The organism is Sphingobacterium humi, from assembly GCF_009768885.1.
Lineage (GTDB): Bacteria > Bacteroidota > Bacteroidia > Sphingobacteriales > Sphingobacteriaceae > Sphingobacterium > Sphingobacterium humi.
Map to the genome: position 1 here is coordinate 57,672 of NZ_WSQA01000006.1, position 115,343 is coordinate 173,014.

Genomic DNA, 115,343 nt, shown 5'->3' on the forward strand with positions numbered 1-115,343 from the left:
AGCCTGGTTTATCGGTTGGAAATGGTATGTAAAACAGCAGTATCCATTGCAAGCAGATAGCACCCTGATGCGCTTCTCGTATAATCAAGGATATATCAATACCTTTTATCAGCTCACGGTAGTTGAAGGCAGCCTGCGCTTGGCAAAAGCAGCCTATTGGTTTGATAAAACGATTATCGATGGCCTTGTCAATGGCTTAGGTCGTTTTACGCGAATGCTGAGCCAGGTATCCGCTTGGATAGATACCTATCTGGTCGATGGATTAATCAACAGCTTGGCAGGTGCTGCGTATTACCTGGGGCATTTATTGCGCTGGGTGCAGAACGGACGCTTGCAGAATTACCTAGGCTTTGCCTTTACCGTATTATTAATTGGAATAATTTATTTGATATTCACATAAGATGGGACTATTATCCTTACTTATCTTTTTACCGCTATTGGCCCTTGCCGGCATCTTGTTGATTCCCTCGCGATATCAGCAGAGTTACAAGTATGTGGCCTTGGTCATTACCTTGGTTCAGTTGGGTTTATCAGGATACCTGTATACCCAGTTTAATCCGAATCTCGCAGGTATTAATCAGCTGTCGGGCTATCAGTTTGTGGAGGTCCTCCCCTGGATACGGTTAGACCTCGGTGCTATTGGTAAGCTGGAGATCGATTACTTCCTCGGTGTCGATGGCTTTTCCCTCCCCCTATTGCTGTTAAGTGCCTTTGTGATGCTGATGGCGGTTGGAGCTTCCTGGAATATCAGTAAAAGCCGAAAAGGCTATTTTGCCTTGCTTATGCTCTTGAATACCGCGGTAATGGGGATATTCTGTGCCCTCGATTTCTTCCTATTCTATGTATTCTACGAGGTGATGCTATTGCCATTGTACTTCCTAATAGGTATTTGGGGCGGAGAAAGAAGAGAATATGCAGCGATTAAGTTTTTCCTGTATACCCTCTTCGGATCGGTATTTATGCTGCTTATTATTGTGGGGCTATACTTCTCGGTGTTGAACCCGCATACCGGCGCGCATACCTTCAATATGCTCTACATGATGAATCCGGATAATTATATCGACGGTTCATTCTTTGGCTATATCAACAATAGTTTTGATGTGTTTGGCATTCCGGCACGCATGATCGGATTTATTGTCCTGTTCATTGCTTTTGCGATCAAGATTCCGATTGTTCCTTTGCATACCTGGTTACCGGATGCGCACGTGGAAGCACCAACACCAGTATCTATTATCCTGGCAGGGATATTATTGAAAATCGGAGGCTATGGTATCATCCGGATTTGCATAGCTATATTCCCGGATGCAGCAGCCGAGGCCAATTGGTGGCTAGCCTTAATTGGGGTCATCTCCATTCTCTATGGTGCCTTCAATGCCTTGGCACAAACCGATTTAAAACGCTTAATTGCCTATTCTTCCGTATCGCACATGGGCTTTGTGCTGTTAGGTATTTCTGCATTAACGGCAGAAAGCTTATCCGGAGCCATGTTCCAGATGCTGAGCCACGGCTTCCTATCGGCAGCTCTGTTCTTCCTGGTAGGAGTATTGTACGACCGGGTGCACGATCGCTATATCTATAACTTCCGCGGAATAGCCGGCATCATGCCGAAGTACACCGCCTATGTGGCTATAGCCTTCTTTGCCTCCCTAGGCTTACCGGGCTTTTCCGCCTTTATAGGCGAGGCCTTCGTCATCATCGGTACCTTCAATGCAGAAAGCGTAGGCACAGGCATTCCACGCTGGATGGCCATCTTCGGCTCCTTAGGGATCTTATTGAGTGCAGCCTATTTCTTATGGACGCTACAGCGCATGTTCTTTGGGGAAACCCGTTTAAAAGGTGGAGAAACTTGGGCCGTCGCTATGAACGACCTGACTGTCCGCGAGCAGCTCATTCTCTTTCCTGCCCTAGCCCTAGCCTTACTCTTAGGGATTATGCCTTCCCTAGCCTTCGAACCGATGAACAATGCGGTGTTAGGCTTATTAAAATTAGTTGAAAACTACTTATAGGATTTGAGGATGAACGAAGCAGTGCCTTACATAAGTAACTATATCGACAGCATTATTCAGGCTGTCCCCTATTTCAAAACGGAAATCATCCTTGCCATAGGGTTCTTATGTAGTATTTTCGGTAGTTTATTCCTCGATAAGATCTGGAAAAACAGCTCCTTTGCCATCAGCATTATCAGCTATGCCCTAGCTGCGTATTGCAATTACCAGCAATACGATGCCTTAGGAACGGCCTTTTTCAATATGTTGCACATCGACCGCTTTGGCTTGCATGCCAAGTTCATGCTGCTGTTGGCTCTAATCGTTTCGAGCATCCTGATTCAGCAGCACTTTCAACATAGTACCAGCAACAAACGCAAAGGCGATATCTATACCATCCTTTTAGGATCTTCCATTGGTATGTCTATCCTGTGTATGACCAGCCATTGGCTGATGGCTTTCATAGGAATTGAGATGGTCTCCATCTCCTCGTATATCCTGGTTGGTTATTTTGCTGAAACCAAGAAGCAAACGGAGGCCGCCATGAAATATGCCCTCTTCGGATCGGCCTGTGCTGCCATTATGCTGTACGGCCTATCCCTGATCTATGGCTTCACAGGTGTCCTTGACTTTGCAGATCAAAAGCATATGCAAGGCCTTATCGATGCGCCTAAGGTCATGAGTGGCATTGCCCTCTTATTTGTGCTCACAGGTATTGGATTTAAGCTCAGTTTTGTGCCCTTCCACCTTTGGTCGCCCGATGTGTATGAAGGAGCACCTACGCCGGTAGCTGCCTTTCTCTCTACCGCACCTAAAATAGCTGCCATCATCTTGTTTAGCCGACTAATTCAGGCCTGGGGGAATACCCTATTCTATTTCTCTGAGATCCTGTTGATCTTTATTGTCTTGGTCGCAATCGTGAGCATGTTGGCCGGAAATCTCATTGCCCTACGTCAGCAAAACGTAAAGCGTATGATGGCCTATTCGTCCATTGGCCATACCGGCTTTCTGTTGATGGCTGCCCTAGGCTATATGGCAGGACATCAGGAAGCCTTATTATTCTACCTGGCTATTTATACGTTTATGAACCTGGCCGCTTTTGCTTTTATCGACCTCCTAGAAAAGCAGCAAGGCAACAGTAACTTAAGCAGTTACAGTGGCTTGGGAAAGCAATTACCGATATTATTTACGCTGTTTAGCTTTGTAGGAATCTCCTTGGTCGGTATTCCACCTAGCGCAGGCTTTGTAGGGAAACTGTTTGTATTCTCGGCCATCTTTGAACGATATCAGGAAATGGGCGATATGGCCTATATCTGGTTGTTAATTATCGGGGCATTAACCTCTGTCATTTCCTTGTTCTACTATTTTAAGATCCCGCTATACGCCTTCTTAAAATCGAAAACCAACGAAAGTGTCGGTCAGCCAATCGGCTGGACGCCAAGCTATATCGTCGCCATCCTGTTAAGTATCCTCTTGCTGCTGTTTGGCTTATTCCCTTCCCTACTCATGCAATTATTCTAAAAATTAGGATTATATAGGCTGCTCGCTAGCTTAATATTCTTAACCTAGTTGCATTTGGTACCTATTGAATCCATAAATGAAGTGATAAATCAAGTTTTAATTATGTAATTTTGTGTATGATTAGCGAAATAGCAAACCGTATTTTTGACCGTGTTATCGCGGATTACCATGTACACGATCAAATTGATCATCCTATTGACAATCCTTACGAAGGATCTACCTTAGAACATCTCCTGTATCTAAAATGCTGGATTGACACGGCTCAATGGCATATGGAAGATGTGGTGCGGAACCCTGATATCGAACCTCGTGAAGGGCTCTATTGGAAGCGACGCATTGACCGTCAGAACCAAGAACGTACCGATACGGTAGAGTATATCGACAGTTATTACTTGCAACAATTTGCTCATGTGACGCCACTTAGCGACGCCACGATCAATACGGAAAGCCCTGCATGGGCCATCGACCGTCTATCGATCTTAGCCCTGAAAATATACCACATGGCTGTTGAAGCAGAACGTACCGATGTTTCGCATGCCCATCAGGAAAGCTGTCAGGCGAAGCTGAATATTCTATTAGAGCAGCGCAAAGACCTTTCGCAAAGTATAGATGAGCTGTTGGCAGCTATTGCCGAAGGCAAGAAATACATGAAGGTGTATAAGCAGATGAAGATGTATAACGACCCGACATTAAATCCAGTACTTTACGGAGGCAAAAAATAACAAGCCAGATGAAGCGCATCCTTGTCACTCGGTTTTCTGCCATGGGCGATGTGGCCATGGTGGCTTCGGTGCTTCAGGAGTTTGTGCAACAGCATCCCGAGGTGCAAATCATCATGCTGTCGCGCAAATTCTTCGCCCCCTTCTTTGCCGAGATTCCCCAGGTTCGTTTTCACGCCATCGAACCCGATGGGAAGCATAAAGGATTCGCTGGTATGTTTAAACTCTTTCAGGAGCTTAAAACCCAGCAAATTGACGCTGTTGCCAACCTGCATGATAATATTCGCTCCAATATCTTAAGTTTTTATTTTAAATGCATCGGTATTCCGGTTCGGAAAATCGATAAAGGCAGGGCGGAGAAAAAAGCCTTAACTCGTCCTAAAAACAAAATAAAAAAACAGCTAAAACTTACCACGGAGCGCTATGCCGATGTATTTCGCAGCCTAGGCTTTCCGCTATCTTTATCCCATCAATTGAAAAAGCAAGAGCGGCCCCTCCCTGCGGCGGCGCGGGCTTTTTTCCAGGAAGGTATCCCTGTACTGGGCATTGCCCCTTTTGCTCAACACCCCTACAAAGTGTTTGCAAAAGCGCGCATGGAAGCGGTGTTCGCCTATTTCCAAGGCCAGCCCATCCGTTTTATTATTTTTGGCGGGGGAGCAAGTGAGAAGGCCATTGCCGAAAGCTGGGAACAGCAGTTCCCGCAGGTCAGCAGCAGTATTGGCAAATTTAATTTAACGGAAGAATTACAGCTGATTTCCCATCTGAATCTGATGCTCAGTATGGATAGCTCCGGCATGCATATGGCATCTCTTGTCGGCACCCGATCGCTTTCCATTTGGGGGGCCACGCATCCCTATGCGGGCTTCTTAGGCTATGGCCAACAGGACAGCGACTGTATACAGGTGGAACATCCGGCACGCCCAAGTTCTGTCTACGGAAATAAACCTTGCCTTTGCGATGGAGTCGAAGCTATAGACTTAGTGACTGCCGAACAAGTGATTGAAAAAATAAAAATTTCCTTGATTGTATAAAAAGGCACACTGATGCTCGTTCTATATACAATAAAACACTATCAATGAATAAAATTTGCTTTGTCGTAAGTCAATACGGCCAAGAAGTCAACGGAGGTGCAGAATACCATTGCAAAATGTTAGCCGAGCATTTAACCCACGATTTTGATGTCGATGTATTAACTTCGAAAACCATCAACTATAAAACGTTCGAACCTTATTATCAAGACGAAGTACAGGAGCTTCATGGCGTCAAAATACGACGTTTTGATACCATTGCTTTCGATCAAAATAAACTGGAGGACAGCCGTAAGCAGGTAAAATTCCCTAGAAAAATCAGAAAGAATTTATTTAGGATGGGTCTTTTAGGTGCTGTTAGCAGCCTTATTCCAACCTGGAACCTAGGCCATCGTCAGGAAAAAGCCTATTTAAAAGCGCAGGGATTTTACTCCCCCGATTTAATAAACTACCTCAAAGCGCATCATCAGGACTATCAGGCTATTATTTTCTTTTCATACGTCTATCCCAACACCGTATTTGGCATAGAAATAGCCCCCGAGAAAAGCATCCTGATTCCAACAGTACATGAAGAGTCCGAAGTTTTCAGAGCCATCTACAGTCATGTATTTACAGCCGTTAAACATATAGGTTTCAATACCGAGGAGGAGCGCGACTTAACCAAAAAGATTTTTGGAAACCAAATCGCCGACCATAGCACCTTGGCCATCGGCGTAGAAACACGCAGTGATCATGAACCTAGCTGGGAAGAAATCAAGGCGAAGTTTGGACTACCAGACCAATATATCCATTATTTTGGCCGGGTCTGTGAATCAAAAATGGAGCAATTGATCCCTTGGTTCCTGGCCTACAAAAAAGCCAAGCCCTCGGCCGTTAAATTAGTATTGACGGGCAGTTTGTACCTCGAAAAAATTGATTCCCCGGATATTATTTACACCGGATTTGTGTCGATGGGTGAAAAAATCGCCTTGATTAAAAATGCAAGCTTGGTCATCAATCCGTCTAAGCGGGAAAGCCTTTCCCTATTGCTGCTGGAAGCGATGCATTTGAAAAAGATGGTGCTGGTGAATGGGAAGTCAGACGTGCTGAAAGCGCATGCCATCAAAAGCGACTATGCTTGCGACTATTATGAAACTGAGGCCGACTTCATTGCTAAACTCGATAAGTACCTCAATAACCCTGCTCTTGTTGAAGCGAATCAAACGCGTGCTCATGCCTATGTGGAGGAGAACTACAATTGGAGATTAATTAAAAATCGCTTTAAACAAATTGTAAATAGCCTCGTATAAAAGCGATATTTTCCGATATTTGGCCTATGGCGAAAATTGCCCTAATCAGCATTCGTTACGGCGAAGAAATCAATGGCGGTGCAGAATACCACTGCCGCATGCTTGCGGAAAGGCTAGCCCCTACGCATGAAGTCCATGTATTGACCACGACCCTAGTGGATATTTACGATCGCTCCAAAGACTTTCCTAGCGGTAACAGCCTGTTAAATCAGGTGCATATCCATCGCTTTCCGGCCATTACGATCGACGCTGCCAAACAAAAGGCAAGCAGCAAGGCCAGTAAACTTGCTCGGAAAATCAGAAGAGCATTTTACAGAACCGGATTAACAAGTGTATTTAAGACTTTCCCCGTTTGGAGCTATAAGGTAGCCGAAGAAATTGAGCTACTCAAAAACCACAGCTATTATTCGGAGGGATTGATCAACTATATCCAAGAACATCAGGCCGATTATGATGCCTTTATCTTCTTCACATATGAGAATCCATTAACGGTGCTTGGTGCTTTATCAGTACCCGAGAAAAGCATCCTAGTTCCTACGGCCCATATGGAAGGTATGCTCTTTCGCAGCATCAACTCCCAGATGTTTTCCCAGGTCAAGCATATTGCCTTTAATACCGAAACCGAATACGAAATGTGCAAGCCCCTTTTTCAGCAGGCCATGGCGCCACATTCCATTGTGGGTGTCGGTGTTGAAATCGCAGCGCCTGAAGACTGGTCTACCGTGCTCGCGCAATACCCCATTCAGGAACCTTATTTACTCTATTCCGGTCGGATTACAGCAGTAAAAACGAATCAACTCTTCGATTACTTTATCCAGTTTAAGGAGGAAACCGGCAGTCCCCTACAGTTAGTATTAACGGGTGATGTGCAGATGGCCAAAGTAGCACACCCAGACATTCACTATCTAGGCTATGTTTCAGAAGCCGTAAAAATTGCCTTGATGCAACATAGCTTCGCTATCGTTAATTCATCGAAGGCTGAAAGTCTATCCCTTCTTGCTTTGGAGGCGATGTGCTTGGGCCAACCCGTATTGGCCAACAGACAGGCAGCGGTGATGCTTGAGCATGAACGCAAGAGCAAAGGAGCCGTACAATGTTATGGCGATTACGCCTCTTTTAAGCAATTGATTCTTTCCCTACAGCAACATCCGGAAAAGCGTGCCCTTATTGCCGAACATGGGAAAGCCTATGTGCAGGAATATTATAATTGGGAGCGAATTATCAGTAAATTTGAGACCATTATTAAAAGCGATTATATTGGGCAATACAACTAGATTAAGCATTGGCTACGATGCCAAACGTTATTTCTTAAATCGTACCGGTCTTGGCAATTACAGCAGAGACCTCGTGCGCATGATGCAGCAATACTATCCTGAGCACAAATACCTGCTCTATACGCCCAAACTCCCCAAGGAAATACCAGCAAACCTGGATATCAATCAGGTTCGATTGCCCCAAGGCTTTTTTAATCGCAGCTTGAAAGATTTCTGGCGCAGCAAAACCATTGCCAAGGATTTACAACAGGAGGGCATTCAGCTCTTCCATGGCCTGTCGGGCGAAATTCCGCACGGTTTGGCCGAAAAAGGAATTAAAACCGTCGTAAGCATCCATGATTTAATCTTTCTTCGTTACCCGGAATTATACAAATCTATCGACCGCTATATTTACGATAAGAAAAGTAGCTATGCTGTTCAACATGCCGATCAGATCATAGCCATTAGCGAGCAGACCAAACGGGATATTATGTCCTTTTACGAGGTTCCTGCTGATAAAATTACGGTGATCTACCAAGGCTGCCATCCTGCCTTTAAGCAAAGCTTTTCCCCTGCCGCGCAGCAGGCCCTGCGGCAGAAATACCATTTACCTGAGCGCTTCTTGTTAAATGTGGGCTCCATAGAGCCTCGAAAAAACGCCCTACAGATCGTCAAGGCAATTGAAAAGATGGACATCCCATTGCTGATTATTGGGAAAGGTGGGGCTTATGCCGAGCAGATTCGTAGCTATGTACAAGATAAAGGAATGGAAAATCGCGTATTTATCCTGCAGGGTTTTACGATGGAGGAATTAGCCTGCATCTACAGTATGGCCAGTATATTTATTTACCCTTCCAAATTCGAGGGCTTCGGCATTCCCATTATAGAAGCCTTATACGCCGGCACACCGGTTATTACGACAAATTCAGGGGTATTCCCGGAAGCCGGCGGGCCATTTTCCTATTACATCGATCCGGAAAATACCGAGCAATTAAGCTATGCGATAGATTCCATCTTGTGCAATAGCAGTATGCGTGCAGAAATGATTGCCCAAGGTCGATTATATGCCCAACGGTTTAACGATGAAAACATCGCCCGCCAACTGATGGCATGTTATGAAAAGCTAGTTTAGAAAATCGGCAAGCCCATGTTTACAGGCTACCAACCGCTGGTCAATGGTATTTTGCAGCAGTTTATCGTTCTGCGGCAAGGCCGCACGGGTTTCTTCTTTATGATAGAGGTGATAGCCCAGGGCGGCAAATTTCAACAAATTCCCTTTTACGCCGGCATGGTTTAAGCGTTCAACGAACTCACTATCTTCCCTTCCCCAACCCACAAATTCATTATTAAAGCCGTTCACCTTGCGAACATCTTCCATGTAAAAAGACATGTTGCAAGAGCGCACCTTGCGCTTATTTCGTAATTCTTTTAAGGTCCATTTCGCGAGATTTAAGGAACGAAAAGCGGTTAATTTTTTCTCCAAGCGGAACTCCACTCCCGGCTCCAAAAAGCGGAAAGCTTGCGGCTGCTCAGGATGAGCAAGCAAGGCTTTTGTCTTCTCTTCCGTCAACATCGTCCGCCCCCCTTGTATAAAATGTCCCGGCTGTGCAAAATGAAGATGGTCAGCAATAAAATGAGGATCCAAAAGCATGTCGCCATCGATAATAATCACGTAGCTACTCTTCACCAGGGCCAATCCCCTATTGCGGGAAGCCGCCGCCCGAAAGCCGCTATCTTCCTGCCAGGCATGCAAGAGTTCCACGGGAAATATCGCCTGATAGCGTCGAACCAACGCTGCCGTCGCTTCCCCCGAGCCGTCATCCGCCACAATCACCCGTTGGGGCAACTGCGTTTGCTGCAGCACAGAAACCAACACAGCCTCCAAGGCATCAGGTCTATTATAGGTGGTTATCAACAAATCTACCGTCATGCTATGCTTGGTTTACAGGTACTGGTCGATGCCAACAGCACAATAGGTGGACTGCTCGCGTTTCGCCTTTTCGAAAAGACATTGATTGTTTTTTAGGTTCTCCTTCGTATTCACCGGGTGCCAGATATGAAACACCAAGGCACCATATTTTATAAAGCGCTTTTTAAAGCCCTTATTTAACATCCGTGCCACAAACTCCTTATCCTCGGGGCCCCAGCCTGTAAAGGCTTCATTATAGCCATTCACGGCTATCGCATCCGCCCGCCAATAGGCCATGTTGCAACCGTGAATTTCCCAAACCTCATCGCCTGTATTTTTATAAGTGCTCGCAAAAAACGGCCATAACACCGGAATCCGAAAGGCACTTACTTTATTGGATACCCCATCTTGAAAAGGATTCACATGCGTGATGCCCTCGGCGAGCATTTTTTTCGACAAGTCCTCATCAAGGTATATCCGGCTGGCGCGCACAAAGCTGCCCGGCTCGGCAAAGGCCTGATGATCGGCAATAAAATAAGGGTGTAAAACCAAATCCCCATCAATCTGCACGATATAATCGCCCGAAGCTTTCGCAATGGCTTTATTTCGAATTTTTGCCAATTGAAAACCTTGGTCTTCTTGCCAAACATGAATTAAAGGCACCGGAAATTTCGCGCGATAGGCATCAATCAATGCTTTGGTATCCGCCCGTGAGCCATCATCAGCAATCAACACCTCATCCGGCATCAGCTTTTGCTCCAAAACAGACTTTAAGCATAAATCCAAGGCACTTACCCAATTGTAGGTTGAAATCAATAAGGAAATTCTCATAAATTTTTAACAAAGACAGCCCCCGAAGCTGCTTCAGCAACAAATGTAACAATTCTCTGACAAGTAACAGGAATTATTCTAATCCAATAAACTATTATTTAAAAATTCATGTTCTTTTTCCAAGCTGTGGTTTTCCAAGAAATACGTGGCTGCTAAATCACTTTGTTCTTCAAAAAATTCCCTATTGGTTAAAAGTTCCTTGATATATAAGGCAAACTCTCTCGGATTATTGCTCACCAAGCAACCGTTATTCACTTTATTGACCAATCCATCTACTCCGCGACGGTTGGTGACCACCGGAATGCCGTGCGCTAAAGACTCCAACACTTTAATTTTAATGCCTGTGCCGGTTAGCATGGGGCACATGGTTATTTTGCTATGCTGATACAAGGCTTCTAAATCCTCCACGACGCCCAATTTATCCAAGCTGGGATGGTCGGGTATCGCCTCACATATTTTCCCGACAACGGATATTTTCAGGCCTTTTAATTCTGGCAATACGTATTTTATGAACCATTCCATACTGCGTACATTATGCTCATTTTCGCTGGCCACGTATAAAATATCCTGTTGAATTTCACGATCAACAGGTTGAATTTGTGCCGGAAATGAAACCGGCAATAAGGCCACCTTATTTTCTAAAAACTGATCGAAAATATAGTGTTCCTCCATGGAATAGGTCCATACCTCATCAAACTGTTGAAGGGCCTCGAGTTCCGATTTAAACAAACGCGATGCGGCGCCAAAAGCTTGCTTTCCATGAGGCATATACTGACGGGTCAGAAAATCATGGCTATCGTTAATGGCATAAGTCGCCGGAATAAACTCGCGCAAGCGCGCCCAATTGGCATAGCTCACGATAAGCACATCAAACTCCTTATCGGCAAATTCCTTTTTAATTTGCTGCTCTACATAATAATCTACATTATTCAAATGCGTAGGTTCATACTTCAGCAAATTGCGCAGGAGGCGTGGTACCTTTTCATTGAAAAAATAATCCAAATAACTCCGGTTCTTCTTCGAGCGATTAAGGTGAAATAAATGCAATTCAATATCGGGATAAAGCGTATGAAATCGTGCTATATCCGCTTCCGACCAGGGGTGTATCGATAAAAAATCCACCTCTAAGAAATCCGCTTGTTGCTGTAGGTAGTTCAACATACTCACACAGCGGGTCATGTTTCCCGCTTTCAGGCGCATGGGGTTGTCTACCATAAAATAAAGCAACTTCTTTCTCGTACTACTTCTCATTCTTCTTCTTCAGCGTTTATATTCTTTTTTCTATTTTACTTTGTGTTGAATGAACTCATCGGCTCTGCTCTTCCCGATAGTAGGCGCGCATTTTACGCCGAACACGGGAAATGGGGATAAAACGGCTACAGAATAAGCCCCACTTCAGCTGCTGTTGCCGCTTTTGTTGATACCTGCTATAAAACTGATCAAAGGCTGCAGCCGAAGGGCTGTTTAAGAATTCCTGAAAAGGAAAACTTAACTGTTTAAATTCATGCTGACTCATATAAGGCCTGCTATATTGTTGATAAAATGCCTGAATCATGTCCATCACATCTTGCTTTTGTTGCGCTAGTAAGGACATGTTTAGGTAGCGAAACCCAAAGGGCTCATGTTCTAAAAAGCGGGCTAAATGCAAGCTTTTCGAACCTAGCAGGCTATTCCGTTCATAGAAACTGACTAAATAATTAAACCAATCCGGAATTTGTGCTAATAAGCGATCCGCTTCTTGAGCAATACGTCGGTGGTTTTGATCTTCATGACTCCGGTAATGATAGATACCCGCCGCGTTATAGGCAATACGATCGCTCATTGCCAACAGACAATGTGAAAACAAACCGTCTTCTGCAGGCTGAATGCCTAAAGGAAAGCGTACATCAGCGTGCCTTTGCAGATAACTTAGTCGCCACATCTGCGCACAAGTGGGCAAGGCAACAAGCGCTGGAAAACGATGCCCATAATCTGCTCCTATAACCAATCCATCCGCTTGTTCCTGTTCCAAAACCTGGTAGGAACTAGACAGAAAAGTGGAATCCAGCGTATCATCAGAATCCAAAAAGTAGATGTAGCATCCTTGCGCATGCTGCAATCCCCGATTACGGGCGGCCGATACACCGGCATTTTCCTGCTGCAACAGCCGCACTCGTTTATCTACCCGAGTGTAGTGCTGCGCCAGCTGAGCCGAACCATCTGTGCTACCGTCATCAATTAATAGCAGTTCAAAATCCTGAAAGTCTTGATTAAGCACACTTTCCACGGCCTCTGCTAGAAAAGCCTCTCTATTATAAATAGGAATGACAACCGTTATTTTGACTGCTGTTTTCATTGTTTTAAGGGTAGATTATCGATAGTGTGTATCAATTCAACGGCATAGCGCTAGAAATAGTGTCTGTTTTCAAAAAAAAGCCTGTCTGTTATAATAATTTTAGCCTAATAGATAACAAGCTTTTCCTTAACATAACCGAACCGCCCTTCCGGCGAAATGCCACTGGAAGGCTATTCAACAAATCCACTCCTTAGTTAAAAACGCATAAGAACAGGAAATCGCAACAGGCAGAAAAGCAAGCTATTGAAAACCCGAAAAACCAGAAAACCAAACTTATTCCCTTTGAATTATGTTTTTTAATTATAATTTTAATAAAATGCAAAAGTATATAATAATTTGATAACACCGCTATAGCTTCAGCGATTTCTTAACATAAAGGAAACAATCTATTTCAATTAAATTCCATAAATTAGTGCTATTATTTTTTTAAAACCCTATGAAAACCCTATACCTCATCCGTCACGCCAAAGCTGAAGACCACGGTCTGGTCAAAAATGATTTCAACCGCAATATCGTTTCCAAAGGAAAAGAACGTGCCATTCGCATCGCACAAGAATTAGCTAAGGACCTGCAAATCGATGCACAAAGCCTATTTATCAGTTCCTCGGCAAATCGTGCCATTCAAACCGCCCATATCTTCAGCGAGATCCTCGGCTATCCGGAGGCCAACATCCAAGAAACCAGAGCCATTTACGAAGCGCATTTCACCGATATCCTGGCCGTCATAAATGCAGCTGCTAAAGACGTTTCGCAACTCTTTATTTTTGGTCATAACCCGGGCCTTTCCAACTTATGTAATTACCTGAGCCATGAAGAGGTTGATTTAGCGACCTCCAATGTGGCCATCCTCCAATTACCCGAAGATTTTGATTTTACCGAATTATCCGGCGGCACCGCGAAGCTGCAAGGCGTAATTCAGTAATTATCTTTACCTTCGTTTTATGGCGAATAAACTGCATAAAGAAGGATCACCTTATTTACAACAACATGCGCATAACCCAGTGGAATGGTACCCCTGGGGCGAGGAAGCCTTGGCGAAAGCGAAGGCAGAAAATAAATTGATAATTATTAGTGTAGGCTATTCAGCCTGCCACTGGTGCCATGTGATGGAGCGGGAGAGTTTTGAGAACGATGCGATCGCGCAAACCATGAACAAGTTTTTTGTGTCCATCAAGGTCGACCGCGAAGAACGCCCGGATATTGATCAGATTTACATGATTGCAGTGCAATTAATGACCAATGCCGGCGGCTGGCCCTTAAACTGCATCTGCCTTCCCGACGGTCGTCCCATCTATGGGGGCACCTATTTCAAACCGCAAGACTGGCAGAATATACTCCTTCAGATTGCTAAAATGTGGGAGGAAACCCCGCAGGTTGCCCTTGATTATGCCGACCGCCTGACCAAAGGTATTCAACAAGCTGAAAAGCTACCCATCCAAGAAATCCCGGAAACCTATACCCAAGAAGATCTGCGTGCTATTGTAGACCCTTGGAAAGAAACATTCGACCCCCAATATGGTGGCTACCGCCGCACACCCAAATTCCCATTACCCAACAACTGGCTATTCTTTCTGCGCTATGGTAGCATCTATAAAGACCAAGGCCTGCTGGATCATGTACACTTCAGCTTGCGCAAAATTGCTCAAGGTGGCATCTACGATCAAATTGGCGGCGGTTTTGCCCGCTATTCCGTTGATCAAAAATGGCATATCCCCCATTTCGAAAAAATGCTTTACGATAATGGGCAGCTGATTAGTTTATACAGCGAAGCCTACCAGCAACAGCCCCATTTCTTATACAAACGTGTGGTGGAGGAGAGTATCGCTTGGGCTGAACGGGAAATGCTGGACGATAATGGCGGTTTTTACGCGGCCCTAGATGCCGATAGCGAAGGCGTGGAAGGGAAATTCTACAGCTTTGACGATCAGGAATTCGACCTCTTGGGCGAACGTGCCGATTTAGCGCGTCAGTATTTCAACAGTACAAAGAGTGGCAATTGGTCGGAAGAACAAACCAACGTCCCTTTTATTAACGACAACGAAGAACAGCTCGTGGCCGAAGCCGGCTATAGCTTAGCAGAATGGGAACAAGAGCTACAACAACTGAAAAGCGAGCTGCGTGCCTACCGCGACAAACGCGTGCATCCGGGCTTAGACCATAAGCAGCTGTGCACTTGGAATGCCCTGATGATTCAAGGCTTGGTAGACGCCTACCGTGCCTTTGACAACCCCCATTACTTGGCCTTGGCAGAACAGACTGCCAGCTTCATATGGACAAAATGTCACGATAACGGTCAGCTTTTGCACCAACCCGCAGACAGCAACCGAAGCATCCCGGGATTCCTCGACGACTATGCTTTTACCTGTGCAGCCTATACGGCCTTATACGAAGCCAGTTTTGACGAAACCTGGCTCTATCGTGCTAAAAACCTTGCTGACCAAGCCATTAGCCTCTTTTATGAAGCCGAGGAAGCCAGCTTCTATTACACCAGTTCCAACGCGGAAACCCTGATTGCGCGCAAAAGTGAAATCATGGACAATGTCATCCCCGGATCGGTTTCTTGTATCGTACGTCAGTTGTTTAAGTTAGGCCTAATGTTTGATGAACAAAGGTATGCGGAGATCGCCGAGCAAGTATTTGCCAACGTGTACCCGCATATTAAATCCTATGGATCGGCTTATTCAAATTGGGCTATCCAATTGCTGGAATTGCAAGCAGGGGTTTGGGAAGTAGCCCTCACCGGAACCGATGCCTTAACATGGCGAAAGGAACTGGATAAAACCTACATCCCGAATAAAGTAACATTAGGTGGAACAAAAAGCACCTTACCCTTGTTAGAACATAAAGAAGGTGTGGAATCAAAAGCCTACCTTTGTCAGCAAAAAACATGCAGTCTTCCGCAAACGTCGATTGCCCAGATTATCGAATTAATAAATAATAAACAGGGATAAGCTCCCATAAAACAAGTACAATGGCAATAGAAAACAACAATGTAGTTACATTGAATTACGTTCTTCATACAATCGAAGAAAATGGCGAAAAAACCTTTGTAGAGCAAACAACATCGGATAATCCGTTAACATTTTTATATGGTGTAGGGATGATGCTTCCTAAATTCGAAGAAAACATCGCTGGCTTAAACGCAGGTGATAAAACCTCTTTCGAATTAGAAGCAAATGACGCTTATGGCGAGCGTGACGATAAAGCTATCGCACAATTACCTGGCGACATGTTCAAAGAAATCGGTCTTCCTCCAGTAGGTGAAGTGATTCCTTTGCAAGATAACCAAGGCAATCAATTCCGTGCGGTTGTTATTGAAGTAACACCGGAAACTGTTGTTGCCGATTTAAACCACCCGATGGCAGGTAAGAAATTAAACTTTGATATCGAAGTTTTAGCTACTCGCCCGGCTACTGAAGAGGAATTGTCGCATGGACATGCACATGGAATCGACGGAAACGAAGGTCACTAAGAAAATTTAAAAATTATAAAAAAAGCATCGAAAAGGTATTTCGATGCTTTTTTTATGGCCGATGTTGGCGGAAATTTCGCCCGATCTTTTACCGACTTGCTTCTCCTCTCTCCCTTTATAGATCCCTTTCTCACCCCTTTCACTCCCCTTTCAAACCCCTTTGCCAAGGGCTGAGCAAGGCCAGAAAAAAGGTCGTGAAAATAAAAAACAAAGGGGATGATTTAGCCTAATTTTATAGCACGTAGCATTTCTCGCTTTCCAGGAGCGCCTGGAGCCTTCTCAATGCTGAAGCCAATAGACTTCATGCTTCTTTTTAAATTTCCGGTAATGGCATAGGTCACAAAGACACCGCCGGGTTTTAAAAACTGACAAACATGCGCCAAGGCTTCGGTCGTCCACATCTCGGGTTGGTGGATCTCGGCAAAGGCGTCAAAATAAATCACATCGAATTGCTGATCGGTTTGAAAGTCCATCAATTTCTGATGGGCAATCTCCAAGGACAGCTGCTCGCCTAACCCTTGCTGCTGCGTTAGCGCCTTTTCGTAATTCGCCAAAAAGGCGTTCCAGGTTGTGGCATCCACATAGGCATCATAGCCAGATTCTGCCAGGAGGGGCAAAGCAAGTGGATAGGCTTCGATACCGGTGTAGGTCAAGCCCATCCCTTCCCGCTGGCAATAATCTGCCGTCAGTAAGAAGTTTAATCCCGTTCCAAAACCTATTTCCAAAATGGAAGCTTCGGCTTGCTGTTCCTTTTCCAAGAAAAAACATAAGCCACTCTTCAGAAACACATGTATGCTTTCCTGATGGGCACCATGTTTGGAATGGTAGTGCTCGCCTACCGCTTCATGATACAAGGTTTTAGAGCCGTCGCCTGTTTTTACAAATTCCATGCTTTATTTTTGGCAAATCTAAAATAAAAACAAGTATTTTAGCCTTTCTCAAAGAAAATTAAATGAACAAGGTTCTACAAAATTATGGCAGCATCATCTGGCTACTGGTTGGGATCAGCGTAGGTAGCCTCATTGGGATTTTTTACCCCAACGCAGTTGCCGTCTTGAAACCCGTTGGTGATATATTCCTGAACCTGCTATTTGTTTCAGTAATTCCACTTTTGTTTTTTGCCATCTCCTCTTCCATCGCGAATATTGAAGACAGCAAAACCCTGGGAAAAACCATTTCGGTGATGACGATTGTTTTTATTGCGACCATCGTTATTGCAGCCATCTGCACCATATTAGGGCTTTGGGCCTTCCCTGTTACGGCCATTCAAGATAGCAATGCACTAGTGGATGCGCTTCCTAGCAATCCGGAGGACAGCTGGGGCGATCGTATTGTTCGTTTTCTTTCTGTGGATGAATTCGGAAATCTTCTTTCCCGAAAAAGCATCCTGGCCTTTGTTATTTTCTCCTTATTGGTGGGTGTCGCTACGCGTCGTTCAGGAGAAATGGGACGGCAATTCACGCAGTTCCTCAATGCCGGAAATAAGGTGATGGAAAACCTATTGACCTTAATTATGAAAGCCGGACCTGTAGGTTTGGGTGCCTATTTTGCCTTTCAGGTAAAAACATTAGGCCCTGAACTGTTTGGCTTCTATGCGAAGCCCTTAGGCTTCTACTACGCCTTTGGCCTCATCTTTTTCATCATTATATTTAGTGTGTATGCCTTCTTAGCGAAGGGCAGCCATGGAGTTTCCTCCTACTGGAAACATAATATCGCGCCTTCCTTAACGGCATTAAGCACCTGTTCTAGCTTGGCGACTCTGCCAGCAAATCTATTGGCGGCTAAACGCATCGGTATCCCGCATAATATTGCCAGCATTGTTATCCCTTTAGGCAATACCCTCTATAAAAATGGATCGGCCATTTCTTCTATCCTAAAGATTTACGTCGCTTTCTCCATCTTAAACTGGGATTTCTTTGAACCTAGCACCTTGATTACGGCGGTCGGTATTACCGTTTTGGTATCGATGGTGGCCGGAGGTATTCCCAATGGTGGCTTTATTGGTGAAATGCTGATGATATCCATTTACGGCATCCCGAATGAGGCAGTGCCTTCCATTTTGATTATCGGCGCCTTGGTAGATCCTTTAGCCACGGTATTAAATGCAACGGGAGATACCGTAGCGGCCATGCTGGTGACGCGATTTTCCGGGGAGAAGTTTGAAACGGAATCCGTGGAAGCCTAATTATTGGTATATTCGAAGTACTTCTCCAATACCAATACGGAAATCAGGTCTTCTTTGGTTTGATCCCTAAATTGTCGGGTATAAGCATTCGCCTGATCGATAATTTCCTGCGCTTTTTCCGGATGAGCCATATAATAGGCTAATTTTTCTTCTAAATCGGCATAGTCTTTCCGAATGGAAATATAATGTACATCTGGCTGTAAACGCCCTTCCATATACCAGGTTTCATAGGTAGGCTCGGGCATCACGGCGATGGAGTTTGAAGACATAATCCATTTTAAATTGGTCGCCACATCATTCCCTTCAATCGCCAGAATAAATTTATAGTTGAGGTGTTCGGCGATGGAAATCTTCGGCTTCAGCCATGGGCTGTCCTTCATAATATCGCCCAGATCGCATAATGGATGATGGAAATAAAGCTCGTAAAAGCGGCGTCTATGCTCCTGCTGAACGGCCGCACGACCAATTAGCATATCTTTCTTCGCCGCAAAAGGAATATCATCTTGAATAAAGTTAAAATGCCGCACCTTATCTAGATTTAGCAAAACGGCATTTGCAATATCCCCGGCAATAGGTCTACTTTTCACCAAACTCGGCGAATGCGGAATGGTAGTCACATCTCCCGGAATTAATTGAAACTGCAAGTGCCCATCAAAATAACGAAGGTATTCCTGGCTATCGTAATAGTAAACTTTCAAACGGGCAGGACGCACATTTTCCGAAATACGAACCGGTGAGTCTAACAAGGGGCGATGCTCCTGCAGCTGATTATAATAATGAACCCGGCTCATGATATCGTCTAGGTTATATTGCGCCAGCTGTTTTAACAAGTGCTTCCTGCGCGTCGGCACATGCGCTGCAAATAAACGACGCAACTCCGCTTTCAGATAATAAAGGGGTTTACTATTCTTATTTTGAAAGAATACCTTTTTAATATTCATATTCCTTTGTGTGGGGCTAAGCTTACGCTATAAGGGAAAAAGTATAGCACTAACTTATAGTTACCATTTAAGTTGACAAAGGTAATACAATTTGTTTAAGGTGTGGTTTTAACGTCTTTTTTTCATCGTGCTGTCATCGTGAGCATGCTGTCATCGATTTGTCATCATTTTGTCATGGTGAGCGGAGTCGAACCACGAACGACTGGTACGTCAGTGCAAGCAGCAATACCTAAAACACTTATTAATAGCTGTTTACTTAGTGAAGGTAGTTGTCAATAACATGTTTTTGTAAAATATTAATAAGCAAGTTACGCATAGTTGATTGCACTGACGTACCAGTCGTTCGACTCCGCTCACGATGACAGCACGATTAAAAAAGATTAAAAAAAAGATGTCCCCCCTAAATAGAAGGTCTTTGCTTCAGGTAGAAAGGCACCTCCACATGGTCTTTTGATTTTTTAGCAATCAATTCAGCAGCCATTTTGCCCATCATCTCGAAATCTGTGGAGATCGTTGTAATGCCGTTGAGGATAAATTTTTTGAGTGGGGTTTCATTGTAGGAAATAACGCCTACATCTTTACCGATCTGTAATTTCTTACTGATGATTTTATCGAGTAGCTTCACCAGATCATCTTCGGCGATGTTGATATAACAGGTGCCGACGGATATTTTTTCCTTGTCGAGCTCACTAACCAGAATATGGTTAAAGGCATATTGCTGGGCAAACTTATAGAATCCTTTAATAATGGATTTTGGGTAATCGCTATTATCAGGGAAGATGAGTTTAATGGTATCGTATTTACTGAGTGCCGGCAGGGCTTCCTCCAAGGCTGTGTAGATGTCTTTTTCGTAATTTTCATAGACCGCAGCAAAATCACCTTGAATATCATCGATATACTTGCCTAGGAGCACGAGTTTTTCGCAGGGGATATACTTGTTAATAATCTCAGAAGCCTGGTCTCTCCCCTCTTTAAAATGCGGAAACAAGACGTAATAATCGTAGGTCTTGGTGAGATTGCCTAATAAGGTACGCAGGTAAGTGATATCGCTGTTGTAGACAAAAAGGTCGAGGGCGGCTTCATCGGCCAGTTCTTTGGCAAAGGAGTCGTATACAATCTTTTTATGGGCTGAGAGTTTATTCAGCAACAGGGCAATCTTTTGGCGCTGTTTGACATCGGCCGTGGCCACATAATACCCTTTTCCGGGAATGGAAGCAATAACACCTGAGTTTTTCAGAAACTTATAGGCCTTTTCCACGGTATCTCTGGAAATATCGACATAGACACTTAACTCGTTAATAGAGGGCAGCATATCATCCTTTTCCAGGGTTCCATTTTTTACGGCCTCAATAATAGCGCTCGCCAATTGTTGGTATTTCGGCGTTGCAGAAAAGTCACTGATCTGTATGGTTTTTAGAAAATCGGTTACTTTACTTGTCATGGGAGCGGCTATAGTACGAGTTAGGTTATCTTTTTGATGCATTCTAATATAAATAAAATACTTTATTATTGAAACGGATAGTCAGAAAATCATGGAAAGACAGCTGCCTATATGCAGGCTAGCCGGAAAAATCACTGAGCATGGACAGAGGAGGCGCAAAGAATAGAGCACCCGTCTTGGCCACACTAAAATCGAGCAGGCGATCGTAGTTGCCTGTGGGATTACCGATAAACATATGAGTTAGCATGGTTTTTACGGTGCTGAAGTTGCTGCTGTAACAAATAAAGTAAGTTCCCATTTCATTGGAGCTAACACTTCCAAATGGCATATTATCGCGCACCACCTTCTTATCGTCGCCTACATTGGCCAAGGCACTGTGCGAATTGCTAGGCTTTACTTCATCGGGCATTTCGACATCCTGTGCTTTCGACCTGCCAAATACCTTCTCCTGTTCCTCCAGGGGCAGCGCTTTCCAGGCCTTTAAATCATGGATGTATTTCTGCACGAACACATAGCTCCCACCCCGATAGGCAGGGTCTTGTTCATCGATAATCGCAAAATAATTCCGGTCATCGCCATGCGGATTCTCCGTACCGTCGACAAATCCTAGAATGGAACGGCTGTCCCAGTAGCGAAAGCCCTGCACTTCCACGATGCAGTCGGCCATGCTCGTTAAGTGGTCGGATAAGACTGTCGCCATATCATAGGCCAGGCTTTTCTCATCGGCACGGATATGGAGGTGAAAATCGCCGCCGGTAGCCACTGCGGTATGTTTATCGCCAGCAATGGCTTCAAAGTTGTGCAACTCTTTCGGCAAGGGTTCCGGTAATTCCAGCAGTTTCCAGGCATCATGCCCAATCCCTAATACGCAGCTTGCTTTGGCATTTGGAAAACGATCTAGGGAAGAATTATTCAGGTTGATAACCAAAGCACAAAGGCGCTGAAACCCTTTTTTCAAATCGGCAACAGGGGCATTCTGTTTCAATGTCCACACCAAAAAGAAGGTGTTATTATTGGGATAATCGGTTACATTTTGCGCATCATTGGATGGCGGAAATTGATTTGCATTCATAGTTATGTGTGTGTGGATACTATTAAATTAAGCATTTCTGCGAAATTATTCGCCAAAAACTTTGCGCAATAGCAAGTCCTTAATTGCTGTTGGTGCCAAGGGTTCAGCGAATTGATCCTTACTGATCCACACCGGATAATACGCCGGATCTACATCCACGATGCCGTGTGATCCCTTGACCAGGTTGGCATCCAAAGGTGTAATATCTAAGATGGCTCGGAAACCTATTTTTTTCAATAGTAGTTTTGCTATGGCCCGTGATTTGGAGGTCATAAACATCTCAACCGGGTCGTATCCGGGTTTTTTATGGATATCGACCATGCGTGCATAATCCGGCGCCTTCCTGTCGTCTTCCCAGAAATAATAGGTAAACCAGGCTTGGGGTTTAGCCAGGAGCACCAGATCGCCAGAGCGCTCGTGATTGATGCCATAGGCTTGCTGTTCTTCCTTATCCAACACCTGATCAATGCCATCTACCTGGCTTAGTCGCTGTTTTACTTTCGCGGTGGTTTGCGCATCTTGGCAATACACATGGGCAATCTGGTGATCGGAGACCGCAAAGGCCTGGGATGCGGCAGCATCGAGTAGTTCCAGTCCGCGTTCTTCACGGATTGCAAGCAGTCCCTCCTTACGCAAGATTCTATTGACATGAATCGGTTGATTTACGGGGCCAATTCCATACTCGGAGAGCAGGACAACTTCAATTTGGCGGGCTTCAAAAAACTCGACCAGTTCTTTCAGGAGGGCATCGATTTGTTGCAATTCTGTTTTGATGGCTTCCTGATCGGGGCCAAACTTCTGTAGGCAATAGTCCAGGTGTGGCAGGTAAATCAGGTTCAAGGTGGGTTGCTGTGTTTCTTCCACATACATGGCCGCATTGGCTATCCATTTAGAAGACACTATATTGGCATTAGGGCCCCAGAAATTAAACAGGGGAAACTTCCCAAACTTGGCCGTCAATTCATCACGCAGGGACGCAGGATGCGCATAGCAATCGGGCATTTTACGTCCATCGGCTAAGTAATTAGGCCGTGGGGTGACCGTAAAATCGGCCCCATTATACATATTGTACCACCAGAAGAGTTGGGCACAGGTAAAATCGGGGTTTCTTTTTTTGGCGCTTGTCCATATACTTTCGGCGAGCACCAGTTTATTGGACTGCTTCCAGAATTTAATCTCCGAATCGCCATGATCAAACCAGCCATTGGCCACAATACCGTGGGTACTGGGCGTTGTTCCGGTTAAATAGGTCGATTGGGAGGAGGTGGTTAAAGCGGGGAATGGAGGCTTGATGGCGGTTAAGGAATTCCGCTGGATAAACTCCTGAATAAAAGGGGTATATTTTCCAATAACAGACGTTGATAAGCCAACGACATCGATAACAGCTACTCTATTCATGCTTTTTATTTAATTCGTTTATTAACCAGTTTAATTCGCGTGCTATTGATTCCTGAATGGGAATCTGCAAGGCTTTGGGCAATACGCCCCAAGTATAGGTTTCTACTTCCACATGCGCCGTACGTGGCTGGGCCTTATGCAGGGCCAACACCGCCAGAATATCATCTTGCGTAGAGGATATCTCGCCATATTCAGCCAAGAATATAGGCACGTGGAAATGACTGCGCCATTCGACATGATCTGGGTTGGCGATATCCGGCAATGCATCCATCAAATCGCGGTATTTAATCAATTGGTTAGCCTTGTTTCGGGCAATCACCTGATGGAGGTAAATGGGTTCATCAAATTCCTCCAGCAGCTTTTCCTTGTTGCTCCGGTCTATCGGATCATCTGTCAGGCTGACCTTTAAGGCCGAGCTAATTTGGAACTTCCCGATCTTTATGCCGGCTTGCTCCAAGGCCTGCATGGCTTGGGGATGGTCGGCATAGGCCAGGGCGAAATGGCATACATCGTAACATAGGCAGATGTAGCGTTTGATGATGTTCTGTGTTTCTGCCTCTCCTATCCCCTTTTCCCCAAAGAAGCTGTAGGCTTGTGGCAGGAGCTCCTGCTGATACCAGTGTAAGAACTCATCGAGGTTTTCGAGGACGCCATCAGGTTCCGGTTCGATATCCAGATGCATGTACTTTCCGGTTTGCCCTTCCTTTTGTTGCAGAAAGGCTGCCACTTCAATAAGTTGCTGGGTACAGGCATGGCGCATGTCCTGCCATTCCGTGGTACCTTCATCAAACCAAAAGCGATAGCTTAAGGGTGAGGTGGATATGCCGGCCTCTGCGCCCTCAGGAATCAGGTTGGCGAGGATATCAAATAAGTTTAGGGTATAGTCTTTCCTGCGCTTGCTGGTCCAATCCGGGAAGTGCACCATATCTTTCACGCGTTTTTCGTGGAAATCGCCGAAAGGAAAGCCATTCATGGTAAACACGTAGCAGTGCTGCTCCTGCAGCCAATGCTGAAACTCTAACAACACTTCCGGGCGTTGCAGGTCGGCGGCAGCTTCTGCGGAAAGGCGAAGGCCTAATCCGAAGGGGGCATCCGGCGAAACGGCCGCTTTTATTTGCGGCACATGACGCTTGAGTTCTTCAAAATGCGCATGCCAGTCTTGCCCGGGATGAATATTGGTGCAATAGGATATATGCGTATTAGCTAACTTCATCTAATCGGTTATATGCTGCTTGAAATTCACTTAAAAAATCGATGGCCTGTAACACCAGTTCGGCATCAATCTGATGGAAATCTTTTCCTTTGCCCAAGTGTTCCAGCAGAACTACGGTTAATCGACCACCTAGATGCTCTTGAAATTCAACCAAGCCCTGTATAAGTTTTTGCTTTCCTTCTACCGTGGATAAGAGCTCATGATAAACAGGCAATCCTAATTGATGAATAAGGTGAACCACAGACAGGGCTTCCTGTTCTTGTAAATTCCCCAAGAGGTAAGAATACACCACATCAATGGCAATGCCTATGGCGACGGCCTCACCGTGCAGCACCTGGAAATTGCTCAGCTGCTCTAATTTATGGGCACTCCAATGGCCGAAGTCCAAGGGCCTGGAGGATCCCAGCTCAAAGGGATCGCCATTGCGGATATGTTCGAGGTGTAAATCGGCACAGCGGAAGATGAGTTCCTTCATGGCTGCGGCATCCCGCTTCGGCAATTGCTCGGCATGGTCAATAATCCATTGGTAAAAGTCGAGGTCTTTAATCAAGGCAACTTTAATGGCCTCAGATATACCGGCCAGCCAGGACCGTTTGTCGAGGGTTGCTAAGAATTGGTAGTCGTTGAACACGGCAACCGCCGGCGTAAAGGTGCCGAGGAAGTTCTTTTTCCCCTTATAATTCACCGAGTTCTTAACCCCTACGCCGGAGTCGTTCTGCGAGAGTACCGTCGTTGGAATGCGGATATGGCGAATACCGCGGTGCGCAATGGCAGCGGCATAGCCCACCAAATCGAGGATTGCTCCACCACCGATGGCAATGACATAGGAATGCCTATCGACGCCATACTGATCGATGGCTTCGATGATGGCATCTAAGGCTTGGGGATCGTTCTTACAAACCTCCCCACCTTTTAAGATCAAGGGTGGGCCGACAAGCTTAACATCTTCCAGCTCCTTGATGTAAACATTTAATTTAAAGCCCAGTTCAGGATGTTTTTCCCAAACCGCATCGTCAATGACGAAGAGTATCTTTTGCTTGAAATCAGGATTTCTTTTCTGCTTGAAGAAATCGCGCAGTAACGTATTCTGCGGAGAGAATAGATCTTCCGTAAAATAAATGTTATAGGAATAATCAATCGAAAAGCCTTGTTTTAACACACGTTCCATAAACATATAAAATTAGGTGACCGCAAATTTTTTCGCTAATACAATGGAGATAGGTAGGGTGCAGCATACGGCCAATGCTAAGACCCAAAAGCCACTCAGGGCTATCCAACTAGCGTTCATAAGAATCAATGCCAATACGCCAAACTTAACAGCCTTCCGAATGTCGGGCGGTGCCAGGGTTTGCAATGCCTTGAAGAGGGGTTTGCCGATCATAAAAGCAAAGCCCGCAATAAAAATAAAAGCTACATACAAACCGCTTTGCAGCGTATAATACGATAAAGTGCCCAACACCAACAGGTAAAGGACTAAAGAAACGAGCATGGCTTTTTTATTATCGCCATAGACCTCGCCTCGGGAAATATTGGTGACCGCGGCGATATAGACAACCGGCACCAAGGCCAGTGGCCAATAGGCTAAGGCTGCAGGAATAGCTGCTACCCCTAACAATAGATTAAGCCCCCGGCACATACCCATACAAATGGGGCCTAGGATAAAATGATGCTTGGCGATGCCATTGTAGATTAAACACATTAAAACAATGGCCAGCGCAATATAAAAACAGGTTGAATTAATTTTCAAGGCGAGTACACAGCCCAGCACGAAAGCAATGGTTCCTAATTGAACGGCCTGACTTATTTGAACCCTGCCGGAGGGAATAGGTCGTTCCGGGCGTTCAATTTGGTCTAGCTTAAAATCAAAAACATCGTTGTAGACAATACCTCCCATGTACAGCGACATACTCGACAGGCTTAAAAGCAACAAGGTAGGCCAATCGGGCAAACTCTGCTGCATAAATAAGCAGGCGATGGCCAAGCCGGCCATGACATCACTAATTGCTGTTAATACATTCGAAGGTCTTATCAACTGCATCCACCCCTTCATAGCACGAAACCTTTTAAGAAATAATAATAGATCCTTTGTTTAATCGTGGTTGTTGTCCGCCACGCAGAATGGTATTGCCTTCAAACTTTGCGGAAGGGTCTGCCTGTAGGGTATCATTTAAACTAGCTAGGTCGATATGATTGCTTACGGCGAACGCCTCAATAGCATTGCTATAGGTCACCATTTCTACACTTTCCCGGGCTATTCCTTTTTGCAACATTAAGGCTGCCGTCTTTGGCACAGCAAGCGGATCGCTAATGCCCCAGTCGGCGGCTGAATTCACCATAATCTTCTCGGGGCCATAGGTTTTCACGATATCTACCATGCGTTCATTTCCCATTTTGGTGAAAGGGTAGATGGTAAATCCAGCCCAGAATCCTCGGTCGAGGACATCCTTTACGGTTTCCTCGGAATTATGATCAATGATGACCATTTGCGGATCGAGGCCATGCTCTAAGGCGATTTCCATACTGCGGATGGTTCCGCGCGTTTTATCGCGGTGTGGCGTATGCACTTGTACCGGCACATTGGCTTCTTTGGCAAGTTCTAATTGCGCCCGGTAGTATTTTTCTTCTGCGGCGGTTTGATCGTCGAAGCCAATTTCACCAATCCCTAACACGCCTTCCTTATAGATGAAATGAGGCAAGAGCTCCATCACCTGCTCGGCCAAGGGTTCGTTATTTGCTTCCCGGGAGTTGAGGCCTATGGTACAAAAATGGCGGATGCCAAATTGCGAGGCTCTAAATCGCTCCCAGCCAATTAAACTGCTGTAATAATCTTTAAAGGTATCCAAGCCGGTACGCGGTTGCCCGACCCAGAAGGCTGGTTCGATGACCAATAAGACGCCTGCATCAAACAAGGCTTGGTAATCGTCGGTCGTTCTGGAGACCATATGGATATGCGGATCGACAAATTTCATCCCCTTAATCACGTCCAATTCCAACGGTATAGGTTTACCCATAGTGGATAAATCTCTATTCATTTCAGTACACATAGGCTTTACTTTTTATATGCTTCCAATACTTCTGCTATTGGAGAAATTTGATCGAATTCGGATGCATGTAACTGCATAAATGGTTGACTTAGCTGGTTCTTATTTGTGGCCAGCGCCTGCAACAACAGGCTTTTATTGTGGGGGTCTTGCTCTGCGGCATAGCGCTCCTCCAAGATGCCAAGGGCACGTTCGGGCAGTGCTTCTTTAGCCAGCACCCATAACATGGGATGGATGTCGCGCTTGGCAGAATCCCGTTCATAGATATAATCGACAATAGCCGCTGCTAATGCAGGGTTATTGCGCTCAAATAATCCATGAATGTTTAAAATGTTTTTCCCGGTGAAGAAGGCCTTCAGGATCATTTGATTCCACGCTTCTTCTTCCAGTTGACTACTGGAAAAGGTGTTATGCTCGATAACCGCCTGCTGGACGGTGCCGATATTATTACGGATACCTTCTTTGCAGCGTTCTACCCATAGCTCTGGGTAATCCAGCAAGGGTAAGGCAGCATACAAGGCTTCCAGCTCTTGCATATCTGCATATTCAAAGAGCTTATCAATAAATTGTTGATAGGCTTCCTTCTCGTCGTGAAGTAAGCCCAGTAACCATACGCGGGCCAGCTTCAAAACGGTCCAGTTGACTATCAACAACTTCGCGCTATCGGTAGCAGGTAAGCTGATTAAGGATTCACGATTTGCAAAGGATAAACGACGGTTGAGGGTGGAAAATATCCGGACGAAGTGCTTCTTATAATCTTCTTCAATTTGTTGGGCACTTTGGTTTAAATAGGTTATTTCTTCCATGGAAAGCCGTTGAAATAAGGCTTCCATTACTTTCTCAGTCGTTTTCATTGTTCAGGTTTATCCAATATTAGCAAATCCCTTTCTTAATTCCAAACCTACTTTTGGATTTTGATACGCATATCTTTGTACTCGACCTTCATCGGTGGACCAACATGCACTTGAACACCAATTAAGCCCTTATCTGCTCTGTTTTTAGAATCATTATCAATGACTTCAGACATCAGTTTACCATTGACAAAATGGGATAGCTTATTGCCCTGCGCCACGATTTCGATATCATTCCAATCGTTTTCTTTAATGGTGTTTTTCAAGGTTTCTAAGTTATCGATGGTATCCAATACATTTCTATTGGTCCAGGCATTGCCTTTGGCTTCTGCAGTAACACCTTCTTTAATTTCAGCCACCTCGGCGCGTTGTCCGCGGTAGGCTAAGGTCGTGCGCTTGCGCTCTTCATAATTCTGACCGGTATAGTTTTTCTTGCCATCAATATCGGCTTGATAGCCTTTCAAGGCAAATGGCAATTCCGTAAAGCGCTCGCTACGGTAATTGATTCCGGAGTTTCCTTTGTCGGAGATTCTAAACTTCGCCGTCATGATGAAGTCGCTAGGTTCGCCACCCTGCCATATCAAGAAGGTATTGTTCTTTAAAGGTTCCTTATCTGCGGCGATTTCGCCGATGAGAATCCCGTTTTCCACACGCCAGAAGGTCGTATCGCCTTCCCATCCGGAAAGAGTTTTACCATCGAGCATATCGACAAAGTTTTGATCGCTTTCCGCTTGTGCGGTACTATCATTTGCCGCAGCATCCTTATTGCCGGCTGTGCCATTGCAAGCCTGCGCTAGCACCAAGGTGCCCAGGAAAAGACCGCTAATGGCTATTGTTTTTATGTTTTTCATTGCTGCTTGGGTTAGATCTTGTTGTTTTTCCATGCTACATCGGTATCTTCCCAGCGTCTATTTTTCGCTGAAGCAATCACCGCCTCACATACCTTTTGGGTTTCGTAAGCATCGCGGAAGGTAGGATGACACTCCTCTCCTTTCTCTACGCTACTTAAGAAATCGGCTACCTGATGGATAAAGGAATGCTCGTAGCCTACAGACAAGCCTGGCACCCACCATTTATTCATATAAGGTTGATCGCCATCGGTTACATGGATGGAACGCCAGCCTTTCACGATAGACTCATCGGCATTATCGAAGAATTCCAAGCGGTTTAAATCGTGTAGATCCCAACGTAGGGAGCCTTTCTCGCCGTTGATTTCAAAGGTGAACAGGGCTTTATGGCCACGCGCATAACGGGTAGATTCGAATAAGCCTAAGGATCCATTGTCAAAGTGGCAATGGAAAATACAGGCATCGTCGATTTTCACCTCTTCCATCTTGCCTGTTTCCTCGTGCATACGTTGTTTTACGAAGATTTCAGTAACGGAAGAAACGTCTTTAATGCCTCCATTTAACCACATGGCCAAATCGATACAATGCGCAAGCAAGTCGCCGGTTACCCCAGAGCCTGCAGCCTCGGCATCCATGCGCCAGAAGGCGCGCCCGCCCTGCGGAAGGTTTTCATTGATGGTCCAATCTTGCAGGAAGTTGGTGCGGTAGTGGAAGATTTTCCCTAGTTTACCGGAGTCTACAATTTGCTTGGCCAAGGTTACAGCTGGTAAGCGACGGTAGTTATACCATACGGTATTCTTGACCTGACTGGCTTCTACGGCATCCACCATTTCTTTTCCTTCGGCTAGGGTTCTGGAAAGGGGCTTTTCGCAAAGCACCATCTTCCCTGCCTTGGCAGCAGCCACGGCGATTTCATGGTGCATATTGTTTGGCGTACAGATGTCGACCGCATCAATATCATCACGCTCCAATAGCTTACGCCAATCTGTTTCATAGGATTCGTATCCCCATTGTTCGGCAAAGGCTTTTACTTTATCTTCGCTGCGCGAGCATACGGCTTTCAAAACCGGGGTGTATTCCAGGTCAGGAAAGAAGTTCGGCACACGTTTATATCCATTGGAGTGGGTTCTTCCCATGAATCCACAGCCTATTAATCCAATTCTTAACTCTTTTTTACTCATGATTTATGCGTTTATAGGTTTACTCGGACCAGCCATGCTGATCGCGTACTTTGATCAATGTCTCTAAAATCGAGTTCCAGGTTTCTTGCTTATGCATCACCTCATTAGGGAACATACAGCCATCCCAACAGATGTGGTTGAAGGCTTTGGTTAGCTTGCCTTGCTCATCACGTAGCCAGTATCCTGCATCTTTAACGATATCGAGTTTGCCATTCGGGTCGGTTGGTAAGCAGTGACGTCCTGTTTTATCGTGGGAGCCTGAGCCGAATACCGTACCGTCATTTTGTGCCACATGGAAATCAATGGTCCATGGACGCAATTGGGAGGTTAGGAACTGCAAGCCGCGTTCTAATTCTTCGCGGTCGCTCCATTCGAAGTCGGCTTTCAAGATGCGATCTTCCGGGCTGTTGTAGCCTAAAAGATAGAGGAAGGTATGCGACATATCGGCTTGAAATCCGATATTTTCCCGATCGACCATTTCCAGGGTGTCTAGCATTTTACGCCAGCTTTGCATGCCACCCCAGCAGATTTCTCCTTCTGCTGCCAGGCGCTCGCCATATTCCGCCGCGGCATCGCAGGCTCTGCGAAAGGTATCGGCAATGAGTTTTGTGTTTTCTAAAGGGTTCTTGCTCCAATCTTCTACGCCTGAGGCCGAGTCTATACGGATAACATTGTTAGTGCGGATGCCCTGCTTGCGTAATTTGTAGCCGAATTCTGCGGCACGTTTTACGACATCTACAAAGCGGTCGCGATCTGCTTGCGAGCCCATGGCGGAGCCTCCATCTGGTGGCCATATTGGTGCAACAAGCGTTCCTATTTCAAGGCCATAGCCTCCTATTTTATCGACTACCCAAGAGATATGGTCGTCGGACGTATCTAACTTAACATGCGGATCAAAAAGCCCTAGGTCTACCCCATCGAACTTAACACCATTGACATTTGCTGCTGCTGTTTTCTCGAGTAATTCATCCAAAGAGATAATAGGCTCATGATCGCCTTTGCCAACAATCCCTGGCCATGTTGCATTGTGTAATTTTGGAAAAGTGTGCTTGCTCATAACATTCGTTTTTTAGGGTCAAAAATTAAGACTGTACCGTTAAATCTGGGTTATCAGGACCGAAGTGCTTCAACATCACAATAGGGTCCGTTTGCGAGTGGTTTTCAATCCACACCCCACGTTGGGCAGCTTCTTCGGAAACAAAGTATTCATCAAAGGTCAATTGGCCATAACGAATCAATGCTGGTGTTTCAATGGTCCAGTCGTTTAGTTTTCCATAGCCCTGCATCATAATCAAGCCGTAGGCTGCAGCATCTTTGATCAACACTTTCTGTCCGGGAAGAACAGTTAATTCCTTCGCTGAGAAGGCCGTAGATTTATAGCATATCCATTTCTCGATATATCCTTCTTGCTCCATTTCGGCTTCATCCTTCACCGGGATTGGTGCCATAAAACGGTTCTGCATCATGTTGGGATCTACGTTCAAGTCCCAGTCAATGATATCCATTAAACCATCGTAATTACCACGTTGATCCTCAGGTATGCCCTTCCACAATAACTCCTCATCGATAATCGCCTCATTCACCAATGACTGGTACATGGCGAATACATCAGATGCTTTTTGCGGCTCGTAAGTACACATACTGCCCGGCGCATGCAACAGGCCTGGAGGGACATCCCATCCGGTGCCCGGCTCTAAGCGGTAGGCTTGCGAGAAGTTGGTGATTTTATTATCGCCTTTAGAGAAATTCTCCAGGCATTCTTTAATTTGTTCCTTGCTTGTGCCCGGTGCAATACCCATAAAGGTATACGGGAAATCACCACCGTGGTTGTTCAACTGCGGTGGAAAGTAATAGGCTTCTGGTTTTCCCTGTTGGCCGATTAATGCGGCTTTCTCATCGTTATGGTGAATATGATGTGGCAGAGGCCCCATATTATCGAAAAACTTGGAATACATCGGCCAGCTTTGGTACTCATCCCATAAGCGATTACCGATTAAACGGCCTTTTAATTCGTTGACACAGTCGCTAAGCAATATTTGCTCGGTCTTGCCATTCTCCTCATAGACCACAAAACTTAATCCTTCAAACTCACCGGTTAAGGGGCCATTCTTGGCGGGTGTTGTCGAGGAAAACCAACGTTCGTCAATACCTCCACGTTCACCACCCAATACATAATAATCATCCGGATGCAGCTTGATACGGCGACCCGGTACACAGAATGATCGTGGCACCCAGTTCGGTGCTAACCTTAATACTCCCTTTCCTTGCTCGAAAGCTTTTTCAATATTTCCCATCGGTTTATGTTTTTATTGATTAAATGTTCTAATTAGTTTTTGAATATCATCCGGCTTATCGCTGAGTCGGATGCTTAAGGTATAGGTTTTAGACTCCTTAGGCTTCAAGAATAGCAGCTCACCGGATTCGCGGAGCTTACGCTGACCCACCGGGGGATTAGTGCCGGGCTCCAGGCCAGTGACATATTCTCCGAATCCCCAGTGCTGCCAATTGGTAAGCCAAGGCAATTCGCGTTTATCAAACTCCATGGCTAAGGCCAAGCCAATTTGCTTATTGTAAATCGCACAGCGACTTTTGAAGTCTTCATCGTGGTCAATATCAATAAATGCGGCTTCCTCTCCGGTTCCGCGATGATCATCTCGCGGGGCCTGACAAGTTTTAAACGTATTTCCCTCTTTAAATATTTTATTGCCATCGCCCTGCTCGCGGGCTGTCCAGCTTCCATTCCACAGTAATTCTGTGCCGGCATCAATTAAAGGCCACCCAAAGTTGAAGTGATATAATATCATATGGGGAGTATCAATATTTCCGACATTCGTTACTTCATCAATGATGTGGATGGTCGGATCACCTAAGGTGCAACGTATGCTGCGTTTCAATTCGATATTTGCACCTAGCGGGTGGCCTTGTTTGATGATGCCTGTGATAAACATCTCCCGATCGCCACGGAGGATATCAGGTTGTTTTATCTGGATAATTTCTGCCGGGATGTTGCTGATCTGGTCATGCAGGCCACGCTTTCCGAATTCATCTTCTTCGGGGCCTCCCACGTGGGATAGTCCACAAGTGACTAGCATTCCGCCGCCGAATGTCCGCAACCAATCTACCCCTTTATCGGAGAACGGTTGTGGAGGCGTGACGCCAATGCCGCTAATCCAGCTCAAATTATATTGGTTAAACGAGGCTTCGGCAATATCCATAGCACGGTCGAGGACTACTTTGAAACGGAGTCCTGCACCGGTATTGACCCAGGCAATGCGCGTGCCTCGTCCCAATCCATTATCAAGAACGGATGTTTCAATGCCTCCAACCTGAGCTACATTCGAAACCTTGTCTAACCAATCTTTATTTTCGTAATTCACGCGTCTTATTTCTTTTTATAGATATCAGCATTTTCATTACCTCCCGACATCAGGTAGGCAATAATATCTTTCAGTTCATCCGGACTCATGACATTTAAAGTTCCTGGAGGCATAATCGATACTTCCGCACGGTTCATATTCTTCACGTCTTTCTTCAAGATATCTTTGGTAATCTGCGGCGCATAAGGATTCTGTGAAATAACGTACTTCTTCTCATCCTCGCTCATCAAGCGTCCTAGAATTGAGGTGCCATCTTTCAAGTTGAATACCTTTGATTCATACTGATCGGAGATTACTTTACTAGGCTCTATAATCGCTTCCAACATATCACGTTTAGAAAAGCGTGTTCCTAATTGGGTTAAGTCTGGCCCGAAGGATCCACCCTCGCCTTTCATGGTGTGGCAGGATTCACATTTTACGGCGATAAACAGCTCACGGCCACGTTTAAAGTCGCGAACACCACTATTCTCTTCCACTACCTTTAAGGCAGAATCAATTTCCCATTTACGTCCCGGACCTTTTGGAGGAGTAACCTTCGAAGCAATTCGATTTCCTTTTTCATTTAATAAGGAATCCCCGGAGATTTTACCATAATGCACCAACTGATCTTTCGGCACATGCTTTAAGGCCATCTTCCGCGCATTGTCGATAAAGCCGACAAAGCTATTGCCACCTTTAAAGCTGAAGGCATTATAATACCATTTGAAATATTCTTCATGCAATTCCGGCGTCCATCCTTTACTTGCGCCACTTAAGGTTGTCGCTAAGAAGATTTGCTGTGCAGGAGGAATGCTGGCCAACATATTCGCGATATCTAAGCCGTATTGCGGGTTACGAAGGATTAAATCCGAAGAACTCATAAATATCGACTCGGTTGTATCATCTTTAGCATTTTTCAATAGCGCTAAAGATTTCTGTACCGCAGGTTCGCTATCCAAGAAGAGTAATACTTTCGACAATTCCCGATTTAAGCTGTTGGTTTTCGCCGGGTAAAGCGGCTCCAAGCGTTGGGCGATGGCGGCATTGACAGCGGCATCAGGTTTACCCATGCGGAAGAATACAAGCTCATACACACGAAGCAAGTTCTCCAACATGCGTGGTGTTAATTTCTCAACAGGAATCGTTGCTAGTTTATTTAAGATCTGCGGCTGCAAGGTAGAATCGGCTACATGCGCCACAGCAACCATAGCCTCCGTTAAACGCACGACATTTCTCTCTTGGAATACCAAGTTCTTCCAGGAGTCGAAAGGCTGATGTTCCAGCGCTAAGCGTGCTGCATAGCGAATATGACGATCTTCATGACCCAAGTATTCCCATACTTTCTCTGCAGTTCCAGGTGCGGAAGCACGGTGGTATTGCTCGATTTCACGACGAATTTTATGTGCTTCTGGCAAGTCGTTCTTCTTCGCTTCGGCTTTTACTTTAGCATGGTCTTTATAATAGACCCGGTATAAATCAGACTCTAATTTACGACCTCCTGTCAAGAAATATAAGGCACCATCCGGACCGATTGCTCCATCGGTTAAGGGAAGTGGCGATCCAGAGATAAACTCTTCTGCTTTCGCTTTATAGGTAGCACCATCCGGCGTTAAGCTAACAGCATAAATAATTCCGAAGCTCCAGTCGAATGCTAAAAGGCTATTTTTATATTTCTCTGGGAATTTAGCCTGAGACGGATTGATAAAGTTCGTTGGAGAACCCTGACCGATATTTAAAACAGCAGGTAGGTTATCCAGATAGCGGGCATCCATTTTGGTATCCCCTTTACGCCAGCCATACTCGCCGCCACTGGTCACGTGGATAATGCGCGTAGGTCTATACCAAGGCATCCCGAAATCCCACTCCATGTCAGAGTCATAGGTAAAGAGTTCATTATCGTTATTGAAGGCGATATCGAAGCAGTTGCGGAAACCGGCAGCAATAAGCTCCCATGATTTTCCTTCGGCATCTGTCTTGGCTATCCAGCCCCCATGATTATGCGAATCGGAGTCATGGCCATGGGTATCCAGGATTAAAGGAATCAGGTTATCCACATTGTTATTCGGTTGAATACGGTAGGTATCCATTTTAGGCACTTCTGTAAAGTTTCCAGCAACAATATAGATCGCTGAATCAGGGCCAAGAACAATACTGTGTGGGCCATGCTCGCCGGAGCCATCCAAGGCCATCAGCTGCGTCACTTTATCTAGCTTATCATCGCCATTGGTATCCTGCAAGCGGTATAACCCGGAGCTCTTGGCAAACTCATCATTCGCCTTGTGATTCACCATCACGTACAAGCTGTTATACGCCCATAATAGGCCTTGTGCAAAGCCCATACCTACCTTTTTAGTAGTATCCGCCGGGTCGCGGCCTTCAATCGGTAAATCAATAGCTTCAATTTTAGGTTTTACCGTAGAATCGGAACCCAGGGGAGGTAGTTCCACACGGAACAAGCCGCCAAACTGATCGGAGGTAATCATTCTACCTTTATCATCGAAGGTCATAGACACCCACGATCCCTTTTTATCATCAGAAGGACTGTAGAGATGATCGACGGCAAAGCCCTCAGGCAATACGATCTTCTTTGTTTTCGGATTTTCATCCTTTACTTCCTCTTTCTCTTGCTGCTTACAAGCCCCCGTTGCGAACAGGAGAAATAAAGAAAACAAGTACAAATGTGCTTTATTGGTTTTAATCATTGTGGTTTAATATGTTGATTTCGTTTATAATTGCTACTCCAGGCCTTGCGCCATTCCGATTACTCACAGCATTGCTGGTTCATCTCTTTGGCTGGCAGAAAAGGAAGCCTCCCTTTCCCAAAAAGAAAAAACAGCGAAAACGCAACAAAAGAAAATAAGAATCATAGCCATTCGGGCAACCTGGGCGAAAGGTGAACCTGCATGATCGGTTTATAATTGCAAACTTATTTGAAACGCTCTTTACCCAAATATATCAAACCCCTAAAACTAAAGCATCCTGCTCTATCCTGATTTCAACAGGTCAATAAGGCCATCTGCCACAATAACTTATAGAAAGCGGTTTTTAGGGGAATTATAACAAAATTGGTACAGTCCAGCTGATTAGGGTTTCAGCATATCAAGCTGTTTTCCATAAAAAAAGCCATCCGGAAGGTGGCTGTATCTTATGATTTAAGCAAGCTTAAAAGGTCGCTATAAAGTCAGTTAGCAAATTTGCATAACCATTAAACTTGGTGAACGGCAAGGTTTCATAGCGATCGCAAATATCATGATAGGCGGCAATACCCCCTAAGGTATAGATAAAGAAGCTAGGCACTCCCTTTTCATAGAAGGGCGCATGATCACTGCGGTTCATTGGGCCACGTACTTTAACATCCGGAAGGTATCCTTTTTCAGCATTAATAGCCTTCATGGTATCGAACGCTTTGGTAAAGATAGTACCATTCACCACCTGAATACCGTCATCCCCTGTTCCTGCCATATCGAGGTTCAGTAAGAATTTAACTTTCGACAACTCATTCCGAGGATTCGCTACGTAATATTTCGAGCCCAGCAATCCACTTTCCTCACCAGAGAAGGCAAGGAATATCATATTGTACTTAGGCTTGTTCTTGCCATAGTATTGCGCTAGGTAAAGCATCAAAGCGGTTCCGCTGGCATTATCATTGGCACCGTTGAACACCACTTTTTTCCCGATTGCGCCCAAATGGTCGTAATGCGCGGTAATGACAATGGTAGAATCGGAATTCCCTGTACCTTTCAAGAAACCACATACGTTTTGTGTGCTATATTGCGGTTGAAAATAAGCGGTAATATCGAGGACAATCTCATTCTTCGGCTGATCGAAGTTTACATCTTTGATATAAACTGCAGGCTTTTTCGCTTGTGAAGTTCCGGCACGCCAGGTAAACTTCGCCTTGGTTTTCACCAAAAGAACAGCATGCTGCCCTTCCTGCATTAGCGTCATCACAACGCGGCGCCATTCCTCCGGTTTCATGTGTGCTAACTGCGCTTCCTCATCCAATAATATCGCCTTCCCTTGGAATCTTTTGTCTAACACTAGACCTTTCAGGTTCTGCAAGTTATTCAAGTTACTGTTTACCGGTAGCACTTCGAATGCTCCATTTACCGAGGGTGATGCCGCATCAATTAAGGCATTGGCCCCTATTTTTAAATCTGAACCGTTCAACGCTACAGATGCCGCCTTGGGGAACACATTCGCCGGCAGGTTAAAAGGCTGCATAAAGGAATCGCCCAGCGGGCTTAATCCTGATTTTTTCATTTCCTTGGCAATAAAGGCTGCTGCCTTTTTATCGCCTTGAAAAACATAGCCACGTCCGGCAAACTTATCCGACGCTAAGGTCTTTACAAGCTTACGGCCATATTCCTCCTGCGCATGTACAAATTGGCTCAGTGCTAAAGAAAGGAAGAGTAAGAGGTTAAATTTAGTATTCATTGTTTTTTACTATAGGTAATAAGATATGCGATGGGTGTTGCTTATCGAGATAGATCCGGTGCTGATGCACTTCAAAATCTTCCTCATTTGCTTGATAGATATTGACAAATTTCTGCGGATTCCGATCCACCAATGGGAACCAGGAGCTTTGCACCTGTACCATAATTTTATGGCCCTTTTTAAAAACATGCGCCGCATCTTGCATATCAAAGGTAATATTGGTCACCTGGTTCGGCGTTAATGGCTCCGGTTTAGAAAAACTATTTCTATACTTGGCGCGCATTACTTCGCCGCGCACCAAACATTGACAGTCTGATAAAGGCGCATCCTTTTCATAGGGATGCACATCAATGAGTTTCACGATATAATCCGCATCGGTACCCGTGGTACTGATAAACAGGTTCGCCTGGATATTACCCATGATTTTAACATCCTCGGTCAATACTTCCGACTCGAACACCAACACATCCGGACGGCGAGATGCAAACACTTGATCTTCATACATGTATTGAAAACCGCGCATCAGCGTTTTCTCTGCGGTGTAAGGCACAGGTTTATTCGGGTCTGCCGTATAGCTGGCATACTGTTCCTGCGTCGCTTGCGGCTTTTCAAAAGATAGGCCTTGATTTGCTTGCAGGTATAGTGCTTGGGGCTGCATGTCCTTACTTGGCCACTGCGGCAGGTAATTCCACTCGTTGGCTCCGGTTACAAAGACAGATACCGGTGCTAAGGCCTTAGCCTCCTCCCCTTTCAGGTGTTTTTTGAAAAATGCCAATTCCATCTGGCTTCGGTAGAACTCATTGACTGGGGCCTCGAAATTAAGGTTCCCTAAGTTTCGGCCATCCCCGCGGGTCCAGGAGCCATGGTACCAAGGGCCCATGATAAAGTTTAGTTTATTCTTTCCGGACTTAGCCAGGGCTTCGTAGGTTTTCAAGGGGCCATACAAGTCCTCTTGATCAAACCAACCACCAACTACCAATACATGGGGTTTCACCTTTTCCAAATAGCCGGTATAGCTGCGTTCCTGCCAATAAGAATTGTAATCCGGGTTATCCATCATTTCCTTCCAAAGCACAGATTTGCCGTGAAGGTATTTCTCGTTAAAGTTCTTCAAGGGGCCCGACTTCAAGTAGAAGTCATACCCATCGGTCGTATTGTAGGCATAGAATCCACCGGGATGAGTGGTTCCCACCGAGTCCCGCATTTTCCCAAAGGAAGAAAGGAATGAAAAACTACCCATCAACATGAAGGCGCCATTATGATGCCTATCATCGCCCATAAACCAATCTGTTACGGGTGCTTGCGGCGAAACAGCCGTTAAATTCGGATGGGCATCAATTAAGGCCATAGAGGCATAAAACCCCGGTGAGGAAACTCCCCAAATGCCGACCTTCTTATTCGATCGGATATGTTTCATTAACCAATCGATACTATCGTAGGTATCGGTAGTTTCATCGATATCGCCCTTTTTCTTATGCTTGATATACGGCCGATTGGCCACAAAAAGACCTTCCGATTTATACTTTCCCCGCACATCCTGATACACGAAGATGTAGCCATCTTTGGCAAATTCCAGACTAGGCCCGATCACCGGTCTAAACTTATCAGCACCATAGGGAGCCACACTATACGGCGTGCGGATCATCATAATGGGATATGGCTTGGTCTTATCCTTCGGCTCATAGATGGCGGTAAATAATTTAGTGCCATCCCGCATTGGAATGTAAACCTCCTTCTTGGTATAATGTTCCGGAACATAGGAGGCATCCTGCCCCTGTTGCGCAAATAGCAGCTGACAACAAAAGAGCAGTATGCCTAAGACGAGCTGTTTCATGAATACAATTCTTATTTCTTAAGCGTTGAATTATGTAAAACTAGCTGTTTTTTTCCTTTTTTACCCGGTTCTTGATAGTCTACCTGTTTCAAGGATGCATTTTTAACATCGTCCATCACGATAGCCGGGCGATATTCCTTCTCCTTAGCAATCAGCTTCACATTCTCAAATTGAATACCATCCACATGACGTAAGTAGAACGCCCAAGCCGGTAACTCCTTAAACTGCGAAAACTCTGGATAGGCCTCTGCCATTTCCGGAATCGCATCCAGTTCCTTAGCCGATACCCCACGGAACGCATAGTTCGGATTACTACCTCCCGGATACACGATTTCCACATTACGAAGAATAATATCTTCAATAGGTTGACCTTTTAAGCCAATGATACTAGCCGGCGAAATGTTACGCGGGTTATCCTCTACCGGACCTTCATAAGCATAGCCCGCATCAGGTTTCTCTGCCGGCACTTCGATGTAAATATTCTGCATCGTCACACCTTTAATAGCACCTTTACGACCCTTATTCCAGCGGGCACCGATGCGCAGGTAAATGGCATTGCCTGTATTGTAAGCATACAAGCTGTCCACCAACACATTTTCCACAATGCCGCCATCAGGGGTAGCAATGGTAAATGCCGAGCGGAAGGTATCATACACCTTATTGTTGATGATGCGGATATTTTTATAGCCTCCGGCAGATACCGTACCGAACTTAATCCCATTCGCACTGGAGCGTGCCGTACAGTTCCGGATTTCCACATTCTCATTCAACTTGCTGGCATCGTGCGATTTCAAACAGATGGCATCATCTGCCGCATCCACATAGGAGTTCAATAATTTAAAGTTCTGACAATCCACAATATCGATTCCGTCGTTATTCCAGAAGGCCTTACTATCGATGGTAATACTATCTACCAATACATCTTTACACTGATCATAGACGCTTACCCAGTCTGCGGAATTCTTTACCGTAATGCGTTTAATCGTCACGTTATTACATTCACGCATATAGATGGCTTTCGGGCGATTATTCCGCGGACGATCATAATCCAAGGGATCTTCAATAATCCCTTTATGAATCAGGTCCATCAGGTTATAAGCCACCTCGCGACCTTGTCCATCGATTACGCCTTTTCCAGTGATACCGATATTCTCGACACCTTTGGCATAAATCAAGGCGTTGTTCGGCGTGCCAACATTATAATCGTTAATATTGGTCGAGCCCAACAAAACCGCACCTTCTTCCAGGTGCAAGGTCACATTCGATTTCATATGGATCGTACCGGTCAGGTATCTGCCCACATAAAACTTCAACTTCCCCCCACCATTGGCCGAGATATAGTCTATCGCCCGTTGGATGGATGTGGTATTTAAGGTTGTTCCATTCGATTTAATACCGAAGAAGGAAGCATTATAATCTTTTGCTTGCAGCATGCCGATACTGCATGCCAGCAAAGCCACAAAACTTACTATTCTTTTTACTGCGCTCATCATCCCCTATTTAATTGGTTTACCATTTGGAGTCACACTCTTATTAATTCTACTGATTTTGCTGCTCGCATCTTTTACCAAAGCCTTGCCTGCAACATCTACATACATACTGTCTAGGCTTACCTCGGTTGAAGCTGCTAGGCGTAGGCCTGCCCCTTTAGGGGAGGCATGAGCTTTAATCAGCTGGTTTTTCAAGGTCACCTGCGAACAATGATCCAGGTCAAGTACATCGCCGGAAGCATCTCTCAACATAATCCCGTCTAACGTGATTTGCTGACAATGCGAGAAACCCACTAAGGTAGGCAGCAAACTATCTACAGATTCCTTTACAAATCCTTTGTTCACCTGGTTTTGAATGTTAGGTGCCACTAATGCTGCCTGTCCCAGGATGACCCCTTTGCCGATAATCTTGATATTCTCTTGCTTTTCAGCATAGATAAAATAGCGCTTACCAGCCTTCTGAATAAAATCATAGAAGCCAGGGCTTGCCACTAAAATAGCACCCTCGTGCAGGTTGATGGTAACATTCGATTTCAGTTCCAGCCCGCCAGTTAAATACCGACCTACATAAAAGTTCAAGGTGCCACCACCCTTTGCCGATATCATGTCAATAGCCGCTTGAATAGAGCGGGTATTGTTGGTTTGCCCATCGGATACACAGCCGAATGCGGAGGCATTATAATCTACGGCGAAGACCTTCCCAAAAGGCAACGCCAGTAATATGATGATATAGAGTAATTTTTTCATTAGCGTCCTATTTTTGAATTTCTACATTTTTACTGTTGTGTAAAAATATCTGTTCCTTATTGCCGGCTTTCACCTCATCAAAGGTCATTCCTGTGAAGCTTCCACCTTGCAAATCGTCAGCAACAATACTAGGTCTGTAATCCGGTGCCATGGCACGGAAGGTCACATTTTTAAAGTTGATGTTTTTGGCATGGCGGATATAGAATCCCCAAGCTGGCAACTCCTTAAATTGGGAGAATTCCGGATATGCGGCTTCCATTTCCGGAATACCATCCAACTCTTCCGGCGTTAGTCCACGTTTGGCGTAATATGGATTTCCAGCACCCGGATATACCATTTCAATATTCTCCAGGGTAACATTCTCAATTAAGTGATTCGGTAAACCGATGATACTGGCTGGCGAAATATTACGTGGTAAATCCTCAATAGGACCTTCGTAGTTATAGCCTTTATCAGGCTTATCCATCGGCACCTCTGCATATACATTTTTAATGGTGATGTTACGCATAACCGGGCGTTTGCCTTTGCTCCAACGATCGCCGATACGCAAGAAGATAACATTCCCTGTATTGATGGAACGAACGCCATCCACCAGGATATTCTCTACCAAGCCACCATCTACTGCAGCGAAGGTAATTGCAGAACGATAGGTATCATAAACCGTTAAATTACGGATAACAAAATTGCGGAAGCCCCCACGGGAAACCGTTCCGAATTTTAAACCACTGGCACTGGAACGTGCCGTGCAGTTTTCCACCAACACATTCTCACAGATGGCATTGGCATCGTGCGATTTAAAACAAATGGCATCATCCGCAGCATCAAAATGCGAATTACGAATCACCACATCCTTGCAGTCTACAATATCAATTCCATCGTTATTCCAATAGGATTTACTATCCACCGTCATGCTATCCACCAGGATATTCTGACACTGGTCGTAGGTTTGATTCCAAGACCCCGGATCTTTAAGCGTAATACCGATCATTTTGATGTTTTTACACTCACGGAAATAGATATTCTCCGGGCGGTTCCATTCGCGAACCCGGTCGTATTTTAGTTCATCTTCAATTAGGCCACGATGCACCAGATTCAGGGTATTCATGGCATTATCGAATCCGCGACCATTGATAATCCCTTGACCGGTAATCCCGATATTCTCCTGTTTAATCGCATAGATTAACGATTTCCAATTGATATAAGGGTCTTTATCATAATCCCAAGGATTCAGCGAGCCTAAGATGGAGGCACCGCGTTCTAAATGCAGGATGACATTAGATTTCATATAGATGGTTCCCGTCACATAATTGCCGGGGGTAAATACCAAGCGGCCACCACCATGGGTAGACACATAGTCTATCGCTGCTTGAATCGATCGGGTATTCAGGGTCGTTCCATTGCCCTCAACACCAAAATCCTTCACATCATAGTCCTTGGCAAGCACTTGCAAGCAACAAAGGCACATGATTAGGGTAAGTAGTCTTTTCATTATCTCCGATTTTAGGTTAATTATACAATTGCACAGGCCCTACAATGCCCATCGACTGGATTTCCTGTTCGCGGCCGGGTCTGTTTACCCAATACTGTGCATTTTCATTTTCTTTTAATGTTTTCAGGTAATTGCCCATGGTTGTGGTGAGGCGAATTTCCAATTCATTCTTGCCGGGTTTTAAGAAGCTTGACAGGTCGTAGATGCGGCGGCCAAACCATTTTACGCCTACCGGCTGCTGGTTGACTAGCACATCAGTAATGCCAAATACCTGACCCAGATTCAAGGTGGCTCCTTTCACATCGGCTACATCAATGGTTTTCTTATAGACGACGGTGCCTGAAAAGTCGCGTAATTCATCGTCCAGCTTCATATCGATTAGCTTCGCCAATTGACGGCTTTTCACGGTTCCCTCTTGCTGATGACGCAGTTCCAATTGCCAGTTGTTTGACAGATCCTGTGTGTTCTTGCCGGAAGTTTTCGGCGCCTGATACCAATCGCCTTTCTTCTCGCTATCGAACACGACCAATAAGGATTCTGTGGGGCCAAAATCATGCTGGAAGGCATGATCCTTATCCAATTTCAACTTAAATCGCTCGCCGGTATCAATATCCCACACCCAAGCTTGCTTCCCTTTAACCAACTTTTCCTGAAAGGTAATTTGTGTTGGGAAAGCTTGGAAGCGATGGGCATTCTGGAAGAAATAGAACTCACTTTTATCGTCGCGCACATAACGGTTTTGCATAAAAAAGCGGTTCGGATTTGAAATACTTAACGATTTAGGCAATTGTTTTTGCTGCTGAAACTCGATATACCATTCCAGGAACTTATTGTCGACCGGTTTTTCCACAAAGCTGAAGTTATTGGCTATGGTCTTGATTTTATCCATCCAGGAAACCACTTCTGCATCCCGCTGTTTCATATCCTTAAAGCCTAAGCTTTTGCTCGGCATATGCTCTATACAGATTAATTTTCCACCTTGTTGCACAAAATCATACAGCTTTTTCATGTTCGCCACATCCATACTTTGTACGCCGGGTAAGAACAATACGCCGTATGCTTTTTTCCCATAGGTAATTTTACCGTTTTGCACCTTGGCATCTTTCAAAATCAACTCGGTAATATAATCGGCACCGCCTCCGGTTTTATGAATAGCTTCCCATAGCAAGGAAGTATAAGGCACATTCAAGCGCTCCGGAAAAGGATCCGTTTGCACGCCTTTTTCTGCCCAGAGGTCATAATTCGCCGGAAGAATGGCGATATCCGTATACATATCGGCATGTTGCAACTGCGAGGATAGTCTGGCTTTATAGGTATTGAGGTAGTTGAAATACGGCCACCAATTATTCTTTTCCGAATAGTAGGATCCGTATTGAATCCATCCCGGGAAAGGGGCTTCTTTTGGCGAGTAGTTAAAGCCATGCCAAATGGAATGTGTAATCCCCGACAGGGCACTCTGATCAGACCCTAATTTCAGCAACTCCAAGGTCGCATTAAATACCAGGTAGGTATTGGTCATTTCCTCACAAGAAACCAAGCGTTTGCCGGTCAAATGCGCGGCCGACGAAACATACTTATTAATCATGGTGTAGCCACGGCCGCGGCGATAATCCTCGTCGCCCATTTCTTCGCCAAGTTTATGACGCAAATAGTTCGTTGTCCAGGACTCACCCTCCGGAATATCATAGCCTAGGGATGTTTCTAATGGGAAGAACCCACGGCCATAAGCTTGTGCTCTAGATTTTACGTTCAGCCCCTTACACCAAGCCAAATAGGTCTCGGTAAACCGTTCGCGCAGTAAGGAGGCCTTCACGAATTCAAAGTCAAAGCGAACACGGTTCAGTTGCTCTTTAAACTCCGGAGATTTTGCTGCCCCATAGTTTTCATCCACCACAGCGCCCAAACGTCCCACCTTAAACATAATAAATGGCAGGTAGGGCATCAGGTCATAACCGCAGCGTTTTTGAAACTCTTGCGCAAAATCATGGGTCCAGTTACAGCCTTCCAACTCCATACTGTCGGAAAACAGGGAACGGATAAACTGACTTAAAGCCCCGATTCTATTCTGCATGGTATTAGACATGCGGTTCAAATAATTTTGCACCGCCTGTTTATCCATATGGTTTAAAATGGAACCGGAAGCACCCGGAGCGCCATTGATTACTTGGGCAAAGGAGTTAAATTTAACGACGGCATAGAGCACGTGTTTGCCGGCAGGCACATCCACATGAATAAGCTCATCTTTTCTTTTGGCCGATAGGTCTGTCGCCTCGGCCAAGCTATGCATCGGGTCTTTTGCCAAATGCAAGGAAAGAATCTCCGGTTTACGAAGCGGGTTCTTGTCCGTCACCCCCGGATCTACGGCTTGACAGATATTAAATTGCGAGGTTTCAAATTGCAAGGGCCCTTCCAGTGTTTCTGCATACACTAAAACCACCTGCGCACGCTCATCCTCCTTAAGTTCTTCCGAGCCAAAAGGCCAGCCCGAGCCTACAATCAGGTCGGCGGTCATATCCAAGGATTTAGCATCGCTGGCGGCATGCTTCACCAAGTCTATCCATTCATTGCTCAACCATTTTACGGAAGGAATACCCATATCATCGGCACGCTTTGGGAAAGATATCGGATTGATTTCTACTCCGCCGATACCGGCTTCTTTTAACAAACGTAGCTGACGTGATAATTCCGTCGCTTCAACTTTATCGCCGTTCCACCACCAACGCACAAATGGGCGATACTGTGCGCTCGGGTTTTGAAACATGGCATACCAGCTTTGCTCCTTGGGAAGGAATCCCGAGGCCCAAGCCTGGTTGAGGTTTGCCAAAGCAAACCCGGCCCCAATCAGCGAGCTCTGGCGTAAAAAAGATCTTCTATTCATAATTTATGCGGTCTTTAAGTTGTTCAACAGGTATGCTTTTATCCACAGGTTCTGGCGCCATTGCTCTTCATAGTCTTGCGCTTGGTTTCCCGAGCTAATCAAGTATGGAGCTGGACCAAATTCTGTGGTCATCGTAAAGGTAGTTCTACCCTGTTGAACTTGCCTAAATATATACTGTTGCCAAACAGCAAGGTGCTGCTTAACAATATCTTCAAATAATGGATTACTGACATCGGAAATCTGGGAACCTTGGGTATGCCCTACGCGGGTATGCACATGATACACCAGATCCAACAGCTCAGTCAATAGGTCTTGCTGGTCTTCTAAGAAACTTTCAGACACACAATACCAATGCGAAATATCCAGGGTTAATTTTAATCCCGGGTATTGCGCCAAAATGCTTGGAATACGATGAATGCCATAAGGCCATTTATTCCGGTGTGTTTCCTGGTAAATAGCAACGCCGGTTTGTTGTTCAACCGATGCGCAGATGGCCAAACAGGCCATAATCTGCTCGGTTGAATAATATTCACGACCCACTTGGGCCGATATAAATTGAGGAGCCTGACCATATTGGCCCAGGCTACCTAACAGTACTAATTGCTCTTGTAGCAGCTGTTGATACTGCTCGAAATTCCGGGCTTCCCCGCTTACGGCAAAAACGATGCTATAGCTTAAGCCACGTGCTGCTAGGGCTGCTAAAACTTCAGCATAATCAAAAGGCTTGGTTTCCCCGAAAGGATACCATTCTATCCCTTGGTATCCGGCTGCTTTCACACGATCCAAAAAAGCGGGCCAAGCCACATGCTCGGCACCCCAACGTGGATAGTAGAACTGTATATCTACCATGCTTTATGATAGATTAACGGATTTTGCTCATCATCGTTTAACAGGTCACCTTCTTTCAAGGTCGCCAGGTAATCCGGCGGCAAGATATTCGCTTGGCCATTAAACACATTACCATCGGGCATATAGGCACAGGTCATGGCCCGGCGGAAGCCATTGGTCATATTGGGTCCTGCCCCATGAATAGTTAATCCATTATGGATGGAGCAGCTTCCGGCTTTCAAAGGCGCCGGTGCCGGATTGATTTGCGCCAATTCCGGGTATACTTCGAAAATACCATTCATATTCTTTCCGATACCGATATTGGTGAAGTCTGTTTTTTTGAAGGAGCCAGGCACAAAATATAAACAGCCATTTTCTAAGGTCGCATCGTCTAAGGCCACCCAAATGGAAAGGGCTTCCCGATCGGAGAAAGACCAAAAAGGCGTATCCAAATGCCAAGCCGTTGGGTTCGCAAAAGGACGTTTAAATAAAGCCTGATCATGCCAGATACGCATGCCATCGGCTTGTGCTAAATTGGCTACCATTTCCCCAATACGGCGGTCAAGCATCAGCTCTTTTACGCCATCATCGGTTTGCCAAAGGTTTAGCAATTGGTCAAATACTTTACCAAAATAATCTGCATCTTTATTGATACCATCATCCTCACCTACCTGGGTTTTCTTACCCGGCATTTTCTGTCCTGCACGTTGCTCTACCGCATTGAACACCACTTCGCGCCATTTCTCCAACTCCGCTTGATCTAAGAATTCTTCAATAACTAAATAACCGTTTTCACGGTAAAAGGCAATTTGCGCTGGACTAACTTGATACTTCATAGCATTAGATTTATTGTTAAATAGGTAAAAGCAGGGCCTTGGGAGCCCTGCTCTTAGGTTGTATTAATTTTGAACCATTTTATCGTTGTACATCATCTCATCCAACGGAATCTTCAAGGTCATTTTCGAAACCGGGTATTGCGACTTGTCCACGTGATTAGCAGATCCTGAACGATTTACCGGAATATTCCAGCGTTTATTGTTGTAATATTCACGGCCACCTTCGCCCCATAATTCAATACGGGTTTGCAATTGTACCATTTGCAATGGCGTTAAACCAGCCATGCTTGGGTAATTATCGCAGGTTAAGGTTGGGGCACCTGCTTTTGTGCGTGCCGCCAATAAAATATTCAAGGTTGCCTTTGCTCCTGCCGCATCATTACTTTGTGCTTGCGCCTCCGCTTTCATCAATAAGGCCTCCGCCGAACGGAAATAATAAGCCGTTACCCGACCCACATTTTTCTTTTCATTACTTCCTAAACCATGGGTTGCAGCGAACTTCAGGTTGGTATAGGCCGGAATAAACTTCTTATCATTATTCGTTGGGTAGGTATAATCGCCCCAATCGTCAGCCATCCAGTTTTTCTTCCGGAAGTCATTATCCGAAATCTTGCTATACAAACGTTCATCAATACGTTGGTATCCACGCGCATTCCCCCCTTGGTTTTCTACAAAAGGATTCATCCAGGCATTATGCGTAACCAAAGCATCGCCCAACGGGAAACCCATAATCACTTCCGGATTCACATCGTTATTTAAGAAGCCGTTTTTCTCAGGTCGCATCTCTGGGCTTGCTTGTGTTCCATCATTGGTAGCTCCATAGACAGACTGGCCCATTAAAGTAGGATAATTTTTCAATACTTCCGAACTTGAAGCAATCGCTTTTGCCCAATCACCGGTCCAAACATACACGCGGGTCAGGATAAAATTAGCGACATCGACATCAAAATCATTCTTGGTCGTCGTGCTGTTAATGCCTGCATCCTTCAACAATTGAACGGCTTTCTCCAAATCCGTTTTAATAAAGGCATAGGTCTCATCCGAGGTTGAACGGGCTTTACTTTCTTGAATAGGCAAATGCGTATCGTATAAAGGCATGCCTAATTTTGCTTTTCCACCTTGCAGGTAAGCATCCTGATAGTTTTCCATCAGATAATGGAAAGCATAACCACGTAAAATCAAGCCACGGGCTTTAAACTCCATTAATTTGGTGTTTGTACCTACGGTTTCATCATCCAAGTATTTCAGTAATTTATTGGCGGTGTTTATGGCGTTCCAGCAATAGTTCCAGTACGGTGCATTTTTATTGGTCGATTCTGATGTAAAATCTAAGAATCGGTATTCATCACCGCCAAAAATGGTTAAGGCTTGGTCGCTAAAAACAATATCATTCGCCTCTAAGTTACGCATCACATCCAATCCTTGCACATCAAAGTATCGAATATCGGAGGCGCCGAAGCCGGCATTGCCTGATCCATTGATCAATCGCGGCATATTATTGGCCATACCACCCAAAATGGTATTGATGGTGGCCGCATCACCACTGCGCAATAATTCCTGAATCTGTTCATCAGTGATATTGTTTGGTGGTGGTACATCTAATTTCTTACTACATGAGAAGAACAGGGTTCCTCCTATCAAGAATAAAAATATCTTTTTCATAATGCTTTCCTATTAAAAATCTAAGTTGATACCGCCTGAGAATGTACGCATGGTCGGGTAGCTATAAGCGCCTACTTCCCAACCGCCTACTAATGACATTCTAGGGTCAATTCCACTATGGGAGGTCAACATAAAGATGTTATCGCCAGAGGCATAGATTCTTAAACGTTTAATTTTACTGTTGCCCAATAATTTCTCTGGGAAAGTATAACCTACCGTAATGTTTTTCAAGTTCAGGTAAGAAGCGTTGAATACGGCCATATCTGAATATAACCAGCTACCGAAGGTTGAGCCGTTTCCATAGGTGTTGTTATACATCACCATTGGGAATTTTGCGCCCGTATTCTCCTTGGTAAAGGTATTGCCAATCAATTCGGCCGATAAAGGTTTACCTGGGTTTTCTGTAACGTATAAGCTGTTCGCATATTCTGTACTTAAGAATTTACCGCCCAATTGGTAAGCAAATGATCCATACAGGTCGAAGTTTTTATAGCGTAAGCTGGTGCTGAAACCACCGATCCAATTTGGCACGGCCGAACCAATTTCATAGCGGCTGGCTTGCGAATAATCGGTTGTTTTCACACTTTCACCTGCTTTAGCACCATTGTATAAGCCTGCCGACACATCCGCATCAGTTACTTGGTGATAGAACATCGGCAAACCTGTGTTCTGATCAACCCCGGCATATTTATACAGGTACATGTTGAAGTAATCTTTATTGATACCACGTAAGTAAGAGATTGCCGTTACGCCACCTGTTCCTGCAGCACTCCAGCCATCAACACCACCGGTCCAGTTGCCACCTAAAGCAGCAGAACCAACTCCCGGAGGCACTTCTTTCAAGATGGTGCGGTAATGGGTACCATTCGTCGATACCGACCAGTTCCAGTCTTCGTTTTTAATCACATCTACCGTTAAGTCAACTTCGAAACCATAGTTGTTGATACGAGCGGTATTGGTTAAGATAGACGATTGCCCTTTGGAATAAGCAATAGGTTGATTCCAAATGGCATTGGTGGTCGTTCTGTTATAATAATCGAAGGAACCACGTACGCGGTTGAAGAACGCGAATTCTAGCCCCGCATCAAAGGTGTTTACCTTTTCCCAAGTCAATTGATCATTCACATAGGCATTCTGGTTCAACACATAAGATGCCGGTAGACCTGTACCGTTATTGCTTGGCTGATAAACTGCCGAGAAGCCCCAAGTCTGGTAGCCTGCATAATTCGAAATACCGTTCTGGTTACCGATAACACCATAGCTGGCGCGAACTTTTAAATTATCTAACCAAGAGGCGGTATTGGCCATAAATTCTTCGCCATTAATACGCCATCCTGCACCTACAGACCAGAATGTACCCCAACGGTTATCGACTAATTTAAATTTAGAAGATCCATCCCGACGTACGGAAGCCTGTGCGAAGTATTTATCGGCATAATTATAGTTTCCACGTGCGAAGTAACTTTCCATCCGACGGATATCTGTACCACCACCCGGGTTGGAGAAGGTACCACCATCGTAACGACCAACGAAGTTGGCGTAAGCTGGGAAGTTGTCAATTAACTCATAAGAAGAACGATAGTTTAGGGTTTCAAATTGGAAGGAATCATATTCATGACCCAATAAACCTTCAAAAGTATGGGAGTTAACCGTCTTGTTATAATTCAATAAGTGCTGGCTATTCATAATGGTGGTATTTGAAAACACCTTACCAAATGCCCCTATTCCGGCAGATTGCCCCGACTCGCTGTTCCAATAGCGCGTGCGCATATCGTTGAACTTGTCTAAAGAGAAATTGGCAGTAAAGCTAAAGCCATCTAAGAAGGTAATGGTACCATAGGTACGTGTGCTCCAGTCGTCCGAAATTCTTCTATCGATATCATTGTCCAATACGGTCAATACGTTGGTTGTGGCATAGGCTGCAGCCGTTGGGCCCAGTGGCGAATAGCTATCTCCGGCCAACACGTGAACCTTGTCTTTGCCTCCTTGTTGAACAATGTTGCCATCTTTATCACGAGCATACAATTGGGTCAAAGGGTTTTGCCCATTGATAAAGCGGAATACGTTGGCCGAGGAACTTCCCGGGTTACGACCGAAACGTGTGGCCGGCGATTGTGTATTCCGGTTGGCATAACCTAAGTTAGCACCAATTTTTAACCAGTCATACACTTGGGCATTCACATTCGCACGTCCATTATAGCGTTTGAATGAAGAGCCACGGATGTATGAAGGGTCTTCCAAAAAGCCGCCCGACACAAAGTAATCTACTTTTTCGGAGCTTCCGGAAGCCGATAAATTGTATTCCTGTCTTAATCTGTTCTCTAATAAATGGGTGTCGTAGTTGTCATTATACAACAAACGTGCGTTCGGGTTTAGCTTCCCGTCGGTATTCACCAAGTATGCTCCTGTCATGGTTGAAGAAGCATTGGAACCCGACCCTGTTGGGGTATATATGGCACCCGGAACATCATACAACATCCAGTTGCCTAAGTTATTTACCTGGAATTTACTGGTACTACCCGTATAGTCGAACAAGTGTTTGGAAGCAAATTCCGCCGCATCCTCATGCGACATGTTTGGGTTGTTTAGGTTCGTGGTATAATTTTTAGCCACGCCGGAACCATCTACTCCATATCTTACCGAGTTATAAATGGATAACCAAGCAAACTCATAGATATCTTTTGGATCGGAGATTTTATCGAACATGTAAGGGCCAATTTGGTTTACCCCTGTTTTCGCTTCCAATCCAATACGAGGTGCTCCTTTTGCACCTCTTTTGGTGGTCACTAATACCACCCCGTTTGCACCACGCGAACCGTAAAGTGCCGTAGATGCCGCATCTTTTAATACGGTTACCGATTCGATATCTTTCGCGCTAATGGAAGCCAAAGGGTTATCGTTTTGCGCCGGTACACCATCAATTACCACTAAGGCATTGGAGGTGTTTTGATTGGCGGAGCCTAAACCACGTACACGGATACCCATGTCTAAGCCCGGTTGCCCGTCTACTGCAGAGACCTGAATACCTGGTGCGGCACCTTCTAAGGCTCTACTCACAGAAGAGTTCGACTGGTTGGCCAACACCTTGGAATCGATAGTGGAAACGGAACCCGTGAGGTCTCGTTTCTTTGCGGTACCATAAGCCACCACAACCACTTCTTCCAGATCGGCAGCATCTTCCGCTAACTGAATACGTAAGCTTGTTTGATTTCCTACTTGAACGGTTTGTGTGATAAAACCGATAAACCGAAAGGATAAGGTTGAATTGCTTCGTGTACCAATTTCGAAGCTACCGTCACTTCCGGTGGAAGTGGCGTTTTTGGTAGCTGAATCAGAAATAGACACGCCCCCTAGCGGTGCCCCTGTTGTAGCATCGACAACAGTTCCTCGTATTACCCGATCAGTTTGCGCCATACTTATTGTTGTGCAGAACACGAAGAGAAGGCTAAACACGAAAGTGAAATACTTTCCTAATTTAGATTTACACATAATTGATTATTTTGATTAGTAACTTGATAATCAAATATCATTTTTTTAAAAAAGAAAACCATCCTGTAGCGTCCTGTATCGTTTTAGCAAGTTTTATAATCGTTTTAGCAATTTTGGCACGGGTATTTTAACCTTAAAACTTAATTTTCTGTCGATTATAGAAATGTGACAACAATTTAACAGTCTCCAAGCTCCTTTGTAGCTGCTTCCGTTTAGTCCCTTTTCTCACCCCTTTCACTCCCCTTTCAAACCCGTATCAAGCCCCTTTACAAAGGCTGAGGATACGCGTGAAAATAGCAGGTGAAAGGAGAAAGCATTGCAGCATAACCAAAGCAAGGTTGCTGCATGAAGCAGGCTGGCTTTTTTTAAAATCGAAAGCCCCACAGCTGACTGTGAGGCTTTCAGTTATGTACTAAATATGTTCAGGCTTGCGCGTAGCGATCGCGCGGCCAGCTATTACAATGGATTCTGCTCTTGAATTAAATCGTTGTAGTTTAATTCGGTATTCAAAGGCAATTGGAAGGTAAAGTCCTTGCCTGCAGGCACCACATTTGGCGATTGATGATTGCTGGAAGATTTACGATCGACGCCGATGCCCCATCGTTTATTATCATAAAATTCAAAGCCGCCTTCTCCCCAAAGTTCAATCCGGCGTTGTAGCCTAATTTCTGCTAACAAATCAGCACCTGTTTTGTTGCTTTTCACATAGCTAGGATCACGCTTGGATACCAAGCTGAACAAGGTATTCTGCGCATCTGCCGTTTTATTGCTACGCGCTTCGGCTTCCGCTTTCGCTAAAATAATCTCCGAGCTACGGATATAGATCTCATTCTGGTTATAATCTGGAATGGAAGCTGAAATTTTCGGTGCAACAAATTTTAAGTTGTAATACTTTTCAAAGGTTACTTTGGCCCCTGAAGTAGGATAGGTAAACTCGAAATCCTTATCTACGAAGTTCTTCTTACGGTAATCGCTGGCAGGAATTTGATCGTACAAGCGTTGGTCAATGGCTGTCCAATGTCCTTGGGAACCACCGTATCCACCCTCCGACATGATGTTCATCCAGCCTGGGAAAGAAGAGGTTCCTTTTCCTGAGGTGCTCGAATATTCGTAACCAAAGATTGTTTCCTTGGCTAATAAGGTCATGCCTGCATTCAGGTATTCGCTTTCATTGAATAATTCCGGATAAACGGCCAAGATCTCCTTAGCGGCCTGCACGGTTTTATCCCATTCACCTAAGGTTAAGGCTGCACGCGCTAATATCGCCGAAGCAACCGAACCATCCACATCAATGCGGGAAGGCGTAAAATACTTTTCACTTTTTTTGAAAAGTGCTACCGCTTCTTCCGCATCAGCCATCACTAAGTTCCACACTTCCTTCGATGTAGCGCGTGGTTTTGGATCACCCGAAGCATCTACAATAGGCACGCCCAATTTTTCAGCACCTCCATGCATATAATCATCCTGATATAACCACATTAAATGACTGTAGGAAAAGGCACGCATGGCTAAAGCGACTGCCTTATAGCGCATCAGCGATTTATTATTCTCCGATAAGTCGTTCTGATCAATTTCCGGAATAACGGAAAGCACCTGATTGGATAAGAAGATAAAGCGGTAAAAAGTGCCCCAATAGGCTTGCACTCGGCCGGTTCCCTCCTCGCGGTAAGAACGCATTTCATAATCGCTCTTTAACCAGCTGGCTGAATTGGCCAACACCATATCGTTTCCTTTCAAGCTGAGCAGGAGGTTCAATACGGAATAGTTTTTGGTATCTACGGAATTGATATTGGAATAGCCGTTAACTTCAGAAACCAATTTAGTAACCATAGGCTCCAGAACCTTATCGGGGTTCTTTTTCACCACTTCCTGCAGATCATCTTGGGTTAAGGTACTTTCCGGATCGACCATCAATAGTTTTTGGCAAGAACTAAAGACTACAGCTGCTGCTGCTAATCCTAAATATATTTTTTTCATGTTCGTTCGATTAGAGAGTTAAATTAATAGCGAAGGACACCACTCTGGATTGCGGGAAACCAAAGGCACTCACACTGGAACCATCGTCAAAAGCAGTTCTTGGGTCTACCCCTTTTTTGGCTGAAACAAAGAATAAGTTTTCCGCAGATAGGTAACATCTTAACTTATCGACCTTGTATTTCGACAATAAACTATTCGCGAAGGTATAACCTAAGGTTATTGATTTTAAATTCAGATAACTCGCATCAAAAACCGCGAAGTCAGAGTACTGGCCTACCCCACCACCTACTGGCGTACTACCAAAGTTGGTGCCGCCAAGCATACGCATCGGAATGTTTGAACTTGTATTTTCTGGTGTCCAGGCATTTAATAAATCCGTATGAATACCGCGTCCTATGGCATTTCCGGTTAACCCTTGGTAGGATAAGGAAACGGTTTTGCCGCCCATTTGGTAGCTGGCAAATACCGAGAAATCGAAGTTTTTGTAGGATACGCTTGTATTGAAACCTCCCACGAGATCAGGGCTGATGGTTCCTACTTCGTAGCGTGTTCCATCGTTGCCGGTTGTTGTTACGATATCCCCAACTTTATGACCCGGATACTTGCTCAGGTCATCGCTTTCCTTCAATGTTTTATAGGTCATTCCCAATCCGGTGTTTTGGTCTACACCGGCGTATTTATAGATATACATATTGAAGTAATCTTTGCCTGGCCCTCTTAAGAAGTTCCCTTGCACGAAATTGCCACCAAGGTCTGGGCTTCCTACCCCTGCCGGCATGGATACTAATTTTGTTCTATAGCGGGAAGCATTTGCCCCTACAGACCAGCGCAGATCATCGCGACGGATAATCACGTAGTTCAGATCAATTTCAATACATTTATTATTGAGCTCGCCCGCGTTCTCCATACGGGAACCGCGACCGGTTGATGCAGGTAAAGGCTTGGTAAATAATAGGTTTTTCGTATCGCGATTAAAGTAATCTACAGTACCTGATAAACGGTTGAAGAGGTTAAAATCTACGCCGAAATCGTAGGTATGGTTCGTTTCCCAGGTTAGGCCTAAATTACCCCATCCTGTCTGAGATAAGGTTGGCACCGGAGCTACTAAATTACCGCCATTCCCTAAAGCCCAGGTATCCGTCCAGTTTGTCGCACCAACGGCATTGTTCCCTTGTACACCATAACTTGCCCGGAATTTAATATCATTCACCCAAGCAACATCTTTCAAGAAGTTTTCCTTAGATACACGATAAGCTCCACCTACCGACCAGAAAGTACCCCATTGGTTCTCTCTAAAGTAGGAAGAACCGTCGAAACGCAAGCTTCCGGATAGGTAATATTTCTCATCGAAGTTATAGTTCACCCGGCTTAAATAACCTTCCAGCACCGATTTACCCGAACCACCATTCAGGTAAGAAATACCGATCGCATTGTTAAAGTCTGGCTTATCATAGGCCAACATGATATTCTTTTGTCCCGATTGATTGTCAGAACGTGTCCAACGGAACTCATGACCGACTAAGGCATCTACATGGTGTGCCCCGAAGTTTTTATCCCAGGATAAAATCTGGGTGCTATTCAATTGCGTACCACGAGCCCAATAGCCTGTAATGGTTCCTTGGGAATCACGTGCGGCCGTTCCTGACTCGTTGTTTGCATAGCTCTTATTGAAGACATAATTATTGTCAACGGCAAGATCTACTTTAAATTTAAAGTCGCTCAAGAAACTCGCTTCTAAATAGGTTCTTGCAGAAAGCACATCTCTTTTGTTATTGGCGAAGTCTTTTTGAAAATAAATACCCGGCGAATAGCCATTGAAGGCAAGCCTGGCGGTGGACCCATAGCGAGAATAGGTTTCTCCGGTTCCCAGGTCAAACATCTCCTCCCCGTATTCGTTATAACGTCTATTGCCGTCTTTATCGTAGGCAAATAGCGTGTTGATGGGGCTAAAGTAATTCAACCATGTAAACAGGTTGGTATTTACCGTACCGCCGGAATAGCCCGGAACATCGGTATTAACACGGGAATAGAACATGGAAGCTCCCCCTTTTAACCAATCAGTAATTTTAGAGTTCAAATTAATACGACCATTAAAGCGATCGAAATTGGACGCCATAACGTAGGAAGGATCATTTAAATAACCCAAAGAAACGTAATAATCATTTTTTTCGGAACCTCCGTTCAAGGACACATTATACTCCTGACGGATGGTGTTTTTAAAGAAGTAATCTTCCCAATTATCATGATACATCAAGGTCGCCTCAGGTCTGATTTTTCCGGTTACCGGGTCAATCAGGGTAGTGCCATCCGGGATATCATAAAGCATGTAGTTTCCTAAGCCATTGCGTTGAGTTAAGGCATTACCATTTGCTTTGAAAAGGTTATCAGAAGCATACTGACGCAATTCGGCCTCGCTCATGTTTTTAAAACGGTCGGCACGATCGGGTGCATATTTGGAATAATTGTAAATCCCCTGCCAGGTATATTCATAAAACGTGGCCGGATCCTGCACTTTATCGAAATCGCTCTGCCCCTTACTAGTTACCCCCACACGCATATCTGCAGAAATGGATGTTTTCCCTAGTTTTCCTTTTTTGGTAGTGATTAAGATTAAGCCATTGGCTGCTCTAGAACCATACAATGCATTGGCTGCCGCATCTTTTGACACGACGATAGACTCGATATCCGCAGGGTTCAAGGAGTTTAACCCGATATCGGATGGTGAGCCATCGACAACAATGAGAGGCGAGTTACTCGCATTGATGGATCCCATACCGCGGATACGTAAGCCTGCATCTGCGCCCGGCTGCCCCGTACTGGTGGAGAACTGAACCCCCGGAACCGCACCTTCGAAAGCGCGAGAAATGGTAGAAATCTGGCTTTTCTCAATAGATTCTGTCGAAATAGAAGACACCGAGCCCGTTAAATCCTTCTTCTTGGAAGAACCGAAGGCAACCACCACCACTTCATCCAATTCGGATTCATTTTCGTTTAATTCTACCCGGATTTGGGATTGATTGCCCACAACAACGGTTTTTAAATCAAAACCGATGTACTTAAAGGTTAAGGTTGAATTTGCTTGGCTCGAAATTTCAAAGGTACCATCCTCACCGCTTGCAGCCGTACTTTTCGTTGCTGCATCGGACACCGAAACTCCTACCAACGGATTCCCATTGGAGGCATTTACGACGGTTCCTCGAATAATTCTACTGGCTTGAGCAAATGCTGCATGGCTTGACCCTAAGAGCAAGCTGATGCAAATGAATAAAGAGATAAAAATCCCTGGTTTAGCATTGTTCATGTTTTAGATTGATGTTTGAATAAATTTGTTGCACCAAATATCTCATCTTTTAGCCTGACAACCATCCTGTTGTATCCTGTATCGTTTTAGCAAAAGGTAATAAAGATAGTTTAGAATGAATTATTCAGACTTTTTCAATAGAAACACTTAGTGTATAGATGATTTGCTGTCAAAAATATAAAATCAATGAAAAAATGGGATAAAATTCAAATGAAACAAGGCAAATAAGATTAATTTGGAATTATTACAGATAATTACATGGTATTTCTTCCTTTATTCATAGCAAAAAAGCCAACCTGGCGGTTGGCTTTTTCTAGAGATTGGTTGATCACCTTCGATGTTGATGATCTGGTCGAAAGAATCGACCATCATTTAATCCTGAGGAGCTATTTTGATTTCACTAAGTTCTTATGTTAGGCTCTGAAGAACCTGATTTCTATTAAATCGTTGGGAATAGGCTGGTTATTCCAATGTTCATGGATAACCAAGGCGGCGCCAATGGCTGTTGCCTGCGCCATGGAGGCGGCATATACTTCCATTTCAGGAAAGGCATGCGCCAGTAGATTCATGTAAATGGCATTCTTGCTAAATCCGCCATCCACAAAGATGCGGGTGGTTTTCTTGCCTGCTTGAATTAGTTTTGTGGATGCGATTTGCGCCTTGATGAGGTGCAAGATCAGCGCATGATAGGCTTCCGTATAGTTTGCATATTGAGCTAAATCTTGCTTGGCGAATGCCGCTAAGTCGGAAGAAATGGGCTGCCCTTCTAATTTTTTCACGATGTTCCAATCAATATCCATATGCTTGAATTTGGCAGTCGAGGTATCGAAATAATCAGCGATACGTTTCGACTGCAGTTCATGCTCATGGCCAGCAAACAATCGGGAGGCTTTCACCGGCTTCCCTTCATAAGAAAGGTAGAACAAGCAATCGCTTTCCAATTCGCTTTTCGTTAAAGGCTGATCATTGAACGGATTAATGGAAATGCACCAGGTTCCTGTTGAAATCAGGATAAATGGTTCGTGAAAGTTTAGTAAATAGGGAATTAATGCCGAAGAACTATCGTGCAGGCCTACCCCTATTTTAAAGGTACTTCCAGGAAAAGTGGCCGGAAAGACCGCGGAAGCATCTACTATAGGCGCTAACTTTTTATCGATGCCCTCATCCCTGACCCAGGTATGGTAGTCTTGTTTTTTATAGTCCCATAAAGCGGTATGACAACCTATAGAGGTCATATCCGAATAGGTTTTCCCCGACAACAGAAAGCTGAGGTACTGCGGTAAATGCAAGGCGTACTTGGTTTTCGCATAGATGTCAGGCTGTTCCTTCTTTAAGCGATAGACCTGCAATCCGGAGTTTAAGCTCCCCAAGGATGGGGAAGCCGTATCCAGGCTAAACTGATCGACCCCGCCATAGCTTTGATGCAAATGGTCAGCAAGGGCTTTCGGGTATTCCTTGAGGTAATTGTAGAGTGCTGCTAAGGGCCTACCGTCTTCATCGAGGTACACAAAGCTGGCACCATAGGAGGTAAAGTTGATGGCTTTTACATCAAACTCATCCCGACGGAAGATCTCTTGCAAAGAATCAAAAACGGATAAACGCAGGCTTTCCAGGTTCTCACAAGCATCGCCATCTTCATCCAAGGTTTCTAAAAAGCGCGCCGATTTTTCATAGACAAGCTCATAGTTCTCATCGAATAAGAATAACTTCTTATTGGTTTTGCCTACATCAAAAATGGCGACAACCGGTTTTCTCTCCTTCCCCTTCATACCCATGCTTATAATCCGGTGGCTACTGTATTATTTCCGCGCTCGGCAATTAAGGCTTCCCGGATCGCCAAGCTGTTGAACAAGGCAATAGGATCTAATGCCGCGCCATCGCGAAGGCGAGCTTCTGCAACAATAGCACGTACATCCGTACGGAATGCATCTTGTAAAATCTGTTGTGCTGCTACAATATTATTCTGACTTTGCGCTTCTTTCAAGGCCTTACGATCTACCAATAAAGCTTGGGCATAGGCAATCATGATGGCTTCTACCGATTGCAATAAATCTACCAATGGGTCTTTTAAATTATGCGAAGCATCAATCATCCAGCCTAATCCGGTAGCATGATCCATTCCACGAGCATCCATACCTTCTACCAATTCATTAAAAATTAAAAATAATTGGTAGGGTTTAATAGCTCCTGCCGTTAAATCATCGTCAGCATATTTACTATCGTTAAAATGGAAACCTCCTAATTTACCTTCCATCAACAATAAAGAAACAATCTGTTCGATATTCGCATTTGGTAGATGGTGTCCTAGATCGACGAGGGTATAAGCCTTATCGCCTAATTTGGAAGCTAAGAGCAGCGATTGTCCCCAATCGCCAATGGTCATGGAATAGAAGAAAGGTTCGAAGGCTTTATATTCTACAAACAGCTTCCAATCTTCCGGTAGATGCTTGTAAATTTCCTTTAAACTTTCCAATGTATTTTGGAAAGCCTCCCGGAAATTGAGCTGCCCCGGAAAGGAAGAACCATCTGCCAACCATACCGTCAAGGCTTTCGAGCCTAAGGCAATACCATGGTTTATTACATCGATATTATGCTGTACCGCTTGCTGACGAACCTTCGGATCTACATGATGTAGGGATCCGAACTTATAGCTATGCTCCTGCTCGGCCTGATCTTGAAAGGTATTGGAGTTTACCGCATCAAATTGCAGATCATAAGAAGCGGCTAAGGCTTTTATTTTTTCGGCATCTTTAGGAATATCCCAAGGAATATGCAAAGAAATGGCGCCGCTAGAGCGGTTTAAGGCATGCAATAAGCCTACATCTTCAATCTTTTGCTCTAAGTTTCCTGGTTCTCCTTTGCCGGAAAAACGGCCAAAGCGAGTGCCCCCAGTTCCTAAAGCCCAGCTTGGGATTGCAATTTGAAAGGCTTGCAGCTTTTTCAATATTTCCTCAACCTGAGGCACATCCGCCGCTATATAATCAAAAGCACGCTGATGTTTTGCAGCAAGTTGCTTATTATGTTGTTCAATTTGTTCTTTCTCTAATCTCATCGGTTCCGCGTTATAAAAAATGGAGGGGTATAGCACAGGCCATACCCCATAAAAATAGGATTTATCTTACAAATGCTACGGCAACACCGCCGTCAACATTTAATACATTTCCTGTAGATTTATTCAACAATCCACCAACGAAAGCATAACAGGCGTTAGCAATATCGTCAGGTACGATAATTTCATTCAATAAGGTGCGTTTTGCATAGAATGCCGGCAACTCTTCTACGGTAATTCCATAGGCTTTCGCACGGCCTTCGGCCCATCCGCCAGCCCAGATATTACTGTCGGAGATGACCGCATCCGGATTCACGACATTCACACGGATCTTCGCTGCGCCTAGTTCGGCTGCATTTAATCGGCTAAGGTGCAATTGTGCAGCCTTTGCACTGCCGTAGCCCGCATTATTTGGACCACTGACTAAGGCATTCTTGCTCACTATATTCAATACATCCCCACCGATTGCTTGTGCCTTCATCACTTTTACGGCCGCTTGGGTCACGAAGAACTGGCCTTTCACCAACACATCGTATAACAAGTCCATGTCTTTTTCGGAATGGTCTTCGATAGATTTTGAGATCGATAATCCGGCATTATTCACCACGATATCGATTCCCCCGAAGCTAAGGCTCGCCTTCTCAAAGGCTTGTTGAATTTGTTCTTCATTCGTAACGTCCAGACTTGCTGATACAACATTGTCTTTCCCGAATAATCCTACAAACTCTTCTTCAGCTCCCGCTAAACGCTCGGCGTTCATGTCATTCAATACCACAACGGCACCTTCCGCAGCGAACTTTTTAGCAATTGCTTTCCCGATACCACCGGCACTGCCTGTTACTAAGGCTATCTTTCCTGATAGGGCCTTAGGCTTCGGCATGCGCTGTAATTTAGCTTCCTCCAATAACCAATACTCGATATTAAAGGCTTCCTGACGTGGTAAAGAGGTATACTCACTAACAGCCTCCGAACCTTTCATCACATTGATGGCATTGGTATAGAATTCCGCAGCAACACGTGCAGTTTGCTTATCCTTTGCAAAAGCAAACATACCTACCCCCGGGTAGATAATAATCACGGGGTTTTTATCGCGAATAGCCGGACTGTTTGGGTGTTTACAGGTTTCATAATATTCCGTATACATGGCTCTGTAATCTTCAAACAATGGCTGAATCTTTTCTTTTATTGCTTCCAGGTTACTTAAATCTTCGTTTTTATCGAGGTTTAAGATTAAAGGTTGGATTTTCGTACGCAGGAAGTGATCGGGACAACTGGTACCTAGGGGTGCCAGCTTCTCTAAATCGTTGGAGTTGATGTATTCCAATACCCGCGGATCATCAGTAAAATGGCCGATCATCGGTCTTTCGCTGGAGCAAAATCCACGTAAAACAGGGGCTATTTTAGCTGCTTGCGCTGTTCTATCATTCGCTTGCAGACTTTCCACTTTAGCACCTCCAAATACAGGGCGTGCTTTTCCGTAATTCTCTTCCAAGTAAGTTGCACAGGCTTCAATAACATCCAATGAGTTAACATAACATTCATAGGCGGTATCTCCCCAAGTAAATAAACCATGGGACCCTAGCATAATACCACGGATACCTGGGTTTTGTTCCAAGCATTCGCGCAATTGCAAGCCTAGGTCAAAGCCTGGTTTTTGCCAGTCTACCCAACCGATGCTTCCATTGAACAGCTCTTGGGTAATTTTCTTACCATCCTTGGCAGCAGCAATCGCAATAGCGGCATCCGGATGCAAGTGATCAATATGCTTAAAAGGAAGGAAGCCATGCAATGGTGTATCGATTGAAGGAGCCTTAGAACTCAGGTCGAAGATACAATGGTTAAAGAGTTCGACCATTTCATCCTCGTGTTCAATGCCACGGTACACCTTTTCCAAGTTGCGCAAGCGGTTTACATATAAGGCCGCTAAGCCCGACTTCTTCAAGGTTCCGATATCACCACCGGAGCCCTTAATCCACATCACTTCCACCTCTTCGCCAGTCAAGGGATCCTTATCGATCACTTTGCAAGACGTATTTCCACCGCCATAGTTGGTAATCCTTAGGTCAGACCCTAAAAGGTTTGAGCGGTACAACAACAAGGCAACTTCATCTCCTTCGAGCGATTTCGCCTGTTCCTCATTCCATAAATAATTGACGTGTTTGTATGTTTTCACTTTTCCTTAATTTTTAAACATGAATTATTCTAACGTTTTTGCAAAACCCACGATGCAAATCGATAAAATGATAGTTACAATTCCAGCAATAATGGCCGTATAAGTGGGTTTACTTACGCCCTTCCATTCTTTCAAAATCACGCCCCAAGCATTGGATATCAAGATGATAAAGGCCATGTGTAAGATCCAGGAACTCGCCCCGTTCCCTAATCTACTTTCGCCCATACCATAGAAGAAAAACTGTAGGTACCACGTCGTGCCAGCAATCGCGCAGAGCAACAGGTTTTTCCCAAGCGGTGCAGATGATTTTGCGTAATCTTTATATGTTTTGTTTTTTAATAGCAAGTAGGCACACCAAATGAAGTTGGTGCAGAAGCCACCCCAGAGGATAACTATGTAGGTGACATTATTTTGGTAAAGGAACTCCCCTTGTCCGGGGTTTGCTGCCTTCCAAAGGTTGTTGGCCACATCGGCCATGGGTTTGCCGGCTTCAATACCAAAATTGAAACAGGCGCTTAATATTCCTGAAACGATAGCTACTACGATACCGAGTCCAAACTTATACTCAGCTTTCGCTTCCTCGCCCAGGGTACCAAGGCCCTTCTCTTTTAACATGCCTGCTTTCGCACAGAGGTAAATCCCGATAACACAAACCAGCAGACCTATCATAACGCAGATTCCTGCATTGGTGGTAAAGAAATAGTCTATTCCATGTTTTCCCTCGGCTTTATTGAAGAAGTAATAGATGGCTGGCATCAGGGCGCCAAAAACCATACTGAGGCCAAGAATAATACTACTTCCCAAAGATACGCCTAGATAACGAACGCCAAGGCCGTAGGTTAATCCGCCGATACCCCATAACACCCCGAATAGAAAAGTATAGCCAAGTATGCTTGCGCTGCTTTCCTGGATGATGTCCATAAAGTTAGGAATGGTTAACCAGGCCGCGATGGGCGGTACGATGATCCAAGAGAACAGTCCGCCTAGAATCCACATGGATTCCCAGGACCAGCTTTTCACTTTCTTGTAGGGCACATAAAAACTCCCCGATGCAAATCCCCCAATAAAATGAAATATAACACCTGCTAATGCATTCATATCCTATTCTTTATTTTCTTTAATCGTATTTAGGTTTCTAATTACATCGAAGATATTTTAAATAATAGGGATAACTGTTATGTACTGTCATGCTGTAGGCCTGGCAGGCACAAAAAAATAGCCGAACATTTCTGCTCGGCTATCCCCTACAGGTTTGCCCTGCAATATAGATTAGTTTGGTGTTTGGCTATACAATAAGTTTTCCCGCTGTGGCCTGACGTACCATATCTAAGGATACTCCATCATGGAGCTCCACGACTTTGAAGCCACCTTCGGGTACCACATCAAAAACACCCAGTTCTGTTACTATTTTCTTTACACATCGCACTCCTGTTAATGGCAGGCTGCAGGACGGCAATAATTTGGATTCCCCATGCTTGTTTACATGTTGCATGGCGACAATAATATTCTCCGCACTGGCCACCAAGTCCATGGCGCCCCCCATGCCTTTCACCATTTTCCCGGGGATCTTCCAGTTTGCAATATCTCCGTTCTCTGACACCTCCATGGCGCCCAGAATGGTGAGGTCTATTTTTCTGGAGCGAATCATCCCGAAGCTCATGGCCGAGTCAAAGATCGCGGAGCCCGGAAGGGTGGTAATGGTTTGCTTGCCGGCGTTAATATAATCGGCATCCTCCTCCCCTTCGTAAGGGAAAGGGCCCATGCCCAATAAGCCATTTTCACTTTGAAGTACCACCTGCATACCATCGGGAATATAATTGGCCACCAGGGTCGGGATACCAATTCCTAAGTTTACATAATAGCCATCTTTAATTTCTTGGGCTATTCTTTTTGCTATTCCAAATTTATCCAACATGACTTATACCTTTTTAATAATCATTGCACTGGCTCCGCCACCACCATTACAGATAGCAGCCAGGCCGATGCTTCCATTCTCTTGATGCAGCACTGAGTTTAACGTGACGATAATGCGTGCACCGGAACATCCCAGTGGATGTCCTAAAGCCACAGCGCCACCATACACATTCACCTTATCGGTAGATATTTCCAGGATTTGCGCATTGGCTAAGGCGACCACCGAGAAGGCTTCATTGAATTCAAAATAATCAATATCGTCTAGGCTTAAGCCGGCTTTCTGCAATACTTTCTGGGTAGCAATAGCAGGAGTGGTAGTAAACCAGGAAGGGTCTTGTTCCGCATCTGCATAGGCCAACACCTCGGCCAATGGGGTAAGATTCAAGGCTTTCATCTTTTCCTCGCTCATCAAGATAACGGCAGCAGCGCCATCCGATAGTGTCGACGCATTGGCCGCTGTAATGGTACCATCGGCTTTGAAGGCAGGCTTCAATTGGGGTAATTTATCAAAATTAACCTGTTTGAATTCCTCATCCTCGGCAACCAGCGTTGTTCCTTTGCGAGAAACCACCTCTACCGGGGCAACCTCCTGCTTAAATTTACCGGTTTCCCAGGCTATTTTACTGCGGGTATAGGATTGGATGGCATAATTATCTTGGTCGGCACGCGAGATTTCATACTTATCGGCACAAAGCTCGCCACAGTTTCCCATAGCCTGATTGGAATACACATCGGTCAACCCATCCTTTTGTAGGCCATCAATTAAGGATTGATCGCCATATTTGGCACCCCATCTTGTGGAGGCACTGTAGTAAGGCACTTGGCTCATACATTCCATTCCGCCTGCAACAACTACATCGGCATCACCCAACAAGATTTGCTGTACGCCCAAGCTAATGGCTTTCATGCCCGATGCACACACCTTATTAATGGTAGTTGCAGGAATATGGTCGGGTAAGCCTGCCATGCGAGCCGCCTGCCGTGCCGGCGCCTGACCTACATTCGCCTGCAACACACAGCCGAATAGCACTTCGTTAATCTGGTTTTTATCTAAGGAAATTTCATTTACAACGGCTTCAATGGCTTTTGCACCCAACTGGCTAGCTGTAAAGGAAGAAAGTGCACCAGCAAAACTACCCATAGGCGTGCGTTTTGCCGCAACGATATATACTTTTTTAGACATGATCTTCTTTTGTTCTTACAGTTCTTTGTTCTATTCGTTTTTCGTAGCTATCACCCTGGAATATTTTATGGACAAATACTCCTGGTGTATGGATGAAATTAGGATCCAACTCCCCAGGTTCTACTAATTCTTCCACCTCGGCAATGGTAATTTTCCCACACATGGCAACCACATGATTAAAATTTTCGGCTGTACCACGGTACACCAAGTTACCCGCTTTATCGCCCTTCCATGCTTTCACAAAAGCATAATCCGGCTCGAAGGCTGCTTCCATCAGGTAGTCCTTCTCAACGCCATGAAAAGTAAAACGGCGGACTTCCTTTCCCTCGGCCACCTCGGTTCCTACGCCTGCCGGGGTAAAAATGGCCGGCATACCATAGCCTCCGGCCAATAGGCGCGTAGCCAGGGTTCCTTGCGGAATAAGCTCCACCTCCAATTCGCCACTCAGCATCTGTCTTTCAAACTCGGCATTTTCACCAACATAAGAGGCAATCATTTTCTTTATCTGCTTCTTCTGCAACAATAAGCCTAGGCCAAAGTCGTCAACACCGGCGTTATTACTGATACAAGTCAGGTTTTTAGTTCCCTTTTTCAACAGGGCATCGATTAAATTTTCCGGAATACCGCAAAGTCCAAAACCACCTAGAGAGATGCTCATCCCATCTTCTACTCCTTGAATGGCTTCCATGGCATTTGCTACGGTTTTATCTATCATATGAATATTGGGTTTTCCAGCGGCAGCAGGTTCCTTCAGGCGCTAAAGGCCATGAATTTCAGCGCATGCGCTGGCTTAAGTTTATAATAGTCTAAAGATAAGAATATTTTGTGAAGCATTTATGTTTCCCTAATTTTTACAAATAAAACATTAGGCAAACCAAATTTTTAAAAAGATGACAGCAATCAAAATGAAAATTTAATAAGTTGATGCCTTTTATTAGGCTTCTTTTTTATCCATGTACGCTGCAAATGTTATAAATCAACAAATATTAACTTGGCTAATCAATTTTAATAGAATACATTAAATAGTTAATTTTTAATTTTTTTTAGTTTTCATAATATAATTGCTAAAATTGACGTGTAAAGCTTAATCGAAACCCTATGCGTGTACTAATTTATTCCATTTTCCTTTTATGTTTGATCCCGACAGCACAGGGACAGATGTTGCAACAGAAGCTGAAAACATCGAGCCTAGATAGCCAGTTTGTGTATTTGAATTTATACTCTAAATCGCAGAGTGCCGACTTCAAGATCATCAGGAGGGCAAACCTAGAGACCATCCGCCACAATGTGCGGGACTCGCTTAGCACTTACCGCAAAAAAATTGCTGAACTTTCCAACAATGCCTCCTCTTCCGCAGGAAATATTAAAGGCCTTCAAGATTCTGTGCAATCCTTAAGCAGCCAATTGGAACAGGAACAGCAAAAAACAGATAGCATTTCTTTCTTGGGCATCAACTTCGCCAAAGGTTCTTACCATACCCTAGTTTGGGTCATTATTATTGTCTTAGCTGCAGCTTTCGCCGGCACCTTATTCGCCTTCCGTAAAGCAAAGGTGGATACCGTGGACTCTAAAAACACCGTAGATGAATTGCAAGAAGAACTGCAAACCCTACGTAAGAAGTCGATGGAAAGAGAACAACATTTAAAACGCCAATTGCTGGATGAGCAGTTAAAGCGTAATTCATAAGTAGTAGACTTTAAAATATATTCCTTTAAAAAGGCGCTGCCAGCTGGCAGCGCCTTTTTTACAATACATAAAAATCCCCGGTACTCATCGTCCGGGGATTTCTTCTTTATGTTACAATAACTTATTGCATTTTGGTAGCAGGAATAGATTTTGGCTTACTCTTAAAATAATTTGTAAAACCTATTTTATACTGGTCTATTTCCTTTTTTAGGGTCTGCATCATTAGCTCTTTTGCTTCCTTCTTTCCTTCCAGCAAACCTTTCCAAGTAAGTACAGTTTTTCCATCGGCTAATTCTTCCGTAAATATGGCTACTTGAACAAGTTTTAAATCTTTAGGCAACTGATCATCTTGAAAATGGTAAACTAAAAAGCGGTGTTGTTCTTCCTGCTGTGTTACCTCATCATTTCGAATCGATCCATCTTTGAATGTCGTTTTCCGCGAGAACGGCAATTCATTACCTTGATTTTCCACGGATTGCACATAGCCGTTCGAAAGTTTAGCTGCCATTTCCGGATTCTTTAATACCGTCCAAATAGCATCACGATCGGCCGCAATGGTTAGCTTTTCATCGATATCCCAAGCTACAGTTCTGGCGGCTCCCATTTGTGCATAGCTTGTTCCGAACATCGCCAGGAGAAACAACAAGCATAATATAAAAGGCTTTTGCATTATTTACCTCCTAACAATTTTGCGATTTCTTTTTCCAAATTATCACCTCTTAAATTCTTAGCAACAATCTTTCCATCGCTATCTAACAAATAATTCATCGGAATTGCTGTGATGTTATAATATTGAGCAGCCTCATTTTTCCATCCTTTTAAGTCAGAGACCTGAGCCCATGGCATTTTATCATCCTTCACAGCCTTTAACCAATTATCTTTTTTATCATCTAATGAAATGGCAAACACATCAAAACCTTGGCCTTTATACTTGTCATAAACCTTTAACACATGGGGATTTTCAGCACGACAAGGACCACACCAAGAAGCCCAAAAATCAACCAATACATATTTCTTACCTTTCAGGTAATCGTATAAATTGATATTTTTCCCTTCCTGATTAGGCTGGGTGATATTGATAAATTTCGCTCCCATTTCTGTTTTCTTGGCTGCCGCCATTTCCTTATCAATACTAGCTTTAACATCTTTTGCTTCCTGCAACCAAGGGTATTTTTCAATCAAAGGATTTACATGAGCCAAAATAAAATCCTTCTCCCGGCGGGCACTCACAAAATTCAATGCATATACCACCTGTGGATCGTTTTTATAGTTTCTAACGTACCATTTTGCACGAGTAGCCATATTATCATACTGTTCCATCATCATATCCGTCAAAGATTTTGTCATGGCTGTATCTTTCGCTTTCATCGCCATATATTGTCTTTTCCCGATAGCTATGGTATTTTGATAATTCTGATAATTTTCCCAGTTCAGCATATTGATCAATTGGTTGTCTTTTCCTTCTGATTCAATAAATACATAAGGTGGGTTTTTAATCTTCACCTTGGCTGTATCTTCACCACGGAAATCAATTTTTAAATCATCATTTCCTGCCCAAAACGTAATCCTATCCCAACCAAACACATCTAAAGTATACAAGCGAGGTGTTTTTGCTGGCACTTTTATTTCATAAGTACTATCGGCTTTTAATTTGATAGTTTGATAAACTTCTGCATCCTTCATGGATTTATCCTTTAATACGAAAGGGAATTTTTCTTGGTTTTCGGCACTTGGCGGGAAATTAACTTTTCCTTTTACGGTGATAAACTCACGCGTTTGAGCACTTAATCCGGCGCACATTACTAATCCAATAAAAGTGCTTAATAATAGTTTCTTCATGTTATTTAAGGTTTATTTTAAAATTTAATGTTGAATAATTCTTCTAATTTCTTTTCCATAGCTCCTCCTCCTTTTGGATCAAAGCCGATTTCCTTCATTATAATTTTTCCTGATGGATCAATTAAATAGGACGTAGGCACCGCACTCACGTTAAACAGGGCAGATGACATCAATGTATTATCATACAATTGCGGCCAAGGATTTGCCTCCTCTTTCACGGCATTTAGCCATGCTTCTTTATTTTTATCAATGGAAACATTGACAATGACAAAATCCTTTCCTTTTAGTTTCGCATTCACTTCCCGAATGCGTGGGAAGGACGCGCGACATGGCGCACACCAGGATGCCCAGAAATCCAAAAGCACATACTTCCCTTTGAATTCCGCAAAAGAACGCTGTTTGTTATCCTGATCTGGTAAGGAAAAATCAGGAACCATGGCTCCTACTTTTCCATTTTTCATTCCTTGTAGTTTTGCCTGTACCACTCGTCCTGTTTCAGAAGCCTTTACCTCTTTGCTCAATCCCTGATAATAACGATCCAACTTATTTTCAGGAAGCGAGGAAAGAAGATTTAACAATAGATTGACAGTAACCAGTTCTGCAGGTTTATAATAAGCCTGCATTAAAGAGTCGTTCTTTTGTTGCATAATCGATTCCATATAGGTATTGGCTTTTTCAAAATCTACATGGTTTTGCTTGAGGGCATCGGTTCCGAATTTATCAGTGGCCGCTTTCCGGGCAGCCATATAAATTTTAGGGCGCGCCGCATTAAAATCAAAATACGTTGCAGCCGATGGCAAGCCTGAAACCTGAGCTGAAGACAGTCCTTTTTCGATATCAAAGGACACATTAATATCGCCTGACTTGTCGAAGAATAAAACTACCGGTGAATACATACGTCGTTTCGCGCGATCGTACTCTAAGGATATGGCACGTGATCCAGGCTCTTCCTCCTGCAGCGTAATTTCAAACCTGCCGTTTTCAATACTGGCTGAATCTTTTTTCAATTGGTTGTAGAAATACACTTTATTATGCCCCTCGGTATCTCCCGACACTTTCCCATGGATTTGTAGGGCAATCTGTCCGAAGGCAAATTGACAAGCTAAGAGTGCCAACCCTGATAATGCAATATTTTTCATGCTATGATTTTATTAAATGTTAGTTTTCTGTTGTCCAATTGCTACGAACGGGCGAGCGTTCCATAAGCAAGCGCATCCGTTCAACTTGGCCTAAGGTAAATGAATTCCTTAACGAAGGATAGCGAATGTCGTCCAAAGCATTATTTGCTAAGAATTTCTCCCCATCATTCCCAATTTTTAATAGGCTGTTCGTGATATTATTACTAAACGTATATTTTCGAGTATCTGAAACATAGTCATCAACCACTGTTGTTCTATACAAGCCATAATATACGCCCAAATAAGAGGCAATTTCAATATTTCTGTCCATTCCTGGGAAGAATATATTGCGATGTATGCCTAATCCAAAAGTCGTATAAAAATCAGTTGTTGGCACGTCGGCAATGGAATTCACAATATTAGCCACCCCTGGTATTGGCGTGCTACCAGCGGGCACAATTTGATAATTCGCGCGTTGAATTCCTAAACTGTTACTTGCAGTTAAGGGTAATAAATAAATATTCAAGAACTTCTCTTTATTCCATTGATAGGCATTTGTAGCATTAATTTTCTTGGTAAAATCCGCTAGACTAAAAAAGCTTGAAGCACGCCAGCTGGAGTTATACATGATTTTATTATAACCCGGCAAGGCTAAATTCGCCCCTGCAACATTCTTTTTGGCCAAACGGAATTCAATAGCAGCATTTGCGCCATTCGGATCCTTACCATTGGCGTTCGCAAAAACAAGGTTAGCATAAGCAACTGCTTGTTCCAAATGCCGTTGTTCAATAACCTGATAGGTTAACGGATCATAACTTGGATCTGTAGGTTCCAGTTCAAAGACATGGAAAACAACATCAACCACCCGCTTTGCAACTGCAACAGGAGGCTTTCTCAATTTTATAGTCTTCACTTTTGACTTCACCTTGCCCACCTGTGCATACAGGCTAATTTCCTGATTTCCGAGGTCTTTTGTTTTAAATTCCATTTCCTGCTGCGCTTTTCCATCGACGAAAATCTGCACTTGCTCAGCAGGTAGCGTATGGTAGTCTACAAACATCATGGTATCCTTCTTGCTGCCGTTTGGACCTGAGACAGCTACTTTTCGAAACGCTTCCAATACAAATTGTAATGTGGCCTTCCCATCCGCAATTAAGGAGTTACTGCCAGGTGAAAAATAAATAGAATCAATCTCATCCGCATTTGCTTGATACGTTTCATAGGGAAAAGATTCCTTTTCGCAAGATTGAAATAAGCATAAGAAACCGATTAGATATAGTATTTTTTTCATGATTTCAAGTTTTAAAAATTAAAAGATTAGCGGTTCCCAGCCTTCATTTGGAACGATATGAGGATTTTCCTGAAGCTCAGATAGCGGAATAGGCAAAGAATAATGAAAATCACCTGCCGCCACCTTCATGTTAAAATCTATGTTAAAGAACTTCAATGATCTATTGATAGTACCCAATTTATAGCGTTTAAGATCCAACCAGCGCTTATCGGTATCTGTAAAAAATTCCTTTCGTCTTTCGTTAATTATTTCGTTCAACAGCTCAGTGGCATTTCCAGAGCTAAGCTCCTTAGCGTTTCGGAATCGTTTAAAGGTATTTAATAGCTTTCTTCCCTCTTCCATGTTATTACTTCTGCAATAGGCTTCCGCTAGCATCAGGTAAGCTTCCTCAGGAGTAAATAAGTGCACCCGCACATACTTGGCGCCATAGGCTGCCCCATCGGGCCAAGAAGACGATATAGTGTTATTATTGAAATAGACCGCTTTCCGGATATCCTGTTCATCAAACAACTGTAGTAAAGCAGGGGCAACCTTTAAATTGGCAGGTGCGAAACCCATGTAATCCCAAGTCGATCCATAAATCGCAGAAATTCCCCCATAGTTCATTCCCTGCATATAATATGCGGGGTATTGCGAGAGTAGATTCTGCTGCACTTGCTGCAGGCTGGCCGTACTATTCGGGATAAAAGATTCTGTATTTTCCAAAGCAGCAGCGGCATATTTTATCACCTGCTGATAATCGGAGGTTTCCTTGGCGGAAGATTCTGCTTTAAACCAATACACCTGGGCCAATAAATGTTGAATAAAACGGTCGTTAAAAAAACGGTTGTATCCAATATTTGCACCGGCCTCTGTATAATAGCTTAATGCTTGCGAGAGATCATTTATTAAAACGGCATATATTTCCGTACTCGGCTTACGTTTCATCTCAATGCCCATCACTTCTTTCCCCGTATGTAGGTATAAGGGAATACCCATTTCCTCCCGATCCATCGGTGCAAAGTATTGTTGAAGCTTGAAGATATAGAAAGCTCTATGCACCAACATTTCTCCTTTTACACGTTTCAATTCCTGAGGATCGGCCTCCTTCAACTCCTCACATTGATCAATCAAGGCATTCAAAAACCCGATTGCTTCATAATAGCTATTCCATATTTGGGTAGTCGTTTCATAATCGTTCCACAACAACTTATTCGCATAGAACTTTTCATTGCCATGGTTATTTTGTCTATTGATGTATTGCGACATATTGCCTTCAAAATCGAAGTTATCAGCATAGCTTTCGAACATCATATTCTGTGCTTCCGTAATGATGGGATAAGGTCCCACAATAGGTCGGATATTATTACGTGCGAAAGCATCTAAATAACCCGCCAACACTGATTTCACATCATTTAAGGTGGTTACTGCCCGCTGATTTTTCGGCGGCAGATCTAAAAAATCCTTACAGGAAGTCAATAAACTTCCCAGCATAATTATATAGAGATAAAATATCTTTTTCATGTTTTTAAAAGCCAACGTTTAAAGAAAAGGTATAACTCGCTGTTGTGGGATAACCAAAGGCCGTTTGTGTCTCTGGATCAGTACCCGAATACGGAGATATGGTGAATAGGTTATTCGCATATAAACCAAGCTGCAATTGCTTAACGATTTTTTTGAACATCGTCGGATTTGCACGCCAGCTCAATCCCAACTCGGTACATTTAATATATGCACCAGACTCAACATCCTTGTCGATGAGGTAAGAGGCATAATTGGAGAATCCTTGCGAGTAAAATGCGACATCCGTCATATCGCCATACTGACGCCAGCGATACTGTTGATTCTTCAGGCGGTTTGTACGGCTGGCTGTCACATCATCCGTCGCACCACTAGGTCCTTCACGACGGTCCTGGAAGCCTTTGATCATATTCCCTTGAGCAAATACAAAATTGCTGGTTAGGCTCAAACTCTTATACCGAATCCGGGTATTAAAACCACCATATAGTTTCGGATCCTGTTGTCCCAAGAAATACGTCCGATACTTAGCTTGTAGATCTGCCGATGAAATTTTAGACAGGTCAATTACTTCATCGCCTGTAATATTTCCACTTGCATCTATAGCTTGGGCATGCACCATCATATGCCCATTGCTTGGATCAATATGACTGAATTTATAACCGAACCAAGATCGAACCGCATAATTCTCTACATTTTGAGCAGCTAATGAGGAAACAGTTGGTGTCTTTTTATAGTATACTTTATCCAGGTTGTTTTTTACTGTGGTTAGGTTTGCTCCCACTTCCCATAACCAATCCTCATTTTTAACGGCTTCTACCCGGGCCGAAAGCTCCCAACCTTTATTAGATAGTACGCCCGCATTAACGATGGAAGAAGTTCTTCCCACAGAGGCTGGCAAGGCAACCCGATCTAGCAAGTCGGTTACTTTATTATCATAATAATTCGCCTCCAAATTTAAGCGGCTATTGAAAACCGATAGTTGGACCCCATAATTGATATCGCGTTTTTTCTCCCATTTCAACACCGGATTTCCATAATCAAAACGGCTTGCTTTGGCCACATCATCATACACAAGTGCACTTAGCGTATAGGTATGAAATGGATAAACGGAACGGTTGATGCTACCCGTATAGCCATATCCAAAAGAGAACACCAAGCGATTTAACCAAGGCATTTGCTCTTTAACAAGCATTTCTTCATGGGCATTCCATTTGAATCCGGCCGACCATAATGGCGTAAATTGATTTTTAGAACCAATGATATCGACACCATCGGAACGGAAATTCGCATTAACTACATAGCGATTTGCATAGGCGTAAGCAAAAGAGCTGATAAAAGAAACCGATCGATCGCGCTCATAATAGGTACCGCCTAAGCGCGAGAGGTCCAATCTTTTATAGGTAGATGCTGGAATATCATCCCAAGAAGGATAACCGGCCATACGATATTCCTGTAAATACACGGGGTTATAGTGGAAGAAACGATTGTTGGTTCGCTCTGATACCTCATTGGCTACGAAAGCCTGAACATAATGTTTCTCCTGAAACGTCCGATTATACTCTAGGGTATTGCGAACGGTATAGTCGATTGTTTTTCCCGAGTTCTCTTCCAAGAATCCATAGTTGAATTTCGGAAGGATGCCGGCACCACCAGTAATGGCTGAATTCAACCAGTTTTCCGCATAAGAACGATAGGTTCCGGCGCGGGATTCATCGGTAGTTTGCACATTCGTATAATTCAACACCCCTGTACCCCTGTATTGAAATCCATTTAAGAATTTCCATTCAAAGCCCAATTGACTACGAATGTTACCATAATCGGTAGACAAGGTATTTTCCTTTAATTCCCGGATGATATTAAAGGTTTTGTAATTCAGATCGGAATAATAATTCAGGTCATTACTTAAGTTTCTATAGGTATTATCCCATGCGAAAGAACCATCTTGTAAATATGGTTGTTCATATGGATTGGCAAACAGTGCATAGCGAAAGGGATCCTGGTTAGATTGTCCTTCTCTATTTTTCTTGATCGTGGAATTGATATTAAAGTCGATTAAAATGCGATCATTAATGTTTCTTGTCAGTTTCAAATTCATTCCACCTTGCTTAAACTGATTCTCCATTAAGGTTCCATTCGCATCCTGATAATTTAAGGATGCATTATATTGTAATTTGGTACTTCCGCCACTCATCGCGATGTTATGCGACTGTTGATAAGCGTGGTCATAAAGCACATCAACCCAATCCGTATTAATTGCTGCTAAGGCATTTATTTGTGCTTCGGCTTCTTCCCGACTCAGGTTTCCATTGTCAGCCTGATAGAGCAATTGATTAACGCGTCCACCATATACGGGGTGAAAATCACCATAAATCTGACGTTCAAATGCGATCTTTTCCTGCGAATTCATAAAATTGAAGGTATTAATCGGTCGCATCGTTAGCCCTTGCTTCGTACTGTAGTTGATATAATCTTTACCAGCTTCACCTCTTTTGGTCGTGATCACAATAACGCCATTGGCAGCACGCGCACCATAAATGGAGGCCGCCGTTGCATCGCGTAAAATATCTATGGTCGCAATATCTTCAGGAGGGATATTTCCAATTCCGTTGGTGAGTAGGTTATTAATATTTGAATTGGTCTTGTCCATACCCGCCACATCGCCAGTTTGCAAAGGCATCCCATCGAGGATAATTAAAGGCTCGGCACTCCCCGTCATGGTATTACTTCCTCGGATGATAATCGACCCTGTTTCTCCTGGACGGCCTGAATTCGAACGCACATAAACACCGGTCATTTTCCCACGCAAGGCTTTATCAATACTGGTAATTCCAGCACCTTCCAAATCTTCCCCTTTGATAGAAGAAATATTACCGACTAGTTTGCTTCTTTCGCGCTTTTGAATACCCGTGGAAACCAATACATCCTCAATCTGTTGGGCCTTCATCCGCAGGCGGATTAATAGTTGTTTTTGGTTCCCCACTTGGATCACTTCAGGATGGTATCCCAAGGAATTCGCTTCAATTTCTTTGGCATTTTCTAACTTGAGCATTTTAAAGGTACCGGCTTGATCCGTTGCTGTTCCGATCCGGGTTCCCTTAATGAGCACTGTCGCACCAATAATAGGCTTTCCATCTTCATTGACCACCCGCCCATGGATGGTATCTTGCTTGGAAGGTGTTAATTTCATCATCTCCCTATCCGTTGACTCATTCTTTTCTACCTTCTTCTTCACCAGAATTTGCTGGCCAGAAATCTTGAACTCTAAATTCGTTTTACTTTCCAGTTCCCGAATAATCTGTGCTAAGGGACAACTTGCGCAGGAGAAGGTAAGATTTGGAATCTGAGTTACCTCCTTATCGTAAAGAAAAACATAATTGGTTTGTTTTTCTATCTGATTAAAGATGCTTACAATAGACTTTTCGCCCGCTGACACCCGAATTTGTGCCCCTACTTGTAAGCTTTGCAACAGCAATAATAAGCAGATAGAAACCCCTAGTCCCCACGGTGAAATCGGGACTCTTTTAAAAAAATACTTCATAATTTTTTAGTGGTTTTGGTGTATTTGTTGATTTGATTTATTTGATGGTTATTCTTCTTTTTGAATTAACAAGTCGATGTCAAAGAAGTGCAGCATATCCACCACTTCCTGCATAGAACCTTTTCTTTTTATCCGTCCGGAAATTTTCTTGCCCCTATCAGCCTCCTTTAACTTAATTTTTACAGGATACCAACGTTCCAATTCCTGAATAATCATTTGCGGACTGGCATCTTCGAAATAAAAGTCACCTTCTTTCCAGGCAACTACAGCAGTCGGATTTTGTAACAGCTGTACATATTGGGTGCCTTGGGTTTTATTCGACACAAACTGTTCCGCCGGGGCCAACTGTAGCGCTTTTTGCTGTGCGTTGCTGATTTCCACTTTCCCTTCTAATAGGGTAACTGACCCCATTTGCTCGTTAGCGTAATTGCGTGTATTAAAATGAGTACCTAACACTCGAACCTGTTGTTGTGGGGTATGTACGATAAAAGGCTTCTCTTTATTAGGCGCGACTTCAAAGTATACTTCGCCTTCCACCTGTACCTCCCTAGTATCCCCTTCGAAGCTGGCCGGAAAAGTAATTTTGGAGAATGCATTTAACCAAACGGCTGTTCCATCGGCCAATATCACCTGTTGTTGGCGTCCTCTACCTGTTTCTATCCATTGTTCTTTTCCAAGCGGGCTATCTACGTTCCATTTTCTAAAATCCAACTGTCCATGCTCGTCCATCACATTGGCCAGCTCCGCTGTTACCGTTTCTAGGTTATCTAATAAAATGGTATCGCCATTGGCCAATACCAATTTTGAAATCGAGGCTGTATCTGCAAAAACCGTTTTTAACTCAGGTTCCTTTAAATAAGATGGACTGTTTATAAACCATAGGCCTAGCACAAGGAATACACAGGCAACGGCTGCCGCGACCATCCAGGGCGTTTTAGCCGAACCAACTTCCGCATCCTCGAGAAGATGATTTAAACTCGAATCCCCATCTTGTTGTGCCCGCATCACAATTCCACGCCACAACTGCTGTTTCTTCTTACGGTCTTGATTTTTTTGAAATAGGTTTATCATATATAATTCAGGGTCTACAGGTATAGTCTGTCTTTTTTGAAAAACATACTATAGCAAATGAAAAAAAATGAAAAAATTATTGGAAAGGAAGTAAATCCTCGGTAAAAGAGCTTACCAATGGATGAAAAACAAAAATAATAACCAGGTGGTTTTATTACCAAAGCGATCTCGAAGACGTTTTAAGGCACTTGAAATTTGGTTTCTCACGGTTTGCACAGAAATACCTAATTTCTCTGCAATTTGGAGGGCAGATAGGTTTTCAAATCGACTCAACAAAAATATCTCTTTCATCTTTTCCGGCATCGCATCTATCTCCTTACGCACAAGCAGATTTTCTTCGGTATAATCCTCACGAGTACTTTCAGCGAAATTATAATCCCAATATTCTTCTTGATCATCAAGCGGCACGAAGACAGGAAGTTTATCTCTTTTAGCATAAAAGTCATAAATTTTATGGCGGAGCATAGAGGTTAAATATCCTTCAATATGATTCTTGACCTGCCAGTATCCTCTATTTTTCCAAATAACATAAAAAACGTCTTGTGTAATATCGGAGGCATCCTCTTCATTGGCTAGCTTTTGCTTGGCGAGTCTATATATTTTTTTCCAATAGCTATCAAACAAGCGTTTAAAAGCTTCTGGATTAGCATCATTGATACCGTTTACCAAATCTTGATCTTCCTTTTTCACCTTAAAAAAATGAAATCCTTGCTAGCAGCGTTTATAGCGTATTCTTCAATAATAGAAAAAATCCCTTAAAGTCAAAAAATTTAATTTATAAGAGCTTCCCCTACACGAGGGAAATTACCGCGATTAAGGCGCGCTAGAATTTGGACAGCCCTTAGCTAACTCATGTATCCTTCCCTGCCAATACTCCCCCCTCCAAATCCCCTTTCTCTCCCCTATCCTCTCCCATTGCAAAGGGGATTAATACGGCTGTGAAAGGGAAGTAAAAGGGCAGAGAACAAAAGCATCCTCAGCCTTTAGCCGAAGAAGCCTGCCATAAAGAGCCAACCAGCCTAGCCCAGCTCTCCCATAAATCCTACAGTTTCCCTTAAACTTCGCTTAGCAAAATCAAGCGACTGCGCAACGCTTCCTCCAACTTCCTGTTACACACCCTTTAGCAACAAGCTGAAAACGCCATAATATTATCGATATCAGTCAAAAAATCAAGGCTTTAAATAGCCTTAAATAGCATCCTAACAGCCTTTCCTCGCATTTTCAAAAAAATATAAATTTATTTAGCACTTGTCTTTTGGTTTTAAGGAGATAAAACTTATTTTTGCATTCCGAAATACAGCGTGTAAAATAGCTGTATGGAAATAGAAATATAAATTTTAGTCCCTATAATATGCCCAATATTGGTAAAATAGCGCAGATTATCGGCCCAGTAGTTGACGTCAACTTTGCCGACAATGAAAATCTTCCTAAGATTTATGATGCCTTGTACATTGAGAAAGAAAATGGACAACGCATTGTATTAGAGGTTCAACAGCACTTAGGTGAGGAACGTGTTCGTACGATTGCAATGGATGCTACCGAAGGATTAGTACGTGGTATGAAAGTAATTGATACCGGCGCTCCTATCAAAATGCCGATTGGCGAAGAAATTAAAGGCCGTGTATTCAACGTTGTTGGTGATCCAATTGACGGTATTAAAAGTTTGGACAAAGCAAACGGTCGTCCTATTCACAACGTACCTCCACGCTTTGAGGATCTATCGACAGAAACAGAAGTTCTTTTCACAGGAATTAAAGTTATCGACTTATTAGAGCCTTACGCTAAAGGTGGTAAAATTGGATTGTTCGGCGGTGCCGGTGTTGGTAAAACCGTATTAATCCAGGAGTTGATCAACAACATCGCGAAAGGCCACGGTGGTCTATCGGTATTTGCGGGTGTTGGTGAGCGTACTCGTGAAGGAAACGACTTATTACGTGAGATGTTGGAATCCGGTATTATTAAATACGGTGAGCATTTCATGGAAGGCATGGAAAAAGGCGAATGGCCTTTGAATACGGTAGATTTAGAATTGATGAAAGAATCTAAATGTACGTTTGTATTCGGTCAGATGAACGAGCCTCCAGGTGCGCGTGCGCGTGTTGCCTTATCAGGATTAACAATTGCAGAATACTTCCGTGACGGCGAAGGCGATGGCCAAGGACGTGACGTATTATTCTTTATCGATAACATCTTCCGTTTTACCCAAGCAGGTTCAGAAGTATCCGCCCTATTAGGTCGTATGCCTTCAGCTGTAGGTTACCAACCTACCCTAGCTACCGAGATGGGTTTAATGCAAGAGCGTATTACTTCGACTAAAAACGGTTCCATTACATCAGTACAAGCGGTTTATGTACCTGCGGATGACTTAACTGACCCTGCACCGGCGACAACCTTTGCCCACTTAGATGCAACAACCGTATTATCACGTAAAATTTCTGAGTTAGGTATTTACCCAGCGGTAGATCCTTTGGATTCTACTTCACGTATCCTTTCTCCAGCAGTTTTAGGCGCAGAGCACTATAACACCGCGCAACGTGTAAAAGAAATTCTTCAACGCTACAAAGAACTTCAGGATATCATCGCCATCTTAGGTATGGACGAGCTTTCTGAGGAAGATAAATTAACGGTACACCGCGCACGTCGTGTTCAACGTTTCTTATCTCAACCGTTCCACGTTGCAGAGCAATTTACAGGCTTAAAAGGCTGTTTAGTAGACATCAAAGACACCATCAAAGGATTCAACATGATCATCGACGGTGAAGTAGATGAATACCCAGAAGCATCTTTCAACTTGGTAGGTACCATTGAAGACGCCATCGAAAAAGGTAAAAAATTATTAGCGGAAGCAGTATAGGTTGAGTAGTGAGTAATGAGTACTTTGTAGTTAGACCTAAATCGGAATAACTTAATGCAAAGACGAATTACTCAAGCAAAAAACTTAAATTGCCCCAAAGCATAAAAATAAGTAATACGTAGTTCGTCATTAAAAGAGAACTTCAACGCGAACTACGTATTATTTAATTCCAGCATATCGATAAAAACAAAAGTAAAAAGTAGTTATAGGTCCAAGTATTAAGCAGCAAGGTCTAAATACGAAAGTCTAACAAACAAGTACTATATACACAACACCAAGGTCTAAATACTAAATACTAACTACTAAATACTACATACAACACATCCATGAATTTAACAATTATTACTCCAGATAAATTAGCCTTCGAAGGACCAGTTACCGCGGTAACTGTACCAGGTTCTGCAGGATCCTTTCAGATTTTGAAGGACCACGCGGCTATTGTATCTACGCTGGATGATGGAAAGGTCATTATTAAAAATAATAATGACGAACAAGTCATTATTATTAAAGGTGGTGTGGTTGAAGTAAAGGACAACAAAATCATCATTTTAGCGGAAGGAATTGCCGGAGAATAGATAGATAAAATAACGATAATGTAGCCCTTAAAACTTCAAGTTCTAAGGGCTATTTTTTTGCAAGTTTTTCCGAGCTTCCGCCCGTTTTAGGAAGAATTTTCACCCTTTTTCAAAAAGTGAAGAATTCTTAAAGATATACCAATTTTAATTTTGGTCTACCAACGTCAAAATTAAAATCGATAAAATAACCAGTTTAATAAAATTTAATATTGTTAATTTTAAATCAACCAAATAAAAAACTTTATCAAAATACTTTGTTTGCCTATTGTAGGAAATTTGAAATCCGAGTATCTTACAAAGTAAATTATGCAAGGAAAGTGTAAAACGAAAATTAAGTAGAATTCATTACCCCAAAAGCTAGGCATATGCAGTATTATAATCAAGACACCCTGATTTACTTAAACAACGAATTCGTGAAAGCGAGTAACGCTGGGGTCGACCTGTTTGGCCAATCGCTACATTATGGCTACGGCGCATTTGAAGGACTACGGGCTTACAGTACCCATAATGGTACGCGCATCTTCAAAGCGGAAGAGCATTTCGAGCGTTTACAGCACTCTTGCAAAGCCATTGGCTTGCCTTATACCTGGAACAACCGCGAGCTGATTGAGCGCTCCTACGAACTGTTGGAAGCGAACAACCTGCGGGCAGCGTATATCCGTCCGTTAATCTACTCCGGTTCCAACATGCACCTGACCACGGCAAGCTCAGCAAACATCATGATTGCGGCTTGGGAATGGGGTCCTTATTTAGGGCAGAACCTGGTTAAAGTAAACATCTCCAAGATCGAGCGGCCCAATCCGAAGTCCTTCCCTGTTGATGCGAAGGTATCCGGTCAGTTTATCAATTCCATTTTGGCTACCAGCGATGCCATTCAACACGGCTTTGATGAGGCTTTATTGGTCGATCAGGAAGGCTTTGTTGCCCAGGCATCCAGTGAGAACCTCTTTATTGAGAAAGATTTTAAAATTTACACGCCCCCATTGGGCAATATATTCCCGGGTATTACCCGACAAACAGTCATCGACATCTGTAAAGGCCTGAATTTCGATATCATCGAAAAACGCCTTACACCACAGGATGTCTACCAGGCTGACTCTGCCTTCTTAAGCGGCACCGCAGCTGGCATTATCGGTATTAAACAAGTAGACCATGTGTTGTACCCAGAGGCCTGGGAAGACAGCATTGGCGCATCTATCCAACGAAAATATAAAAACTTAGTATTAGAGCAAGAGAATTATGAAGTCATCATCTGATAACGAAAAGGGGATCAACAAGTACAGTCGCATCTTTACGCAAGATCAGACACAACCAGCAGCCAAAGCCATGCTATATGGTATTGGGCTCACCGACCAAGACATGGAAAAAGCACAGGTCGGTATTGCCAGTATGGGCTACGATGGGAACACCTGTAACATGCACCTAAACGATTTGGCGCAAATCGTGAAAAAAGGCATTTGGAACAGTGACCTGGTCGGGTTGACTTTTGGTACCATTGGCGTCAGTGATGGTATGAGTAATGGAACAGACGGAATGCGCTACTCCTTGGTATCACGCGATGTGATTGCCGACAGTATCGAGACCATCTGCGGCGGACAATACTACGATGGCGTAGTGGCTATTCCTGGCTGTGATAAAAACATGCCCGGCGCTATTATGGCGATGGGACGTTTAGACCGCCCTGCCATAATGGTATACGGAGGAACAATTGCTCCGGGCCATTATAAAGGCGAAGAGCTAAACATTGTTTCGGCCTTTGAAGCCTTAGGTAAGAAAATCGCAGGCACCATCTCTGATGAAGATTACGACGGGGTGATTCGTCATACCTGTCCGGGAGCCGGCGCATGTGGGGGTATGTATACCGCCAATACCATGGCCTCGGCCATTGAAGCCATGGGGATGAGCTTACCTTACTCCTCTTCAAACCCGGCGACCTCCGAAGAAAAGAAAAACGAATGTTTGGAAGTGGGTAAATACATCCGCATCCTCTTAGAAAAAGATATTAAGCCGTCGGATATTATGACGCGTAAGGCTTTTGAAAACGCCATGCGTGCGATTGTTATCCTTGGTGGATCCACCAATGCGGTATTGCACTTTATTGCCATGGGTAAATCGGTAGGCGTAGATATTACGCCGGATGATTTCCAACGCATGTCGGATGAAACCCCGGTATTGGCCGACTTTAAACCATCGGGTAAATTCCTGATGCAAGACCTGCACCAATACGGAGGTATCCCTGCGGTATTGCGCTATTTATTAGATGAAGGTCTATTGCATGGCGACTGCTTAACCGTAACAGGAAAAACCATGGCCGAAAACTTGGCGGATGTAAAATCGATAATGGATTACAACCAGCCTATTATTCAGCCATTGAATAAGCCAATTAAGCAAACGGGTCACTTGCAAATCCTTTACGGAAACTTAGCAGAACAAGGTTCTGTAGCGAAGATCTCGGGTAAAGAAGGTGAAAAATTCACCGGCCCGGCTCGCGTTTTCGACGGAGAGCATGACCTCGTAAACGGCCTTGCCAGCGGAAGAATTAAATCGGGTGACGTAGTGGTCATCAAGAATGAAGGCCCGAAAGGTGCCCCAGGCATGCCCGAAATGTTGAAACCTACCTCCCTTATAATTGGTGCAGGCTTAGGATCATCGGTAGCCTTGATTACAGACGGTCGTTTCTCGGGCGGTACCCACGGCTTTGTCGTTGGACACATTACCCCGGAAGCTTACGAAGGTGGATTGATCGGTTTAGTGCAAGACGATGATATCATTGAAATCGACGCCGTCAACAACAGCATCAACCTGCAAGTCGACGAAGCCGAGATTGCGGCTCGCCGCGCAAACTGGAGCCAACCCGCCCTGAAAGTCAGCAAAGGCGTGTTGTATAAATACGCGAAGACCGTGGCAAATGCATCCCAGGGTTGTGTGACGGATGAGTAGATTTTTTGTAGTAGTTAGTATTTAGTACTTAGTATTTAGACCGTGGGTTGAGTATATAGTACTTAGTATATAGTATATAGTACTTAGTATTTAGACCTCGGTTGAAAATAAGAAAGGAAAGAATTTAGAGAATAGCACGGCTTACTAATTCTAGATCTAAGACAAAGACTAATAATGACTAACACTACAGCATTTGGAACTAACTATTTAGAGAGATAAAATTCAAGTAAAAAATAAAAACAAAAATTTTGGAGTATTAATAAGCAAACCGTTACGACGAAGGACAATTACTTAGCATGAAGTATATATTTAAAACTTCCACGTTCTAAATACTAAGTACTAAATACTAAATACTCGCCCAACGATCTAACTACTAAATACTCCATACTAAATACTAAATCAACCATGAGTACACTTGAAAAAACGGAAACATTGCAAGCGAAAACCATTGCGGCAAACACGCAGATTAGTGGGTCGCAGGCGGTATTAGAAGCGTTGATCCACGAGGGAGTGGATACCGTATTCGGTTATCCAGGTGGCGCAATTATGCCAATCTACGACGCATTGTATGATTACAATGAGAAGTTGACGCATATTTTGGTGCGTCACGAGCAAGGTGGAATTCATGCTGCACAAGGATACGCACGTACATCAGGACGTGTGGGTGTGGCTTTTGCAACAAGTGGTCCGGGAGCTACCAACCTGGTAACAGGATTGGCCGATGCCATGATCGACAGTAACCCTGTGGTCTGCATTACAGGACAGGTTTTTGCCTCCCTGTTAGGAACGGATGCTTTTCAAGAAACTGATGTCGTCAATATTACCACACCGATTACCAAGTGGAACTACCAGGTAACCGATGCCAATGAAATTCCAAGTGTCTTAGCGAAGGCCTTTTACATTGCGCAGACGGGACGTCCAGGTCCAGTATTAATAGATATTACCAAGAACGCACAGATCCAGCTTTTCGATTATGAAGGCTACGAGAAGTGTAACCATATTCGTTCTTACCGCCCTACTCCGATTATTCGTAAAGAGTATGTGGAGGAGGCTGCGAAACTGATCAATTCGGCCAAAAAACCGTTTGTATTATTCGGTCAGGGTATCATTTTAGGAAAAGCGGAGCAGGAGTTCAAACGCTTCATTGAAAAGGGAGGATTCCCTTCGGCAGCGACCGTAATGGGATTGAGCGCCTTAGAAACCGAGCACCCTTTACACGTAGGCATGTTGGGTATGCATGGTAACTATGCACCAAACGTGATGACCAATGAGTGTGATGTACTAATTGCGGTGGGGATGCGTTTTGACGACCGTGTAACCGGCCGTTTAGATAAATATGCAAAACAAGCGAAAGTTGTTCACTTAGACATTGACCCGGCAGAAATCGATAAGAACGTAAAAACAACCGTACCGGTTTGGGGCGATTGTAAAGAAACTTTGCCTATGCTGACGGCCTTACTCGATAAGGTGGACCATAGCGAATGGTTACAACAATTCCGCGAATTGGAGAAAGAGGAAGTGAAGGAAGTTATTTTTGATGAGCTAAACCCTACCTCCGATATCATGACCATGGGTGAGGTGATTAAAGAACTGAACGAACTGACCGGCGGAAATGCGGTTATTGTGACCGACGTGGGTCAGCACCAGATGGTGACCTGTCGTTATGCCAACTTCAAACAATCCAAATCCAACGTAACGTCCGGCGGACTAGGTACCATGGGCTTCGGCCTACCGGCAGCCATCGGCGCGTGGTATGGTGCACCAGATCGGGATGTGATTGCCATTATTGGTGATGGAGGGATCCAGATGACCATTCAGGAATTGGGAACCATTATGCAGTTTGGGGCGAAGGTGAAAATCTTAATTCTGAACAACGAATTCTTAGGCATGGTTCGCCAATGGCAACAATTATTCAACGACCGCCGCTATTCCTTTGTGAATATCACCAGTCCTGATTTTGTAGCCGTAGCCAAAGGCTATTACATTGATGGGGCGAAGGTTTGCGAGCGTAAGGATTTAAAAGGCGCCTTGAAAACCATGCTAGAGCATGACGGATCTTATTTATTAGAAGTGATGGTAGGGAAAGAAAACAACGTTTTCCCAATGGTTGCACAAGGAACAAGCGTTTCTGAAATTAGATTGAAGTAAAAATGGAAAAACAGGAATTTACCATAACCGTATATACGGAGAATTCGATCGGGATGATCGGCCGCATCACCGGTATCTTTTCCCGTCGTAAAATAAATATTGAAAGCCTCAACACCTCCCCTTCGGAGGTGGAAGGCATTCACCGCTTCACCATCCTGATCTCAGAATCGGAAGAGGTGGTGCGTAAATTATGCCGTCAGATCGAGAAACAAGTGGAGGTATTAAAAGCCTACTTCAACACCAATGAGGAGTTGATTTGGCAAGAACAAGCCCTTTACAAAGTTCCGGCGGATGTGATTGCCGAGAAAGCCTATGTCGAGCGCCTATTGCGTCAATATGGTGCCAATGTAGTGGTTATCCGTAACGATTATATCGTCTTTGAAACGGCAGGCCACCGGGAGGAAATCGACCGCTTAACGGAAGAGTTAGGAAAATATAACCTGATTGAGTTTGTTCGCGGTGCCCGTATTGCGATTATCAAAGATAGCGCAGGCTTCCACGCCAAGATAAAACAGTTTGAACGTGAAGAACCTGGTCAGGAAATCGTAGAGAACGAGTTCTTGGATCAGCGTGACGATGTATTTACGATGTAATAACAAAAATAAGGAAAGGAAGAAATGGAATCAGTTTTCAAATTTATCAAAGAAAGCCGTCAAGCTTTTATCCAACTTGTGGATAGCCTGAGCTTAGCGCAACTTAACAGCATTCCCGAAGGGTTCAATAATAATATTATCTGGAACTTCGGCCATATTGTGGTAAGTAGCCAAACCCTGTGCTATACCCGTACCGGCATTAAGGAAGGGGTTAGCTGGGTGAAATATGTGGATGCCTATGCCAAAGGTACGAAGCCCACCTATTTTGTAGAGCAGGCCGAAGTTGATGAATTGAAAGCCATTGCCCTTTCCAGTATTGACGCGATAGAAAACGACTATAAAGCTGGGGTGTTTGACATCATTACGGCTTATGACACGGCAACTTACGGTGCTACGATGAATAGCATCGAAGATGTATTGACGACTTCTATCGGCCATGACAACCTGCATTTCGGATATGCAGTAGCCCAAAAACGCATAATCAACAATAATCTATAACCAAATCTGAAAAGAAAAATATTTTAAACAGTATTACAATGGCAAATTATTTCAACACATTACCTCTTAGAGAGCAATTAAACCAATTAGGTGTAGCGGAATTTATGGATTCATCGGCCTTCGCCGATGGCGTAAATGCTTTAAAAGGTAAAAAAATCGTAATCGTAGGATGCGGTGCTCAAGGCTTAAACCAAGGCTTGAACTTAAGAGACAGCGGTTTGGATGTATCTTACGCCTTACGTAAAGAAGCTATTGAACAAAAAAGAGATTCTTGGAAAAATGCTACAGATAACAACTTCAAAGTTGGAACCTACGAAGAGCTTATTCCTACGGCGGATTTAGTAATCAACCTAACGCCAGACAAGCAACACACTTCTGTAATAAACGCCGTAATGCCTTTGATGAAAGAAGGTGCTACCCTATCCTACTCTCACGGTTTTAACATTGTGGAAGAAGGCATGCAGATCCGTAAAGATATTACGGTGATTATGGTTGCTCCAAAATGTCCGGGTTCAGAGGTTCGTGCTGAATACCTTAGAGGCTTTGGTGTACCGACCTTAATTGCGGTTCACCCAGAAAACGACCCACAAGGAAAAGGCTGGGCCGAAGCAAAAGCATACTGTGTAGGCACCGGTGGTCACCGTGCAGGTGTGCTTAAGTCTTCTTTCGTAGCGGAAGTAAAATCGGATTTAATGGGCGAGCAAACCATCCTTTGTGGTTTATTGCAAACCGGTTCTATCCTATCTTTCGACAAGATGATTGAAAAAGGAATTGAGCCAGGCTATGCGGCGAAATTAGTGCAATACGGTGTTGAGGTAATTACAGAAGCCTTAAAACACGGTGGTGTAAGCGGTATGTTCGATCGTTTAAGCAACCCTGCAAAAGTAAAAGCCTTCCAATTGTCGGAGGAATTAAAAGATATCATGCGTCCCTTATTCCAAAAACACCAAGACGATATTATGTCGGGTGAATTCAGCAAAACGATGATGGAAGACTGGGCAAACGGCGATGCGAACCTTTTGAAATGGCGCGCAGAGACGGGCGAAACGGCTTTTGAGAAAACGCCAGCAGGTGATGTTAAAATTGACGATCAGGAATATTTTGACAACTACTTATTGATGTCAGCTTTTGTGCGTGCCGGTGTAGAGTTAGCTTTCGAAACGATGGTTGAAGCTGGTATTAAACCGGAGTCGGCATATTACGAATCCTTACACGAAACACCACTTATCGCGAACACCATTGCGCGTAAGAAATTATTCGAGATGAACCGTGTTATTTCTGATACGGCAGAATATGGTTGTTACTTATTCGACCAAGCATGTAAGCCATTATTGAAAGATTTTATGGCCAAAGTGGATACCGACGTTGTAGGTAAAAACTTCAATGAAGGAAAAAGTGGCGCTGTAGATAACATTACTTTAGTTCAGGTAAATGATATCTTACGCAATCACCAAGTAGAAATCGTGGGTAAAGAATTACGAAAAGCGATGACTGCGATGAAAGCTATTAAAACTATTTAATTTTTCGTAAATTAGATAGCCAATAATGGGGTAAAATTACCATATTTTAATTTTACCCCATTCATAATTATAAAACCAAACAGTATTTTTAGGAACAATGGGAAAAACATTAGTAGAAAAAATTTGGGATGCGCATGTCGTCAAGAGTCAAGAGGGGTTCCCGGATATCTTATATATCGATACCCACCTTATCCATGAAGTGACCTCACCACAGGCCTTCGATGGATTACGCAAAAGAGGACTACCGGTATTCCGTCCACAACAAACGATAGCCACCGCTGACCACAACGTGCCAACCTTGGATCAGCACCTTCCTATTAAAGAAGAGCTATCGCGCTACCAAGTGGATATGCTAACAAAAAACTGCAAAGAATTTGGTGTTGAACTTTACGGCTTAGGCCACCCTTACCAGGGTATTGTCCATGTAATTGGGCCAGAGTTAGGCATTACCCAACCTGGAAAAACCATGGTATGTGGCGATAGCCATACCTCTACGCACGGTGCTTTTGGCGCCATTGCCTTCGGTATAGGTACTTCGCAGGTAGAGCAGGTTTTTGCGACCCAATGTTTACTACAACAAAAGCCGAAGACCATGAAGATTGAGGTGAACGGAGAGTTGGGTAAAGGTGTCGGTGCAAAAGATATTATCCTGTACATTATTTCCAAAATATCAGCAGCCGGTGGTACGGGCTATTTTGTGGAATATGCAGGGTCGGCCATTCGCTCCTTGAGTATGGAAGGCCGTATGACCATTTGTAACATGAGTATCGAGATGGGTGCTCGTGGTGGATTAATTGCTCCGGATCAGACTACCTTCGATTATGTGAAGGGCCGTGAGTTTGCTCCAGCAGGAGAAGAATGGGATAAAGCCTTGGCCTATTGGCAAACCCTTTATTCCGATGAAGATGCGCAATTCGACTCGGTATTAACCTTCGATGCCGCAGATATTCAACCGATGATTACCTACGGTACTAATCCAGGTATGGGCATCGGAATTACCCAAGAAATTCCTACCACTTCATCGCAACCGGAGAATGAGCAGCCTTCTTTCCAAAAAGCGCTTGACTATATGGGTTTCCACGATGGCGAAGCTGTATTGGGCAAACCTGTAGACTATGTGTTTATTGGTAGCTGCACCAACTCGCGCATTGAAGACCTACGTCAGGTTGCAGCCTTTGTGCAAGGGAAGAAAAAAGCAGATAATGTAGAGGTTTGGATTGTACCGGGATCGAAGCAAGTTGAAGCCCAAGCAAAGCTAGAAGGTATCGACAAGGTATTTGAAGCCGCTGGTTTTATGTTGCGTGAGCCTGGTTGTTCGGCATGTTTGGGGATGAACGAGGATAAAATTCCAGCAGGAAAATATTGTGTATCCACCTCGAACCGCAACTTTGAAGGCCGTCAAGGGCCTAATGCGCGCACCATGCTGGTAAGTCCGCTTACCGCGGCCGCGGCAGCCGTGACCGGAAGAATTGTTGATGTAAGAGAATTGGTGTAATAAGATAAGGATGAAAAAATTTGAAAAATTAGCCTCTCGCGTAGTTCCACTACCGATAGAAAATATAGATACTGACCAAATTATTCCGGCACGCTTTCTAAAAGCAACAACCCGGGAAGGTTTTGGTAATAATTTATTCCGTGACTGGCGGTTCGATAGCAATGAGCAGCCCAAGGCTGACTTTGTGATGAACAACCCGACTTACCAAGGTAAGATTTTGGTGGCCGGTAAAAACTTCGGCTGTGGCTCTTCCAGAGAGCATGCGGCATGGGCGATTCAAGACTATGGCTTTGATGTGGTGGTGAGTTCGTTCTTTGCGGATATCTTCAAAGGAAATGCCTTAAACAATGGCGTATTACCGATTACGGTTCCTGAGGAGTTCTTAGAAAAGATTTTTGCGCAGGTATTTGCCAATCCGGCAACAGCATTGGCGATTGATCTGGAAGCACAGACCATTCGTATCGAGGAAACCGGTGATGAATTCATCTTTGAAATCAATCCGTATAAGAAGTCATGCTTAATCAATGGATATGATGACATTGATTATATTTTAAGTCAACGCGAAGCGATCGAAAATTTCGAGGAAAACAGATAATGCCAGTTCGAGTCCAAGTTAAAGATCTTCATGTTAGCTATCCGGATCAGGTTGTTTTAGAGCAGCTGAACTGGGAGATGGCCGCGGGTGATCAGGTTGTTATTGCCGGCCGTTCGGGCTCGGGCAAAACAAGCTTGGCCAAGGCAATTGCTGGTATCCTACAAGGTACTGGACAGATTGATATTACTTTCGACCCGTCCAGCTCCTTTGTTCGGAAAGCGATTTACATTTCCAATTGGTACCAATTCACCAACTTAGAAGGCGATCGTAATTTTTATTACCAGCAACGCTACAACCGGCATCAGGGTCATGATACCTGGACGGTAAAAGCGGAGCTATTGCATTTTGCCCAGAAGGAAGGATTGGATTTTGCCGACATCGAGCAGCGTATTCAGGATTTCGGTTTCGAGAATGTGCAAGAATCGCAATTGATTGAGCTGTCCAGCGGGGAGCATAAAAAATTGCAGTTGATTAAAGGCTTGTGGCAAAAACCACAGTTGCTATTGATTGATGAACCCTATACCGGGTTAGATAAAAATTCACGCCAGGTGTTAAACCAATGGCTGGATGAATTGGCCGCGGAAGGAATCAGTATGATGTTGATCAGTAATGATCAGCAACTTCCGAAATGCATCAACCGCTATATCCAATTGCATGATGGCCAGATTGAAGAAGTGAGTTCCATGGAAGCCATTCGTCAGGATGCAAAACGGGTGAAGAAAGAATTACCGGCTTTCTTAAAAGAAAAGCCAGAAACATCCTATAGCCACGTTGCGGAATTGAAGCATATTTACATCCGCTATGGCGAGAAGGAAGTATTGAAGGATGTTTCCTGGTCGGTTAAAGTGGGTGAAAAATGGTTGTTACAAGGGCCCAATGGCTCTGGAAAATCGACCTTATTAAGCTTAATCAATGGCGACCATCCGCAATCCTACGGCTTGGATATTCATTTATTCGGACAGGCCCGTGGTTCGGGGGAGAGCATTTGGGATATCAAGGAAAAAATCGGCATGATTTCGCCGGAGATGCATTGGTATTTTGATCAGCAAGCCACCGTATGGCATACCTTGGCATCTGGCTTTTACGATAGCATCGGTTGGTTTATCGATGTAAAGTTTCAGGAAAAGAAACAAATGGAGGAATTGATGGCCTTTTTCGATTTAACCGAACATAAGGATCAATTGCTACATACCTTGCCATTAGGCAAACAGCGCCTGGCCATGTTGGCCCGGAGCATTATTAAGAATCCGCCTCTGTTGGTGTTGGATGAACCCTGCCAGGGATTGGATACCGTGCAAGCCAGCTACTTCAACGATGTGGTAGATGAGCTGTGCCAGTATGGCAAAACCCTGATTTATGTGGGGCATTACGAAAGTCAGCTTCCGAGCTGTCTGGAGCATAAAATTGTATTAGAGCGTGGCGAGGTACTAGCCATTGAACATAAAGTAGAAAACGTTTTATAGTATATGAGAAAGAACATTCTTATCATTCCGGGAGATGGAATTGGACAGGAAGTAACGACCTGGGGGAAGCAGGTTTTGGAGGCTATTGCCGCTAAATACGGTCATGAGTTTGCCTTTGACGAGGCCATTATGGGCCACACTGCCATTGAAGCTACCGGAAATCCTTTGCCAGATGAAACCTTAGCGAAAGCAAAAGCTTCAGATGCGATTTTATTTGGTGCCATTGGACATGCTAAATATGATAATGACCCTTCCGCGAAAGTTCGCCCGGAGCAAGGTCTGTTAAAAATACGCAAAGAGCTTGGCCTATATGCCAACTTGCGCCCGATATTATTATTTGATGAACTCTTGGATGCCTCTAGCCTAAAACCAGAGGTTTTACGTGGAACAGACATCCTTTTCTTCCGTGAGCTGACCGGTGATGTGTATTTCGGCGAGAAGAACCGCAACGCGGATAATACCTTCGCTTCCGATTTGATGAACTACCACCGTTATGAAGTGGAGCGCATTGCCCGCAAAGCCTTTGAAGCCGCCAGAACCCGTAGCAAAAAACTATGCTCGGTAGATAAAGCTAATGTATTGGAAACGTCCAGACTATGGCGTGAGGTGGTGCAAGAACTGGCTTTACAATACCCGGATGTAGAAACGGAGCATATGTTCATTGACAATGCAGCCATGCAGTTGGTGAAGAATCCGAAGAAATTTGATGTGGTATTAACGGCGAACCTCTTCGGGGATATCTTAACCGATGAGGCTTCTCAAATTGCCGGATCGATGGGCATGTTGGCCTCGGCATCGATGGGCGATGGTACAGGTTTCTTTGAGCCTATCCACGGATCAGCACATGATATCGCTGGCCAGAACAAGGCGAATCCATTAGCCTCTATCCTATCGGCAGCTTTAATGCTGGATATTGCTTTCGGTCTTCAAGAGGAGGCCAAAGCGGTGACCAACGCCGTTGCTGACACCCTAAAAGCAGGCTGGAGAACAGGCGACATCGCCAATGCAGAAACTCCTGCCGACAAGATTTTAGGAACCAATGAAATGGGCGCTAAAGTATTAGCATTTATCAAGTAGAATTAACCAAGGCATAAACATAAATACAAACGATATGTTACACGATCCTAATCACTTATACATTTTCGATACTACTTTACGAGATGGTGAACAAGTACCGGGCTGTCAATTGACTACGCCGGAGAAAGTCGAAATTGCCAAAGATTTGGAGCGCTTAGGCGTTGATATTATTGAAGCAGGCTTCCCTGTTTCCAGTCCTGGCGATTTCCAATCCGTGGTTGAGCTTTCTAAAGCTGTAAACGATGTGATCATCTGTGCATTGACCCGTGCAAATAAAAACGATATTGATGTCGCTGCGGAAGCCTTGCAATATGCAAAAAGACCACGTATCCATACCGGTATCGGTTCTTCGGATATGCACATCAAATACAAATTCAACAGTACCCGCGAGGAAATCTTGGAGCGTGCTGTGGCCGCAGTAAAACATGCTAAATCTTATGTGGAGGATGTGGAATTCTACGCGGAAGATGCTGGCCGTGCTGATCTGGCTTTCCTAGCCCAGATGATTGAGGCTGTAATTAGCGCCGGAGCAACCGTCGTAAACATTCCAGATACCAACGGTTATTGTTTACCCGATCAATACGGTTCAAAAATAAAGTACTTGAAAGAGCATGTGCAAAACATCGATCAAGCGATTATTTCTGCGCATTGCCATAACGACTTAGGTTTGGCGACTGCAAACTCCATCGCAGCCGTGCAGAATGGTGCCCGCCAGGTAGAATGTACCATCAATGGTATTGGCGAGCGTGCCGGCAATACGTCCCTTGAAGAGGTGGCTATGATTTTAAAAGTGCATAACCAAGCCTTCGGTGGGGTAAGCTCGAACATCGACAGCCGTATGTTTACTTACATCTCGCGCAAAGTGAGTGAGATGATGAACATGCCGGTGCAACCCAATAAAGCAATTGTGGGCCGCAATGCCTTTGCCCATAGCTCGGGTATTCACCAGGATGGCTTCTTGAAACATAGAGAGAACTACGAGATTATCCGTCCGGAAGATGTAGGCTTGGAAGAAGCCGACATCATCTTAACGGCTCGCTCAGGTCGCCATGCTTTAAAACACCATTTAGAGCGCCTAGGTTACAATCTAGATAAAGATAGTCTATCTGACTGCTACCAACGTTTCTTAACCTTGGCGGATGCTAAAAAAGACATCAACGACGAGGATTTATTATCCTTAGTGAAATAATATGAAAAAGGCTGGCCATCCAGCCTTTTTATCCACACATACTAAAATATCAGAACGAATGAGTTTGGATTTATCAACCTTAACCATAGATAGTGTTCAAGCGAAAGATAGGATTAAAGAGGTTGTTACAAGAACTCCCTTGCAATACAACCATCACCTTTCGGAAACCTATGGCGCTGAGGTATACTTAAAACGGGAAGACCTGCAAGTGGTTCGCTCCTATAAATTACGAGGTGCTTTCAATAAAATCAGCAGCTTGACTGCCGAAGAACGATCTCGCGGGGTGGTTTGTGCCAGTGCAGGAAACCATGCGCAGGGTGTTGCGCTTTCCTGCAAGCGGCTCGATATTAAAGGGGTGATCTTTATGCCGGGGCCTACCCCACGTCAGAAAATTACCCAAACCGAAATGTGGGGAAATGGAAATATCGAGATCGTCTTAACCGGCGATACCTTTGACGATTGTCAAAAAGGTGCGTTGGCCTATGCCGCCGAGCATAACATGACCTTCATTCCTCCATTTGATGATTTAAAGATTATTGAAGGCCAAGGTACCGTAGCGGTGGAAATTTTGGAAGACTTACCGGATGTTGATGCAGTCTTTATTCCTATTGGCGGTGGAGGCTTATCCTCCGGGGTGAGTTATCACTTGCATAAAGTAGCACCACAGGTAAAATGCTATGGTGTGGAACCTGAAGGTGCGCCTTCGATGCGGGCCGCACTGGATCATGGCGAGCCCTTCGAATTGGATCAGATCAATAAGTTTGTGGATGGTGCTGCCGTTAAAAAAATCGGTAAATTAAACTACGATATCAGCAGTCAATTGTTGACCAGTGTAAAATCTATTCCAGAAGGCAAGATCTGCACGACGATTTTACAGCTGTATAACAAGGATGCCATTGTTGCAGAACCTGCCGGGGCGCTTTCTATTGCGGCCCTAGCCTTCCATAAGGAAGAAATTAAAGGCAAAAAGGTTGTCTGCATTATTTCTGGCGGAAATAACGATATCGATCGGATGAGCGAGATTAAGGAAATGTCTTTACTTTACGAAGGGTTTAAGCATTACTTTATCGTGCGCTTCCCGCAGCGTCCAGGTGCTTTACGCCTGTTGGTAACTGAGGTATTGGGTCCGAAAGATGATATTACCCGCTTTGAATATATCAAGAAAACGGAACGCGAACGCGGCCCAGCCCTGATTGGTATTGAGCTGAACGATCCGAAAGACTATATTTCTTTAATTGAAAGATTGAAGGCCTATAAATTTGACTTTATCGAGGTGAATAAGGATCAAACCTTATTCGAATACCTGGTGTAATAAAAGGGAAAAACAGCCCTATACACAAAGCCCAAGCAGGATTTCTGCTTGGGCTTTGTTTTTATTCGACCATGCAGCAGCCCCCTTAAAAGCATTGACACTGAAAACTTTAAGAATAAAATACACAAACAATTCCTAAGTGAGATTGTACTATAGAAGTACACCTAACAAAGGAGGGAATATGAAAAACGCAACATTCCTAATCGCATTTCTGTTATTGTTCCTGATGGGACATGCGCAGACCCCACCCATGCCCAAAGTGCCACCTACCGGCAACAGCGGAATGAAAATGAATAAGCCTAAACAAGTGGCCAGTCCAGCAGATAGCTCCATGGTCATGACCAGTGATGGCGTGAATATCAAGATTCGCTATGGTAGCCCTTCCCTAAAAGGAAGAACCATAGGAACGGATATTGTGAAACCAGGCGAACGCTGGCGTGCGGGTGCCAATGAAACGACCACCATTTCTTTTGATAAAGATGTGACGATTAATGGACAAGCCCTAGCCGCGGGAAAATATGGCCTAAATGTCATTCCGGGTGAGCAAAACAGCACCTTGATTTTCAATAAAAGCTGGCAACAATGGGGCACAAAATTTAACGAAGCAGACGATGTGTTAAAAGTGGAGGTGCCGAATGAAAACCTCAGCAGTTCGCAGGAACGATTAAAGATTTCTGCCGATGCTTCAGGAAAAATTCATATGGCTTGGGGAAATTATGGCTTGAGTATGGAGGCAAAAGCTGCTAAATAATAGCACACTAAGCTAGAAAAAAACATCCCCGAGGATTTGACTAAATCCTGGGGGATGTTTTTATTGTTCAATGGGTATTGGAACTATTGCTTATCCTGTCCCCCATTCTTAAGGTATTTTTCTAAAAAGCGATCTTGCTCCCATAAGAGGTGGAAGATGTTCTCTTGTGCGGCATAACCATGCGACTCGCGCGGAAGAATGACCATACGAACTTTTGCTCCCAGGTTTTTCAAGGCTTGGAAATAACGCTCGGTCTGTAAAGTGAAGGTTCCGGGATTATTATCGGCAGCACCGTGCACCAATAACATCGGGGTCTTCATGCGGTCAGCACTCATAAACGGTGACATCGTGCTGTAGAGCTTCGGATCATCCCAGAAGTTACGCTGTTCGCTTTGGAAACCGAATGGTGTTAAAGTCCGATTATAGGCTCCTGAGCGTGCAATACCGGCTGCAAAAAGGTTGGAATTGCTCAGCAAGTGTGCCGTCATAAAAGCACCGTAAGAGTGCCCACCAACTGCAACGCGCTTGCGATCGATATAACCCAGCTGATCTACGGCATCGATAGCTGCCTCTGCATTGGCCACCAACTGTGGAATAAAGGTATCGTTAGGTTCTTGCTTACCTTCACCAACAATAGGGAAAGCTGCATCATCTAACACCGCATAGCCTTTAGTTACCCAATAAACGAAGGATCCGTAATTCGGGAAGGTGAATTCTTTTGGATTAGCAGTACTTTGACCAGCGGTATTTTTATCCTTAAACTCTTGCGGATAGGCCCAGATTAATAAAGGAAGCTTCTCTTGGCTATTCTTATCGTAATTAGCCGGTAAGTATAAGGTTCCGGATAAGGCGACCCCATCTTTACGCTTATAGTTCAACACTTCTTTATGCACATTATCCAAGGATTTGAATGGATTTTCAATGCTGGTAATGGCTTTCTGTTTGCCTGATTTAATGTTTTTGCTGTAATAGTTCGGGAATTGCTTGGCCGATTGTAAAGAAACGATAATATCACCTTTGGCCATATCCACAATACTAGAAATACGCTCCTGCATATCAGATGCCTTCGCGGTATACAAGCGTTTTTTCTTTAAGGTTTTCAGGTCCATTTCATCAATAAATGGAAACTCCCCTTCTTTGGTATATCCTGCACCCAAGTAGTAGATCTTATTATTCTTGATGTACATGCTGTAGGTTCCGAAAGCGTTCTTATCCATGTAAGGTCTTCCCGGATCGTTGTAAACATCCTGGCTATTGCGGTCTTCAATTAATTGTTGCTGACCCGTGCTCGGGTTGATTAAGAAGGTTTTCACATTTCTTGTATCATACCAGCGAGAGCTTACCAAGGCATGGTTTTCATCGCCATAGATGACACCGCCAAAGCGATCGGCTAATTTAATCAGGGATTTCGGCGCTTGATCAAAAGGAGCTACCCAGTTGAAAAGCTCATCACGGAATTCTGCCGGTTTGCTGGCATCCCCCCCGTCGATAGCTTCTACATAAGAAAGCGTTGCAGCCTGATCTGGGCGCCAATTAAAGCCACGCTTACCCGCACGAACGGAAGAGAAGCCTTTCGGCATCACTTCAAATAAAGGCGTTTCATTTACCTTTTTTACCAACTTGCCCTGCAAGTCATACACATTGGTTTCCATCGGAAAACTGCTTACCGGTACCACATAAGAGAATGGTTTTTTCAAGGTCATAATCATCACATAATTGCCATCCGGAGAAAAATTGGCGCCTACATACATATCGGCTTCCTTGTAAGGGCTCACATTTCCGCTTAGATCGACCCATTTTAATTCTGAGGTTCCCAATTCCATGAACTCGGCTTCATCTTCTGGGGTTTTCAATAAGTCTTGGTAGGTGCGCAATTGCGACACTTGGCCATCGCTAGATGAGATAATAGGTCCGCTTGGTAATGCGCCACCAGGGGTATCCTTCTTTACGCTTGGTTCAATACGGAAGCTCACCAAAAGGCGGTCTGAATTTCGGTTCCAGCTAAATGGGGAGTTCAAAATCGCATTTAACTTATACTGCGTTAAACGTGTAACTTTCCGTGTTGCCAACTCCATGACATACAGCGCCGCACCTTGATCATCCGTTAAAGTAAAAGCTAACTTCTTGGAATCTGGGGAGAAGGCAAGATTGGAAATCTGTGGATTGTTAGGAAGCGGCAGTTTATTAAAAACCTGCTTGCCATCAATAGATTGCAGGGTCATCTTGTTAAAGAATACCTCATCGCTGGCCATACCGGTTTTCGCATTAATACGTAATCCGGCTAAGCGGGTTTCCGATTGTCCCAGATCTTTTAAACTCTTATACGTGGGACGATACAAGAAGACCACCCAATTTTTATCGGGGCTGATGCTTACGGAAGGTGGCCGTTCATAATCGGCAAGTGCGAGAATCTCGGCCGAAGGTTTTTGGTAGCTTAAGTTTTCCTGTGCAAAGCCAATATGGCTTAGCAATAGAAAAACCAACCATAAATAATTTTTCATAATCAATCGTGTTAATGTAATATTTCAAAAAATAGGATGGGCTAAAATTAAGAATTACCCTGAATATTTTGTTTATTGCGACAATCCTTTTACATGGCAGGAAAGCCTCCTTTATACGGTTATTTTTATGCCCGTAGAATATATACATTTTAAGGCTGATTTAACAATTACTGAAGGATAATTTGACAATAAAAAAACCGAAAAAAAACATGTAGTTTCTTAGCTACAGCAAGGCTTCGACAAGTTATCAACATCTTCTACCTGCTGAAAATCAATAGCTTATTAATAAGCGAGTGTTGCCAAGCGTGTTTTAAGCTGATTGTTGTTCACAATGTGGAAAAGTATGACTAACTGCCTGAAGAAATAAATGGGATATTTGTTCTACTTGAGAATACAGCCTTCTCAAATCAAACGTTTTTTTATTTATCAAAGAGCTCTACTTTCCAGTTTGGCTTCTTTAAATCTTAATATAACATGGCAAGAATCATTAAATTCGAAAAAAATGACTGTGCACCATGCGCACAGGTATCGGCATATCTCGACAACAAAGGTATAGCCTACGAAACCATTAATCCATTCGACGAGCCGGAATTAGCAGTTAAGTTTAAAGTACGAACGGTGCCTACGGTCATCGTATTAGAAAACGACGAAATCAAAAACAGAATCATTGGCTTCAACCCGGCAGAATTAGATCAGATTGCTTTATAAGTTAACCCTTTAAAACGCCAGCCAATGATCTATCTATATTACGACTCACGAACAGGTAACGTGGAACGCTTTATCAACAAAGTGATCCAAATTACCGGATGGACAGCCATCCGTATTCAAGAGGGTATGCAGATTACCCAAGCAGGGCATCTGGTGACTTATACCACGAACTTTGGGAAAGTGCCAGATAAAACGGAAGCCTTCGCCAAACAATTCGGCGAATTGCTTTATTCCATCTCCTCCAGCGGAAACCGCAACTGGGGAAGGAACTTCGCCGTAGCCGCAGATAAGGTTTCTGACCATTACGCCATCCCATTAGCCATGAAGTTTGAACTTTCTGGCACTATGGAAGATATTAACCAATTTATTGACATCATCAAAAATCAGCACTATGATAGCAAACGAGGTAGCGAAAAACTGGATATTGCTTAACAACGAAATCATGATCAAACATGATGACGAGTTCAGCCTTCACAAAGACAAAGAGGCTGTACGCGCCTATTTCCTGGAATATGTAAATAAGAATACCGTATTCTTTTACACCCTAAAGGAAAAAGTCGACTATTTAATCGAAAACAACTACTACATTGATTTCTATCAATGGTTTACTTTCGAACAAATGGAAGAAGTGTACAATTATGTATTCGCCAAGAAATTCCGTTTCCAATCCTTTATGGCTGCATTTAAGTTCTTCCAGAGCTACGCCCTACGCGATGACTCTGGCGAGAAATTCTTAGAGCGTTATGAAGACCGCGTTGTTGCTGTATCCTTATTCTTAGCAAGAGAAGAAGGTGTACAGAAAGCTATCGAGTATGCGGAAATCATGATCAATCAAGAGTATCAGCCAGCTACCCCGACATTCTTGAACGCCGGTAAAAAACGTTCCGGTGAACTGGTATCATGTTTCTTAGATGAAATTGGTGATAACTTAAACGGTATTGGCTACGCTGTAGACTCTGCGATGAAGCTTTCCTCCATCGGTGGTGGGGTATCCTTCAATATCTCTAAAATCCGTGCGCGTGGCGAAGCGATCAAAGGTGTTGAAGGTCGCGCAGGTGGAGTACTTCCAATCATGAAAATCATGGAAGATACCTTCTCCTATGCCAACCAATTAGGACAACGTCCAGGTGCTGGTGCCGTATATTTAAACATCTTCCACTCAGATATCGAGGAGTTCTTAGACTGTAAAAAGATCAACGTGGATGAGAAAGTGCGTATTAAATCCTTATCCATCGGTATCATCGTTCCGGATAAGTTCATGGAATTAGCTGAGAAGGATGAGCCTTGCTACTTAATTTATCCGCATACGGTAATGCAAGAGTATGGTCAATATCTAGATGAGTTGGATATGGATGAGATGTACGATGAATTGATCACCAATCCGAACGTTAAAAAGAAAAAAATCAACGCCCGTCACCTATTGGTGAAAATTGCTCAAACACAGAAAGAGTCGGGATACCCATACATCTTCTTCAAGGAGAATACCAACCGCGAGCATGCATTGAACGGCTTAGGTCGCGTAAAATTCTCCAACCTTTGTACCGAGATTATGCAAATCTCCGAAGTATCGGATATCAATATCTACGGTAAAGAAGATACCATCCGTTACGGAATTTCTTGTAACCTTGGTTCCTTGAACGTTGCAACGGTTATGGACAATAAACGCATCAAAGAAACAGTGAAAACCGCTATGCGTGCATTAACTGTAGTAACGGATGTAACGGATATCGAAATGGTTCCTTCCATTGCCAAAGCAAACCGTGAATTACACTCGGTAGGATTAGGCGCTATGAACCTTCATGGATACCTAGCGAAGAGCTTTATCATGTATGAATCTACTGAGGCTTTAGATTTCGCAAACACTTTCTTCATGATGATGAACTACTATTCATTAGAAGCATCAATGGAGATTGCTAAAGAACGTAACAGAACTTTCGTTGGGTTTGAGAAATCAGGCTATGCAGATGGCACTTACTTCGATAAATACACCAGCCGCGACTATATGCCTAAAACAGAAAAGGTAAAAGAGTTGTTCGCAGGAGTGCACATACCTACCATTGAAGATTGGGAAAACTTGAAAGCACAAGTGAAGGAGCATGGTATTTACCACGCTTACCGCTTAGCTATTGCGCCGAACCAATCTACTTCTTACATCATGAATGCTACGGCTTCGGTGATGCCAATTGTAGACATTATTGAAGTGCGTGAGTATGGCGATAGTACAACCTACTACCCAATGCCTTATTTAACAAACGACAACTACTTCTACTTCAAGTCGGCATACGATATGGATCAGATGAAAGTATTGAAATTAATTTCGGTAATCCAACGCCATATTGACCAAGGTGTATCAACCATCTTGCATACCAACTCAAAAGATTCAACACGTGATTTAGCGAAGTACTATATCTATGCGCACAAGCTGGGTTTGAAATCCTTGTACTACACAAGAACGCGTAAATCGACGATCGAAGAGTGTATCTCTTGTTCGGCATAAGGCGTCAAACAAACCGTATTTAAACATACTAAGAGCTGAATTGATTGCGGCATGTCCAAGATCAGTTCAGCTTCTTTCACCCAAGATATTCGATTAAACATGAGCAAACAATTTACCGCTGTAAACTGGAATACCCCAGAGAACGACTACGCCCTAATGTTCTGGGAGCAAAATATAAAACAATTCTGGATTGATACGGAGTACATCCCATCAAAAGATATCGATAGCTGGAAGGGCCTAAGCTGGGATATGAAGGAATGCTACAAAAAAGCATTAGGTGGATTGACCCTTCTTGACACGTTGCAATCGCATACCGGTATGCCTAAAATCATCGATCATATCGACTCCTTACAGAACAAAGCTGTATTATCGTATATGTGTATGATGGAAGCCATCCACGCGAAATCCTATTCTACCATCTTTACGACTGTTTCTACAACAAACGAGATTAACGATGTATTCGGATGGGTATCGCAAAATAAATTCTTACAATATAAAGCTGGTACTATCGATAAGCACTACCGTGCTATTGATAAGGAAAAAGTTAGCGATGAAGAGTTGTTCATGGCATTAGCAGCTTCAGTATTGTTAGAATCTTTCTTATTCTACTCCGGATTCTTCTTGCCATTATGGTTATGTGGCCAAGGACAAATGGTAGCATCAGCAGATATCATCAAGAAGATTGTGGCCGATGAATCGATCCACGGTGTATTCGTTGGATTAATCGGTCAAGAAGTATTTGCTCGCCTTCCAAACAAGGAAGAAGTGAAAGAACGCTTCCTTGCTTTATTGAATGATCTATACGAAAACGAGATTAAGTATACAGAAGAATTATACACGGTTGTAGGTCTTACCGCTGAGGTAAAAGAATACGTTCGCTACAACGGTAACAAAGCTTTAATGAACTTAGGATTCGAGCCTATCTTCGAAGTGAAGCAAGTAAACCCGATTGTATTAAACGGATTAAATACCGAAACAACACAACACGACTTCTTCTCTAAGAAATCGACCAACTACGAAAAAGCCATGGAAATCGTGCATTTGAAAAATGAAGATTTCATGTTGGATGCGACGGTGGAAATATAATTAGATATGAGACAAGAGATTTGAGATAGGAGAGCAAAGCGGCTAACCTAGTTCAACCTCTTGTTAGATATGAGAAAAGAGATTTGAGATAGAAGAGCAAAGCGGCTAACCTAGTTCAACCCTATTAAAAGAAAAAGAGACACTACTTGTAATAGTGTCTCTTTTTCTTATTATATGGTTGATGGTATTCTTAATAGATTTGAGGCTTCTATATAACAGTCGCTTCCAAGTGCATAAGTCAGATTTCGATTCTCTGCTCTCATATCATGTTCACACAACGCTCTCCTATCTCCTGTCGCAAATTTTAAAGTCTAAAGCCTTCTGTTTCACATCTCGCTCTCACATCTCACATCTCACATCTCATATCTCACATCTCATTTCTCATAGATGCTTCACCGCATAGTCAACAGCACGGGCAGCGAAAGCCATATACGTAAGCGATGGATTTTGCGTGGAGGTGGAAGTCATGCAAGCGCCGTCTGTGACAAATACATTAGGACAACTATGCAGTTGGTTCCATTTGTTGAGCATGGAGGTCTTCGGGTCATGGCCCATTCGGACGCCGCCCATTTCGTGGATATCCAAACCTGGAGCCTGGCCGGCATCGTTTCTTTTGATATTGATAAAGCCAGCTGTTGTAAACATCTCTTCCATCGTATCGAGGTAGTCTTGTTTCATTTTAGCGTCGTTATCATCATAATCTACTGATATTTTCAACTGCGGCATTCCCCATTCATCCTTTAGGTTAGCATCCAAAGCCACATAATTCGATTCTTTAGGAATGGTCTCCCCCATCATATGCGAGCCAATACTCCACAGCCCCAGTTTCGGATTTAGCAAAGATTCTTTCAGATCCGTTCCAAATCCCGACTGGTCTGCTGATTTTGAGCGCGAAGCACCAAAGCCAGCGGCATAGCCGCGCAGGAAGTCCATTTCTTGTTTGTGAAGATTGCGGAATCGCGGAATATAAACTCCTCCAGGTCTGCGGCCTTCGGTGGTATAATCCAGATGCCCTTCATACTGGGCGGAAATACGGGCACTATAATTATGGAAGGCCACGTACTTCCCTAAGGTACCACTATCATTGCCTAGACCATTCGGGAACCGGGAAGATTTCGAATTCAATAAAATTAAATTACTATTTAGGGCACCAGCATTCAAGAAAATAACATCAGCGAAGAAGTCCATTTCCTCTTTGCTATTCTTATCGATTACTTTTACCCCCACGGCTTTTCCTTTGGCATCATCATAGAGGATGGAGTGTACCACTGAATCGGGTCTCAGGGTCATATTACCGGTCTTTGCTGCCCAAGGTAAGGTGGAAGCATTGGAGCTGAAATAGCCCCCAAAAGGACAGCCACGTTGGCACAGCACCCTATTCTGACACTGTACACGTCCTTGATCGATATGGATCTGTTTAGGCTGTGATAAATGCGCGCACCGGGCGGAAATCACCTTACGCCCCGGATACTTCGACTCGATCTGTTGTTTAAAATACTTTTCAACGATATTCAGCGGATAAGCGGGCAGGAACTCCCCATCGGGAAGCTCTGGCAAGCCATCCCGATCACCCGAGATGCCTGCAAAGCGTTCAACATGATCATACCAAGGCTTTAAATCCTGATAGCGGATAGGCCAATCTACAGCAAATTGATCCCGCGCGGGGCCTTCAAAGTCAAAGTCCGACCAGCGTTGGGTCTGTCTGGCCCAGAGTAGCGACTTCCCCCCTACCTGATAGCCACGAATCCAATCGAAAGGCTTCTCCTGCACATAGGGATGCTCCACATCTTTCACGAAGAAATGAGCAGCATCCTCCCTATAGGCATAGCAACGACTCACAATCGGATTCTCCTGCTTAATCGCATAGGGAATCTCATTACGATGCTCAAACTCCCAAGGGTATTTATTGGTGGTTGGGTAATCTTTAATATGTTTTACATCACGACCTCGTTCCAGCACCAAGGTCTTCAATCCTTTTTCGCAAAGCTCTTTGGCGGCCCAGCCCCCTGAAATGCCAGATCCAATTACAATGGCGTCGTAGGTTCGTTGCTTTGCCGAATCATTCAATAGGTTAGCCATAGTTTAGGCATTTATTTTTACAGCGCCATTATATCGCGATGGCACCAATTCATAGATTAATTTGTTTTTCATGACGTACTCCGAATTCAGGTATCCCTGTATTGTACGGCGTTTCAAGATACTCACAAAAGCATCTTCGGCCGGCAATGCAGCCAGGTAGCTTTGCCAGTCCTGTTGGTTCTTAGCGTTGCTCTTTGCCGCTTGTTGCAATCCCTGTAGAAAGTTCGCTTGATCTTCCGGGTTAGCACAATCGTCGACCATTTTCATCACAAAAAGGTGCAGATTTAGGTCTTTTGCGCCAGGTGAGTCGGTTTTAGGAAGGATGGCTTCGGTTAATTCGGCAAGCAAATCTTCATCCGCCTTGTTTAGTTTGATATGATTAAGCGCAATGCTGGTTGCCTGAGGGCCAGAATCGCAGGAAGTAGCAATCAGCATACCTCCGGCGACAACAAACAGCTGCTTAATCGCTGTACGTCTATTCATAAGATTTATCTTCTAAGATTAAATCTACGAATAAAATGGAAAAGAAAAATACTTAAGATGCTGAAAACAGGATGTTTTCCAACTCTTTTAAATTCGTTGTTAATACATCAGCATGGTTGAGACGCTCGCGCTCAACGGCCTGTTTAGAGACTGCTGCGCAAAATAAGCCTGCTTCTTTGGCTGCCGTACAGCCGGTGCTGGTATCTTCCACAACAAGGATATCGGCTTTGGCCAATTCCAGATTTTTATGTGCTAATAGATAGGGTTCCGGATGCGGCTTAGGATTTTCCACTGATTCGCGCGTGACGAAAAAAGAGAAATAATCCAACAGCTTATGCTCGCCCAGTACGGTATCTACCGTTGTTTTATAACTGGAGGTTACTAACCCAATTGTTAGCTCTTTCGATTTAACTACCTCCAAAAGTTCTTGTGCATGTGGCATTAAACGGATGGTTCGCATATCGGCTTTTGCATAGCGCGATCGGGTGGCAAACCACATATCCTCTTCATCCACCTTCAATTTAAAATCCCGATTCAGCATGGCCACATTATGGGCCAAGGTATGCCCTGCAAAGTGGCTAATCCAATCCTCAAAGTTAATGGTCAACCCATAATCTTCCGAAAGTATCGGTGCCCAATTGCTAAAGTAAAAATGTTCCGAATCGATCAAGGTACCATCTAAATCAAATAATACCGCTTTAAAATTGTTCATACCACAAAAATAAGGATTACAATATTAATATAGTGTTAATTTAGCAGTAGTTAACATAGCAGGCCGCTTTCCCCTTTGCAAGCCGCTAACTTGCTATTCCCTGCATCTTTTCCTAAGTTTGTTCATGGCGGCCATCAAGGCCCACAACTAATCCCTTTAATCACATGAAAATAGTCGCAGTAGGTAGAAATTATAAAGACCATGCAAAAGAATTAAACAATCCGGTGCCTGAAAAACCCGTCATTTTCCTCAAACCAGACACCGCGGTTTTAAAGGATAACAAAGACTTTTACTTTCCGGAATTTTCCAAGGATGTCCATTATGAGGTTGAAGTAGTCCTGCGTATTTGCAATGAAGGCAAGCATGTTTCCAAGAAATTCGCCCATAAATACTATGATGCTATAGGCTTAGGTATCGACTTTACTGCTCGTGATATTCAAGCCGATCATAAAGCCAAGGGTCTCCCTTGGGAGCTCGCCAAAGCTTTCGACCATTCCGCCGTCATCAGTCCACTCATTCCGAAGGAAGAATTTGCCGATAGTCAATCCCTAAGCTTTTCCCTACAGAAAAATGGGGAAACCGTACAGGAAGGCCATACCAAGGATATGATGTTTGATTACGACAGCCTGATTAGCTTTATTTCAACATACATTACCCTCCGCAAGGGTGATTTAATCTATACAGGCACGCCTGCTGGCGTTGGTCCTGTTCAAGTCGGCGATAAACTGGAAGGATTTTTGGAGGGAAAATCCATGTTTACTTGCCAAATAAAATAATATGACAAAAACAGTATCCAGCATTTTACTTGCACTTACCTGTTGTGGCGCAGCCTATGCGCAGAATAACAACGTTTATACTTCCCGAAACTATCCACAAGGCTATTTCCGTAATCCATTAAACATTGCGCCCGATGCCTCGGGTACCTTTGGCGAATTACGGTCTACCCATTTCCATGCTGGTGATGATTATCGCACGCAACAACGTATCGGTTTGCCCTTACATGCTGCCGCAGCGGGCTATGTTTCCCGCGTACGGGTGCAAATTGGTGGCGGCGGTAACTCCGTATACATCAATCATCCAAACGGCTATACCAGCGTTTATCTTCATATGGATAGCTTCAACGATGCGTTGACCCAAGTTATCCGAGCAGAACAATACAAACAACAACGCTTTGATGTTGATGTCGAGGTCAAGGAAGGTCAGGTGAAATTAACCAAGGGGCAGTTTATTGGCAATGCCGGCAATACCGGCGGTTCTGCAGGCCCGCATCTTCATTTTGAAATCCGCGACAGCAAGACCCAGCGGCCATTAAATCCACAATTGTTTGGTTTGCATTTCAGGGATAATTTTGCGCCAACCATCAATGGAATTATGGTCTACGATTTAAACGAGGGTCCTTTCAATGAGTTTACAGGTCGCCGCTATCAACAGCTTAAGGCCTTGGGCTCCGGGCGCTATGCTTTGGCCGCAGGAGCACCTATATCTGTTAATGGCAAGTTTGGCTTAGGAATCAACAGCATCGATAGGCATCGTGCCGGAGGTTTCCAAAACGGTGTCTATTCCATCGAGCTCTTTTTAGACGGCAAGGCCATCTCTACGGCAGTTTTCGAAGAAATAGACTTCAATACCTCCCGGGCCATCCATTCCTATATCGATTATCCACATTGGAAGAAAACGAAAGTTAAAGTTCAAAAAAGCTTTAAAGATCCGGGAAATCCTATTGAATTATTCAAACATTTGGAAAACCAAGGGATTATTGAGCTTCATGATCAGGAAGTACACGATGTTAAATATGTGGTGAAGGATGTACATGGCAATTGCAGCGAATTAAACTTCAAAGTGCGGAATAATAAAGACTATCAGCCCAAAGCGAACCCTACAAAAGGCGAATTATTTGCCTACAACAAGGATAATAAGTTTACGGCCGATCATGTGCAGATCGAAATCCCAACCGAGGTATTATACGATAACTTAGATTTTGTGTATAGCCAAAGTGCCCCAAGGACAAACAGCTATTCCCATGTTCATCATATCCACAATTCGTCGATACCTTTATTTTCCAGCTATATTCTACAGATCAAACCGACGAATCTGCCGCCGCATTTAGAGAGCAAGGCAATCATTGCTTCAGTCGAGAACGGATCAGAGGGAGGCAAGTTTGAAAATGGGTGGGTAAGTGTCAACACCCGCAGCTTTGGATCCTTCTACGTCACGGTAGATACTATTGCCCCAACCATTAGCCCGCGAAACTTCTCCGCCGGCAAAAATGTAAGTGCTCAAGCAAAAATAGACTTCAGCATCGCCGATAATTTCTCAGGCATCCAATCTTTTAATGCCTATATTGACGATAAGTGGGTGCTAATGGAATACGATTCTAAAAACCGACATCTATGGCATCGGTTCGACCCTGCCTTACCCAAAGGACAGCATCGGTTTAAACTGATTGTGAAAGACTGGAAAGACAACGAAAAAATTTACGAAGCATCATTTACACGATAGACATTATGGCAACATTAGCAATTGGAGATCAAGCTCCCGCAATACAAGCAAAAAACCAAGCAGGAAAAGAAGTAAAACTATCCGATTTCCTCGGAAAGAAGGTCATTCTTTATTTCTATCCCAAAGATAACACCCCCGGCTGTACCACAGAGGCCTGTAATTTTAGAGACAATTACCAAAGCTTGCTCAAGGATGGCTTTGAAGTTATCGGCGTGAGTATTGACAGCGAGCAATCGCATCAGAAATTTATCGCCAAGCATGAATTGCCCTTCAACCTACTGGCCGATGAGGACCAAAAGATCGTCAATGACTATGGCGTTTGGGTAGAAAAAAATATGTATGGCAAGAAATATATGGGTACGGCCAGAACCACTTTTATCATTGATGAAAAGGGCATTATCCAACATATAATCAAAAAAGTAGACAATAAAAACGCCAGCCAACAAATTCGTGACTTAATGGCAAAATAAGTCATACGAATACATTATATTTGCCCCTTATGAGCAAGCAAACAGAAGATTTTTTCAAGAATATTATTTCGCATGCGAAGGAATATGGTTTTGTGTTTCCTTCAAGTGAAATTTATGACGGCCTCAGTGCTGTTTATGATTACGGTCAGTTAGGTTCCGAGTTGAAGAACAACTTGAAGTCCTATTGGTGGAAATCCATGGTTCAGTTGAATGAGAACATTGTAGGTATTGATGCTGCAATTTTCATGCATCCAACAACATGGAAAGCTTCCGGACACGTGGACGGCTTTAACGACCCGATGATCGATAATAAGGATTCCAAAAAGCGCTATCGTGCCGATCAATTGATCGAGGATAAAATCGACCGCTACGAAAAAGATGGAAAAACCGAAAAAGCCGCTCAATTACAGAAAGACTTAGACGATGCTTTAAATGCCGATGATTTAGTGCGTTTAAAAACCATCATTGAAGAACATAATATTGTATGTCCTATTTCAGGCACCAAGAACTGGACGGATGTACGTCAATTCAACCTGATGTTTGCTACCCAAATGGGTGCCATGGCCGACGGTGCTGAGCAGGTGTACTTACGCCCCGAAACAGCGCAGGGTATCTTTGTAAACTTCCTGAATGTGCAAAAAACAGGACGTATGAAGATTCCTTTTGGTATTGCTCAAATCGGGAAAGCCTTCCGTAATGAAGTTATTGCACGGCAGTTCATCATGCGTATGCGTGAATTTGAACAAATGGAGATGCAATTCTTTGTACGCCCAGGTTCCGAATTAGACTGGTACCAGAAATGGAAAGAAACACGCCTGAAATGGCACTTAGCCTTAGGTGCTGATCCAGCAAAATACCGCTTCCACGATCACGTGAAACTAGCACACTACGCCAATGCCGCTGTCGATGTGGAATACCAATTCCCATTCGGTTTCAAAGAAGTAGAAGGTATTCACTCGCGTACAGATTTCGACTTAAAACAACATATGGAGTTCTCCGGAAAGAAAATGCAATATTTCGACCCAGAGATCAACCAAAGTTACATCCCTTACGTTATTGAAACGTCTATCGGTTTAGACCGCTTATTCTTAACGGTATTAGCAAATTGCTTAGTACAAGAAGACCTTTCAACGGAAGAGAAACAAGATTCCCGCGTGGTATTGAAGTTCCACCCAGCCATTGCGCCAGTAAAAGCTGCCGTATTGCCATTAACTAAGAAAGATGGTCTTCCGGAAAAAGCGAGAGAAATCATGGCGAAATTACGCTTGGATTACAATATTCAATACGACGAAAAAGATTCAATCGGTAAACGCTATCGCCGTCAAGACGCGATCGGTACGCCGTTTTGTATCACGGTAGATCACCAATCCTTAGAAGACAATACCGTAACCATCCGTCACCGCGACAGCATGGAACAGGAACGTGTAAATGTAGATCAGTTGGAGCAAATCATTGGCGATTTAGTGAGCATGAGCAACTTATTGAAAAAATTGCTGTAAACCACAGCCATAACATTATTCAATAGGCTTCCTGAAAAGGGAGCCTATTTTTTTAGGATACACTATAGATCGTCTTGGCTAAGTACTGCTTCGGATTCATGCGGTAATGCTTTTTGAAGGTTCGATAAAACTTATACTTACTGGAGAAGCCCGCTTCACCCGCCAGCCTCAAAATACTAGCCCCCGACCCATCCAATTCGCTACAGTTTTCCATAAAATACCGCAGCCTAAACATATTCAAATAATCGTCAAAGCTCATATCCAATCCTTCCAGCAATATCTCCTGCAACTCGGCAACATTTAAGTTTAACATATTCGCCAAATCCCGAATGTGGAAATTCTTCATCCGAAACAAGTATTTCTCCTGCATCCATTTATCACAGAGGTTCAGGTAGAATTTATGCGACCGAACGACACTTAGGCGCGGGAGTCCAATTGCTCGGTTTTCCCGACGAAAAATATACTTTCTATAGCGAATCAGTGAAAGATGAATCTTATTGAAATACAACTGATAATAGGTGCCGAAGAAAAATAACAAAGCCGTACTCAACACCGGAAACTCAACAATGGCTTCCTGTCCTTTCAACAGGCTATTCCCCAACACCAGCAGCACTAATGAAAGCTTGAGCAGCACAAACATAAGCCCCACCTGACCATCCAATGCGGAAAAACAGCAAGCCCATTTTTTCCGAAAACTTGCCAATAAGATCAGCTCATAGGCCAAAACTACCAACAGGATGAGGTTCTTTGCTTTAAGAAACAGCAGGTCTAAGTAATAATACACGCTACTTTCTAATATCTGATTCTGGTAGGATAAATATAGGATCAGGAATACCATCAACAACACCATGGGCGAACAGGCCAAGAAGATCAAATAACCAGAGGTGCGCTGCTCCACCAATACTAAGCGCAGGTAAATAGCAGAAAGATTCAATACACAAACCGATAAAGTTCCGGAATAGAATAACAAAAGAGAAGAATCATGCTTGGGGATGAGTGCTTCAATAAATAACACCGAAAGACTACAACTTAAAATGAGGTATAGGAGCTTTCCTTTTTCTTCTTTCATTGATCGCTTATGCAAATAAAGCCAGGAGATAAAAAATTGAAGGATAACGACCGCCAAAAGTAGAACCATATAACAAGTTTACTTTTATTCTATTAACTTATTAAAAAGAGCCTATTAAATTTACAATTGCACTTTTAACCTTCAAACTATTACCCTTTCCCTACCCCATGACAATCATTAGGGAACTCGTATTCATTAACAGAAAATGAGACAGCGTTAACAAGATTTTATAACACACTCATTATCAGCAACAACAACTGTCTTATCTTGTATCTCATTTCCTTTAGTGGCAAACATAGGCGTAGATTTTCTTTAAAAAACAAGCAAGGCGATGCTAATTTTGCCCAGCAAATCTACCATTGTTATGAAATCTATAAAAACCCTGATTTACGTGTGCATCAGCACGCTATTCCTGTTTTCGGCCTGTACAAAACCCACAGGGGAAAAACCGGATGAAATCCCAGACTTCGATGAAAAAGCCGAATTAAACGAGCAAATCGAGGCCAAAATTCCACATATCTATATTACTACCGAGGGTGGAGCACCTGTCGTGAGTAAAGAAATATACCTCAATGGGGAAGTAGAGATTAATGGAAATGGCGTTCAAATGGACTTCATTAAGACCAAAACCCGCATTAAAGGCCGCGGAAACAGTACCTGGGTAAGACCTAAGAAACCATACCGTCTAAAATTAGATGTTGCTGCCAGTATTTTTGGGCTACCAGCAGCAAAAGACTGGGTGCTTTTGGCCAACCACATCGATTATACCTTAATGTGTAATGCGGTGGCCATGAAAATTGGTCAGCAATTAAACATGCCTTTTACCAACAGCATCATTCCTGTCGATCTTACCTTAAACGGCGTTTATATGGGGAATTATACGCTTACCCAACAAGTGGAAGCAAAACCAACGCGCATCGATGTGGGCGAAGGTGGCGTATTATTAGAAATGGATAGCTATTTCGATGAAGACTTCAAATTTAAATCTGCAGGACTATCCCTACCGGTGATGATTAAAAGTCCGGATATTACTTCGGATGCCCAGTTTGAAAAAATTAAAAAGGAATTTGAGGACTTTGAAAAGCTAATTGTGGATTCTAAATTCCCCAATACCAACTATGGCAATGTTTTCGACAAACAGCAACTGGTAAACTACCTGATTGTAAACAACCTGGCTGGAAACTTCGAAATCAATCACCCTAAAAGTGTGTATATGCATAAAAAAGCCAATGGAAAATACACCATGGGCCCTATCTGGGATTTTGACTATGGCTTCGGCTTCGATGAAGTTAAACGCAGTTATTTTAACTTCATAGAGTTCCCTTTACTGAAAACGAACGATACCCGTCCGGGCTATTATTTCTATACCATTTTCTTAAAAGATCCGGAAATCCGTCAGCTGTATAAAACGACCTGGAGCAACTTCAAATCAAATCAATTCGATAAACTCCTCACCTACATCGAGGAATATGCCGCCAGCATTCGTGAAAGTAAAAAGAAAGATCATGAACTCTGGAAAGTGGGCAGCAAC

The 115,343-nt window shown here is 43.8% G+C and carries 89 protein-coding genes (2 of these 89 cut by a window edge); 37 read left to right on the forward strand and 52 right to left on the reverse strand.

The genetic code is table 11. The features are described 5' to 3' along the window. The 8 genes from GQF63_RS09495 to GQF63_RS09530 all read left to right on the forward strand — a co-directional run. A protein-coding gene (locus tag GQF63_RS09495) for an NADH-quinone oxidoreductase subunit 5 family protein (protein WP_160368995.1) crosses the window boundary here: on the forward strand, window positions 1–400 show its final stretch. Its footprint begins 1,604 nt before the window's first position; only the last 400 of its 2,004 coding nucleotides appear in the window; the start codon falls outside the window, past its left edge; its stop codon occupies window positions 398–400. 1 nt (window position 401) lies between these two features. Continuing rightward, a complete protein-coding gene (locus GQF63_RS09500) occupies window positions 402–2,006 on the forward strand; it encodes a complex I subunit 4 family protein (protein ID WP_160368996.1) in 1,605 nt (534 codons plus the stop codon). 9 nt (window positions 2,007–2,015) lie between these two features. Continuing rightward, on the forward strand, window positions 2,016–3,506 hold the full coding sequence (locus GQF63_RS09505) for an NADH-quinone oxidoreductase subunit N (protein WP_160368997.1): 1,491 nt from the start codon (window positions 2,016–2,018) through the stop codon (window positions 3,504–3,506). Between the two features lie 116 nt (window positions 3,507–3,622). After that, window positions 3,623–4,228: a DUF4254 domain-containing protein gene (locus GQF63_RS09510; RefSeq protein ID WP_160368998.1), complete on the forward strand. Its 606-nt coding sequence runs from the start codon at window positions 3,623–3,625 to the stop codon at window positions 4,226–4,228. Window positions 4,229–4,236: 8 nt separating this feature from the next. Beyond that, entirely contained in the window at window positions 4,237–5,256 is a 1,020-nt protein-coding gene (locus GQF63_RS09515) for a glycosyltransferase family 9 protein (protein WP_160368999.1), read from the forward strand. Window positions 5,257–5,300: 44 nt separating this feature from the next. Beyond that, on the forward strand, window positions 5,301–6,542 hold the full coding sequence (locus tag GQF63_RS09520; protein ID WP_160369000.1) for a glycosyltransferase: 1,242 nt from the start codon (window positions 5,301–5,303) through the stop codon (window positions 6,540–6,542). Between the two features lie 26 nt (window positions 6,543–6,568). Beyond that, window positions 6,569–7,816 carry a glycosyltransferase family 4 protein gene (locus tag GQF63_RS09525; protein WP_160369001.1) on the forward strand — a complete coding sequence of 416 codons (1,248 nt, stop codon included), beginning with the start codon at window positions 6,569–6,571 and terminating at the stop codon, window positions 7,814–7,816. Beyond that, entirely contained in the window at window positions 7,773–8,927 is a 1,155-nt protein-coding gene (locus GQF63_RS09530; RefSeq protein WP_246163445.1) for a glycosyltransferase family 4 protein, read from the forward strand. Before GQF63_RS09525 ends, GQF63_RS09530 begins: the two co-directional genes overlap by 44 nt. Here GQF63_RS09530 and GQF63_RS09535 read toward each other — a convergent pair. The 4 genes from GQF63_RS09535 to GQF63_RS09550 all read right to left on the reverse strand — a co-directional run bounded on the left by GQF63_RS09535 (window position 8,919) and on the right by GQF63_RS09550 (window position 12,870). Continuing rightward, window positions 8,919–9,725 carry a glycosyltransferase family 2 protein gene (locus GQF63_RS09535; RefSeq protein WP_160369003.1) on the reverse strand — a complete coding sequence of 269 codons (807 nt, stop codon included), beginning with the start codon at window positions 9,723–9,725 and terminating at the stop codon, window positions 8,919–8,921. The genes GQF63_RS09530 and GQF63_RS09535 overlap by 9 nt on opposite strands. A gap of 12 nt (window positions 9,726–9,737) precedes the next feature. Continuing rightward, complete coding sequence (locus GQF63_RS09540; RefSeq protein WP_160369004.1) at window positions 9,738–10,535, reverse strand: glycosyltransferase family 2 protein; 798 nt, start codon at window positions 10,533–10,535, stop codon at window positions 9,738–9,740. 78 nt (window positions 10,536–10,613) lie between these two features. Continuing rightward, the gene (locus tag GQF63_RS09545) at window positions 10,614–11,786 is read right to left on the reverse strand and encodes a glycosyltransferase (RefSeq protein ID WP_160369005.1); all 1,173 of its coding nucleotides are present in this window, start codon (window positions 11,784–11,786) and stop codon (window positions 10,614–10,616) included. Window positions 11,787–11,841: 55 nt separating this feature from the next. Beyond that, window positions 11,842–12,870 (reverse strand): glycosyltransferase family 2 protein, encoded by a 1,029-nt coding sequence (locus GQF63_RS09550; RefSeq protein ID WP_160369006.1) that lies wholly within the window; start codon window positions 12,868–12,870, stop codon window positions 11,842–11,844. A 436-nt stretch (window positions 12,871–13,306) separates the two neighbouring features. Between GQF63_RS09550 and GQF63_RS09555 the strand changes: the two genes are divergently transcribed. From GQF63_RS09555 to GQF63_RS09565, 3 genes are read left to right on the forward strand one after another with little or no spacing between them, the layout of a single operon-like run. Then, the gene (locus GQF63_RS09555) at window positions 13,307–13,792 is read left to right on the forward strand and encodes a SixA phosphatase family protein (protein ID WP_160369007.1); all 486 of its coding nucleotides are present in this window, start codon (window positions 13,307–13,309) and stop codon (window positions 13,790–13,792) included. A 19-nt stretch (window positions 13,793–13,811) separates the two neighbouring features. Beyond that, window positions 13,812–15,821, forward strand: a complete 2,010-nt coding sequence (locus GQF63_RS09560) for a thioredoxin domain-containing protein (protein ID WP_160369008.1) — start codon at window positions 13,812–13,814, stop codon at window positions 15,819–15,821. 20 nt (window positions 15,822–15,841) lie between these two features. Then, on the forward strand, window positions 15,842–16,342 hold the full coding sequence (locus GQF63_RS09565) for an FKBP-type peptidyl-prolyl cis-trans isomerase (protein WP_160369009.1): 501 nt from the start codon (window positions 15,842–15,844) through the stop codon (window positions 16,340–16,342). A gap of 221 nt (window positions 16,343–16,563) precedes the next feature. Here GQF63_RS09565 and mnmC2 read toward each other — a convergent pair whose 3' ends face one another. Continuing rightward, on the reverse strand, window positions 16,564–17,232 hold the full coding sequence (mnmC2, locus tag GQF63_RS09570; RefSeq protein ID WP_160369010.1) for a tRNA (5-methylaminomethyl-2-thiouridine)(34)-methyltransferase MnmC2: 669 nt from the start codon (window positions 17,230–17,232) through the stop codon (window positions 16,564–16,566). A gap of 62 nt (window positions 17,233–17,294) precedes the next feature. On the opposite strand from mnmC2, the gene GQF63_RS09575 reads away from it, so the two are divergent. Then, a complete protein-coding gene (locus GQF63_RS09575; RefSeq protein WP_160369011.1) occupies window positions 17,295–18,527 on the forward strand; it encodes a dicarboxylate/amino acid:cation symporter in 1,233 nt (410 codons plus the stop codon). Here GQF63_RS09575 and GQF63_RS09580 read toward each other — a convergent pair. From GQF63_RS09580 to GQF63_RS09745, 34 genes are all read right to left on the reverse strand, one after another. Next, window positions 18,524–19,468, reverse strand: coding sequence for a glycosyl transferase family 90 (locus GQF63_RS09580; RefSeq protein ID WP_160369012.1), 945 nt, complete (start codon window positions 19,466–19,468; stop codon window positions 18,524–18,526). The genes GQF63_RS09575 and GQF63_RS09580 overlap by 4 nt on opposite strands. A 400-nt stretch (window positions 19,469–19,868) precedes the next feature. Beyond that, window positions 19,869–20,909, reverse strand: a complete 1,041-nt coding sequence (locus tag GQF63_RS09585) for a GntR family transcriptional regulator (RefSeq protein WP_160369013.1) — start codon at window positions 20,907–20,909, stop codon at window positions 19,869–19,871. Between the two features lie 118 nt (window positions 20,910–21,027). After that, entirely contained in the window at window positions 21,028–21,981 is a 954-nt protein-coding gene (locus GQF63_RS09590) for a Dyp-type peroxidase (RefSeq protein WP_160369014.1), read from the reverse strand. Window positions 21,982–22,026: 45 nt separating this feature from the next. After that, on the reverse strand, window positions 22,027–23,379 hold the full coding sequence (locus GQF63_RS09595; RefSeq protein ID WP_160369015.1) for an alkaline phosphatase family protein: 1,353 nt from the start codon (window positions 23,377–23,379) through the stop codon (window positions 22,027–22,029). Then, window positions 23,372–24,592 (reverse strand): metabolite traffic protein EboE, encoded by a 1,221-nt coding sequence (gene eboE / locus GQF63_RS09600; protein ID WP_160369016.1) that lies wholly within the window; start codon window positions 24,590–24,592, stop codon window positions 23,372–23,374. The genes GQF63_RS09595 and eboE overlap by 8 nt, the downstream gene beginning before the upstream one ends. Next, window positions 24,579–25,760: a 3-dehydroquinate synthase gene (locus GQF63_RS09605; RefSeq protein ID WP_160369189.1), complete on the reverse strand. Its 1,182-nt coding sequence runs from the start codon at window positions 25,758–25,760 to the stop codon at window positions 24,579–24,581. The genes eboE and GQF63_RS09605 overlap by 14 nt, the downstream gene beginning before the upstream one ends. A gap of 12 nt (window positions 25,761–25,772) precedes the next feature. Then, window positions 25,773–26,642, reverse strand: a complete 870-nt coding sequence (eboC, locus tag GQF63_RS09610; protein ID WP_212592526.1) for a UbiA-like protein EboC — start codon at window positions 26,640–26,642, stop codon at window positions 25,773–25,775. Window positions 26,643–26,655: 13 nt separating this feature from the next. Continuing rightward, on the reverse strand, window positions 26,656–27,624 hold the full coding sequence (locus tag GQF63_RS09615) for a TatD family hydrolase (protein WP_246163447.1): 969 nt from the start codon (window positions 27,622–27,624) through the stop codon (window positions 26,656–26,658). 17 nt (window positions 27,625–27,641) lie between these two features. Beyond that, window positions 27,642–28,487 carry an EboA domain-containing protein gene (locus tag GQF63_RS09620; protein WP_160369019.1) on the reverse strand — a complete coding sequence of 282 codons (846 nt, stop codon included), beginning with the start codon at window positions 28,485–28,487 and terminating at the stop codon, window positions 27,642–27,644. Window positions 28,488–28,534: 47 nt separating this feature from the next. Continuing rightward, window positions 28,535–29,368 carry a 3-keto-disaccharide hydrolase gene (locus GQF63_RS09625; protein ID WP_246163449.1) on the reverse strand — a complete coding sequence of 278 codons (834 nt, stop codon included), beginning with the start codon at window positions 29,366–29,368 and terminating at the stop codon, window positions 28,535–28,537. Then, entirely contained in the window at window positions 29,347–30,513 is a 1,167-nt protein-coding gene (locus GQF63_RS09630; RefSeq protein ID WP_212592527.1) for a Gfo/Idh/MocA family protein, read from the reverse strand. The genes GQF63_RS09625 and GQF63_RS09630 overlap by 22 nt, the downstream gene beginning before the upstream one ends. A gap of 19 nt (window positions 30,514–30,532) precedes the next feature. After that, complete coding sequence (locus GQF63_RS09635) at window positions 30,533–31,570, reverse strand: sugar phosphate isomerase/epimerase family protein (protein WP_160369020.1); 1,038 nt, start codon at window positions 31,568–31,570, stop codon at window positions 30,533–30,535. A 25-nt stretch (window positions 31,571–31,595) separates the two neighbouring features. Next, window positions 31,596–32,807, reverse strand: coding sequence for a cupin domain-containing protein (locus tag GQF63_RS09640; protein ID WP_160369021.1), 1,212 nt, complete (start codon window positions 32,805–32,807; stop codon window positions 31,596–31,598). A gap of 12 nt (window positions 32,808–32,819) precedes the next feature. Beyond that, complete coding sequence (locus GQF63_RS09645) at window positions 32,820–33,890, reverse strand: DUF4432 family protein (RefSeq protein ID WP_160369022.1); 1,071 nt, start codon at window positions 33,888–33,890, stop codon at window positions 32,820–32,822. A gap of 5 nt (window positions 33,891–33,895) precedes the next feature. Continuing rightward, window positions 33,896–36,571: a c-type cytochrome gene (locus GQF63_RS09650; RefSeq protein WP_160369023.1), complete on the reverse strand. Its 2,676-nt coding sequence runs from the start codon at window positions 36,569–36,571 to the stop codon at window positions 33,896–33,898. Between the two features lie 460 nt (window positions 36,572–37,031). After that, window positions 37,032–38,306 carry a M28 family metallopeptidase gene (locus GQF63_RS09655; RefSeq protein WP_160369024.1) on the reverse strand — a complete coding sequence of 425 codons (1,275 nt, stop codon included), beginning with the start codon at window positions 38,304–38,306 and terminating at the stop codon, window positions 37,032–37,034. Next, window positions 38,296–40,140, reverse strand: coding sequence for a CocE/NonD family hydrolase (locus GQF63_RS09660; RefSeq protein WP_160369025.1), 1,845 nt, complete (start codon window positions 40,138–40,140; stop codon window positions 38,296–38,298). Before GQF63_RS09660 ends, GQF63_RS09655 begins: the two co-directional genes overlap by 11 nt. Before the next feature lie 11 nt (window positions 40,141–40,151). Continuing rightward, the gene (locus GQF63_RS09665; RefSeq protein ID WP_246163451.1) at window positions 40,152–41,633 is read right to left on the reverse strand and encodes a glycoside hydrolase family 28 protein; all 1,482 of its coding nucleotides are present in this window, start codon (window positions 41,631–41,633) and stop codon (window positions 40,152–40,154) included. Window positions 41,634–41,636: 3 nt separating this feature from the next. Further along, a complete protein-coding gene (locus GQF63_RS09670) occupies window positions 41,637–42,377 on the reverse strand; it encodes a glycosyl hydrolase family 28 protein (RefSeq protein ID WP_160369026.1) in 741 nt (246 codons plus the stop codon). Between the two features lie 7 nt (window positions 42,378–42,384). After that, the gene (locus GQF63_RS09675; protein WP_160369027.1) at window positions 42,385–43,866 is read right to left on the reverse strand and encodes a glycoside hydrolase family 28 protein; all 1,482 of its coding nucleotides are present in this window, start codon (window positions 43,864–43,866) and stop codon (window positions 42,385–42,387) included. A gap of 16 nt (window positions 43,867–43,882) precedes the next feature. After that, window positions 43,883–46,744, reverse strand: coding sequence for a glycosyl hydrolase (locus tag GQF63_RS09680; RefSeq protein WP_160369028.1), 2,862 nt, complete (start codon window positions 46,742–46,744; stop codon window positions 43,883–43,885). Window positions 46,745–46,747: 3 nt separating this feature from the next. After that, entirely contained in the window at window positions 46,748–47,593 is an 846-nt protein-coding gene (locus tag GQF63_RS09685) for a sugar phosphate isomerase/epimerase family protein (RefSeq protein WP_160369029.1), read from the reverse strand. Next, entirely contained in the window at window positions 47,587–48,408 is an 822-nt protein-coding gene (locus tag GQF63_RS09690; protein WP_160369030.1) for a phytanoyl-CoA dioxygenase family protein, read from the reverse strand. The genes GQF63_RS09685 and GQF63_RS09690 overlap by 7 nt, the downstream gene beginning before the upstream one ends. A gap of 63 nt (window positions 48,409–48,471) precedes the next feature. Next, window positions 48,472–50,070 (reverse strand): RagB/SusD family nutrient uptake outer membrane protein, encoded by a 1,599-nt coding sequence (locus GQF63_RS09695; protein WP_160369031.1) that lies wholly within the window; start codon window positions 50,068–50,070, stop codon window positions 48,472–48,474. A gap of 12 nt (window positions 50,071–50,082) precedes the next feature. Continuing rightward, entirely contained in the window at window positions 50,083–53,559 is a 3,477-nt protein-coding gene (locus GQF63_RS09700) for a SusC/RagA family TonB-linked outer membrane protein (RefSeq protein ID WP_160369032.1), read from the reverse strand. 456 nt (window positions 53,560–54,015) lie between these two features. Continuing rightward, window positions 54,016–55,536: a RagB/SusD family nutrient uptake outer membrane protein gene (locus GQF63_RS09705; protein ID WP_160369033.1), complete on the reverse strand. Its 1,521-nt coding sequence runs from the start codon at window positions 55,534–55,536 to the stop codon at window positions 54,016–54,018. A gap of 10 nt (window positions 55,537–55,546) precedes the next feature. Beyond that, window positions 55,547–58,837 carry a SusC/RagA family TonB-linked outer membrane protein gene (locus GQF63_RS09710; RefSeq protein WP_160369034.1) on the reverse strand — a complete coding sequence of 1,097 codons (3,291 nt, stop codon included), beginning with the start codon at window positions 58,835–58,837 and terminating at the stop codon, window positions 55,547–55,549. Between the two features lie 413 nt (window positions 58,838–59,250). Then, window positions 59,251–60,606 carry an FGGY-family carbohydrate kinase gene (locus GQF63_RS09715; RefSeq protein WP_343031038.1) on the reverse strand — a complete coding sequence of 452 codons (1,356 nt, stop codon included), beginning with the start codon at window positions 60,604–60,606 and terminating at the stop codon, window positions 59,251–59,253. Window positions 60,607–60,614: 8 nt separating this feature from the next. Further along, entirely contained in the window at window positions 60,615–61,889 is a 1,275-nt protein-coding gene (locus GQF63_RS09720) for a sugar isomerase (protein ID WP_160369036.1), read from the reverse strand. Between the two features lie 61 nt (window positions 61,890–61,950). Continuing rightward, window positions 61,951–64,059 (reverse strand): bifunctional aldolase/short-chain dehydrogenase, encoded by a 2,109-nt coding sequence (locus GQF63_RS09725; protein WP_160369037.1) that lies wholly within the window; start codon window positions 64,057–64,059, stop codon window positions 61,951–61,953. Window positions 64,060–64,083: 24 nt separating this feature from the next. Beyond that, window positions 64,084–65,157 (reverse strand): L-rhamnose/proton symporter RhaT, encoded by a 1,074-nt coding sequence (rhaT, locus tag GQF63_RS09730; protein WP_160369038.1) that lies wholly within the window; start codon window positions 65,155–65,157, stop codon window positions 64,084–64,086. A 187-nt stretch (window positions 65,158–65,344) separates the two neighbouring features. Continuing rightward, the gene (locus GQF63_RS09735; protein WP_160369039.1) at window positions 65,345–65,974 is read right to left on the reverse strand and encodes a CoA transferase subunit B; all 630 of its coding nucleotides are present in this window, start codon (window positions 65,972–65,974) and stop codon (window positions 65,345–65,347) included. Window positions 65,975–65,977: 3 nt separating this feature from the next. After that, window positions 65,978–67,156, reverse strand: coding sequence for a thiolase family protein (locus GQF63_RS09740; RefSeq protein WP_160369040.1), 1,179 nt, complete (start codon window positions 67,154–67,156; stop codon window positions 65,978–65,980). Next, the gene (locus tag GQF63_RS09745; RefSeq protein ID WP_160369041.1) at window positions 67,149–67,871 is read right to left on the reverse strand and encodes a CoA transferase subunit A; all 723 of its coding nucleotides are present in this window, start codon (window positions 67,869–67,871) and stop codon (window positions 67,149–67,151) included. The genes GQF63_RS09740 and GQF63_RS09745 overlap by 8 nt, the downstream gene beginning before the upstream one ends. 383 nt (window positions 67,872–68,254) lie before the next feature. Between GQF63_RS09745 and GQF63_RS09750 the strand changes: the two genes are divergently transcribed. Continuing rightward, window positions 68,255–68,842 (forward strand): hypothetical protein, encoded by a 588-nt coding sequence (locus tag GQF63_RS09750; protein WP_160369042.1) that lies wholly within the window; start codon window positions 68,255–68,257, stop codon window positions 68,840–68,842. Window positions 68,843–68,963: 121 nt separating this feature from the next. Here the strand turns inward: GQF63_RS09750 and GQF63_RS09755 are convergent, their stop codons facing one another. From GQF63_RS09755 to GQF63_RS09790, 8 genes are all read right to left on the reverse strand, one after another. Beyond that, window positions 68,964–69,512, reverse strand: a complete 549-nt coding sequence (locus tag GQF63_RS09755) for an SRPBCC family protein (protein ID WP_160369043.1) — start codon at window positions 69,510–69,512, stop codon at window positions 68,964–68,966. Next, a complete protein-coding gene (locus GQF63_RS09760; protein ID WP_160369044.1) occupies window positions 69,512–70,681 on the reverse strand; it encodes a TlpA family protein disulfide reductase in 1,170 nt (389 codons plus the stop codon). The genes GQF63_RS09755 and GQF63_RS09760 overlap by 1 nt, the downstream gene beginning before the upstream one ends. A gap of 17 nt (window positions 70,682–70,698) precedes the next feature. Then, the gene (locus tag GQF63_RS09765) at window positions 70,699–71,820 is read right to left on the reverse strand and encodes a TlpA disulfide reductase family protein (protein WP_160369045.1); all 1,122 of its coding nucleotides are present in this window, start codon (window positions 71,818–71,820) and stop codon (window positions 70,699–70,701) included. A 19-nt stretch (window positions 71,821–71,839) separates the two neighbouring features. Beyond that, window positions 71,840–73,090, reverse strand: a complete 1,251-nt coding sequence (locus tag GQF63_RS09770; protein ID WP_160369046.1) for a zinc metalloprotease — start codon at window positions 73,088–73,090, stop codon at window positions 71,840–71,842. 18 nt (window positions 73,091–73,108) lie between these two features. Continuing rightward, window positions 73,109–74,593 (reverse strand): RagB/SusD family nutrient uptake outer membrane protein, encoded by a 1,485-nt coding sequence (locus GQF63_RS09775; protein ID WP_160369047.1) that lies wholly within the window; start codon window positions 74,591–74,593, stop codon window positions 73,109–73,111. A gap of 4 nt (window positions 74,594–74,597) precedes the next feature. Continuing rightward, the gene (locus tag GQF63_RS09780) at window positions 74,598–78,128 is read right to left on the reverse strand and encodes a SusC/RagA family TonB-linked outer membrane protein (RefSeq protein ID WP_160369048.1); all 3,531 of its coding nucleotides are present in this window, start codon (window positions 78,126–78,128) and stop codon (window positions 74,598–74,600) included. A gap of 48 nt (window positions 78,129–78,176) precedes the next feature. Further along, a complete protein-coding gene (locus GQF63_RS09785; protein WP_160369049.1) occupies window positions 78,177–79,199 on the reverse strand; it encodes a FecR family protein in 1,023 nt (340 codons plus the stop codon). 111 nt (window positions 79,200–79,310) lie between these two features. Continuing rightward, window positions 79,311–79,889 (reverse strand): sigma-70 family RNA polymerase sigma factor, encoded by a 579-nt coding sequence (locus tag GQF63_RS09790; protein WP_160369050.1) that lies wholly within the window; start codon window positions 79,887–79,889, stop codon window positions 79,311–79,313. Window positions 79,890–80,550: 661 nt separating this feature from the next. Here GQF63_RS09790 and atpD point away from each other — a divergent pair. The 15 genes from atpD to GQF63_RS09865 all read left to right on the forward strand — a co-directional run bounded on the left by atpD (window position 80,551) and on the right by GQF63_RS09865 (window position 98,209). Continuing rightward, window positions 80,551–82,053: a F0F1 ATP synthase subunit beta gene (gene atpD, locus GQF63_RS09795; RefSeq protein WP_160369051.1), complete on the forward strand. Its 1,503-nt coding sequence runs from the start codon at window positions 80,551–80,553 to the stop codon at window positions 82,051–82,053. Window positions 82,054–82,379: 326 nt separating this feature from the next. Then, entirely contained in the window at window positions 82,380–82,628 is a 249-nt protein-coding gene (gene atpC / locus GQF63_RS09800; protein ID WP_160369052.1) for an ATP synthase F1 subunit epsilon, read from the forward strand. Between the two features lie 365 nt (window positions 82,629–82,993). Beyond that, window positions 82,994–83,884 carry a branched-chain amino acid transaminase gene (locus GQF63_RS09805; protein ID WP_160369053.1) on the forward strand — a complete coding sequence of 297 codons (891 nt, stop codon included), beginning with the start codon at window positions 82,994–82,996 and terminating at the stop codon, window positions 83,882–83,884. Beyond that, window positions 83,868–85,568, forward strand: coding sequence for a dihydroxy-acid dehydratase (gene ilvD / locus GQF63_RS09810; RefSeq protein WP_160369054.1), 1,701 nt, complete (start codon window positions 83,868–83,870; stop codon window positions 85,566–85,568). Before GQF63_RS09805 ends, ilvD begins: the two co-directional genes overlap by 17 nt. Window positions 85,569–85,973: 405 nt before the next feature. Further along, entirely contained in the window at window positions 85,974–87,716 is a 1,743-nt protein-coding gene (gene ilvB, locus GQF63_RS09815) for a biosynthetic-type acetolactate synthase large subunit (RefSeq protein ID WP_160369055.1), read from the forward strand. 2 nt (window positions 87,717–87,718) lie between these two features. Continuing rightward, window positions 87,719–88,309 carry an acetolactate synthase small subunit gene (ilvN, locus tag GQF63_RS09820; RefSeq protein ID WP_160369056.1) on the forward strand — a complete coding sequence of 197 codons (591 nt, stop codon included), beginning with the start codon at window positions 87,719–87,721 and terminating at the stop codon, window positions 88,307–88,309. Between the two features lie 24 nt (window positions 88,310–88,333). Next, window positions 88,334–88,807 carry a DinB family protein gene (locus GQF63_RS09825; protein WP_160369057.1) on the forward strand — a complete coding sequence of 158 codons (474 nt, stop codon included), beginning with the start codon at window positions 88,334–88,336 and terminating at the stop codon, window positions 88,805–88,807. Between the two features lie 38 nt (window positions 88,808–88,845). Next, window positions 88,846–90,327, forward strand: a complete 1,482-nt coding sequence (gene ilvC / locus GQF63_RS09830; protein ID WP_160369058.1) for a ketol-acid reductoisomerase — start codon at window positions 88,846–88,848, stop codon at window positions 90,325–90,327. Window positions 90,328–90,424: 97 nt separating this feature from the next. Next, on the forward strand, window positions 90,425–91,822 hold the full coding sequence (gene leuC, locus GQF63_RS09835; RefSeq protein ID WP_160369059.1) for a 3-isopropylmalate dehydratase large subunit: 1,398 nt from the start codon (window positions 90,425–90,427) through the stop codon (window positions 91,820–91,822). Window positions 91,823–91,832: 10 nt separating this feature from the next. After that, entirely contained in the window at window positions 91,833–92,417 is a 585-nt protein-coding gene (gene leuD / locus GQF63_RS09840) for a 3-isopropylmalate dehydratase small subunit (RefSeq protein ID WP_160369060.1), read from the forward strand. Then, a complete protein-coding gene (locus tag GQF63_RS09845; RefSeq protein ID WP_160369061.1) occupies window positions 92,417–93,880 on the forward strand; it encodes an ATP-binding cassette domain-containing protein in 1,464 nt (487 codons plus the stop codon). The genes leuD and GQF63_RS09845 overlap by 1 nt, the downstream gene beginning before the upstream one ends. A gap of 3 nt (window positions 93,881–93,883) precedes the next feature. Beyond that, on the forward strand, window positions 93,884–94,957 hold the full coding sequence (gene leuB / locus GQF63_RS09850; protein ID WP_160369062.1) for a 3-isopropylmalate dehydrogenase: 1,074 nt from the start codon (window positions 93,884–93,886) through the stop codon (window positions 94,955–94,957). A 34-nt stretch (window positions 94,958–94,991) separates the two neighbouring features. Then, entirely contained in the window at window positions 94,992–96,146 is a 1,155-nt protein-coding gene (locus tag GQF63_RS09855) for a 2-isopropylmalate synthase (RefSeq protein WP_160369063.1), read from the forward strand. Window positions 96,147–96,204: 58 nt separating this feature from the next. Further along, window positions 96,205–97,458: a threonine ammonia-lyase IlvA gene (ilvA, locus tag GQF63_RS09860; protein ID WP_160369193.1), complete on the forward strand. Its 1,254-nt coding sequence runs from the start codon at window positions 96,205–96,207 to the stop codon at window positions 97,456–97,458. Between the two features lie 181 nt (window positions 97,459–97,639). After that, entirely contained in the window at window positions 97,640–98,209 is a 570-nt protein-coding gene (locus tag GQF63_RS09865; protein WP_160369064.1) for a DUF2911 domain-containing protein, read from the forward strand. A gap of 83 nt (window positions 98,210–98,292) precedes the next feature. Here the strand turns inward: GQF63_RS09865 and GQF63_RS09870 are convergent, their stop codons facing one another. Continuing rightward, window positions 98,293–100,710 (reverse strand): alpha/beta hydrolase family protein, encoded by a 2,418-nt coding sequence (locus GQF63_RS09870; protein WP_160369065.1) that lies wholly within the window; start codon window positions 100,708–100,710, stop codon window positions 98,293–98,295. Between the two features lie 474 nt (window positions 100,711–101,184). Here GQF63_RS09870 and GQF63_RS09875 point away from each other — a divergent pair, with 474 nt between their 5' ends. The 4 genes from GQF63_RS09875 to nrdF all read left to right on the forward strand — a co-directional run bounded on the left by GQF63_RS09875 (window position 101,185) and on the right by nrdF (window position 105,001). After that, window positions 101,185–101,418, forward strand: a complete 234-nt coding sequence (locus GQF63_RS09875; RefSeq protein ID WP_149524904.1) for a glutaredoxin family protein — start codon at window positions 101,185–101,187, stop codon at window positions 101,416–101,418. Between the two features lie 24 nt (window positions 101,419–101,442). Beyond that, complete coding sequence (gene nrdI / locus GQF63_RS09880; RefSeq protein WP_212592528.1) at window positions 101,443–101,850, forward strand: class Ib ribonucleoside-diphosphate reductase assembly flavoprotein NrdI; 408 nt, start codon at window positions 101,443–101,445, stop codon at window positions 101,848–101,850. Continuing rightward, entirely contained in the window at window positions 101,810–103,915 is a 2,106-nt protein-coding gene (gene nrdE, locus GQF63_RS09885) for a class 1b ribonucleoside-diphosphate reductase subunit alpha (protein ID WP_160369066.1), read from the forward strand. The genes nrdI and nrdE overlap by 41 nt, the downstream gene beginning before the upstream one ends. A gap of 99 nt (window positions 103,916–104,014) precedes the next feature. Further along, window positions 104,015–105,001 carry a class 1b ribonucleoside-diphosphate reductase subunit beta gene (nrdF, locus tag GQF63_RS09890; protein ID WP_160369067.1) on the forward strand — a complete coding sequence of 329 codons (987 nt, stop codon included), beginning with the start codon at window positions 104,015–104,017 and terminating at the stop codon, window positions 104,999–105,001. A 381-nt stretch (window positions 105,002–105,382) separates the two neighbouring features. On the opposite strand, the gene GQF63_RS09895 is transcribed toward nrdF, so the two are convergent. The 3 genes from GQF63_RS09895 to GQF63_RS09905 are packed head-to-tail and all read right to left on the reverse strand — an operon-like array spanning window position 105,383 to window position 108,275. Next, complete coding sequence (locus tag GQF63_RS09895; protein ID WP_160369068.1) at window positions 105,383–107,080, reverse strand: GMC oxidoreductase; 1,698 nt, start codon at window positions 107,078–107,080, stop codon at window positions 105,383–105,385. A gap of 3 nt (window positions 107,081–107,083) precedes the next feature. Continuing rightward, window positions 107,084–107,563 (reverse strand): gluconate 2-dehydrogenase subunit 3 family protein, encoded by a 480-nt coding sequence (locus GQF63_RS09900; RefSeq protein ID WP_160369069.1) that lies wholly within the window; start codon window positions 107,561–107,563, stop codon window positions 107,084–107,086. Between the two features lie 52 nt (window positions 107,564–107,615). Further along, complete coding sequence (locus tag GQF63_RS09905) at window positions 107,616–108,275, reverse strand: HAD family hydrolase (protein WP_160369070.1); 660 nt, start codon at window positions 108,273–108,275, stop codon at window positions 107,616–107,618. A gap of 164 nt (window positions 108,276–108,439) precedes the next feature. Between GQF63_RS09905 and GQF63_RS09910 the strand changes: the two genes are divergently transcribed. The 4 genes from GQF63_RS09910 to GQF63_RS09925 are packed head-to-tail and all read left to right on the forward strand — an operon-like array spanning window position 108,440 to window position 112,743. Continuing rightward, a complete protein-coding gene (locus GQF63_RS09910; RefSeq protein ID WP_160369071.1) occupies window positions 108,440–109,051 on the forward strand; it encodes a fumarylacetoacetate hydrolase family protein in 612 nt (203 codons plus the stop codon). Between the two features lies 1 nt (window position 109,052). Further along, complete coding sequence (locus GQF63_RS09915; RefSeq protein ID WP_160369072.1) at window positions 109,053–110,774, forward strand: M23 family metallopeptidase; 1,722 nt, start codon at window positions 109,053–109,055, stop codon at window positions 110,772–110,774. Window positions 110,775–110,779: 5 nt separating this feature from the next. Continuing rightward, window positions 110,780–111,244, forward strand: a complete 465-nt coding sequence (bcp, locus tag GQF63_RS09920; RefSeq protein ID WP_160369073.1) for a thioredoxin-dependent thiol peroxidase — start codon at window positions 110,780–110,782, stop codon at window positions 111,242–111,244. A 29-nt stretch (window positions 111,245–111,273) separates the two neighbouring features. Then, window positions 111,274–112,743, forward strand: a complete 1,470-nt coding sequence (locus GQF63_RS09925) for a glycine--tRNA ligase (RefSeq protein ID WP_160369074.1) — start codon at window positions 111,274–111,276, stop codon at window positions 112,741–112,743. A 52-nt stretch (window positions 112,744–112,795) separates the two neighbouring features. Here GQF63_RS09925 and GQF63_RS09930 read toward each other — a convergent pair whose 3' ends face one another. Continuing rightward, window positions 112,796–113,812: a helix-turn-helix domain-containing protein gene (locus tag GQF63_RS09930; protein WP_160369075.1), complete on the reverse strand. Its 1,017-nt coding sequence runs from the start codon at window positions 113,810–113,812 to the stop codon at window positions 112,796–112,798. Window positions 113,813–114,176: 364 nt separating this feature from the next. Here GQF63_RS09930 and GQF63_RS09935 point away from each other — a divergent pair, with 364 nt between their 5' ends. After that, on the forward strand, window positions 114,177–115,343 hold the 5' portion of the coding sequence (locus tag GQF63_RS09935; protein WP_160369076.1) for a CotH kinase family protein. Its footprint extends 87 nt past the window's final position; 1,167 of the gene's 1,254 nt are visible here — the first part of the coding sequence; it begins with the start codon at window positions 114,177–114,179; its stop codon lies beyond the right edge, outside the window.

Coding starts and splice junctions, on each gene's coding strand:
- GQF63_RS09735 (WP_160369039.1), bottom strand. CDS start 65,974: ATGTTGGATAAATTTGGAATAGCAAAAAGAATAGCCCAAGAAATTAAA.
- GQF63_RS09715 (WP_343031038.1), bottom strand. CDS start 60,606: ATGAAGGGGAAGGAGAGAAAACCGGTTGTCGCCATTTTTGATGTAGGC.
- GQF63_RS09705 (WP_160369033.1), bottom strand. CDS start 55,536: ATGAAAAAAATATATTTAGGATTAGCAGCAGCAGCTGTAGTCTTTAGT.
- GQF63_RS09765 (WP_160369045.1), bottom strand. CDS start 71,820: ATGAAAAATATTGCATTATCAGGGTTGGCACTCTTAGCTTGTCAATTT.
- atpD (WP_160369051.1), top strand. CDS start 80,551: ATGCCCAATATTGGTAAAATAGCGCAGATTATCGGCCCAGTAGTTGAC.
- GQF63_RS09755 (WP_160369043.1), bottom strand. CDS start 69,512: ATGCAAAAGCCTTTTATATTATGCTTGTTGTTTCTCCTGGCGATGTTC.
- GQF63_RS09595 (WP_160369015.1), bottom strand. CDS start 23,379: ATGAATAGAGTAGCTGTTATCGATGTCGTTGGCTTATCAACGTCTGTT.
- GQF63_RS09900 (WP_160369069.1), bottom strand. CDS start 107,563: ATGAATAGACGTACAGCGATTAAGCAGCTGTTTGTTGTCGCCGGAGGT.
- ilvD (WP_160369054.1), top strand. CDS start 83,868: ATGAAGTCATCATCTGATAACGAAAAGGGGATCAACAAGTACAGTCGC.
- bcp (WP_160369073.1), top strand. CDS start 110,780: ATGGCAACATTAGCAATTGGAGATCAAGCTCCCGCAATACAAGCAAAA.
- GQF63_RS09590 (WP_160369014.1), bottom strand. CDS start 21,981: ATGAATGCAAATCAATTTCCGCCATCCAATGATGCGCAAAATGTAACC.
- GQF63_RS09545 (WP_160369005.1), bottom strand. CDS start 11,786: ATGAGAAGTAGTACGAGAAAGAAGTTGCTTTATTTTATGGTAGACAAC.
- GQF63_RS09505 (WP_160368997.1), top strand. CDS start 2,016: ATGAACGAAGCAGTGCCTTACATAAGTAACTATATCGACAGCATTATT.
- GQF63_RS09615 (WP_246163447.1), bottom strand. CDS start 27,624: ATGAATAGAGATTTATCCACTATGGGTAAACCTATACCGTTGGAATTG.
- GQF63_RS09635 (WP_160369020.1), bottom strand. CDS start 31,570: ATGAGCAAGCACACTTTTCCAAAATTACACAATGCAACATGGCCAGGG.
- GQF63_RS09525 (WP_160369001.1), top strand. CDS start 6,569: ATGGCGAAAATTGCCCTAATCAGCATTCGTTACGGCGAAGAAATCAAT.
- GQF63_RS09580 (WP_160369012.1), bottom strand. CDS start 19,468: ATGAATATTAAAAAGGTATTCTTTCAAAATAAGAATAGTAAACCCCTT.
- GQF63_RS09680 (WP_160369028.1), bottom strand. CDS start 46,744: ATGAATAGAAGATCTTTTTTACGCCAGAGCTCGCTGATTGGGGCCGGG.
- GQF63_RS09655 (WP_160369024.1), bottom strand. CDS start 38,306: ATGAATACTAAATTTAACCTCTTACTCTTCCTTTCTTTAGCACTGAGC.
- GQF63_RS09845 (WP_160369061.1), top strand. CDS start 92,417: ATGCCAGTTCGAGTCCAAGTTAAAGATCTTCATGTTAGCTATCCGGAT.
- eboC (WP_212592526.1), bottom strand. CDS start 26,642: ATGAAGGGGTGGATGCAGTTGATAAGACCTTCGAATGTATTAACAGCA.
- GQF63_RS09565 (WP_160369009.1), top strand. CDS start 15,842: ATGGCAATAGAAAACAACAATGTAGTTACATTGAATTACGTTCTTCAT.
- GQF63_RS09660 (WP_160369025.1), bottom strand. CDS start 40,140: ATGAAACAGCTCGTCTTAGGCATACTGCTCTTTTGTTGTCAGCTGCTA.
- GQF63_RS09630 (WP_212592527.1), bottom strand. CDS start 30,513: ATGAGTAAAAAAGAGTTAAGAATTGGATTAATAGGCTGTGGATTCATG.
- ilvB (WP_160369055.1), top strand. CDS start 85,974: ATGAGTACACTTGAAAAAACGGAAACATTGCAAGCGAAAACCATTGCG.
- GQF63_RS09675 (WP_160369027.1), bottom strand. CDS start 43,866: ATGAAAAGACTACTTACCCTAATCATGTGCCTTTGTTGCTTGCAAGTG.
- GQF63_RS09625 (WP_246163449.1), bottom strand. CDS start 29,368: ATGGAAAAACAACAAGATCTAACCCAAGCAGCAATGAAAAACATAAAA.
- GQF63_RS09585 (WP_160369013.1), bottom strand. CDS start 20,909: ATGACAAGTAAAGTAACCGATTTTCTAAAAACCATACAGATCAGTGAC.
- GQF63_RS09540 (WP_160369004.1), bottom strand. CDS start 10,535: ATGAGAATTTCCTTATTGATTTCAACCTACAATTGGGTAAGTGCCTTG.
- GQF63_RS09555 (WP_160369007.1), top strand. CDS start 13,307: ATGAAAACCCTATACCTCATCCGTCACGCCAAAGCTGAAGACCACGGT.
- GQF63_RS09690 (WP_160369030.1), bottom strand. CDS start 48,408: ATGAAGTATCAAGTTAGTCCAGCGCAAATTGCCTTTTACCGTGAAAAC.
- GQF63_RS09575 (WP_160369011.1), top strand. CDS start 17,295: ATGAACAAGGTTCTACAAAATTATGGCAGCATCATCTGGCTACTGGTT.
- ilvC (WP_160369058.1), top strand. CDS start 88,846: ATGGCAAATTATTTCAACACATTACCTCTTAGAGAGCAATTAAACCAA.
- GQF63_RS09685 (WP_160369029.1), bottom strand. CDS start 47,593: ATGGTAGATATACAGTTCTACTATCCACGTTGGGGTGCCGAGCATGTG.
- GQF63_RS09710 (WP_160369034.1), bottom strand. CDS start 58,837: ATGAACAATGCTAAACCAGGGATTTTTATCTCTTTATTCATTTGCATC.
- GQF63_RS09550 (WP_160369006.1), bottom strand. CDS start 12,870: ATGAAAACAGCAGTCAAAATAACGGTTGTCATTCCTATTTATAATAGA.
- GQF63_RS09745 (WP_160369041.1), bottom strand. CDS start 67,871: ATGATAGATAAAACCGTAGCAAATGCCATGGAAGCCATTCAAGGAGTA.
- GQF63_RS09515 (WP_160368999.1), top strand. CDS start 4,237: ATGAAGCGCATCCTTGTCACTCGGTTTTCTGCCATGGGCGATGTGGCC.
- GQF63_RS09720 (WP_160369036.1), bottom strand. CDS start 61,889: ATGAGATTAGAGAAAGAACAAATTGAACAACATAATAAGCAACTTGCT.
- nrdI (WP_212592528.1), top strand. CDS start 101,443: ATGATCTATCTATATTACGACTCACGAACAGGTAACGTGGAACGCTTT.
- GQF63_RS09915 (WP_160369072.1), top strand. CDS start 109,053: ATGACAAAAACAGTATCCAGCATTTTACTTGCACTTACCTGTTGTGGC.
- GQF63_RS09870 (WP_160369065.1), bottom strand. CDS start 100,710: ATGAAAAATTATTTATGGTTGGTTTTTCTATTGCTAAGCCATATTGGC.
- GQF63_RS09895 (WP_160369068.1), bottom strand. CDS start 107,080: ATGGCTAACCTATTGAATGATTCGGCAAAGCAACGAACCTACGACGCC.
- GQF63_RS09760 (WP_160369044.1), bottom strand. CDS start 70,681: ATGAAGAAACTATTATTAAGCACTTTTATTGGATTAGTAATGTGCGCC.
- GQF63_RS09770 (WP_160369046.1), bottom strand. CDS start 73,090: ATGAAAAAAATACTATATCTAATCGGTTTCTTATGCTTATTTCAATCT.
- GQF63_RS09785 (WP_160369049.1), bottom strand. CDS start 79,199: ATGATAAACCTATTTCAAAAAAATCAAGACCGTAAGAAGAAACAGCAG.
- GQF63_RS09805 (WP_160369053.1), top strand. CDS start 82,994: ATGCAGTATTATAATCAAGACACCCTGATTTACTTAAACAACGAATTC.
- nrdE (WP_160369066.1), top strand. CDS start 101,810: ATGATAGCAAACGAGGTAGCGAAAAACTGGATATTGCTTAACAACGAA.
- ilvA (WP_160369193.1), top strand. CDS start 96,205: ATGAGTTTGGATTTATCAACCTTAACCATAGATAGTGTTCAAGCGAAA.
- GQF63_RS09520 (WP_160369000.1), top strand. CDS start 5,301: ATGAATAAAATTTGCTTTGTCGTAAGTCAATACGGCCAAGAAGTCAAC.
- GQF63_RS09700 (WP_160369032.1), bottom strand. CDS start 53,559: ATGTGTAAATCTAAATTAGGAAAGTATTTCACTTTCGTGTTTAGCCTT.
- GQF63_RS09925 (WP_160369074.1), top strand. CDS start 111,274: ATGAGCAAGCAAACAGAAGATTTTTTCAAGAATATTATTTCGCATGCG.
- GQF63_RS09740 (WP_160369040.1), bottom strand. CDS start 67,156: ATGTCTAAAAAAGTATATATCGTTGCGGCAAAACGCACGCCTATGGGT.
- GQF63_RS09825 (WP_160369057.1), top strand. CDS start 88,334: ATGGAATCAGTTTTCAAATTTATCAAAGAAAGCCGTCAAGCTTTTATC.
- mnmC2 (WP_160369010.1), bottom strand. CDS start 17,232: ATGGAATTTGTAAAAACAGGCGACGGCTCTAAAACCTTGTATCATGAA.
- leuD (WP_160369060.1), top strand. CDS start 91,833: ATGAAAAAATTTGAAAAATTAGCCTCTCGCGTAGTTCCACTACCGATA.
- GQF63_RS09865 (WP_160369064.1), top strand. CDS start 97,640: ATGAAAAACGCAACATTCCTAATCGCATTTCTGTTATTGTTCCTGATG.
- GQF63_RS09695 (WP_160369031.1), bottom strand. CDS start 50,070: ATGAAAAAGATATTTTTATTCTTGATAGGAGGAACCCTGTTCTTCTCA.
- ilvN (WP_160369056.1), top strand. CDS start 87,719: ATGGAAAAACAGGAATTTACCATAACCGTATATACGGAGAATTCGATC.
- leuC (WP_160369059.1), top strand. CDS start 90,425: ATGGGAAAAACATTAGTAGAAAAAATTTGGGATGCGCATGTCGTCAAG.
- GQF63_RS09605 (WP_160369189.1), bottom strand. CDS start 25,760: ATGGAACGTGTGTTAAAACAAGGCTTTTCGATTGATTATTCCTATAAC.
- atpC (WP_160369052.1), top strand. CDS start 82,380: ATGAATTTAACAATTATTACTCCAGATAAATTAGCCTTCGAAGGACCA.
- GQF63_RS09535 (WP_160369003.1), bottom strand. CDS start 9,725: ATGACGGTAGATTTGTTGATAACCACCTATAATAGACCTGATGCCTTG.
- GQF63_RS09510 (WP_160368998.1), top strand. CDS start 3,623: ATGATTAGCGAAATAGCAAACCGTATTTTTGACCGTGTTATCGCGGAT.
- GQF63_RS09875 (WP_149524904.1), top strand. CDS start 101,185: ATGGCAAGAATCATTAAATTCGAAAAAAATGACTGTGCACCATGCGCA.
- GQF63_RS09670 (WP_160369026.1), bottom strand. CDS start 42,377: ATGAAAAAATTACTCTATATCATCATATTACTGGCGTTGCCTTTTGGG.
- GQF63_RS09930 (WP_160369075.1), bottom strand. CDS start 113,812: ATGAAAGAAGAAAAAGGAAAGCTCCTATACCTCATTTTAAGTTGTAGT.
- GQF63_RS09650 (WP_160369023.1), bottom strand. CDS start 36,571: ATGATTAAAACCAATAAAGCACATTTGTACTTGTTTTCTTTATTTCTC.
- GQF63_RS09905 (WP_160369070.1), bottom strand. CDS start 108,275: ATGAACAATTTTAAAGCGGTATTATTTGATTTAGATGGTACCTTGATC.
- GQF63_RS09780 (WP_160369048.1), bottom strand. CDS start 78,128: ATGAAGTATTTTTTTAAAAGAGTCCCGATTTCACCGTGGGGACTAGGG.
- nrdF (WP_160369067.1), top strand. CDS start 104,015: ATGAGCAAACAATTTACCGCTGTAAACTGGAATACCCCAGAGAACGAC.
- rhaT (WP_160369038.1), bottom strand. CDS start 65,157: ATGAATGCATTAGCAGGTGTTATATTTCATTTTATTGGGGGATTTGCA.
- GQF63_RS09855 (WP_160369063.1), top strand. CDS start 94,992: ATGTTACACGATCCTAATCACTTATACATTTTCGATACTACTTTACGA.
- GQF63_RS09910 (WP_160369071.1), top strand. CDS start 108,440: ATGAAAATAGTCGCAGTAGGTAGAAATTATAAAGACCATGCAAAAGAA.
- leuB (WP_160369062.1), top strand. CDS start 93,884: ATGAGAAAGAACATTCTTATCATTCCGGGAGATGGAATTGGACAGGAA.
- GQF63_RS09560 (WP_160369008.1), top strand. CDS start 13,812: ATGGCGAATAAACTGCATAAAGAAGGATCACCTTATTTACAACAACAT.
- GQF63_RS09620 (WP_160369019.1), bottom strand. CDS start 28,487: ATGAAAACGACTGAGAAAGTAATGGAAGCCTTATTTCAACGGCTTTCC.
- GQF63_RS09500 (WP_160368996.1), top strand. CDS start 402: ATGGGACTATTATCCTTACTTATCTTTTTACCGCTATTGGCCCTTGCC.
- GQF63_RS09775 (WP_160369047.1), bottom strand. CDS start 74,593: ATGAAAAAGATATTTTATCTCTATATAATTATGCTGGGAAGTTTATTG.
- eboE (WP_160369016.1), bottom strand. CDS start 24,592: ATGAAGTTAGCTAATACGCATATATCCTATTGCACCAATATTCATCCC.
- GQF63_RS09640 (WP_160369021.1), bottom strand. CDS start 32,807: ATGGGAAATATTGAAAAAGCTTTCGAGCAAGGAAAGGGAGTATTAAGG.
- GQF63_RS09665 (WP_246163451.1), bottom strand. CDS start 41,633: ATGATGAGCGCAGTAAAAAGAATAGTAAGTTTTGTGGCTTTGCTGGCA.
- GQF63_RS09750 (WP_160369042.1), top strand. CDS start 68,255: ATGCGTGTACTAATTTATTCCATTTTCCTTTTATGTTTGATCCCGACA.